Annotated in this window: 86 protein-coding genes, 2 tRNA genes and 1 other annotated feature (1 of these 89 running past the window's edge); of the genes, 49 read left to right on the forward strand and 39 right to left on the reverse strand. The window is 44.0% G+C overall.

Features of this window, described 5'->3' with window-relative positions; translation table 11 throughout:
- The 16 genes from B5D54_RS08240 to hemL form a co-directional block, all read right to left on the reverse strand.
- On the reverse strand, nucleotides 1–1,049 hold the 5' portion of the coding sequence (locus tag B5D54_RS08240; protein WP_078926066.1) for an ABC transporter permease. Its footprint begins 556 nt before the window's first position; only the first 1,049 of its 1,605 coding nucleotides appear in the window; its start codon is at nucleotides 1,047–1,049; its stop codon lies off the left edge, out of view.
- A 141-nt stretch (nucleotides 1,050–1,190) separates the two neighbouring features.
- The gene (locus tag B5D54_RS08245) at nucleotides 1,191–2,189 is read right to left on the reverse strand and encodes an iron ABC transporter substrate-binding protein (protein WP_078926067.1); all 999 of its coding nucleotides are present in this window, start codon (nucleotides 2,187–2,189) and stop codon (nucleotides 1,191–1,193) included.
- Nucleotides 2,190–2,431: 242 nt separating this feature from the next.
- Nucleotides 2,432–3,844: a phosphoglucomutase/phosphomannomutase family protein gene (locus B5D54_RS08250; RefSeq protein ID WP_078926068.1), complete on the reverse strand. Its 1,413-nt coding sequence runs from the start codon at nucleotides 3,842–3,844 to the stop codon at nucleotides 2,432–2,434.
- A gap of 47 nt (nucleotides 3,845–3,891) precedes the next feature.
- Nucleotides 3,892–6,294, reverse strand: coding sequence for a glycoside hydrolase family 94 protein (locus B5D54_RS08255; RefSeq protein ID WP_078926069.1), 2,403 nt, complete (start codon nucleotides 6,292–6,294; stop codon nucleotides 3,892–3,894).
- A gap of 86 nt (nucleotides 6,295–6,380) precedes the next feature.
- Nucleotides 6,381–8,297 carry a beta-N-acetylhexosaminidase gene (locus tag B5D54_RS08260; protein ID WP_078926070.1) on the reverse strand — a complete coding sequence of 639 codons (1,917 nt, stop codon included), beginning with the start codon at nucleotides 8,295–8,297 and terminating at the stop codon, nucleotides 6,381–6,383.
- Between the two features lie 3 nt (nucleotides 8,298–8,300).
- Nucleotides 8,301–9,182 (reverse strand): glucosamine kinase nucleotide-binding domain-containing protein, encoded by an 882-nt coding sequence (locus B5D54_RS08265; RefSeq protein WP_078926071.1) that lies wholly within the window; start codon nucleotides 9,180–9,182, stop codon nucleotides 8,301–8,303.
- Complete coding sequence (locus B5D54_RS08270) at nucleotides 9,179–10,906, reverse strand: glycoside hydrolase family 9 protein (protein WP_078926072.1); 1,728 nt, start codon at nucleotides 10,904–10,906, stop codon at nucleotides 9,179–9,181. Before B5D54_RS08270 ends, B5D54_RS08265 begins: the two co-directional genes overlap by 4 nt.
- A 62-nt stretch (nucleotides 10,907–10,968) precedes the next feature.
- On the reverse strand, nucleotides 10,969–11,964 hold the full coding sequence (locus tag B5D54_RS08275) for an ABC transporter ATP-binding protein (protein ID WP_078926073.1): 996 nt from the start codon (nucleotides 11,962–11,964) through the stop codon (nucleotides 10,969–10,971).
- Between the two features lie 39 nt (nucleotides 11,965–12,003).
- Nucleotides 12,004–12,987, reverse strand: a complete 984-nt coding sequence (locus B5D54_RS08280; RefSeq protein WP_078926074.1) for an ABC transporter ATP-binding protein — start codon at nucleotides 12,985–12,987, stop codon at nucleotides 12,004–12,006.
- A gap of 1 nt (nucleotide 12,988) precedes the next feature.
- Nucleotides 12,989–14,014 (reverse strand): ABC transporter permease, encoded by a 1,026-nt coding sequence (locus B5D54_RS08285; protein ID WP_078926075.1) that lies wholly within the window; start codon nucleotides 14,012–14,014, stop codon nucleotides 12,989–12,991.
- A 2-nt stretch (nucleotides 14,015–14,016) separates the two neighbouring features.
- Complete coding sequence (locus tag B5D54_RS08290) at nucleotides 14,017–15,003, reverse strand: ABC transporter permease (protein WP_078926076.1); 987 nt, start codon at nucleotides 15,001–15,003, stop codon at nucleotides 14,017–14,019.
- A 159-nt stretch (nucleotides 15,004–15,162) separates the two neighbouring features.
- Nucleotides 15,163–16,833 carry an ABC transporter substrate-binding protein gene (locus B5D54_RS08295; RefSeq protein ID WP_078926077.1) on the reverse strand — a complete coding sequence of 557 codons (1,671 nt, stop codon included), beginning with the start codon at nucleotides 16,831–16,833 and terminating at the stop codon, nucleotides 15,163–15,165.
- Nucleotides 16,834–17,602: 769 nt separating this feature from the next.
- Entirely contained in the window at nucleotides 17,603–20,992 is a 3,390-nt protein-coding gene (locus B5D54_RS08300) for a hybrid sensor histidine kinase/response regulator (protein ID WP_078926078.1), read from the reverse strand.
- A gap of 198 nt (nucleotides 20,993–21,190) precedes the next feature.
- Nucleotides 21,191–22,216 carry a 16S rRNA (guanine(1207)-N(2))-methyltransferase RsmC gene (gene rsmC / locus B5D54_RS08305; protein ID WP_078926079.1) on the reverse strand — a complete coding sequence of 342 codons (1,026 nt, stop codon included), beginning with the start codon at nucleotides 22,214–22,216 and terminating at the stop codon, nucleotides 21,191–21,193.
- Nucleotides 22,217–22,281: 65 nt separating this feature from the next.
- On the reverse strand, nucleotides 22,282–23,367 hold the full coding sequence (locus tag B5D54_RS08310) for an AI-2E family transporter (protein ID WP_078926080.1): 1,086 nt from the start codon (nucleotides 23,365–23,367) through the stop codon (nucleotides 22,282–22,284).
- 313 nt (nucleotides 23,368–23,680) lie between these two features.
- On the reverse strand, nucleotides 23,681–24,973 hold the full coding sequence (hemL, locus tag B5D54_RS08320) for a glutamate-1-semialdehyde 2,1-aminomutase (RefSeq protein WP_078926082.1): 1,293 nt from the start codon (nucleotides 24,971–24,973) through the stop codon (nucleotides 23,681–23,683).
- Between the two features lie 371 nt (nucleotides 24,974–25,344).
- Here hemL and erpA point away from each other — a divergent pair, with 371 nt between their 5' ends.
- The gene (gene erpA / locus B5D54_RS08325; protein ID WP_078926152.1) at nucleotides 25,345–25,686 is read left to right on the forward strand and encodes an iron-sulfur cluster insertion protein ErpA; all 342 of its coding nucleotides are present in this window, start codon (nucleotides 25,345–25,347) and stop codon (nucleotides 25,684–25,686) included.
- 83 nt (nucleotides 25,687–25,769) lie between these two features.
- On the opposite strand, the gene shyC is transcribed toward erpA, so the two are convergent.
- A complete protein-coding gene (shyC, locus tag B5D54_RS08330; RefSeq protein ID WP_078926083.1) occupies nucleotides 25,770–27,062 on the reverse strand; it encodes a peptidoglycan DD-endopeptidase ShyC in 1,293 nt (430 codons plus the stop codon).
- A 129-nt stretch (nucleotides 27,063–27,191) separates the two neighbouring features.
- On the opposite strand from shyC, the gene tyrS reads away from it, so the two are divergent.
- The gene (tyrS, locus tag B5D54_RS08335; protein WP_078926084.1) at nucleotides 27,192–28,379 is read left to right on the forward strand and encodes a tyrosine--tRNA ligase; all 1,188 of its coding nucleotides are present in this window, start codon (nucleotides 27,192–27,194) and stop codon (nucleotides 28,377–28,379) included.
- Between the two features lie 53 nt (nucleotides 28,380–28,432).
- Here the strand turns inward: tyrS and dacB are convergent, their stop codons facing one another.
- A complete protein-coding gene (gene dacB, locus B5D54_RS08340) occupies nucleotides 28,433–29,851 on the reverse strand; it encodes a serine-type D-Ala-D-Ala carboxypeptidase (RefSeq protein WP_078926085.1) in 1,419 nt (472 codons plus the stop codon).
- A 103-nt stretch (nucleotides 29,852–29,954) separates the two neighbouring features.
- Nucleotides 29,955–30,944 (reverse strand): porin, encoded by a 990-nt coding sequence (locus B5D54_RS08345; RefSeq protein ID WP_078926086.1) that lies wholly within the window; start codon nucleotides 30,942–30,944, stop codon nucleotides 29,955–29,957.
- 549 nt (nucleotides 30,945–31,493) lie between these two features.
- Here B5D54_RS08345 and greA point away from each other — a divergent pair.
- Entirely contained in the window at nucleotides 31,494–31,967 is a 474-nt protein-coding gene (gene greA / locus B5D54_RS08350) for a transcription elongation factor GreA (protein WP_078926087.1), read from the forward strand.
- A gap of 77 nt (nucleotides 31,968–32,044) precedes the next feature.
- Here greA and yhbY read toward each other — a convergent pair whose 3' ends face one another.
- Nucleotides 32,045–32,341, reverse strand: coding sequence for a ribosome assembly RNA-binding protein YhbY (gene yhbY, locus B5D54_RS08355; protein WP_078926153.1), 297 nt, complete (start codon nucleotides 32,339–32,341; stop codon nucleotides 32,045–32,047).
- 119 nt (nucleotides 32,342–32,460) lie between these two features.
- On the opposite strand from yhbY, the gene rlmE reads away from it, so the two are divergent.
- The 15 genes from rlmE (at nucleotide 32,461) to nlpI (ending at nucleotide 48,462) form a co-directional block, all read left to right on the forward strand.
- Nucleotides 32,461–33,090 carry a 23S rRNA (uridine(2552)-2'-O)-methyltransferase RlmE gene (rlmE, locus tag B5D54_RS08360; protein ID WP_078926088.1) on the forward strand — a complete coding sequence of 210 codons (630 nt, stop codon included), beginning with the start codon at nucleotides 32,461–32,463 and terminating at the stop codon, nucleotides 33,088–33,090.
- Nucleotides 33,091–33,197: 107 nt separating this feature from the next.
- Nucleotides 33,198–35,162 carry an ATP-dependent zinc metalloprotease FtsH gene (gene ftsH, locus B5D54_RS08365; RefSeq protein ID WP_199251525.1) on the forward strand — a complete coding sequence of 655 codons (1,965 nt, stop codon included), beginning with the start codon at nucleotides 33,198–33,200 and terminating at the stop codon, nucleotides 35,160–35,162.
- A 106-nt stretch (nucleotides 35,163–35,268) separates the two neighbouring features.
- Nucleotides 35,269–36,111 (forward strand): dihydropteroate synthase, encoded by an 843-nt coding sequence (gene folP, locus B5D54_RS08370; RefSeq protein ID WP_078926089.1) that lies wholly within the window; start codon nucleotides 35,269–35,271, stop codon nucleotides 36,109–36,111.
- 9 nt (nucleotides 36,112–36,120) lie between these two features.
- Nucleotides 36,121–37,461, forward strand: coding sequence for a phosphoglucosamine mutase (gene glmM / locus B5D54_RS08375; protein ID WP_078926090.1), 1,341 nt, complete (start codon nucleotides 36,121–36,123; stop codon nucleotides 37,459–37,461).
- 235 nt (nucleotides 37,462–37,696) lie between these two features.
- The gene (secG, locus tag B5D54_RS08380) at nucleotides 37,697–38,032 is read left to right on the forward strand and encodes a preprotein translocase subunit SecG (RefSeq protein WP_078926091.1); all 336 of its coding nucleotides are present in this window, start codon (nucleotides 37,697–37,699) and stop codon (nucleotides 38,030–38,032) included.
- A 27-nt stretch (nucleotides 38,033–38,059) separates the two neighbouring features.
- A tRNA-Leu gene (locus B5D54_RS08385) sits at nucleotides 38,060–38,143 on the forward strand.
- Between the two features lie 57 nt (nucleotides 38,144–38,200).
- Nucleotides 38,201–38,277 (forward strand) — tRNA-Met (locus B5D54_RS08390).
- A gap of 207 nt (nucleotides 38,278–38,484) precedes the next feature.
- The gene (rimP, locus tag B5D54_RS08395; protein WP_078926092.1) at nucleotides 38,485–38,940 is read left to right on the forward strand and encodes a ribosome maturation factor RimP; all 456 of its coding nucleotides are present in this window, start codon (nucleotides 38,485–38,487) and stop codon (nucleotides 38,938–38,940) included.
- 34 nt (nucleotides 38,941–38,974) lie between these two features.
- Nucleotides 38,975–40,462, forward strand: coding sequence for a transcription termination factor NusA (gene nusA / locus B5D54_RS08400; RefSeq protein WP_078926093.1), 1,488 nt, complete (start codon nucleotides 38,975–38,977; stop codon nucleotides 40,460–40,462).
- A gap of 24 nt (nucleotides 40,463–40,486) precedes the next feature.
- Nucleotides 40,487–43,189: a translation initiation factor IF-2 gene (gene infB / locus B5D54_RS08405; RefSeq protein ID WP_078926094.1), complete on the forward strand. Its 2,703-nt coding sequence runs from the start codon at nucleotides 40,487–40,489 to the stop codon at nucleotides 43,187–43,189.
- Between the two features lie 95 nt (nucleotides 43,190–43,284).
- A complete protein-coding gene (gene rbfA, locus B5D54_RS08410) occupies nucleotides 43,285–43,680 on the forward strand; it encodes a 30S ribosome-binding factor RbfA (RefSeq protein ID WP_078926095.1) in 396 nt (131 codons plus the stop codon).
- Nucleotides 43,680–44,621 carry a tRNA pseudouridine(55) synthase TruB gene (gene truB / locus B5D54_RS08415; RefSeq protein ID WP_078926096.1) on the forward strand — a complete coding sequence of 314 codons (942 nt, stop codon included), beginning with the start codon at nucleotides 43,680–43,682 and terminating at the stop codon, nucleotides 44,619–44,621. The genes rbfA and truB overlap by 1 nt, the downstream gene beginning before the upstream one ends.
- Before the next feature lie 125 nt (nucleotides 44,622–44,746).
- Nucleotides 44,747–45,016: a 30S ribosomal protein S15 gene (gene rpsO / locus B5D54_RS08420; protein WP_078926097.1), complete on the forward strand. Its 270-nt coding sequence runs from the start codon at nucleotides 44,747–44,749 to the stop codon at nucleotides 45,014–45,016.
- 283 nt (nucleotides 45,017–45,299) lie between these two features.
- On the forward strand, nucleotides 45,300–47,438 hold the full coding sequence (gene pnp, locus B5D54_RS08425) for a polyribonucleotide nucleotidyltransferase (protein WP_078926098.1): 2,139 nt from the start codon (nucleotides 45,300–45,302) through the stop codon (nucleotides 47,436–47,438).
- Between the two features lie 118 nt (nucleotides 47,439–47,556).
- Entirely contained in the window at nucleotides 47,557–48,462 is a 906-nt protein-coding gene (gene nlpI / locus B5D54_RS08430) for a lipoprotein NlpI (RefSeq protein ID WP_078926099.1), read from the forward strand.
- Nucleotides 48,463–48,509: 47 nt separating this feature from the next.
- Here nlpI and B5D54_RS08435 read toward each other — a convergent pair whose 3' ends face one another.
- The 3 genes from B5D54_RS08435 to B5D54_RS08445 form a co-directional block, all read right to left on the reverse strand.
- A complete protein-coding gene (locus B5D54_RS08435) occupies nucleotides 48,510–49,388 on the reverse strand; it encodes a U32 family peptidase (RefSeq protein ID WP_078926100.1) in 879 nt (292 codons plus the stop codon).
- 17 nt (nucleotides 49,389–49,405) lie between these two features.
- Nucleotides 49,406–50,419, reverse strand: a complete 1,014-nt coding sequence (gene ubiU / locus B5D54_RS08440; protein WP_078926101.1) for a ubiquinone anaerobic biosynthesis protein UbiU — start codon at nucleotides 50,417–50,419, stop codon at nucleotides 49,406–49,408.
- A 153-nt stretch (nucleotides 50,420–50,572) separates the two neighbouring features.
- Entirely contained in the window at nucleotides 50,573–52,618 is a 2,046-nt protein-coding gene (locus B5D54_RS08445; protein WP_078926102.1) for a putative bifunctional diguanylate cyclase/phosphodiesterase, read from the reverse strand.
- A 258-nt stretch (nucleotides 52,619–52,876) separates the two neighbouring features.
- Here B5D54_RS08445 and ubiT point away from each other — a divergent pair, with 258 nt between their 5' ends.
- The 5 genes from ubiT (at nucleotide 52,877) to prfC (ending at nucleotide 56,572) form a co-directional block, all read left to right on the forward strand.
- A complete protein-coding gene (ubiT, locus tag B5D54_RS08450) occupies nucleotides 52,877–53,404 on the forward strand; it encodes a ubiquinone anaerobic biosynthesis accessory factor UbiT (RefSeq protein WP_078926103.1) in 528 nt (175 codons plus the stop codon).
- Nucleotides 53,388–53,894 carry a GNAT family N-acetyltransferase gene (locus B5D54_RS08455; RefSeq protein WP_078926104.1) on the forward strand — a complete coding sequence of 169 codons (507 nt, stop codon included), beginning with the start codon at nucleotides 53,388–53,390 and terminating at the stop codon, nucleotides 53,892–53,894. The genes ubiT and B5D54_RS08455 overlap by 17 nt, the downstream gene beginning before the upstream one ends.
- A 70-nt stretch (nucleotides 53,895–53,964) precedes the next feature.
- On the forward strand, nucleotides 53,965–54,366 hold the full coding sequence (locus B5D54_RS08460) for a DNA polymerase III subunit psi (RefSeq protein WP_078926105.1): 402 nt from the start codon (nucleotides 53,965–53,967) through the stop codon (nucleotides 54,364–54,366).
- Between the two features lie 4 nt (nucleotides 54,367–54,370).
- On the forward strand, nucleotides 54,371–54,820 hold the full coding sequence (rimI, locus tag B5D54_RS08465) for a ribosomal protein S18-alanine N-acetyltransferase (protein ID WP_078926106.1): 450 nt from the start codon (nucleotides 54,371–54,373) through the stop codon (nucleotides 54,818–54,820).
- A 162-nt stretch (nucleotides 54,821–54,982) separates the two neighbouring features.
- Nucleotides 54,983–56,572, forward strand: coding sequence for a peptide chain release factor 3 (gene prfC, locus B5D54_RS08470; protein ID WP_078926107.1), 1,590 nt, complete (start codon nucleotides 54,983–54,985; stop codon nucleotides 56,570–56,572).
- A gap of 123 nt (nucleotides 56,573–56,695) precedes the next feature.
- On the opposite strand, the gene srmB is transcribed toward prfC, so the two are convergent.
- Nucleotides 56,696–57,919, reverse strand: a complete 1,224-nt coding sequence (srmB, locus tag B5D54_RS08475; protein ID WP_078926108.1) for an ATP-dependent RNA helicase SrmB — start codon at nucleotides 57,917–57,919, stop codon at nucleotides 56,696–56,698.
- Nucleotides 57,920–58,009: 90 nt separating this feature from the next.
- On the reverse strand, nucleotides 58,010–58,717 hold the full coding sequence (locus B5D54_RS08480; protein ID WP_078926109.1) for a tRNA1(Val) (adenine(37)-N6)-methyltransferase: 708 nt from the start codon (nucleotides 58,715–58,717) through the stop codon (nucleotides 58,010–58,012).
- 323 nt (nucleotides 58,718–59,040) lie between these two features.
- Here B5D54_RS08480 and brnQ point away from each other — a divergent pair, with 323 nt between their 5' ends.
- The 4 genes from brnQ (at nucleotide 59,041) to vpsR (ending at nucleotide 64,821) form a co-directional block, all read left to right on the forward strand.
- Entirely contained in the window at nucleotides 59,041–60,357 is a 1,317-nt protein-coding gene (gene brnQ / locus B5D54_RS08485) for a branched-chain amino acid transport system II carrier protein (RefSeq protein WP_078926110.1), read from the forward strand.
- A gap of 183 nt (nucleotides 60,358–60,540) precedes the next feature.
- Nucleotides 60,541–61,639, forward strand: a protein-coding gene (prfB, locus tag B5D54_RS08490) for a peptide chain release factor 2 (protein ID WP_115173962.1) whose coding sequence is annotated in 2 segments (ribosomal slippage) — nucleotides 60,541–60,615 and nucleotides 60,617–61,639 — 1,098 coding nt in all. Because the reading frame shifts where the segments join, the coding sequence is not laid out codon by codon here.
- Between the two features lie 33 nt (nucleotides 61,640–61,672).
- Nucleotides 61,673–63,205, forward strand: coding sequence for a lysine--tRNA ligase (lysS, locus tag B5D54_RS08495; protein ID WP_078926111.1), 1,533 nt, complete (start codon nucleotides 61,673–61,675; stop codon nucleotides 63,203–63,205).
- Nucleotides 63,206–63,489: 284 nt separating this feature from the next.
- Nucleotides 63,490–64,821: a cyclic-di-GMP-binding transcriptional regulator VpsR gene (vpsR, locus tag B5D54_RS08500; RefSeq protein ID WP_078926112.1), complete on the forward strand. Its 1,332-nt coding sequence runs from the start codon at nucleotides 63,490–63,492 to the stop codon at nucleotides 64,819–64,821.
- Nucleotides 64,822–64,872: 51 nt separating this feature from the next.
- Here the strand turns inward: vpsR and B5D54_RS08505 are convergent, their stop codons facing one another.
- Both B5D54_RS08505 and mutH read right to left on the reverse strand, forming a co-directional pair.
- Nucleotides 64,873–65,907 carry an NADP(H)-dependent aldo-keto reductase gene (locus tag B5D54_RS08505; protein WP_078926113.1) on the reverse strand — a complete coding sequence of 345 codons (1,035 nt, stop codon included), beginning with the start codon at nucleotides 65,905–65,907 and terminating at the stop codon, nucleotides 64,873–64,875.
- Nucleotides 65,908–66,087: 180 nt separating this feature from the next.
- A complete protein-coding gene (gene mutH, locus B5D54_RS08510) occupies nucleotides 66,088–66,762 on the reverse strand; it encodes a DNA mismatch repair endonuclease MutH (protein ID WP_078926114.1) in 675 nt (224 codons plus the stop codon).
- Nucleotides 66,763–67,374: 612 nt separating this feature from the next.
- On the opposite strand from mutH, the gene rppH reads away from it, so the two are divergent.
- From rppH to B5D54_RS08535, 5 genes are read left to right on the forward strand one after another with little or no spacing between them, the layout of a single operon-like run.
- A complete protein-coding gene (gene rppH, locus B5D54_RS08515) occupies nucleotides 67,375–67,893 on the forward strand; it encodes an RNA pyrophosphohydrolase (RefSeq protein WP_078926115.1) in 519 nt (172 codons plus the stop codon).
- 2 nt (nucleotides 67,894–67,895) lie between these two features.
- The gene (gene ptsP, locus B5D54_RS08520; RefSeq protein WP_078926116.1) at nucleotides 67,896–70,142 is read left to right on the forward strand and encodes a phosphoenolpyruvate--protein phosphotransferase; all 2,247 of its coding nucleotides are present in this window, start codon (nucleotides 67,896–67,898) and stop codon (nucleotides 70,140–70,142) included.
- 9 nt (nucleotides 70,143–70,151) lie between these two features.
- Nucleotides 70,152–70,946, forward strand: coding sequence for a sulfite exporter TauE/SafE family protein (locus B5D54_RS08525; protein WP_078926117.1), 795 nt, complete (start codon nucleotides 70,152–70,154; stop codon nucleotides 70,944–70,946).
- A 33-nt stretch (nucleotides 70,947–70,979) separates the two neighbouring features.
- A complete protein-coding gene (lgt, locus tag B5D54_RS08530; RefSeq protein WP_078926118.1) occupies nucleotides 70,980–71,795 on the forward strand; it encodes a prolipoprotein diacylglyceryl transferase in 816 nt (271 codons plus the stop codon).
- 9 nt (nucleotides 71,796–71,804) lie between these two features.
- Entirely contained in the window at nucleotides 71,805–72,656 is an 852-nt protein-coding gene (locus B5D54_RS08535) for a thymidylate synthase (protein WP_078926119.1), read from the forward strand.
- A gap of 155 nt (nucleotides 72,657–72,811) precedes the next feature.
- Here B5D54_RS08535 and B5D54_RS08540 read toward each other — a convergent pair whose 3' ends face one another.
- A complete protein-coding gene (locus B5D54_RS08540) occupies nucleotides 72,812–73,960 on the reverse strand; it encodes a Na/Pi symporter (protein ID WP_078926120.1) in 1,149 nt (382 codons plus the stop codon).
- Between the two features lie 373 nt (nucleotides 73,961–74,333).
- Here B5D54_RS08540 and nhaR point away from each other — a divergent pair, with 373 nt between their 5' ends.
- Both nhaR and B5D54_RS08550 read left to right on the forward strand, forming a co-directional pair.
- Nucleotides 74,334–75,230 carry a transcriptional activator NhaR gene (gene nhaR, locus B5D54_RS08545; protein ID WP_078926155.1) on the forward strand — a complete coding sequence of 299 codons (897 nt, stop codon included), beginning with the start codon at nucleotides 74,334–74,336 and terminating at the stop codon, nucleotides 75,228–75,230.
- Nucleotides 75,231–75,526: 296 nt separating this feature from the next.
- Nucleotides 75,527–75,823 (forward strand): ArsR/SmtB family transcription factor, encoded by a 297-nt coding sequence (locus B5D54_RS08550; protein WP_078926121.1) that lies wholly within the window; start codon nucleotides 75,527–75,529, stop codon nucleotides 75,821–75,823.
- A gap of 104 nt (nucleotides 75,824–75,927) precedes the next feature.
- Here the strand turns inward: B5D54_RS08550 and rpsT are convergent, their stop codons facing one another.
- The gene (gene rpsT / locus B5D54_RS08555; protein ID WP_004394128.1) at nucleotides 75,928–76,188 is read right to left on the reverse strand and encodes a 30S ribosomal protein S20; all 261 of its coding nucleotides are present in this window, start codon (nucleotides 76,186–76,188) and stop codon (nucleotides 75,928–75,930) included.
- Between the two features lie 348 nt (nucleotides 76,189–76,536).
- Between rpsT and murJ the strand changes: the two genes are divergently transcribed.
- The 6 genes from murJ (at nucleotide 76,537) to ispH (ending at nucleotide 84,097) form a co-directional block, all read left to right on the forward strand.
- Nucleotides 76,537–78,105 (forward strand): murein biosynthesis integral membrane protein MurJ, encoded by a 1,569-nt coding sequence (gene murJ, locus B5D54_RS08560; RefSeq protein WP_078926122.1) that lies wholly within the window; start codon nucleotides 76,537–76,539, stop codon nucleotides 78,103–78,105.
- 65 nt (nucleotides 78,106–78,170) lie between these two features.
- Nucleotides 78,171–79,139, forward strand: a complete 969-nt coding sequence (gene ribF / locus B5D54_RS08565) for a bifunctional riboflavin kinase/FAD synthetase (RefSeq protein ID WP_078926123.1) — start codon at nucleotides 78,171–78,173, stop codon at nucleotides 79,137–79,139.
- 30 nt (nucleotides 79,140–79,169) lie between these two features.
- Nucleotides 79,170–82,016, forward strand: a complete 2,847-nt coding sequence (ileS, locus tag B5D54_RS08570; RefSeq protein ID WP_078926124.1) for an isoleucine--tRNA ligase — start codon at nucleotides 79,170–79,172, stop codon at nucleotides 82,014–82,016.
- Nucleotides 82,017–82,031: 15 nt separating this feature from the next.
- Nucleotides 82,032–82,532 (forward strand): signal peptidase II, encoded by a 501-nt coding sequence (gene lspA, locus B5D54_RS08575; protein WP_078926125.1) that lies wholly within the window; start codon nucleotides 82,032–82,034, stop codon nucleotides 82,530–82,532.
- 140 nt (nucleotides 82,533–82,672) lie between these two features.
- The gene (gene fkpB, locus B5D54_RS08580) at nucleotides 82,673–83,104 is read left to right on the forward strand and encodes an FKBP-type peptidyl-prolyl cis-trans isomerase (RefSeq protein WP_078926126.1); all 432 of its coding nucleotides are present in this window, start codon (nucleotides 82,673–82,675) and stop codon (nucleotides 83,102–83,104) included.
- A gap of 30 nt (nucleotides 83,105–83,134) precedes the next feature.
- The gene (ispH, locus tag B5D54_RS08585) at nucleotides 83,135–84,097 is read left to right on the forward strand and encodes a 4-hydroxy-3-methylbut-2-enyl diphosphate reductase (protein WP_078926127.1); all 963 of its coding nucleotides are present in this window, start codon (nucleotides 83,135–83,137) and stop codon (nucleotides 84,095–84,097) included.
- A gap of 111 nt (nucleotides 84,098–84,208) precedes the next feature.
- Here ispH and B5D54_RS08590 read toward each other — a convergent pair whose 3' ends face one another.
- On the reverse strand, nucleotides 84,209–85,696 hold the full coding sequence (locus tag B5D54_RS08590) for a carbon starvation CstA family protein (RefSeq protein ID WP_078926128.1): 1,488 nt from the start codon (nucleotides 85,694–85,696) through the stop codon (nucleotides 84,209–84,211).
- A 252-nt stretch (nucleotides 85,697–85,948) separates the two neighbouring features.
- Between B5D54_RS08590 and B5D54_RS08595 the strand changes: the two genes are divergently transcribed.
- Nucleotides 85,949–86,290, forward strand: coding sequence for a DUF2799 domain-containing protein (locus B5D54_RS08595; protein WP_078926156.1), 342 nt, complete (start codon nucleotides 85,949–85,951; stop codon nucleotides 86,288–86,290).
- A gap of 90 nt (nucleotides 86,291–86,380) precedes the next feature.
- Here B5D54_RS08595 and B5D54_RS08600 read toward each other — a convergent pair whose 3' ends face one another.
- Nucleotides 86,381–87,508: an anhydro-N-acetylmuramic acid kinase gene (locus B5D54_RS08600; protein ID WP_078926129.1), complete on the reverse strand. Its 1,128-nt coding sequence runs from the start codon at nucleotides 87,506–87,508 to the stop codon at nucleotides 86,381–86,383.
- A gap of 127 nt (nucleotides 87,509–87,635) precedes the next feature.
- Here B5D54_RS08600 and nagZ point away from each other — a divergent pair, with 127 nt between their 5' ends.
- A complete protein-coding gene (gene nagZ / locus B5D54_RS08605; RefSeq protein ID WP_078926130.1) occupies nucleotides 87,636–88,625 on the forward strand; it encodes a beta-N-acetylhexosaminidase in 990 nt (329 codons plus the stop codon).
- 25 nt (nucleotides 88,626–88,650) lie between these two features.
- Here nagZ and btsR read toward each other — a convergent pair whose 3' ends face one another.
- On the reverse strand, nucleotides 88,651–89,370 hold the full coding sequence (btsR, locus tag B5D54_RS08610) for a two-component system response regulator BtsR (RefSeq protein ID WP_078926157.1): 720 nt from the start codon (nucleotides 89,368–89,370) through the stop codon (nucleotides 88,651–88,653).
- 9 nt (nucleotides 89,371–89,379) lie between these two features.
- Nucleotides 89,380–91,056: a sensor histidine kinase gene (locus tag B5D54_RS08615; protein WP_078926131.1), complete on the reverse strand. Its 1,677-nt coding sequence runs from the start codon at nucleotides 91,054–91,056 to the stop codon at nucleotides 89,380–89,382.
- Nucleotides 91,057–91,294: 238 nt separating this feature from the next.
- On the opposite strand from B5D54_RS08615, the gene B5D54_RS08620 reads away from it, so the two are divergent.
- Complete coding sequence (locus B5D54_RS08620; RefSeq protein ID WP_078926132.1) at nucleotides 91,295–92,368, forward strand: 3-deoxy-7-phosphoheptulonate synthase; 1,074 nt, start codon at nucleotides 91,295–91,297, stop codon at nucleotides 92,366–92,368.
- 20 nt (nucleotides 92,369–92,388) lie between these two features.
- Nucleotides 92,389–93,516: a bifunctional chorismate mutase/prephenate dehydrogenase gene (gene tyrA / locus B5D54_RS08625; protein WP_078926133.1), complete on the forward strand. Its 1,128-nt coding sequence runs from the start codon at nucleotides 92,389–92,391 to the stop codon at nucleotides 93,514–93,516.
- Nucleotides 93,517–93,553: 37 nt separating this feature from the next.
- Here the strand turns inward: tyrA and B5D54_RS08630 are convergent, their stop codons facing one another.
- Entirely contained in the window at nucleotides 93,554–93,931 is a 378-nt protein-coding gene (locus B5D54_RS08630) for a PilZ domain-containing protein (protein WP_078926134.1), read from the reverse strand.
- 136 nt (nucleotides 93,932–94,067) lie between these two features.
- The gene (gene ettA / locus B5D54_RS08635) at nucleotides 94,068–95,735 is read right to left on the reverse strand and encodes an energy-dependent translational throttle protein EttA (protein WP_078926135.1); all 1,668 of its coding nucleotides are present in this window, start codon (nucleotides 95,733–95,735) and stop codon (nucleotides 94,068–94,070) included.
- A 263-nt stretch (nucleotides 95,736–95,998) separates the two neighbouring features.
- On the opposite strand from ettA, the gene B5D54_RS08640 reads away from it, so the two are divergent.
- Entirely contained in the window at nucleotides 95,999–97,945 is a 1,947-nt protein-coding gene (locus B5D54_RS08640; protein ID WP_078926136.1) for a transglycosylase SLT domain-containing protein, read from the forward strand.
- A 54-nt stretch (nucleotides 97,946–97,999) separates the two neighbouring features.
- Nucleotides 98,000–98,293, forward strand: a complete 294-nt coding sequence (gene trpR / locus B5D54_RS08645) for a trp operon repressor (RefSeq protein WP_078926137.1) — start codon at nucleotides 98,000–98,002, stop codon at nucleotides 98,291–98,293.
- Between the two features lie 64 nt (nucleotides 98,294–98,357).
- Here the strand turns inward: trpR and yjjX are convergent, their stop codons facing one another.
- The 4 genes from yjjX to B5D54_RS08665 all read right to left on the reverse strand — a co-directional run bounded on the left by yjjX (nucleotide 98,358) and on the right by B5D54_RS08665 (nucleotide 101,813).
- Nucleotides 98,358–98,909: an inosine/xanthosine triphosphatase gene (gene yjjX, locus B5D54_RS08650; protein ID WP_078926138.1), complete on the reverse strand. Its 552-nt coding sequence runs from the start codon at nucleotides 98,907–98,909 to the stop codon at nucleotides 98,358–98,360.
- 14 nt (nucleotides 98,910–98,923) lie between these two features.
- Entirely contained in the window at nucleotides 98,924–100,105 is a 1,182-nt protein-coding gene (gene pheA / locus B5D54_RS08655) for a prephenate dehydratase (RefSeq protein ID WP_078926139.1), read from the reverse strand.
- Between the two features lie 12 nt (nucleotides 100,106–100,117).
- Nucleotides 100,118–100,237: a sequence feature (Phe leader region), on the reverse strand.
- A 110-nt stretch (nucleotides 100,238–100,347) separates the two neighbouring features.
- On the reverse strand, nucleotides 100,348–100,677 hold the full coding sequence (hpf, locus tag B5D54_RS08660) for a ribosome hibernation-promoting factor, HPF/YfiA family (RefSeq protein WP_078926140.1): 330 nt from the start codon (nucleotides 100,675–100,677) through the stop codon (nucleotides 100,348–100,350).
- Nucleotides 100,678–101,081: 404 nt separating this feature from the next.
- A complete protein-coding gene (locus B5D54_RS08665) occupies nucleotides 101,082–101,813 on the reverse strand; it encodes an outer membrane protein assembly factor BamD (RefSeq protein WP_078926141.1) in 732 nt (243 codons plus the stop codon).
- Nucleotides 101,814–101,965: 152 nt separating this feature from the next.
- Between B5D54_RS08665 and rluD the strand changes: the two genes are divergently transcribed.
- The 3 genes from rluD (at nucleotide 101,966) to clpB (ending at nucleotide 106,340) form a co-directional block, all read left to right on the forward strand.
- Nucleotides 101,966–102,940, forward strand: a complete 975-nt coding sequence (rluD, locus tag B5D54_RS08670; protein ID WP_078926142.1) for a 23S rRNA pseudouridine(1911/1915/1917) synthase RluD — start codon at nucleotides 101,966–101,968, stop codon at nucleotides 102,938–102,940.
- A gap of 2 nt (nucleotides 102,941–102,942) precedes the next feature.
- Nucleotides 102,943–103,668, forward strand: coding sequence for a peptidoglycan editing factor PgeF (gene pgeF, locus B5D54_RS08675; RefSeq protein ID WP_078926143.1), 726 nt, complete (start codon nucleotides 102,943–102,945; stop codon nucleotides 103,666–103,668).
- Between the two features lie 98 nt (nucleotides 103,669–103,766).
- Entirely contained in the window at nucleotides 103,767–106,340 is a 2,574-nt protein-coding gene (gene clpB / locus B5D54_RS08680) for an ATP-dependent chaperone ClpB (RefSeq protein ID WP_078926144.1), read from the forward strand.
- The last annotated feature ends 400 nt before the right edge of the window (nucleotides 106,341–106,740 follow it).

Raw genomic sequence — 106,740 nt, forward strand, 5'->3', positions numbered from 1 at the left:
ATGGCAGCCAGCAGAGCAGCAGGCGCCGCGGCCAGTGCTGAACGAGCAAACGTGAAAGGAACTTGCATCAATAAGCTGTAATCTGGAGGAATGACGATCATCCAATAACTGAGCATAGCAAGGGGCAACCCGATGGAAAGAAGGAATACGGTTCCGATATATAGCCAAGCGGGCAGAGCCCAATGCCCTAAAATGAAGGGTTTAGCCTGACGAGCAATACCACTTCCCACGCTTGCTAAACGTTTACGTTTTAATAAATAGTATTCCACTAATAAAAAGCTACCAGCAAGAGCCAGTAACATGATCGATAACCAAGCGGCATAAATACGGTCAAAGGCACCTGAATATTGGTTAAAAATAGCAAAACTAAACGCTTCATAACGCATGAGTGCAACGGCACCAAAATCTCCTAATACGTATAAAGCAACAACAATATATCCTGCTAACAAGGCTGGTAATAGATGGGGCAGCATAATGAAACGAAAGGTAGCAAAGCGAGAGTAACCTAAACTGTGAGCACTCTCTTCTAAACTGCTATCTAACCCCAGTAGTGCAGCACGTAAATTGAGGAAAATATAAGGGTAAGTATAAAGGGCTAAGGCCCATACCGCTCCCCAGTATCCTGAAATATTACTGATACGGAGACCAAATAAATGCGCTAAAGCCCCCATGTTACCGCCAATACCTAGTAAGGCGTATGCCATAACGTAGCCTGGTATCGCTAAGGGAACAATGGCTAAGACGGTTAACCCTCGTTTTGCTGCAATATTGGATCTGGTAACTAACCAAGCTAATGGTAGAGCCAGCAAAGTACCAATCAATAGCACCCCTCCGGTGAGAGAGAGGGTATTGAGCAAGAGTTGCCAGTTACGAGCTCGAAAAACTAACTCAATCAACTGATTATATTCGGCTTGGGAAGCTCGTAGAACGAGATAGCACAAGGGGATGAGCATTAATAGTGAGATAAAACCTGCACTGAGCAATAGATAAAGTGGGGCGCGTTGGCGCTTTTTCCGTATCGAGTCATAGGGGTTAGATATAACACTCATTGAATTACTACCTGTATCAAGCATCCCTGATGAATGGCCATTCGCCAATTCATGATAAATAACAAAGCCAATGCTTGCGCACTGGCTTTGCTGGGGATATTACCATTAACCTTTATCAGGAAGGTATGAAATTATCAAAAATTAGAGTAAACCGGCATCACGCAGCAGCTTTAATGTTCCTTCCAAATCCGCTAGTTGATCAAGGTCGATACTTGGAGCGGCATTGAGTAATGTTTCGAGATCTCCCAGTACTGGGTTAGGAATAATTCCTTGAGTGACTGGGTACTCACCCACGACAGAGGTAAAGTACTGCTGGGCGGCAGGAGAAAGCATATATTCAATAAATTGAGTCGCTTGGGGCTGTTTTTTACTACTTTTCAGCAAAGCAACGCCAGCGACATTGACTAGATTACCAATATCCCCATCGGAAAAATAAGTCTGTTTGGCTGGGTAGGCTGAATTTGCCGCAACAAAGCGAGGTAAATAGTAATTATTCACTAAAGCGAAATCGATTTCCCCATCGCCAATCGCTTGTACTTGTGCCGTGTTATTGCGATAGAGCTTTGGTTGATTTTTCTTTATCGCCTTTAACCATGCCAGCGTTTTTTCGTCACCATGCTGAACTCGCATTGCGGTAACAAAGGATTGAAACCCCCCATTGGTCGGTGCTAGCCCCATACGGCCTTGATATTTTTCTTGTGTTAACTCAAAGATAGAAGCGGGTATTTCTTTTTCAAGGACGCGTTCTGTCGAGTAAGCAATGACGCGAGAGCGACCGCTGGCTGCGACCCACTGTCCGGTTTTACTTGTATAAATATCAGGGAGTTTTTTATAAACGCCTTCAGGTAAAGTCGCCAATAATCCTGCATTTGCTAAGGCTCCCATCGCTCCTGCATCTTGTCCCCAGTAAACATCGGCGGGAGAGCGGGCCCCCTCTTCTTGCAGTAAGACTGCCAGTTGAGCGGTATCACCATAACGAACCTTTACTTTAATACCGCTTTGTTTTTCAAATTGCTCAATAATGGGTTTGACTAATGTTTCTCCTCTCCCTGAGTAGAGTGTAATTTCTTGAGCATGAATGAATGGAGTAACCGCTAAGCTACCGAGTAGAGCGAACGTTGAGAGCAACTTCTTTTGCATGAACAAACCCTTTATCTCAATGAGTAAAAATAAATATATGAATAGTTTTGATAATTATTATCAAACACAATCTTAAGGTCAATGCTTTGCTGTGATGGGGAAGAAAAAAGGAGAGAATGAAAGTTAACGTCTTGAAGTTAAAAGAAGAGAGTAATGAAAGGTAATTGTAACAATTTATGTTTCTTTTACCTTTCATTATGTTAATGGTTTGATGGTAAGGGGTGAAAGATAGGGTAGCGCACTTAATTGAGTAAGAAGGTTTTCATTTCTGTAACCATACGCTCAGCACTGACTTTATCTCCCATTTCGGCAAAAATCCGTAGTAAAGGTTCGGTACCAGAAAAACGAGCAATCACCCAACCCCCATTTTTAAAGTACACTTTTGCACCATCGGCGTAGCTGACTTTTTCTATCTCATACGCAAAATCAGGGAGCTGTTTCTCCACATAGATTTTGTGATGAAGGGTGGCTTTTTCATCGGCTTTAAAAGTGCAGTCACCTTCTGCGGTATAGGCATACCCGTAGCGGTGGTAAATTTCATCCAGCAATTCTGAGAGTTTTTTACCTGTCACACTGAGCATTTCCACCAATAAACTTGAGGCAAAGACGCCATCTTTCCCTTTGATATGGCCTCGGATGGTTAAGCCTCCTGAGCTTTCTCCACCAATCAAAGAATCATCGGCTTCCATCTGTGAAGAGATATGTTTAAAGCCAACGGGAACCTCAAAGCATTGTTCACCATGGTCGGCGGCAATTTTATCCAGCAGGTGGGTGGTCGCAATATTGCGCACCACGGAACCTTTCCACCCTTTATACTCTAATAAGTAGTAATAGAGCAGGATCAGTACTTCATTTGGGTGAATAAAATTGCCTTTCTCATCAATGATCCCCAGCCTATCGGCATCACCATCGGTGCCGATCCCAATATCGTAGCCTTCATTTTTGACCAGATGTTGTAAGCGATAAAGGGTGGCAGCACTGGGTGAAGGCATTAGCCCACCAAAGTCAGGGTTTTTACCATCATTGATCACATCGACATCACAACGACCATTGATCAAAACCGTTTGGAGTGCATTTTTGGCAACGCCAAACATAGGATCGATCAATACGCGCAAATTCGCTTTTTTGATCGCTTCAATATCAATGGCATTGATGATTGAATCGACAAATTCGTTCATGGGGTTAATGATCATGACTTGTTGCTGGCTAACCGCATATTCAAAGTCTATAGAACGAACATCGTTACTACTTAAGGTTGATATTTGCTGTTCAATTTTTTTTGTGATGATCTCATCAGCATCTCGTCCGCCACGAATAAAGACTTTAATACCATTGTAATCAGCAGGGTTATGTGATGCGGTAATGCAAGCCGAATAGGCACACCCCATCTCTTTCGCCTTAAACATAACCACGGGAGTGGGGACAAATTTATTAATAAAACTGACGACAATACCGTTTCCGGCTAACACTTCTGCAAACCAGCGCCCTGCTTTGTCGGACAAAAAACGTCGGTCATAGCCAATTACAAATCCCGACTGAGCGACTTGCTCTGCGTTGATAATATTGGCCAGTGCTTGAGCAACCAAACGAACGTTGTCTTTCGTGAACTCTTCACCAATAAAGGCTCGCCAGCCACCGGTGCCAAATTGAATCATTTGCTGTACTCCTTATGTGGGCGCAGTATTACTACGCCCAAAATTGTTTAACCCATAATGACCGTAACGTGGTTGATACTGCCTGCTGGTTGCGTGGGGATCTCCTCAACCTCCTGATCATTGAGGATGAGTCTTTTCACGCCTTTACTGACTCCTTGGGGGTTTTCCACTTTGATCTGATAAGTCGCTCCACGCCATTGACGTGTAATTTCAAAGCCAGGCCATGAAGTCGGAATACAGGGATCAATAGTTAACGTATCAAATCCACAGCGCACACCGAGTAAGTAGTTGGTGGTCGCATAGTAAGCCCAACCAGAAGTTCCGGTTAACCAAGGGTGGTTGGCTCTGCCATGATCTTGATGATCGCGCCCCATAATAAACTGCACGTAGGAATAAGGTTCCGCGACTCGGGTTTCTATCATGTCATTTTGGTTGTAAGGGTTGAGGGCGTCATAAAACTCCATCGCTCGATCTCCTCGGCCAAGTTTGGCCTCTGCAACCCATGCCCATGGGTTAGGATGTGAGAAGATCGCGCCATTTTCTTTCACACCTTGATAGACACGGGTAACAAAACCGATGTCATCATTGGGGGTGGCAAAGGAAGGTGCATTGAGGTGTAAGCCGTATTTTGAGAAGAGATATTGATAAACGGCATCCATCGCTTTTTGGCCGCGCTCTGCGGAAACGGCGCCAGATAATACGGCGAGAGTATTGGATTCTAAATGCACTTTTCCTTCTTGCTGTTCGAAAGTGCCAATTTTATCGCCATCTTTGGTTAAGCCACGGATATACCATTCCCCTTGTTCATCCCATAAATGAGTTTCACAGGCTTGGCGTACCTTATCTGCCATTGCTTGGTATTTTTCTATCGCTACGTTATCGCCTCGATAGTTTGCAAGTTCTAAGAATGCTTCTAACGCCCAGAAGTGTAGGAAAGAAACCATCGCCGATTCCCCACCACCTAGGTTCAAGCAGTCATTCCAGTCAGCACGTAAACCTTTACAAATCCCCGTTTGACCCACATATTCGGCCGAGAAATCAAGGGCGGCCATCATGTGTTGATACACACTGGCTTCTCCACCATCAGCGTAAGGAATGACGAGGTCAATAAAATCCAGTTCTCCGGTCTCTTTAACGTAGTTGAGAATAGTTGGTACGATCCATAAGTGATCGTCTGAACATGTGTCTTTAATACCGTGAATTTTATCTTCGTCAGAAGGGGTAGGAACCACCGTTGGTGACTTGGAGGGTTTGACATCCGCTTTTTCTGGATCAAACCAATCGGGATCAAACAAGTGCAGACCGTAACCGGCTTTGACTTGCCCACGTAACAGATCCACCAGACGTTTGCGTGTCATGGCTGGGTTGGTGTGAGGTACGGAAATCGCATCTTGTGCGGTGTCTCGATAGCCAAGCCCAGTACGCCCTCCTACTTCAATAAAAGAGGCAAAACGAGACCAAACTACGCAAGTTTCCGCTTGATAAAGTGTCCACGCGTTGATCATGGTATTTAGCCCTTCATTCGGCGATTTCACTTGGAATTTAGCGCAGCGTTCATCCCAGTGAGCTTTGATACCAGCAAAGGCGTTATCCACTTGATTTAAGTCTTGATATTTTTTACGCAGTTTTGCGCCATTACCTTTACCGACGCCAAGAATCACGGCAAAACGGACTGTCTCTCCCGGTTGTAGAACAAATTGCTTATGCAAGGCACCACAATGGTTGTAACAGGTTTGTGCGCTGTTAGAGCAATGGCCTTGTTCAAGCGCAATTGGGTTTGCTTCATCTCGATACATACCAAGGAAAGCATCACGTTGACCATCATAGCTATCCGGATCAAAGGTTGAGGTTAAGTAGTAAAAACCTAAGAAGTCATCGGTGTTGTAGTAGAGATCGTACTCAATCACACCATCGGCATACTCAGTTCCTGCTGAATAGAGTGACATTTGATGGTTTTGGTTATCAGACACAATATGGCTAAAAGAGAACTCTACATAGTTGAAAGCGCTGATCGTTCGCACTTGATCGGAAGTGTTTTCGATCACCACATCCCAAAGTTCGGCATCTTCCCCTTTGGGTACAAATAAGGTTTTGCTGGCGGTGATGCCGTTATACTCACATTGAAATTTAGAATAAGACAGGCCATGGCGAATTTCATATTTCGCTTGGTCTAGGCTTTTGGCGACCGGTTGCCATGAGATAGACCAGTAATCTCCGGTTTGATCATCGCGTAAATAGACATAATGACCGGGACGATCTTGCGTAAAGTTTGGACGAAACTTGGTAACGCGGTTGTATTCAGGAGAGTGATAAAAAGAGTAACCCCCAGCATTATGAGAGATCACGCTGCAAAATTTTTCTGTCCCTAAGTAGTTGGTCCAAGGGGCAGGCACGTCAGGACGAGTGATGACATATTCACGATGTTCATTATCGAAATAGCCGTATTTCATGGTAATTTCCTTTTAAAACAGCGATACGGGGTATCGCTCATATCGATGCTAGAGAAAACGTGAGAGGGATTGCTCTCGGTTTAGTTTTATGCTTTCCACGGAGCTCGGTAATGAATATCTTGTTTGTCCAAGAAAGGTAAATGTCCTTTAAGGCGAGCAAGATAATTGAGCCAGTGGCGTTGCGGTTTTTCCGTCCACCCAGCTTCCGCTAAGGCGGTGAGGCGAGGGTAGATCATGTAGTCCATACGTGATGTGTTATTGACTCGTTCACTCCATAAGGCACACTGAATGCCTAAAATACGTTTTCGTAAAGGGTCGTCGTCAGCTAACTCGGCCAACGGTTCATAGCGGTAAGCTCGTTCGAGGGGGATAACACCAGCCCAATCAGTGCCGGGTTCTTCGGGAGCATAATCTTGCACCATATCGAGATAGGTGAATTGACCTGGTTGTAAAATGACATCAAACCCTTGCTTAGCACACTGCAAAGCCGCTTGCTCGGAAAGCCAAGAATAGATAACCGTATCTTTACTGACTTTGTTGCCGTGTTGAGCTTCTTCCCAGCCCACCATCCGCTTGCCTAGCGACTTGAGTTTTTTTTCGGCGTAGCGCAGTAGATGGCCCTGTAATTCTTTTGCATCCTGATAGCCATGGTCTGCTATTAAGGCCTGACATTTTGGGCTACCGATCCAAACACCATGGGGCACTTCATCGGCTCCGATATGAATAAAATGGCTCGGAAAAAGGGCAGCAACTTCTTCCAGTACTAAATCAATAAATCGATAAGTCCCCGGTAGTGCCGGAGAGAGAACATTATCGGTGTAGTACTGGATGCTACGATAAGTGGAGCTATCTTCTGGATCGATGAGCCAATTGGGTAACGATTTAATGGCGGCACGGCTATGACCGGGTATGTCAATTTCAGGGATAATGGTAATGCCACGTTTTTCAGCATATTCAATAACGTGTTTTATCTCCTGCTGAGTATAAAAACCACCATGCACTTCTGTTAGTTTGCTGTACTGGGGTTCGAGAGGCAGATCCATTCCGCGCCATGCGCCAATATCGGTCAGTTGTGGGAGGGATTTAATCTCAATTCGCCATCCTTCATCATCGGTTAGATGCCAGTGAAAGGTATTAAACTTATAGTGGGCTAATTGGTTTATGAGCCGCTTTACTTCCTCAATACTATAAAAATGGCGAGCGCAATCGAGCATCATTCCTCGGTATGAGAAGCGGGGATGATCCTCGATACTGACTTGCGGAAAAGTTAACCCTTGTTGATCGGAATTAGCGAGTTGTAACAAGCTGGCACTGGCGTGAATAAACCCTTGCTGGCTACTGGCATCGACTCGAATGCTCTCTTGGTTAATGTTGAGATGGTAGCAACCTTCATTAAGAATAGGGTTTAACCGATAGGTAATACCGATCGCCTTGTCACCCATCAACGTAAAATGGTGTAAGTGCTTGAGTTCTTCCGCTAACCAACAAGCGGCAGCGTCTGCCTGAGGGGTTTGTATATCCATCGAGTGGTTAGGTGTGAGCTGGAAGACTCCTTGATGTTGCTTTATCTGATTTGGATATGGAATTAAACATAATTCCGCCGCTTCCACCGGAGGAAGTTCACTGCGTTCTCGGTAGGGCGAGGCCAGAGCAATAGGGGTAACGATGACGGAGTGGCGAGTAACGGGATGTTCTCCATTAAGTTGGATAAAGGCTTCTTTAAGGCCATCACTGTAAAAATGGAAAGGCGCTGTTTTTACACAGAACTCGCAGTAAAAATGCCGATTGGCAGCTAGTATTTCTTGCGCTGGAACGAGAGAACAAAAACTACCCACTTGCTCTAATTGAGCTTGAGTGACGGTATCAACTTCAATGTAACGCTCAATTGAAAAATGCAAGCTCCAATCATGTAGATCTTGATCGCTTAGGTTATGTAATGTTAGACCAAAACGGCAGTGGGAAGGCTGCTCTGAGAGTACCGCTAAGTCTATTCGATAGTTCATATCCTATCCTTTATACAAGTTGTGTTCAGGTTTGCCTGCAAACATTAATGCGCCTTCAATCGCATCAAACTGAGCAGGGACAATCCATTGTTGAACAGGCGGAGAGAGCCAATCGACGATGCGTTCAGCAATGCTGCCCATTAAACAAAACTGTGTGGCCCCTTTGGCTCGAAGCGCAAAGATAAACATTTCAATATCACGAGCCGTTTTTTTGAGAAGCTCAATGGCGAGTGAATCACCTTGCTCTGCAAATAAAAAAATTTGTGGGCAGAATTGGCCATAATCTCGGGGAAGTGCATTTTTAGACCAAGAAACAACGCGATCGATATCATCAGAAAAATGAACGAAGATAGCGTTACTCAGCGCCGTTGCAGGGCGAATACCATCATGAATTAAGACTAATTGTTGAATAAGATGTAACCCCATTGCGGCCCCGCTCCCTTGATCGGAAATGGGAAACTCCCGTCCGCCCACAACATGTTGTTGACCTTGGTGAATGAATAAGCCACAAGAGCCGGTGCCTGCGATCATAATCGCACCCTCTTCACCGTTATGAGCACCTAAACAAGCCCCGTAGGCATCGGTATTGAGGGTGAGAGAGGCGAATGGATGAGGCTGCTGCATAAATTTAATCCAGCTTGCTTGATGTTCAGCTCCAGCAAGCGCTAATCCAAGATGCATGTGAGCGAAGTGCTGCTTATTGAGCCCACCTTGTTTGGCTGCTTGGCTAATGGCCGCGATGATCGACTGCATTGATGACTCAACGCCGAGTAAGATATTGGCACTTCCACTCTTTCCTTCACCGATGAGCGTTCCATTCTGGTCTCGAATTCTGGCTCGGCATGAGGTTCCTCCCCCATCGATGCCTACATAGTAAATCATCATTGACCGCTTCCTTGTACGGGTGAAAAGTGGACAAATTGACAGGTGATCGCTAATAAATACCATGCTGAGTGAGGGATCCATTGTTCACCCCAGCGCCAGTTTTGCAGCATGTCTTCTTTTTGACCGACGGGGTTAAAGGCGATATCGGTTTCATCTTCAAAGCCGGCTGTGATGCCATTACAGATTCCCCCTTTGGCGTTAAAAAAGCCTAAATGGGGCAAATAGTCTGGGTTATTTCGACCATGCCCATCGAGCATACACATGTCGTAAGGGTTGAGTCCTAAAATCCAATTCAGTGCATCATTGGCTAAACCAAGCAACAAGGATTGGGTGTTTACATCACTTAAATAAGGTTGGGCAAGGTAAGCCATGGCGGCGAGAGAAGCTAAGCGAGCATTTTCTCCCTGCCACCAATAACCGCTTTCGTTCTCGTGAGCGATAAAAAAAGCGGGGCGTTTATTGCCATGAGTATCACAAACATACTGCCGTGGATAACCAAAAGGATTATGAACTTGTTGAGTGATAGCCAGTTCAAATTGGCAAGCTCGTTCAACCACTTGCTGAATGGTTCTTTTATGGCTTTCATACGTTTCAATAGCCAAATATTCACACAACGCAATTACGGGCAATCCAGCTTCAACGGCATGGTAATAAGGACGTGATCCATCGTGGTTGGCAGACCAAAAATACGTTTGTTGTTCATCACAATGTTGTCGGGCCGACAGGCGTTGAGCCCAGTCTCGTGCTTCTAACAAGTATGGTTCTTGTTTCGTCGTACGATAAAGTTCACAGCAGGCGAGTAAAGCACAGTACTCATCAATGATATTTTCTTGCCCGTCATCTAAGTAAGAGAGGTTATGGATTTTTAAGTGCTGATAGCCTCGCTCTGCCGCTGCAAGGTAGGTCGGTGCGGAATAATCTCCGCTTACCTCTAACCGTGCCGCGGCCGCTAAAGCGGCGATCGCCATGCCACCGCCTTGACGAAATCCTGCCTGAAATTGTGCCGATTTATGGCCTTGTTGAGTTGAATAGGCGCAGATCTCCCGTTGATGAATCTCTTTGCTCCATCGGTCAAAGACGGTCATGTAAAAAAAACCCTCGGCGTTTTGCATTCGAACCAGAAAATCAGCACCAAACAACGCCTCTTCCATGAGACGAGTACGAGAAAATGCAGCAAAACCCGAGTGATGGTCTAAAAGCGCTAACCCTTTGAGCATGTTCCAGACCACCATTGGTGTTTGTTGTGGGTTCAAATAGTTAGCGTAAGAAAGGTGGCTTAAGTATTTACTTACGTCACCAGAAGCATCGTACCAGCCTCCATGCACATCGGCAGTGGTTTGAGTGCCTAGAAGCGGTACGTGCTTGTCTTGCTTATCAAAAATGCCAGAGCATCGTTGTGATTTAAAATAGTGCAGTAAATCTGAAAAGGTGGATTGCATCAGTAGCCCTTGTTGAATAACAAAACAAGGAGACTGAGTATTATCAAAACAAAGATAAAACACCCCTTCCTGAGTGATGTGAGAAAAGTCGATCGGATGAAAATGACCTTGATGCCAATTATCGACCCGCCCACCATACTGGATAGCAATATGAGCGACCGTTTGATAACTGTGCGCGCACACCAACCTCGCTTCTTCGGTATATAAACCGGAGCCATAGGTCAGTAATATGGCTTGCTTGGGGCCAAAGGTTTCATAGCCAATATGGTTGGTGATCAATTGCATTTAACTTCTCCGCACTTCACACAAAAAGTGCGCTCAATTTACAGAGCGCAGAGGATTACTTATTAGTTTTCGTATAGATAACAGCGAACAAAGTGGTTGTCCGATAACTGGGTGACCGATGGCAATGTTTCACGACATTTATCGCTAGCATGTAAGCAGCGCCCGGCAAATGGACAGCCAAGTGAATCGGGAGTCCAGAGTGGAATTTCCCCTTTATTACCTTTCAGTTTTTCATGGATCGATTTTTTCGGATCGGGAACCGCAGACACAAGAAGCTGAGTATAAGGATGTTGCGGATCGTGAATGATCTCGTCGGTATCTCCCCATTCAACCATGTGTCCGACATACATCACAGCAAGGTCTTCTGCGATATAGCGCGCCGTTGCAATATCATGTGTGATGTAAAGTAGAGACATCTGTTTTTCAAACTTCATCTCTTCCATCAAGTTGAGTACCCCTGCTCGAATGGATACATCCAGCATTGAGGTGGGTTCATCGGCAAGCACAACTTCCGCACCTACGGCGATATTTCGCGCTAAGTTGACCCGTTGCCGTTGTCCGCCTGAAAGCTGGTGCGGGTATTTTTCTGCTGTTTCTTTGGGAGGAATCAGCCCAACTTGTTCAAGTAGGTCATAAACACGTTCTTGCAGTTCTTTCTTATTACCCGGTGTTACTTTTTTATGGATCAGTAGTGGTCGAGCAATATGGTGGAAAATGGTGTGCGTAGGGTTGAGTGATCCAAAGGGATCTTGCCACACCATTTGTACCCCTTCTCGGTAGTGCATCAGCTCTTTACGGGATTTTATGCCTAAAATATCCTTCCCTTTATATTCAATCGTACCTGAGGTTGGGGCATACATTTTGGCAATCATTTTTGCCGTGGTTGATTTACCTGAGCCAGATTCCCCCACGACGGATAGACCACGGCTTTTGTACATTTTGAATGATACGTCGTTAATAGCACGCATCATGGGTTGTTTCAGAGCATTACTGTTGATCGGGAAATCTTTGACTAAGTTTTTCCCTTCCACTAACAGCTCACCTAATGCTTTACTCATAATTGTCTCCAGAAATACGGTTATTGCCTGTGTCGCAGCCTATAGTTTTACTTGGGTTATCGGTTCGCCATAAAGATGGCAATTTGAGAACCGACTCGGCTCGATCTGGCGTAACTCTGTGGGCACTTTGGTGCAGGCTTCGTGGACGCGATCGCAACGGGCTTGAAAGCGACAACCTTTCGGTATTTCAAGTAAGTTCAACGGGTTGCCAGGAATTCCTGTTAGTTTCGTTTTGGGCCCTGTTAATGGAGGGAAAGAACTACCCAATCCTTTGGTATAAGGGTGGAAAGGGCTTTCCAGAATTTGCTTGGAGGGGGCGACTTCTATCAGCTCACCTGAATACATGATGCCAATGCGATCTGAAAACTCGACCATCAAAGACAAGTCATGTGTGATGAATAAAATAGAAAAGCCAAACTCTTCTTTTAAGGCATAGATCTTTTGCAATATTTCCCGTTGAACGACCACATCAAGTGCGGTTGTAGGTTCATCCATGATGATCATTTTGGGGTTTAATGCTAACGCTATCGCAATAACCAGCCGCTGACGCATGCCACCAGAAAATTGGTGTGGGTAGTCATTTAATCGGCTTGGGTGAATATCGACAATTTCGAGTAGCCCTTCTGCTCGACGTTTGGCTTGTGCGCGAGTCATCGATGTATGACGCATAATCACATCACAGAATTGTTCTTCCATGGTGAGAACCGGGTTAAGTGCGTTCATTGCACTTTGGAATACCATGGACATCTCATTCCAGCGGAAAGATTGCATACGGTCATCACTGTATTTCAGGATGTTTTCACCGTTGAAAATGACCTCGCCTCCGGTGATAAATGCGGGCGGCTTATGTAGGCGCATCAACGAGAAAGCCACCGTGGATTTACCACAACCGGACTCACCTGCTAGGCCAAATACTTCGCCGGGGGCAATATCAAAGCTAACATTGTTACAAGCTCGGACATCTCCGGCATCGGTAATGTAGTCAACACAAAGGTTGCGGATTGAGATTAGTGGTTCAGTCATGTTATTTATCTCCGCTCCAAATGGCTGGTTGAGGTTCTAGTACTGGTTTACGCTGACGTTTGTCTTGCTTAGCCAGTTTTTTCCAGCGCTTCATTCCTTTGTGAGAACGTAATTGCGGGTTGGCAATTTCATCGACAGCAAAGTTAAGCAGGGCTAAACCGGTCACCAATAAGGTCAAGGATATACAGGGGGCTAGCAGTTCCCACCAAGCACCAATCAGCATCGAAGATGAAGTTTGTACGTTATACAACATGATGCCCCAGCTAATAGTGTTAGGGTCACCTAAGCCCAGGAAGGAGATAGTCGCTTCCATCATGATGGCGTACATAACCGAACCAATGAAACTGGCACCAACGATGGAAATCAGGTTAGGCAGTATTTCAACAAAGATAATTCGCCAAGAGGATTCCCCAAGCACTTCAGCCGCTTTCACAAACTCTTTTTCTCTCAGAGCCATGGTTTGGGCTCGAACAACCCGAGCACCCCAAGCCCAGGAGGTACAGCCGATAATCAGAGCGATGGTTAATGGCCCTGCTTGTCCAATAAAGGCGGCCACGACAAACAACAGAGGATATTGGGGAATAACCAGCATGATGTTCATTGCAGCAGTTAAGAAGTCATCGATTTTGCCGCCAAAATACCCAGCAGAAATACCGATCACGGTAGCAAGAAAACAAACGGTGATCCCGGCACCAAAGCCAACAGCTAGAGAAACTCGTGCACCGTAAGCGACTTGAGCCCAAACGTCACGTCCCATTCGAGTTGTTCCTAACACGTGGTTTTCTTTTTTCGACATTGCTAATTTACGACGATCATTGGCGAGATTTTCAGCCACCCATCCATCAGGGTTAGCTTTGGCCGCTTTCACAACAAAACTTGGATATTCATGGGGGTTACCCGTACGTTTATCTGGAGCATGTTGTGTGATAAGAGGGGCAAAGAGCGCCATTAATAAAAATAGGCTGAGAATCGTCACGCCAAGCATTGCCATTCGGTTGCCACGAAGTAGTTTCCATAGTGCTTTCATAATTATTTGCCTCCCTTACGTAAGCGAGGGTCGAGCACAACATAGAGCATGTCGGCTAGCAGGTTAAAGAACAGCATAAAGAGCGTCATAATGATTAACTGACCTTGTAGTACTTGATAATCACGTGCAGTGATGGCGTTAAACAGTACAGTACCAAGGCCGGGATAGTTGAAGATGATTTCAATGATCAATTGTCCGCCAATCGCCATACCTAAAGACATAGATAGTGCGGTGACACTGGGGAGTAGCGCATTACGAGCGGCGTAGTTGAATACCACTCGGTTTTCACTCAACCCTTTCCCTTTCGCCATCGTGATATAGTCTTCTGCGAGTAGGTTGATCATGTTGTTGCGCATGTTGACTAAGAAACCACCAATTTGCACAATCGAGGCGCAGAGAAGAGGGAGAACAGCGTGGTAGCCGACATTTTTAATAAACTCCCAGCTTGTCCAGTCTGGCAGTGTCCCTGGGGTATAGGCATACCCAGTTGGAAACCACCTTAAGCCAATGGCAAAAGTAAACATAGCTAACATGGCAATGACGACTTGTGGTACAGCCTGAATGACTAGCATGCCAGGTGTTACAAAAGTGTCGTAGTAGCTACCTCGTTTCCATGCTGCAAAAATGCCAAGAATGGAGCCAATTGAAAAAGAAATAATAACGGCGGTGCCTGCTAAAAAGAGCGACCAGCCAAAGGCTCCGGCTAATAATTCATTAACACTTAGCGGGTAAAATTTGATTGAAGTGCCCAGCTCCCAACTAAGGATGCTTTTCATATATGTAAAGTATTGCACTAAGATAGGCCCATCCACGAATCCAAGTAGTTGGCGCATGGCCTCAATTCGTTCAGGGGTTACTTGTGCTGTGGCGTGTGCGAACATCATGGTGACCGGATCACCTGGCATCGCTCGCGGAATAATAAAGTTTAGTGTTGCTGCAACCAGCAACGCGGCAAAATAGAACGACAAACGTCTTAAAAAATAACCCATAACTTACACCTTACTCACCCAGTTTTCCTGATCTTTCATTCAGGTCGCTCCTTGCGAAATTAAGAGCGAGAAATCCCCTGACGACATGCGCCATACTTACAATGGATAAGCGAGGGGATTTTTAATAGCGGCGTAACCAGTACGCCGCCGAAATGAACGTTACTTAACTGGTTTTAAATCCAGGACATGAAGTAGACGTTCTGGGATGCCAGCCCAAATACTTGGACGGCCCTTAGAATTTTCTTCGTTCCACCATCCCGTAAAGCGAGTGGTGTTATATTGATACATCCAAGCACCAGACAATACAGGGATAGTCACTTGGTTTTCTGCAATGATCTTCTGAATGCCATGAGCAATTTCTAGCTGCTCATTTTTATCAGCGGTTTTGTAGAAGCTATCAAGTAAGCTATCCAGTTTGCTATTGGTGAAGAAGTGCATAGCAAAGCGAGGCATTCCATCACCTTTTTGCAATGCTGAGTTGTATGCACTGTTCCAATATGTGTAAGGGTCTGCACCGTGGAAATAGTTGGTATAAGCCACATCATAATTGCCTTCTAGCATGGCTTGGTTATAAACCGCAAATTCAGGCGTACGAGCTCGAGCTCTGATACCCACTTCTTGTAACTGCTCAACAGCGAGCTGAACGGTGTTGTTAAAGTCGGTCCAACCATTTGGTGATTGAATTAAGAGTTCAAACGATTTACCTGATGGGGTTTCAACAAAACCATTACCATTAATATCTTTGAAGCCTGCTTTTGCTAACAGTGCTTTAGCACCTTCTACATTGTAGGTGTTAAAGCCTTTATATTTGTCGTGAACCGCTTTATCTGACCATGCTTCAAACGCATAACCTAGGCCTGAAGCGAAGTCATTGACGGTGCCGCCGCCGTAGAACGCAATATCAATGATGGTTTGGCGATCCAACGCCATCGAGAATGCACGACGGAAATCAACGTTCGTCAGCGCTTCTTTTTTAGCAGGATCTGAGTTTTTAAAGTTCACCATGAAAGATTGTGTACCTGCTGCTGGGTACCAATAATGGTGTTTTGGACTTGCCGCCGCATAAGTGCGATCAATGTCTGGAACGAAAGAAGAGGTCCAATCTAGCTCTGAGTTAATGATTTTACCCAGCAATTGGTCGTTGTTGGCGATTTGTGGTACGCGTAGGCAATCGACTTCCAAGTTTGCAGCATCCCAGTAATTTGGGTTACGGCATTGGATGTAAAGCTGTGGGGTAAAGGTATCGATTTCAGTAAATGGCCCAGTACCTACAGGGTTTTCGTTAGTAAAGGTAGCTGGATCTTTGACTTTTTTCCAAATGTGCTCTGCCACAATGGGTACCTGAGCAATTTCATACGGTACGTTAGAGTTAGCTTCACTTAGACGGAAACGGACTTTGTAATCGTTAACTTTTTCAATGTTTGTGACCCACTTATTGATGCCACGTTGATCAAGTTCTGGCTTCTCTTTCAGTAGATTAAATGAGTAAATAACGTCATTTGCACTAAACCCTTTACCATCAGACCACTTCACTCCTTTACGAATATCGAAAGTGACACTCATTAAGTCATCAGACATTTTGAAGTTTTCAGCTAAACGCATGACTGGTGTGTTGCCATGCATTTCATTAAAAACAACTAATGGTTCATAGATAAAATCAGTCGTGGTACGTAAGTTGGTGGCTAGATAGGGGTTGAAGTTCCGTACCATTGTTGGGTAGAAATCTGGCACGATGGTCAGCTCACTGCGTGCAAACGCGGGAGCGGAAACACTGCTGGCAGCGGCAATTACGGCTGCGGCTAGTGCTGTTTTTTTTATATTGGCAAGCATAGCTGTTCCTTACTATTTTGCTTTCATTTCACAAATGGATATGAATGTCATCATTGGATTAACTCTCGCAATGACCTACCTCATTATGTTCATTCATGCCGGAGGAGCAGAATGAAATGAGTGGCCTGTAGGCCTTTGGCATGAGTAAGGAAACACCTTGTAGGAAGATTTATCAATTTCAATTCTCGTCAAAAGTGTCAAAAATAGGGTTAGGCACGTTATTATCGTTAAAATTTGTATTTCTTGTTTAGTTTTGACCGAAAAACGAACAGTGAGTGGGCTCACGTTCTATTGGCTTTTTAGTACTGTATGTAAGTAGTTACTACCTGTTTTTTATATGTATATATTGAGTTTGTTTCTTTTCTGGTATTATTGAGATCTTGCTCACTACTCGTAAAAATAGAAAATTTTATTCGTAAATTAAATCTGGCAAATTGTTGTGATTATCATCGCAAACTTGTTCAATAAACACTAGATGAATCTGATTTTCGCTATTTTTAGCCAGAAAATGACGGATTTTTACCGTTGTTAACTAGAGGGAATCGTTGGATAGAATGGTTTTTTTAGCGTGTAAATCAACTAAAGGTCGGTGGTGGATTGTGCATCGATGACGCCTTCTTGAGAAGGGGAGTCGGCTAATATAATAGATAAGGGCATAATAAAGGCTGCTTATGGGAAGAAATGAGAAGAGGTGCGCTAAGTGCATTTTACGATTAGGTGCTATATAAACTTAAGCCTGCTAAAGCAGGCTTAAGTTTATATTTGATGATTAGTCTGTGGTGAGTAGCTTTTGAAGTTTATCTCTTTGTACTTCAATATAGGTTCGCTCTGGGGACTGCTCTTTGCAATGTTCGAGAATATAATCCAGTGAATTTAGTACGGTACGCCAACGAGGAGTCTTCGGCAGAGTTTCAATTCGCAGGTATTTATCCAATGTACGGGTTTGCAGCGTACTACGGTCTAAATAGACGCGCCATAAACCACTTTGTTCAGCAAACGTGAATTTACTTTGCCCTGTCACTTTTTCCCAGTAATCAAGAGCACTACTCATCGCTTCGACCAATACTGATCGCATTAATTCCTGTTTTGATTGGTTCTCTCCGGCTACTTTTTCGGCAATACGAGTAAATTCTCCTCCTAATTCTTTTAATTGCTGAAGTTTGTCTTTATCTCCTTCAAAGGCATAACTGGATAAAGCTTCTAGTGCCGTTTCTAGGTTATGGATTCTGGCTGCATTAATATTGCCTCCGACATTAAAGATGTACATAGCTTTAAAGCCAGATCCTTCAGGAAGTCGAAGGATGTCGGCCGAAATATGCTGTCTGATATCATCGACATAGATATCAATATTGCCACAGTAGTGTTCTTGTTCGACCAGTAAATATTTGGGGGCAATCAGTTCTTCAGCATCGGAGCGTTTCAGTTGCTCTTGGCTTCGCTTAAATAGTCGGGCGGCAGACTCATTCGCAAAGCGAATTTTATTATCTTCTCGAAGGCATAAAATGGCCTCGGGAGCGGAATCTAGTTGTTCTAACAGCCGCCCTTGGGTTTCAAGCAGGCTGGCTTCTACCATGGCGCGTTGTTTTAGTTCTTTTTGTAACCGAGCATTTTCTATTCGTCGTTGTTCAGCTTTACTTGCGGTTAAATGTGCTTGAATACGAGCGGCTAACTCTTGTTTATTGAAAGGTTTGGATAAGTAATCATTAGCACCGACTTCAAAGCCTTTCAATCGGTCATCACTCTGGTTTAGTGCGGTGAGCATAATGATGGGCAGTTGAGCGTGGTCGTAATCTTGGCGTAGTTGTTCGCAGATTTGATAACCGTTCATGCCTGGCATCATGATATCGAGCAGTAATAGTTCTGGCTGTTCTTCTTTTACACTTGATAGTACTTCATTGCCTTCTTGTACGGTTTTGACCCGATAACCTTCTAAGCGTAAAAAACTTTTGAGAACCCGTAAATTGACGGGTTCATCATCGGCAACCAGAAGAAGAGGTCCATCAGGATTTTCTGGCAGATGATTTTCTTCATCTTTCTCTAGTTCCGTTAACTCTGGTATTTGGAAATGTGCCATTTGGGTTTGTTGGGCATGCTCTATCTGTTCTGATGTCGCAAGTGGGAGAGTGAAGCTAAAGGTGGTCCCCACCATTGGTTGGCTGCTGACATATAAAGATCCATCCATTAATCCGATTAATTGGCGGCTAATGGATAGGCCTAATCCCGCGCCTTGACGGTAACGGCTACTATCGTGCCCAGCTTGAATAAGAGGTTCAAAAATATGTTCCAGTTGCTCAGCGGGGATGCCTTGCCCCGTATCAACAACTTGCACTCGAACGTGATCTTCTTGCTGAGTGGCGGAAATGACAATTTTTCCTTCAGAGGTATATTTAATCGCATTACCGATAAGGTTATAGAGTACTTGTTCAAGACGCTGAGCATCTGCACACACCCAAATGGGGTTTTCAGCGACTTGATTAATAATTCGAATTTGTTTTTTCCCCAATAGATGGCTAGAGAGCGCTAAGACGAGTTGAGTTGCACTTGCAAGGTTGACTGCACGTAACTCCATATCTAAATGGCCATAACGCATTTTATGGTAATCCAATAGATCATCTACCAAATTAGCCAAACGTTGCCCACTGCTGATGATAATATCTAATTGATACTTGTGTGCGCCATTAATGGGACCATTTGCCCCAGAAATCAATGCTTCCGCGATGCCAATCATGCCATGTAGTGGGGTACGTAATTCATGTGAAGTGGTAGCAAGAAACTCATCTTTAAGTTTATTGGCTAACTGTAATTCGTCATTTTGTTTACGGATGACTTGGATATTATTTTCTAACTCAATGTTTTGCGATTTGATCAGTTGAATTTTTTCTCGAATTGAACGTTGCATTCGTTCAAAGCTCACCGCCAACCGGCCAATTTCATCTTGGCGTTCAGTATTAATGATGGCTTTATCCAGATCTCCGGCTGAAACCCGTTCGGCCGCCCATGTCAGTTTCAATAACGGAGAGGTGATGAAGTTAGATAGGTAGTGAGAGGCGATCACGACGAGGATTATGGCGGTGAGCATTGCAAAAATAAACAATTTCTCTAATTGACGAACTCGCGCAAAGGCTTCTTTCTCTGGTAGCTCTACGACTATAGCCCAGTCTAACTCTTTCACTTTTATCGGGGCATAGGCGGCAATGTGTTTCTCGCCTAAGGTATTTTTATAGGTTCCAACGGCTCGACCGCCATTGAGTGCCATATTGATGACATCGGTACTGGTTTTTATATCGACTTGGTTATGAGCTAGGATTCGTGATCGCTGATCCTGCCCGACCAGCAATGTGCGTTTTGAGGAATCGCTGTTATTTTCAGAAATGAGTTTTGTTATCCCATTATTTGGCAGCCGAAACATAGCATAACTGTGTAGGTAGCCTTGTTGAATAATGGGGGCACCCATCCAAGCGTATTGCTGCCCCTCTTCTTCAATAAAATCGGATAACACGACGGGGGTATAATCTTCATTGAGCTTCCGATTTTCTGTGACGATTTGCTCTAAATGCTGAAATGTGGTTCCTAGGTTCGAACTTTTATAGCGCCCAGTGAGTAGGTTCGTACCATAATTGTCATATTTGTAAATGGAATAGACCACGTTACCATTGAGGTCGACCAATAAAATGTCGTCGAAATCCGAGCGTTTCAGAAGTTCAAGATAAGCGGAATGGTAGCGTTTGTGCAGTAGGCGATAACGTTCACTGCCCACATAACTGCTTGATTTAGGCAGTACAGAGGTTTTGATTTGATCGCCGGATCCGGGGATATAGCGTTGTTGGGCATGTAGGCGGGCTTGCTCAATATCATCACCTAACCGTTGAAAGGCGTTGACTAAGCCATAGAATCGCCCACCACTTGCATAAGCCAGTTCTGAACGAACAAAGCCCATCACTTCAGATTCTTTCGCGCTTAGGTAGTCAATCACTTGTTGTTGCTTGGTATCGCGTACAGATAGCAGATGAGAAGTGCTCTGTTCCTGTAAATCTTTGCTGTGAGAATGAAGGAAAAACAGCGCCGTCACAGTGAGAGGGGTAAGGCTAAGCACTAAAAATGCCAACATTAACGTATTTTGCAGACGTTTAAATTTCTGTTTTCGATTAAACCTGAACATAGAGAAAGCGTTACTTCTAATGATACCCACGATGAACAAAGCCTTAGTGAGAAAATTGAACAAAGGAATAGAGAAAGTAACGAAATTAACGAGTTTTTTTACTTTGACAAGTAAGTTGCACTTAAAGCGTGGTCGTGAGCTCAGTTTTTATCGGTAATTGGCTATTTTGCCGTTAAAATCGGCAAAATAGCGTCAGGTTTACGACTTGTTTGCGTGGTAAATTGAAAATTTATTGGTCTTATTTAGCGTCTCACAATTACCAAAGGCTTGTTCGATAATGGGAGGATATTTAAGAAAACTATTGGCGACCAAAAAGAGTTGCCCTGATCTTGCGAGGTAATCCGGAGCGGATTGCAACAGTGTCTCTGTAACCTGATAGCTGGTTTCTAGACCGGAATGAAAGGGAGGATTACTAACAATGTAATCGTAATTTGTGGCGGTGTCTGAATAAATGTCTGAGGCAAACACTCGTCCGCATAATCCATTCGCGGCTAAAGTCGCTTGGCTAGAGCAAATGGCAAGGGCACTAATATCGCACATTTCTAGTTCAATATGTGGGTTAAGTATAGCCATAACACTACCAATCACTCCTGCACCACAGCCAAAATCAAGCACTTTTCCTTGCAATGAAGGTAGGGTATCAAGCAGTAACTGACTACCCAAATCAAATTCACCATGGCTAAAAACTCCCGGTAAACTGCGAATAGTTAAGGTATGTTGTTGATATTGAACTAAGTAAGATTTAAACCAGTCTTCTAAATCAAAAGAATTTGGCGAATGATGACATTGCCCCCAATAAAATGAGCAGCGTCTTGCGGAGTCATATTTTTTGATAGAACCATAGGGGGTGAACATTTTCTCAATGGTTTTAACCCCAGAGCGGTTTTCACCAATCACGATCACTTCACAAGGCGATGGAAGCTTTGCCAGTAACATCGCTAACAGGTATTGAGCTTCTAGCTTGGCTTTTGGCCAATAAAGAACCAGTAGGTCAGCTTCCACATCTTCAGTTAATTCGGCCCCAAAATAGCTCTGTATGGTGGATGAGTGTTGTAATTGGCGGTAATAACCATAGTGAGTGGTAAAGACAGAAACAGACTGACAGTGCTGCGCTAGCTGTAAAGGAAAAAGATCTTCCATTTCTCCAGCAATAAGCACTTTTTTTCCAGCGAAATAAGCCAGTTGACGTTCAGCAATTTGACTTGGGGCGGTGTAGTGAGACATAACAAACTCAAGAACAAACTCAGGGGCAAGGATTTTCGCACAATTGCCCCTAAGCTTGAAGGAGTTTAGCTATTGTCTTGGCGATTTAAAAAAGGTTGAAACTCTTCTTCATACAGGTTGAACAACACGATGGTAATCGCAAAGATTAAGGGGCCGTAGATTAAGCCGATTAATCCAAATAGCTGTAGCCCTCCCAGTAGTGAGAAAAAAATCATCAAGGTATTCATACCTGCGCTCCCTTGCATCAGCAAAGGGCGCAGTAAATTATCGATAGAACCCACAACGGCGATGCTCCAGATCAATAAGAAAATCATCCAACTGATGTCGCCCATAATAAAGAGGTAAAGTGTGGCAGGAACCCAAATAAGAGCCGTACCAACGACAGGGATAAAAGAGGCAAACCCCATCATGGTACCCCAGAATAGACCAGGGAAACCCGCCAACCACATGCCTAATCCACCAGCAATGCCTTGCGCAATGGCGGTTAGAAACGACCCCATCACTGCAGATTTAGAAACTTGTTCAATTTCATGGAGTAAACGGTCTTCTTGGCTACGTGATAATGGCACAATGTGGCGGATAGCGAGAATGATTTTATCGTGATCTCGCAGCAGGAAAAATAAGACAAACAGCATCAAAAAGAAATTGACCACAAAGCTGGTGGCATCACCTAAAATTTTGGCACTGACCGAGACGAGATCGCTACCTAATGTCGTCGCTAATTGTGCGGTTCTTTGCGCTATCTTTTGTGGCGTAATTTCATGAAAGGGAAGGTACTCATTGGCGAGTTCTAACCCCTTTGTTACCCACGGATGCGATAATACCGTTTGAATTCCTCCTTCAGTTACCCAGTGATACAGGTTTTGAGAAAATTTCGAACCTTGCTGGATAATGGCGGTAAAGACCAGTAACAAGGGGAGCACAATGATAAAGACCAGAATAATACACGAAAGTAGGGCAACGATATTTTTATGAGAGGGGAGTTTGGTTTCCAGTTTTTCGTGAATAGGAAACATCAGTAGAGAGATAATAAAGGCCATGACGATGGCATTGATATAGGGCTTGAGTAATAGATAACAACTCAATACAGCAACAATCAGTGCAGCAATTAATACCCAATGGTTTGAGTTGAACTTGACTTTATCTGACACAATGAGATTCCCTTTCTTTGATGATTTATGGTTCGACTCGTGAACATAGGTTGATGCTAAAATCTAGAACAATCTGCCGCTCTGATTTTTATGGGTATATAATGACCGCAATTGAGAAAACGGGCAATGGGGAGATAAAAATGGGATGTTGTGATAAAGAGTCTTGCTGCGAATCTAAGAAATCTTTCTTTCAGCGGGTGCCGTGGTTGCTGATTATTCTGTGTGTTTTGGTTCTCTTGGTGATGGTGTATTGGCAGTAATAATGCTCTTGGAATAAAAAAGGCTGCGATGCAGCCCTTTTCGTATTCAATGCTTAGTTTTCTTGAGCAAGTTGAGCAAAACTGCGATCAGCCGCCTCTAACGTAGCTTCAATTTCTTTGCTGCCATGGGCTAAAGAGGTGAAGCTAGCTTCAAATGCAGAAGGAGCTAGGTAGACGCCGTAGCCCAACATCAAATGGAAGAAGCGTTTGAAACGTTCAACATCACACTTGGCCACTTCTTCGTAGCACGTCACTTGGGCTTGATCAGTAAAGAAGAAACCAAACATGCCACCGACTTGGTTTACAACCAAAGGAATGCCATGTTTATCCGCTAATGTTTTAAACCCTTGTGCCAATTGTTTGGTTTTTGAGGCCAAGCGTTTTTCATTGCCTTCTTCTTTTAAAAGTGAAAGGCAAGCATACCCAGCTGCCATTGCGATAGGGTTACCCGATAAGGTGCCCGCTTGGTAAACGGGACCTGTTGGTGCGATGTATTGCATCACATCTTTTCGGCCACCAAAAGCACCGACAGGCATTCCACCACCAATGACTTTACCTAATGTCGTCAGATCGGGTTTTATATTGTAATGGGCTTGTGCACCGCCGAGTGCGACTCGAAAGCCTGTCATCACTTCATCAAAAATCAGTAGGGCTCCCTCTTGATCACAAATTTCACGCAGCCCTTCATGGAATCCCGCAACTGGTGGAATACAGTTCATATTGCCAGCAACAGGCTCAACAATAATGCAGGCGATCTCTCCCGGATTGGTAGCAAACAGCTGACGGACGGAATCCAAATCATTAAAACGTGCTGTTAGGGTATATTTAGCAAAATCTGCGGGAACGCCAGGAGAACTTGGTTGGCCGAGTGTGAGTGCGCCTGAGCCAGCTTTAACCAGTAAACTGTCTGCATGGCCGTGATAACAACCTTCAAACTTAATGATTTTATCTCGGCCAGTATAACCACGAGCGAGGCGAATCGCACTCATGGTCGCTTCTGTGCCTGAGTTAACCATCCGAAGTTGTTCCATTGATGGGACCAGCTCAGAGACCAACTCGGCCATGGCTATTTCCATTTCCGTTGGTGCGCCAAAACTTAAGCCTCTTTGTGCAGCATCGATCACCGCTTCTCTGATCACCGCATGGTTATGACCAAGAATCATTGGCCCCCATGAACCCACATAATCAATATAGGCTTTTCCATCGGCATCAAAAATCAGAGCTCCATCGGCACGGTCAATAAAAATGGGGGAGCCACCGACACCGCTGAATGCACGAACAGGGGAGTTTACTCCACCAGGGATTTTGGTTTGTGCCTTTTGGTAAAGATCTTCTGATTTGGTCATGGATACATCCTCTTTATGATTGCTCGACCTATTGCGCTGTGCATTGTACGCTGATGAGGCGAGAGGTGAAATCATTTCCCTTATTTATGAGAGCCAATGTTTGTGCTAATGCTCAATGGCGGTATTCTTGTGCGGTTTTTTGAATACTCTTTAGATTTGATAGCCGGGTGAGAGGCGTTTTACATTTTGCCTCACTAAATAAAAATAAACCTTGTTTGTTTATCTTCGTATAATAAGAAACCACGGATGATTTCATTAGCATGGCGGCTAATACTTGAACGAATAAGTCAGGTATTAGATAATCGGAGTGATAGAAAAATAATGATGCTCATAGATCGCAGATGAGTATGAAACGAATGAGAGAGGTCGTTGTGAGCGAAGTCAATATCCCCTTATCCTTCTCGGATGCCGCAGCAACACGTGTGCGGGCTTTAATTGCCGAAGAAGAAAACCCAGAGCTAAAGCTACGTGTTTACATTACCGGAGGCGGTTGTAGTGGATTTCAGTATGGCTTTACCTTTGATGAGAAAGTGAATGAAGGAGATACCACCATTGAAAATAGTGGTGTGACTCTAGTGGTTGACCCGATGAGTTTACAATATTTAATTGGTGGTGTGGTTGATTATACTGAGGGGTTAGAAGGCTCACGCTTTTTTGTGAATAACCCTAATGCCACCACAACGTGTGGTTGTGGTGCTTCCTTTAGCGTATAAGTTTTTGAGATCTGAGACTCTTTCTTAAAGCCCTTGGTATTTTTACAAGGGCTTTTTGTTATGAGTGGCGACACACTCGATGATTATGGTGCCGAGTAAAGGAGCTGACTATACCGAGAAAGGGTATTTAAACGAATTTTGGCATTGGCAATAAAGGTTTCTTTATTCTTTCCTGTCAACGACTGTGCTTGAGGTAAGTCCACAGTGCGAGGATCTTTATGAACGCCATTGACTAAAAACTCATAATGTAGATGGGGGCCTGTCACTCGCCCCGTGCCCCCTAATGTTCCAATCACTTGCCCTTGTTTGACTCTTTCCCCAGTTTTAACCGTTCGGCGAGTTAAGTGCAGATATTTGGTGAGATAAGTATTACTGTGGCGGATAAAAACATAGTGACCATTGAATTGGTTATAGCTCGATTTTTCGACCACCCCATCCCCAGCGGCCCAAATAGGCGTGCCGACAGGTGCAACATAATCTGTTCCTCGGTGGGCTTTTAATTGCCCCGTTACCGGATGAAGGCGACGAGGATTAAAATTAGAAGAGACTCGGCGAAAATCGAGAGGTGAGCGTAGAAAAGCCTTTTTCATGGCTCGGCCATTCTCATCAAAATATTGCCCCGTACGATCATCCAAAACAGCCGTAAAAGTGCTGCCTTGGTTGGTAAAAATAGCAGCAATGATATTTCCACGGCCAATCACCTCACCTTCTACCACTTTTTCTTGAAAGAGTAACTGGAAGCGGTCACCTGCACGAATATCCAAAGCAAAATCGATATCCCAACCAAAAATGCCCGCCAATTCCATGATTTGGTTTGCCGTTAGCCCTGCCGCATTTCCGGCATTCCAGAAATTCGATTGAATTTCTGCTTGAGCGTAGTTGTATTGATAAAAAACCTCTTTTTTATCCACTTTGGAGGAAAAGCCAGACTCTGTTCGGGTGATATCAAAAGTCTCATAAGCACTGATTCGACGTTTCAGTTGAATTAACTGATTGGTCTCATTAAAGCCAAATTGTAGCTCATCGCCCGGGCGTAATCGGCTGAGTTGTTGATTGATCTCTGGGCTACTGGCGGTCAGTTCATATAAAAGACGAGATGACAAACCAATACGTTGAAACAGTATGGCGGCACTTTCTCCGGCATTTACGCGATAAGTTTCCCAACGCAGTAGCGCAGATGGCAAAATAGTATGGCCGGGTGAAAGAGCTTCACTATTGATCGTTAATGGATAATGTCTGCCAATTTGTAGGCGTTCAGGGTGGTTTCTTAATGCTTCTGGATCTGGGAGGAAAAATAGTGCAATGACAATCAATGCAGTAAAAAAGGCAATAAAAGCCCGATGAACCCAGGGAAGACGAGCAAAAATTGCTAGCATATTCGTATTCGTTCAATAATTAATAATAAAATCGCCAGTTGGTTAGTCTAACTGGTTTCAAAAGTCATCGCTATTCAAGTAAGATGTCGAATTATTAAATTTTTGCCAAATCTGTGGGAGTGAACAAGAATGGCGAGTATTGAAGCGGCTTTAGCTGAGATTAAGCGTGGTGTTGAAGAGCTAATTCCAGAAGAAGAATTAGTGGCAAAACTGAAAGAAGGTCGTCCTTTACGTATTAAATTAGGAGCGGATCCAACTGCGCCAGATATTCATTTAGGCCACACTGTAATTCTGAATAAATTACGCACTTTCCAAGATTTAGGCCACGATGTTACGTTCTTGATTGGAGACTTTACTGGTATGGTCGGCGATCCAACAGGAAAAAACACCACCCGTCCACCGTTGACACGAGAAGATGTGCTTCGTAATGCGGAAACCTATAAACAGCAAGTATTCAAAATTCTGGATCCAGCGAAAACGAAGATTCAGTTTAACTCTGAATGGTTATCTGAACTGGGTGCTGAAGGGATGATTCGTTTAGCGGCTAATCAAACCGTAGCCCGAATGCTGGAGCGTGATGATTTTAAAAAGCGCTATGCTGGTGGTCAGCCGATTGCTATTCATGAATTTATGTACCCTTTATTACAAGGGTACGATTCAGTGGCGATGGAAACCGATGTCGAGTTGGGCGGAACCGATCAGAAATTTAACTTGCTGATGGGGCGTGAGCTACAAAAAGCCAATGGTCAGAAGCCTCAAGTTGTTTTGATGATGCCTTTATTGGTCGGTTTAGACGGTGAGAAAAAAATGTCTAAATCCGCTCATAACTATATTGGGGTTAGCGAAGCTCCAAGCGAAATGTTTGGGAAGATCATGTCGATTTCAGACGATCTGATGTGGAGCTACTATGAATTGCTTTCTTTCCGGCCATTGACAGAACTCGAGCAGTTTAAAGCAGAGGTAGCGAAGGGTAAGAACCCAAGAGATATTAAAATCTTATTGGCGAAAGAGATCATTACCCGTTTCCATTCAGAAGCTGATGCTGATGCGGCTGAGCAGGAGTTCATTAACCGTTTCCAAAAAGGCGCTTTGCCCGATGAAATGCCAGAGTTTACGTTCGCACAAGGTATTGCTATCGCCAATTTATTGAAAGATGCAGAGCTTGTTGGCTCAACCTCAGATGCAATGCGCATGGTAAAACAAGGCGCAGTTAAGCAAGATGGTGAAAAGCTTGAAGATGCAAAGCAGGTGCCTGAATCTGGCACTTACGTTTATCAAGTAGGCAAACGTAAGTTTGCTCGGGTTACTCTCGAATAATATGTGATTGATAGCAACAAAAAGCGCATGAATGCGCTTTTTGTTTATCTGCCTTAGTCATGAGTATTTAAAATCATTTGGTAAAACTGCTGTTCAAATCGGGTGATGGGTGCTTCGACGGGTTTTAGCGGATCGGGTTCGGCTGGAAAATAATCGGTAATAAATTGAACAAAAAGCGCTTGAGGCTTTCCCGCTTTATCCAGTGAATAGCCGACCATATTATGTGTTCCGTAGAGTGAACCACTTTTGGCTTTTAATCGCCCACGGATATTTTCATTTCGCATACTACGCCGATAGCGTAGCGTGCCACTCTCGCCAGCGGTTGCCAACGACTGTATTAAGTTTAACTCACTATCATGCTGCCAAAGGTAATAAAGAATTTGTCGCATGGATTCAAGGCGTATACGGTTATTTCTTGATAATCCGGAACCATCCACAATTTGAGCATCATTGAGATCAATACCAGTGCGGGCAAAAATAATTTGTTTGAGCGCTTCACTGCCATTGTTGAAACTACCGGGTTGCAGAAAAAACTTCTGCCCCAGTGTTTTGAGTAGGGCATCGGCAATCAAGTTATCAGAATCTTGCAGCATGGTTGTGAGCAACTGGGGTAAGGGTTCAGACTGATGAGTAGCGATATTATCCCAGTGTTGGCTCTCTGGTGCGCCGATTTTGACTTCACCTTCTAGTGCCATCCCTAATTGATTGAGTAATTGATAGATGACTCTTTGTGCATACAATTCGGTATTTTGTATGGCAAATTTGAGCGGAAGCGGTTGGCTGCGCTGAGCAAGACAACCTGATAGTCGATAATGGTTATCGTGGCTTGCTATCAACTCTAAATCACAATGTTGCGCTTGTTGTTGCGCTTGGGTTACCGTTTGAGCGTCACTTTCAACATAAATAGGGTAGTGAGGGGGAACATAAACCCGAGTTGTCCCCTCCTCTTGTGTATAAATAGAGGCTTGAATACAGTTGCCATCGATATTTACCGCACTAACGGGAGCGCTATAGCAAACACCGAGGCTATCCCAAGGCCAGCCCACTGCCCGCTGATAGCCAGTAAAATGCTGAGTATTTAACCAAATATCCCCACGAATACGTATACCTTTTTGCTGTTTATAGCGAAGTAATAAGGTTTTTAAATGTTCGGTGGTTAAGGTGGGATCGCCGGAAAAAATCAAGGCTAAGTCTTGGTTATTACTGCGTAGTTGCGTTTCAAAGGAAAACTGATCACCCAGCTCAAGCTGGCTGGCGAGGGCGGTAATCACTTTTAAGGTACTGGCTGGAGGAAAGTAGCCACTGTTTGTGGGCTGGAGGTTGAGTGTTACTTCCCCTTGTGTCTGAATCAGCAATCCACGACGAGCACCTTGAGGTAATAAGGATAAATCATCTAGATTGGATATCGCATGGCTATAAGAGGGAATCAGGGCGGTGAGTAGTAAAGCTTTTAAGCTGACAAAAAAACGCATAGGCCATTCAAGAGTGAAGCAAAGAATGGGAAGAGTATACCAGAGAATAAAACGCCTGCTAGCCGCAGGCGTTTTGTCGAGAACGTATTGCTAAAAAAGCAAATTAGAAGTCGTAACGTAGGCCTAGTGCTACTTCGTCTTCAGCTTGTGCTTTAGTTGCTGTTGTAGTTCTGTTACCTACAGTACCAAATTTGTCGCCTTTATCAATCATATTGAAGTTATAAGAGACATAAGCGCGGAAGTTAGGTTTGAAGTAGTAAGTTGCATCTACCGCTAGGTTATCAGCAGAAGTTTCTTTATTAATTTCTTCGTTGTTATAAGTCAGAGTAAACACTGTTTGGTTTAGTGTGTACGCAGCTGCGAACTCATAACCAGTATAGTCTGCATCATGCTTATCTAGTTCACCGTCAGTGAAGACACCAGCAAAGTAGAAATCAGCCACAGCATAAGAAGCCGCTAGCATATATTCATTCGCTTTATCTTGATCCGCATAACCGGCACCGACTTTAAAGCCAGTATCACCAAATGCATAGATTGCTGATAGTGAGTAACCGTCTTGCTTGTTATCACCAAAGTCAGAGGTTTCTTCACGGTCTGCAAAACGGTAGCTGGCTTTGACTGCTAAGTCATCAAATTGACCAGAGTAAGCAACCATATTGTCGACACGGTCTGCTACTTCAATTTTATGAGCAGCACTGTTTCCATGGAATGCCATGATGTCGGTAAAGTCAGTGATAACGCCTAATGCACCATCGTTTTTACCGTATGTTACTTCACCAAAGTTACCGCCAATCCCTGCATAGGCATAACGGTTTTCTAGATCGTCTGCACCTTCGTCACCAGAATCATCAGTATTAAACTGACCTTCATAGAAACCAACACCGTATAGGCTATCGTTGATTTGAGTTTTACCCAATACATTGATACGGATACGAGTTTGATCCTGAGCTTTACCATCTTTTAGAGATAGACGTGCTTCTGCACGGCCGCCAAGAGCAAGCGAAGTACCATCTTGATTATAAATTTCACCAGCATTTGCGCCAGCTGCCATTGCTGCAGCTGAAACTGCTAAAGCGATCAGAGTTTTGTTCATCTTATTAAATCCTAATTTACTGTCCATAAATCATTATTGTCTGCAAGTAATCCATCAGGGGAAAGAGGGTTACTTGAGCTACGAATGTTAAAATGCATCACCTTGCTTATCAAAACTTGTTCAAAGCCAGAGAAACATGTTTTCTTCGTGCTTATATTTGTAACGGTAAAGTTCCCTTATGAGTTAGTAAAATGATATAAATCCCACTTCTGAACACTGTTTTATTGTGGATGTAAAAATATCAATTATTTGATTTTAAGGTATTTTTTTTGTTTTTTGTTACTGATCTGATCAGTGAAATAAATTGAATTATTTAGTTTTTTTTATTTTATATGCCGGTTTTTCATACAATCTAAGTGTGCACAAGATCACGCTAAATTAAGATATTCACAATGAAATTCAATTTCTGGTCGCAATACTTGAATTTGGATGATTTCATCACCATGTTTGTTTACACTAGCCGACAATGCATTCATCAATCACTACCTAACCTATATTGGGTTGGGTAGTTTTGTATTGTCCAAAGAGAGTTTTGGCATAGAGGTAATTATGGAAAAAGTTCCTATGACAGTCCGCGGTGAAAAACTACTGCGTGACGAACTTGAACGGTTATTAAAGCTGCGTCCACAAATCACTCAAGCGATCGCTGAAGCGCGTGAGTTGGGGGATTTAAAAGAAAACGCTGAATATCATGCTGCACGAGAAGAGCAAGGCATTTGTGAAGCACAAATTCGTGATATTGAATATAAGCTTTCCGTAGCTCAAGTCATTGATGTAACTAAAATGGAAAATTCGGGCAAAGTTATCTTTGGTTCTACGGTTACTTTGATCGATGTGGATACCGAAGAAGAGAAGCGTTACCAAATCGTGGGTGATGATGAAGCCGAAATCAAAGCTGGACGTATTTCGGTTAGTTCACCGATTGCCCGTGGTTTAATTGGTAAATGTGAAGGTGATGAAGTCTCGATCAGCACTCCAGGTGGTGAAAAATTGTTTGAGATAGATCAGGTTGAATACCTATAATTCATTGATGAACAGTGATGAATTGAAAATAAAAAGGTCGCTATAAGCGACCTTTTTGTAACCTCATGTACGATAGATTACTTTCGTGGTAATTCGATTTTACGCTGTTCAGACGGGCGATAGAGAACCACAACTTTACCAATAAGTTGGACTTTTTCTGCTCCCGTTTCACGAACAATGGCATCGACAATCAATTGTTTCGTGTCACGATCTTCTGATACCACCTTCACTTTAATCAGTTCATGGTGATTAAGCGCAATTTCGATTTCTGCCAAAACAGCTTCAGTGAGGCCATTCGCGCCCATTAACACGACCGGGTTTAAATGGTGTGCCAAACCTTTCAAATGCTGTTTTTGTTTGTTGCTTAGGTTCATTACGTGACCAAATTTATTTACTATAGGGTTGAAAACCACCATTTTAACGCCATCTATCCAGGAAGACTATATTTTCTACCCGACTTTCTCTGATAGAGGCGGCTTTAGTTAGGAATCGAATGAGTAAACAAAAGCATTCAGCGAGCTCTGGCCGCTGGTTGAAAGAACATTTTGACGATAAGTACGTCAATGAAGCCAAGAAAAAAGGTTATCGTTCACGTGCTATCTTTAAATTGGAAGAAATTCAAAATAAAGACAAATTGCTAAAGTCTGGGATGACCGTTGTCGATTTAGGGGCTGCTCCTGGTGGGTGGTCTCAATATGCGGCGGGAATTGTTGGAGAGCAAGGGCAAGTCATCGCGTGTGATATTTTGCCGATGGACTCCATTGCGGGTGTGGCTTTTTTACAAGGTGATTTTAGAGAAGAAAGCGTGCTCGAAGCTTTGTTAGAACGAATTCAGCCCGATATGGTGGATGTCGTCATGTCTGATATGGCCCCCAATATGGCTGGAAACTTGTCGGTGGATCAACCGCGTGCCATGTATTTGGTCGAATTAGCTTTAGATATGTGTCGACAAGTTCTTGCTCCAGATGGTAGTTTTGTGGTCAAAGTGTTTCAAGGTGAAGGATTTGATCAGTACGTACAAGAAGTGCGTCAGCTGTTTAAAGCAGTCAAAATCCGTAAACCTGACTCATCAAGAGCGCGCTCTCGTGAAGTTTACCTGGTGGCGACTGGTTACAAAGGCTAACCATTTGGCCTGAAACGAGAATGTTTACACTATGGCTACAGCGAAAAAACTGTAGTACCCTACCTTTAATTACAACTAGTTATCGCGAGGCTTGCACCTTGAGTGATATGGCAAAAAATTTAATACTGTGGTTGGTGATTGCCGTTGTTTTGATGTCAGTTTTCCAGAGTTTTGGCCCCGGAGAAAGTAGCGGAAGAACCGTCGATTACACCACATTTGTACAGGAAGTTGGTCAAGGCCAAATTCAAGAAGCGCAATTTAAAAATAGCGAAATTACCTTTACTCGCCGCGGCAGTAGCGGTCGTTTCGTTACTTATATGCCTGTGTATGATCAAAAATTACTTGATGATTTAATCAATCAAAATGTCAAAGTACAAGGCACCCCTCCTGAAGAACAAAGCTTACTTGGTACGATTTTTATTTCTTGGTTCCCGATGATCTTGCTGATTGGTGTATGGATTTTCTTCATGCGTCAAATGCAAGGTGGTGGAGGCAAAGGCGCAATGTCCTTTGGTAAGAGTAAAGCTCGTATGATGGGTGAAGAGCAGATAAAAACCAATTTCGGTGACGTTGCTGGCTGTGATGAAGCGAAAGAAGATGTTAAAGAATTGGTCGATTACTTGCGAGATCCTAGTCGTTTTCAAAAACTAGGGGGCAAAATTCCAACGGGTGTACTTATGGTTGGTCCTCCCGGTACAGGTAAAACGCTATTGGCAAAAGCGATAGCGGGTGAAGCTAAGGTGCCATTTTTCACTATCTCAGGCTCCGACTTTGTGGAAATGTTCGTTGGTGTTGGTGCATCTCGTGTACGTGATATGTTCGAGCAAGCCAAAAAAGCCTCACCATGTATCATCTTTATCGATGAAATCGATGCGGTTGGTCGCCAACGCGGCGCGGGTGTCGGTGGTGGTCATGATGAGCGAGAGCAAACATTAAACCAAATGCTGGTTGAAATGGATGGCTTTGAAGGAAATGAGGGGGTCATCGTTATTGCTGCAACGAACCGTCCTGATGTTCTTGACCCTGCGTTACTTCGTCCGGGCCGTTTTGACCGCCAAGTGGTGGTAGGCTTGCCGGATGTTCGAGGCCGTGAACAAATTCTTAAAGTTCATATGCGTAAAGTACCGCTTGCAGGGGATGTTGAACCTTCACTGATTGCTCGTGGTACACCTGGGTTTTCTGGTGCTGACTTAGCTAACTTAGTTAACGAGGCTGCGCTGTTTGCTGCTCGTGGCAATAAACGCAACGTTTCGATGGTGGAGTTTGAACTGGCGAAAGACAAAATTATGATGGGGGCAGAACGTCGTTCAATGGTGATGTCGGAAGAGACAAAAGCCTCTACTGCTTATCATGAAGCCGGACATGCTATTGTTGGTCGTTTAGTTCCTGAGCATGATCCCGTTTATAAAGTTTCCATCATTCCTCGTGGCCGAGCGCTTGGGGTAACCATGTACTTACCAGAGCAAGATCGTGTAAGTATGTCCAAGCAACACCTTGAGTCTATGATCTCCAGTTTATATGGTGGCCGTTTAGCAGAAGAGCTGATCTACGGACCAGAAAAGGTCTCTACGGGCGCATCAAATGATATTGAACGAGCGACTGAAATTGCGCGGAAAATGGTTACTCAGTGGGGCTTCTCTGAGAAGTTAGGTCCTATGCTGTATGCTGAAGATGAAGGTGAAGTCTTCCTTGGCCGAAGCGTAACGCAAACGAAGCACATGTCTGATGATACCGCGAAGCTGATTGATGATGAAATTCGTAAGATCATTGATCGTAACTACGAGCGTACTCGCCAAATCTTGCTTGATAATATGGATATCATGCATGCGATGAAAGATGCATTAATGAAATATGAAACGATTGATGCTGGTCAAATTGACGATCTTATGGCGCGTAAGTCTGTGATTCGTGAACCTGCAGGGTGGGGGGATCAGGCCAAATCTACTCAAGCAGAACCCTCGGATGAGGATAAACCGGAAGCAGAAAAACAACCGGTAGATTCAATGTCAGAAGAGTCAGAAGAACTGGTGGATAATGATTCAACCCCTTCTGAGAAAAAAGACGCAGAATAAAATCATTATGCTAAACAAACCCCGACTTGTTCGGGGTTTTCTGTTTCAAGCCTAAATGTTATTTCTTATCTTATTTATTGTAGTGACTATAGATATTCAGGGAATTATGGACATTCAAACGGATATTAAACAGCTTTCCTTACATCGTCCTCGAATCATGGGGATTTTAAATACCACTCCGGACTCCTTTTCAGATGGTGGGCGTTACTCGCACTTAAATGATGCCTTTGCTCGGGCTGGGCAAATGATTGCTGCTGGGGTTGATATTATTGATATCGGAGGGGAATCTACCCGACCTGGAGCGCCTGACGTTTCCCTTGCTGAAGAATTGGAACGGGTGATTCCACTGATAAAACTTATCCGTTCCCACTATCCTGAACTCTGGATATCTATTGATACCAGTAAAGCGGAAGTGATGCGACAAGCGGTGGAGGCGGGGGCTGATCTTATTAATGATGTTCGAGCGTTACAAGAGCCCGGAGCATTGCAAATTGCAGCCCAAGCCCAGGTTCCTGTCTGTATCATGCATATGAAAGGTGAACCGCGTACCATGCAGAACTCACCTACCTATAATGATGTACTTGAAGAGGTGGATGATTTTCTGAATCTGCGTATTGAAGCCTGCGTACAGGCTGGCATCAAAAAGCAAAATATTATTCTTGACCCCGGCTTTGGCTTTGGTAAATCTCTCGAGCACAACTATCATTTGCTGGCAAATTTAGAAAAATTTCACCATTTTGGTTTACCCATTCTTGCAGGAATGTCGCGCAAATCTATGATTTTTAAATTGCTTGATAAAACGCCTGCTGAGTGCATGGTCGCCAGTGTGACTTGCGCAACGATTGCGGCAACAAAAGGAGCTCAAATTTTGCGGGTCCATGATGTTGAGCAGACGATAGAAGCCATGGCAATATTGCAAATGGTGAATAAAAATAAACAAAAACAATAAGGAATTATCATGTCTGAGACACGACGTTATTTTGGTACTGACGGGGTGCGAGGTAAGGTTGGACAGTATCCGATTACTCCAGATTTTGTATTAAAGCTGGGCTGGGCTGCGGGACGAGTGCTGGCACAACAGGGCACAAAAAAAGTCATCATCGGTAAAGATACGCGAATTTCTGGCTATATGCTCGAGTCTGCGCTAGAAGCTGGGCTCGCGGCAGCAGGGCTAAAAGCGATTTTTACTGGGCCAATGCCGACCCCAGCGGTCGCTTATTTAACTCAGACTTTCCGAGCGGAAGCGGGAATCGTCATTTCGGCTTCACATAACCCTTATTATGATAACGGCATTAAGTTTTTCTCTTCAGCAGGCACTAAATTACCCGATGAATTGGAACTGGCCATTGAAGCCGAATTAGATAAACCCCTTGAATGCGTGGAATCGGCTGAGCTAGGTAAAGCGACGCGTTTAGTTGATGCGGCTGGACGCTATATTGAATTTTGTAAAAGTACTTTTCCATCAGAATTAAGCCTTTCTGGTTTAAAAATTGTGGTGGATTGCGCACATGGAGCCACTTACCACATCGCTCCGAATGTATTTAAAGAACTGGGTGCAGATGTTATTCCGATGGGAACAGAACCTGATGGTTTAAATATTAATGATCAGGTGGGTGCGACCGATGTAAGAGCATTACAAAAACGAGTAGTAGAAGAACAGGCCGATCTTGGGCTTGCTTTTGATGGTGATGGCGACCGAATCATTATGGTTGATCACTTAGGATATAAAATTGATGGTGACCAAATTGCCTATATCATAGCACGCGATGCCTTACGCCGTGGTGAGTTAAAAGGGGGCGTTGTCGGAACCTTAATGACTAACCTAGGGATGGAAAATGGCCTGAAACAGTTAGGGATCCCATTTGTCCGTGCCGCGGTTGGTGATCGTTATGTAATGGAAAAACTCATAGAGAAAGGGTGGAAAATTGGTGCTGAGAACTCAGGCCATGTCATTTTACTGGATAAAGTGACGACGGGAGATGCGATTGTTGCTGCCTTACAAGTTCTGGCTTCCGTGGTTGGCAGTGATATGTCGTTGCATGATCTCGCTCAAGGCATGACACTCTACCCTCAAGTTCTTGAAAATGTCCGTTTTAACGGCGATAGCAATCCACTGGAGTCTGGCGCGGTACTTGATGCGGTTAAAGAGGTTGAGTCTCAGCTTCGGGATAAAGGGCGGGTGCTATTGCGTAAGTCAGGAACAGAGCCTCTTATTCGTGTGATGGTGGAAGGTGAAGAAGCAGAACTGGTGCAATCTTCAGCTTTACGCATAGCAGAGGCAGTTAAAGCAAATTGTTAGCGGGTTCCACTCCGTCAATCAATGGATTTTGATGGAGTGGTTTCTCTTTTTATTGAAGGTTGAGCCTTTTTTGACCGTTTGATTGATAAAAAAGGATTTTTTGATAAATACCTCTTGTCAGCGAAACTCGCATTCGTTAGTATTGCGTCCGCCTTCAGTGAGGAGGTCGCTAGCCTTGTTTTAGTCGAATGATTGAACGGCGCTGGCTCAACAATTTGGAACATAGGTGGAAGTCATGTTTAGTGTTCTACTTGTGATTTACCTGTTGGCAGCGGTTGGTATAATTGGCCTCGTATTGATTCAGCAAGGTAAAGGCGCAGATATGGGAGCCTCATTCGGTGCTGGTGCTTCAAACACAGTGTTTGGCGCGAGCGGCTCAGGTAGTTTTCTAACCCGAATGACTGCAATTTTTGCAACAGTATTTTTTGTTATTAGCTTAGTGTTAGGCAATATGTCTACTCACAAAACCGAATCTCAATGGGTTGACCCACTACAAGGTCAAGTGATTGAGCAAGCTAATGATGTAATGAGTGATATTCCCGCCGCATCTGGTGATGAAATTCCTCAATAACTTATCGTTAAGATAAGTTCAGGTTATGCCGAGATGGTGAAATTGGTAGACACACTAGCATGAGGTGCTAGCGCCTTAGGTGTGAGGGTTCGAGTCCCTCTCTCGGCACCATTATTTACAAACTTGTAAATCATACCTTGTGAAGCGTATAATTGCTTACAAGTCGGACGCGGGGTGGAGCAGCTTGGTAGCTCGTCGGGCTCATAACCCGAAGGTCGTCGGTTCAAATCCGGCCCCCGCAACCATTTAGCTTTCGTCGCTATGGATACAAGTTTGGCAGTGTCAACCTCACTGCAATTGGGAAGGAATTCTCAATTTATATCTGGGTCCAGCAACAAAAAACCCCGACTATCGGGGTTTTTTGTTATCTGAATTTCATTCGATAAATTCAGGTGCTTGCTTGGAATTTAAATTGGGCTCTATGCCCTTTTTTTGTTTCTGGAGTGGTTTAAATGACAGGTTTAGAAAGACAACTTACTGAAATGCTTGAAGCTCCAGTGGTCGCATCAGGTTATGAGCTCGTTGGTCTAGAATTCGTACGTGCTGGTGAGCACTCAACATTACGTATCTATATCGATCATGAAAATGGCATTACCGTTGATGATTGTGCAGAAGTGAGTCACCAAGTCAGTGCTGTATTGGATGTTGAAGATCCCATCACGGTTGCTTATAACCTTGAGGTATCATCGCCTGGCTTAGAAAGACCACTCTTTAAAGCAGCACATTATGAGCAGTTTATTGGTCACGAGGTCAGCATTGTTTTAAAAATGGCGGTAGGCAACCGTCGTAAATGGAAAGGACAAATTCACGCTGTAGACGGTGAAACAATCCATATAATGGTTGATGGTCAAGAAGAGCATTTCGCTCTCAGCAACATTGCCAAAGCTAACCTTATCCCTAAATTTTAGTTCTGCTAGAGAAAAGAGCTTAAGAGGCTATAACATGAGTAAAGAAATTTTAGCGGTTGTTGAGGCGGTTTCGAATGAGAAAGCGGTCCCTCGTGAGCGTATTTTTGAAGCGCTAGAAGTGGCGCTGGCTACCTCAACCAAGAAAAAACATGAAATTGAAATTGATGTTCGTGTTGCTATCGACCGCAAAACGGGTGAATTTGAAACTTTTCGCCGTTGGTTAGTGGTTGAAAACGTTGAAAACCCAACAAAAGAAATCTCTTTTGATGCGGCAAGTTATGATGATGAAACGGTAAAATTGGGCGACTACATTGAAGACCAAATTGAGTCTGTGACTTTTGACCGGATCACAACCCAAACGGCGAAACAAGTTATCGTACAGAAAGTTCGTGAAGCAGAACGCGCACAAATCGTAGAGCAGTTCATCGATAATGAAGGTGAACTGGTGACGGGAGTAGTGAAAAAAGTTAACCGTGACACCGTTATCCTTGATCTAGGTAATAATGCGGAAGCGGTCATTTTGCGTGAAGACCAACTACCACGTGAGAATTTCCGTTCGGGTGACCGTGTTCGTGGGTTACTTTACAAAGTTGCCCCTGAAGCGCGTGGTTTCCAACTATTTATCACTCGGTCTAAGCCTGAAATGCTGGCAGAACTCTTCCGCGTGGAAGTGCCTGAGATTGGTGAAGAGCTGATTGAACTGAAAGGTGCGGCGCGTGATCCCGGTTCGCGTGCGAAAATTGCGGTGAAAACAAACGACAAACGTATCGACCCTGTGGGTGCTTGTGTCGGTATGCGTGGCGCTCGGGTTCAAGCTGTATCTGGTGAACTGGGCGGTGAGCGTATTGATATTGTGCTTTGGGATGATAACCCAGCACAATTTGTTATCAACGCAATGGCACCCGCGGATGTTGCATCGATCATTGTTGACGAAGATGCCCATGCTATGGATATTGCGGTTGAAGCCGATAACCTTGCTCAAGCGATTGGTCGTAACGGTCAGAACGTACGTCTTGCTTCTCAGCTAACGGGTTGGGAACTGAACGTAATGACGGTTGCAGATTTACAGAAAAAACATCAAGAAGAGTCTATGGCTTCAATCGAAAACTTCATGAAGTATCTCGATATTGAGCAAGATTTTGCTGAAATGTTAGTAGAAGAAGGCTTCTCTACGTTAGAAGAGATAGCTTACGTCCCAGTTAACGAGTTACTGGAAATTGATGGATTAGATGAAGATCTCATCGAAGAATTACGAACTCGTGCAAAAGATGCTTTAACCACCATCGCTCTAGCCCAAGAAGAATCATTTGAAGGGCTTGAGCCTGCAGATGATCTATTAGCTCTGCAAGGTTTAGAGCGTGAAATGGCATTCAAATTGGCAGCGAAGGGAGTGGCGACACTGGAAGATCTCGCGGACCAAGGCATCGACGATCTCGAAGGTATTGAAGGCCTAACCGAAGAACGTGCGGGCGAATTGATTATGGCGGCTCGCAACATTTGTTGGTTTGGCGAAGACGCATAAGTTTCAGCAAGGGGAGGAAGCGGCATGACACAACTTACAGTTAGAGCACTGAGTGAAGAAATTGGTACGCCAGTTGACCGCTTATTAGAACAACTTGCTGATGCTGGTATGACAAAAGCGAGTTCAGATAGCGTGACTGAAGATGAGAAGCAAAAACTTCTTGCTCATTTACGTAAAGAGCATGGTGATGGCTCTGAACCGACTCGCTTAACACTCCAGCGTAAAACCCGTAGCACACTGAGTGTAAATGCGGGTGGTGGTAAAAGTAAGAATGTTCAGGTTGAAGTGCGCAAAAAACGGACGTATGTTAAGCGCAGTGCAATCGAAGATGAAGCGAAACGTGAAGCTGAAGAAGCAGCGAAGCGTGAAGCGGAAGAAAAAGCCAAACGCGAAGCTGAAGAAGCGTTGAAACGTGAAGCTGAAGAGAAAGCAGCACGCGAAGCGCAAGAAAAAGCGGAGCGTGAAGCACAAGAGAAGGCAAAGCGTGAAGCACAAGAAAATGCCAAACGTGATGATACGCCAGAGCAGAAAGCAAAACGTGAGCGTTCTGCACAAGATAAATTAAAGCAAGAAGCAGCGCGAAAAGAGGCCGAGGAATTGAAACGTCGCCAGGAAGAAGAGGCGAAGCGTAAGGCTGAAGAGGAAAGTCAGCGTCAGCTTGAAATAGCGCGCGAATTGGCCGAAAAAAATAAAGAGCGTTGGTCTGCTGAAGAAGAGAAAACAGGTGCTATGCAAGAAGATACAGATTACCATCTAACCACTTCACATTATGCTCGTGAAGCGGAAGATGAAGCAGACCGTCGTGAAGAAGGTGCTCGTCGTGCAGCGAAAGCGAAGAAGACGAAAATGTCTTCTCGTGATGATAAACAAGAGCGTAACTCTCGTCCTCGTGGTGGTAAAGCGGGTCGTAAAGGTCGCATCAACAAACCTACCTCTATGCAACATGGTTTTGATAAGAGTGCAGTTGTTGCGAAATCCGATGTTGTTATTGGTGAAACGATCGTGGTTTCTGAATTAGCCAATAAGATGTCTGTGAAGTCAACGGAAGTCATCAAAGTGATGATGAAGATGGGCGCGATGGCGACCATTAACCAAGTGATAGACCAAGAAACCGCTCAGTTAGTTGCGGAAGAGATGGGGCACAAAGTCATTCTTCGTAAAGAAAACGAGTTAGAAGAAGCGATTCTGTCTGATCGTGACAATAAATTTGAAGAAGTCTCTCGTGCTCCAGTTGTGACCATCATGGGCCACGTTGACCACGGTAAAACATCAACACTGGACTATATTCGTCGTACTCACGTTGCTGATGCAGAAGCGGGCGGTATTACCCAGCATATCGGTGCTTATCACGTAGAAACACCAAGCGGTATGATTACCTTCTTGGATACTCCTGGACACGCAGCATTTACCTCAATGCGTGCTCGTGGTGCTCAAGCGACAGATATCGTTGTCTTAGTGGTTGCTGCCGATGATGGGGTTATGCCTCAAACGGTTGAAGCTATTCAACACGCGAAAGCGGCGGGTGTTCCTCTTATTGTTGCAGTAAACAAGATTGATAAAGAAGCCGCTAACCCTGATAACGTGAAAAATGAGCTTGCTCAGTACGATATCATTCCTGAAGAGTGGGGCGGTGAGAACATGTTCGTCCACATTTCAGCGAAACAAGGGACGAATATTGATGGCTTATTAGAAGCAATCTTGCTGCAAGCTGAAGTTCTTGAACTGACCGCGGTTAAAGATGGCATGGCATCCGGTGTGGTTATTGAGTCTCGCCTAGATAAAGGTCGTGGCCCTGTGGCAACGGTTCTTGTTCAGTCTGGTACTTTGAACAAAGGCGATATCGTACTGTGTGGTCAAGAATATGGCCGTGTTCGTGCCATGCGTGACGAAGTCGGTAATGAAGTTGAGCATGCTGGCCCATCGATTCCTGTTGAAATTCTTGGTCTATCTGGCGTTCCTTCTGCCGGTGATGAAGCGACAGTTGTCCGTGATGAGCGTAAAGCCCGTGAAGTCGCCAACTATCGTCAAGGTAAATTCCGCGAAGTGAAATTGGCTCGTCAGCAGAAATCTAAACTTGAGAACATGTTCTCAAATATGGCAGCAGGTGATGTGGCTGAATTGAACGTTGTACTGAAAGCTGATGTACAAGGTTCGGTAGAAGCAATTGCAGAATCACTGAAAAAACTCTCAACAGACGAAGTGAAAGTGAACATCGTTGGTTCTGGTGTGGGTGGTATTACTGAAACGGACGTTGTTCTGGCTGCGGCTTCTAATGCTATCGTGGTTGGCTTTAACGTTCGTGCTGATGCTTCGGCTCGCCGTACAATTGAAGCAGAGAACATCGACTTACGTTACTACTCAATCATTTATCAATTGATTGATGAAGTGAAACAGGCAATGAGCGGTATGCTTGCTCCTGAATTTAAACAAGAAATCATTGGCCTTGCTGAAGTTCGTGATGTGTTTAAATCACCGAAATTGGGCGCTATCGCGGGTTGTATGGTGACAGAAGGCGTGATTAAACGTCATAGTCCAATTCGTGTTCTACGTGATAACGTTGTTATTTACGAAGGTGAGCTTGAATCATTACGTCGCTTTAAAGATGACGTTTCTGAAGTGAAGAATGGTTACGAGTGTGGTATCGGCGTTAAGAACTATAACGACGTACGCGTGGGTGACCAGATCGAAGTGTTCGAAACCATCGAAATCCAGCGCACGATCGATTAGCAACTAAAATTGCATTAACGGTAATGTTAGGTTGTTGAATACACCATGGGGGGCTGGGAAACCATCCCCCCATTCTTTCTACTAGTGAGAAAAATATGCCAAAAGAATTTAGCCGAACCCAACGTGTGGCTCAGCAATTACAAAAGGAACTCGCCATGATCCTACAACGTGAAGTCCGTGACTCACGCTTAGGCATGGTTACCATTTCAGATGTTGAAGTCTCTCGTGATTTAGCCTACGCCAAAGTATTTGTCACTTTTTTGTGTGTGGGCGAACAGACACCAGAATCCTGTCTAAAAGCATTACGTGAACATGAAGTTCACATTCGAATGATGTTGGGAAAACGCATTCGTTTACGGTTGACTCCTGAAATTCGTTTTCATTACGACAATACATTGGTGGAAGGGATGCGAATGTCTAACTTAGTCACTGAAGTGGTCAACCAAGATAAACGTCGCCAACAAGATGCAGGTCGAGAGGACGAAGAGTAATGGCACGTCGTCGTAAAGGTCGTCCAATAAACGGCGTATTACTACTGGATAAAGCGACAGGCATTTCTTCAAACGATATTTTGCAAAAGGTGAAACGACTTTATTTTGCCGAAAAAGCGGGTCATACCGGCGCGTTGGATCCTTTGGCAACGGGGATGTTGCCTATCTGTCTTGGTGAAGCGACTAAGTTTTCTCAGTTTCTGCTAGATTCTGATAAACGCTATCGTGTTATTGCCAAGCTGGGTGAACGAACCAACACGTCAGACTCGGATGGTGAAGTGGTTGAGACTCGTCCTGTTCAGGTCGATAGGGAAACCTTACTGGCTAAGGTAGACCGTTTTCGCGGTGAAACGGAGCAAGTGCCTTCGATGTTTTCAGCGCTTAAATATCAAGGTCGACCGCTTTACGAATATGCTCGTCAAGGTATCGAGGTTCCACGAGAAGCACGTAAAATACGGGTTTATGAGATTATTTTGCACCGTTTTGAAGGCGATGAAGTGGAATTGGAAGTACATTGTTCTAAAGGGACTTATATCCGAACCATTGTTGATGATTTGGGTGAAATGCTTGGATGTGGTGCGCACGTGACGATGCTACGTCGTATCGGTGTGGCGAACTACCCTGCGCAGAGTATGGTGACACTAGAACAGCTTAGCCAACGGGTTGAACAAGCTCAGCATGAAGGCACGGATCCTTACTCATTGCTGGATGCACTTTTGTTACCTATGGATACCGCGGTACAAGACTTACCAGAAGTGAACTTGATCCCTGAATTGGTGGATATGGTGCAGCATGGTCAAGCTGTCCAAGTGTTTGGTGCTCCAAGCGAAGGAATGGTGCGAATGACGGGGGGAGATGAAAAACGTTTTCTCGGCGTTGCTCACATCGATGAGGATGGGAAAATCGCACCAAAACGTTTAGTGGTTTATCCTCAAAGCTGAAAATTACTAACCCAATATTTGCGCTTGTATGAATGGGTTTTATTCCCTATAATTCGCGCTTCTCGTGTCGGCTGAATCAGAGATTGGCTGACACAACGATTAACTTAACTCTTTAGGAGAGAATGATGTCTCTGAATGCAGAAACTAAAGCAGCAATCGTTGCTGAATATGCTCGTAGCGAAGGCGATACTGGTTCACCAGAAGTACAAGTAGCACTACAGACTGCTTCTATCAACCATTTACAAGATCACTTTAAAGAACACAAAGGCGATCACCATAGCCGTCGTGGTCTGCTACGCATGGTTTCAAGCCGTCGTAAACTTCTAGATTACCTAAAAGGTAAAGATCTAGGACGCTACCAAGACCTAATCAAACGTCTAGGCCTACGTCGCTAATCAGTGGCTGCATAGTACAGTTTGTTTAAAAAAGGGGCATTAGCCCCTTTTTTGTTATCTAAATTTGGCATATCCCCACGTAAGTAGTTTATACTACACGCCGTCCAACATTCAGTGTTGGCTTTGTTATCTCTCACTGCATTACAGTCACCCCAGTCGGCCAGCAGGTCGCGGCTATTAAAAAGTGATTTGGATTATAGAATCTCTTTTTACTAGTCGCGATTGGTAATGCTTTGAGTGTTGATTAATTTATCTAGGGTTCCCCCTAGAAAAGGAAAACTCAATGTTCGAAAAACCAGTAGTAAAAACCTTCCAATACGGAAATCATACCGTTACTTTAGAAACTGGCGTAATGGCACGTCAGGCCACCGCAGCGGTAATGGCAACCATGGACGACACCGCAGTATTTGTTTCTGTTGTCGGTAAAAAAGAAGCAGTACAAGGTCAAGACTTTTTCCCGCTAACTGTAAACTACCAAGAGCGGACTTACGCAGCAGGTAAAATTCCTGGTGGTTTCTTTAAACGTGAAGGTCGCCCTTCTGAAAGCGAAACCTTAATTGCTCGCTTGATTGACCGCCCAATTCGTCCGTTATTCCCAGATGCTTTCACGAATGAAGTTCAAGTGATTGCAACTGTAGTTTCTGTTAACCCGAATGTTCAGCCAGATATCATCACTATGATTGGTACTTCGGCAGCTTTGGCGATTTCTGGTATTCCATTTAATGGTCCTATCGGTTCTGCTCGTGTGGGTCATATCGATGGTCAATTGGTGTTAAACCCAAGTCCAAAAGAATTAGACAAATCTCGTCTTGATCTTGTTGTTGCTGGTACTGAAGGTGCGGTTCTGATGGTGGAATCAGAAGCGGATATTCTGACTGAAGAAGAAATGCTTGCGGCCGTTGTTTATGGTCATGATCAACAGCAAGTGGTCATCAAGGCGATTAATGAATTTGCTGCTGAAGTAGCAACGCCAGCTTGGGAATGGCAAGCTCCAGAAGAAAATACCGCACTGAAAGAGAAAATTGCGCTATTGGCTGAAGCTCGTTTTACCGAGGCTTACCAAATTACTGAAAAAATGGCGCGTTATGAGCAAGTGGGTCAGATCAAGTCTGATGTGATTGATGCGCTATTAGCAGAAGATGAGACGCTTGATGTTATGGACATCAAGAAGATGCTAAGTTCTCTTGAGAAAAAAGTGGTACGTGGCCGCATTATCGCTGGTGAAAAACGTATCGACGGTCGTGAGAAAGATATGATTCGTGCTCTGGATGTTCGTACGGGTGTTTTACCTCGTACCCACGGTAGCGCGCTCTTTACTCGTGGTGAAACACAGGCATTGGTTACTGCAACGCTAGGTACTCAGCGTGATGCTCAAATCATTGATGAACTCACCGGTGAGAAGAAAGATCACTTCTTATTGCATTATAACTTCCCTCCATACTGTGTTGGTGAAACTGGATTTGTTGGTTCTCCGAAGCGTCGTGAAATTGGCCATGGTCGTTTAGCGAAGCGTGGCATTGCGGCGGTAATGCCATCGGTTGATGAATTCCCATACACAGTGCGTGTTGTATCTGAAATTACAGAGTCAAACGGTTCTTCTTCTATGGCTTCGGTTTGTGGTTCTTCGCTTGCTCTGATGGATGCGGGTGTGCCAATTAAAGCCTCTGTTGCAGGTATTGCCATGGGCTTAGTGAAAGAAGAGCAAGACTTTGTCGTGCTTTCTGACATTCTTGGTGATGAAGATCATTTGGGCGATATGGACTTTAAAGTTGCAGGTACTTCTAATGGTGTGACTGCACTGCAAATGGATATCAAGATCGAAGGCATTACTAAAGAGATCATGCAAATTGCGCTTAACCAAGCGAAAGGTGCCCGTCTGCACATTCTTTCTGTAATGGATCAAGCCATTGCTGGTGCTCGTGACGATATCTCTGAATTTGCCCCTCGTATTCATACGATGAAGATCAGCGCTGAGAAGATCAAAGATGTGATCGGTAAAGGTGGTGCGGTTATTCGTATGCTGACCGAAGAAACAGGCACAACCATTGAAATCGAAGACGACGGCACAATTAAGATTGCAGCGACTGATGGCGATCAAGCGAAAGAAGCGATTCGTCGTATTGAACAGATCACCGCAGAAGTCGAAGTTGGGCGAATTTATACAGGTAAAGTTGCTCGTCTTGCTGATTTTGGTGCGTTCGTGACCGTGCTACCGGGTAAAGATGGTTTAGTCCATATTTCACAAATTGCTGATAAGCGTATCGAAAAAGTGTCTGATGTTCTTTCTGAAGGCCAAGAAGTTCAAGTGAAAGTATTGGAAATCGACCGTCAAGGTCGTGTTCGTCTGAGCATGAAAGAAGCGGTAGAGAAACCTGCGGAAGAAGTCACTCAACAAGAAAATGCTGCACCTGCTGCGGAATAATTGCTGAGAGATTATCACTAAGAACAGTTTTCGCTTTTTGGTGATAAAGCATGTTATAAAGGGAGCGTGATTCGCTCCCTTTTTAATTTACCATGCGAAACAACAGGAGTATGGATTTGTGAAATGGTTTCAAACCGCTCTCGTTAATATGACACTTTTGCTGCTTGCTGGATGTGTCTCTACGGGATCTCAACAGGCTCAGTGGGCTTATCCTCCTATGGCTATTCCACTACAGGCCAGTGTGCAGCAAGAAGTACAAATAGCTCGTTTAACTCAATTATTGCAACGTACAGATTTGAGTGATGATATTCGAGCAAAAATGTTTTTTGAGCGGGGAAATAGCTATGACAATGTGGGCTTACGTGATCTCGCTCGTTTGGATTTCACACAGTCACTGTCGCTCAATCCTGTTCAACCCGATATTTTTAATTTACTTGGGGTTTACTATACCGAAGCTGGGGAATTTGATGCCGCTTATGAGGCGTTTGACTCCACTTTAGAATTGGATCCAAGTAATGAATATGCCGTACGTAATCGAGCCATTGCGCTTTATTATGGGGAGCGTACCGAGCTGGCTTTTGATGAAATAACTCAACATTATCAACAAGATCCGTCTGACCCATTTCGAGCACTCTGGCTTTATATTATTCAAAGTGAACTCAACCCAGAGCAAGCAAGAGAAGCGTTAGCTTCACGTTACCAGCAACATGATGAACAGTGGGGTTGGGTGATGGTTGGGTTGATGTTGGATAACATCTCAGAAGAACAGCTGTTTAAGATTTTGCTCAATAATACCCGAGATAATACAGCATTGGCTCAACAGTTAACGGAAACCTATTTTTATCTAGGTAAGCGTTACCAATTGCAGGGCAATTATGCTCATGCCATCTCTCTTTACAAACTGGCGCTCTCTTTTAATGTCTATGAATATGTCGAGCATCGCTACTCTTTCCTTGAGCTAGGACGTATTTATCACAATTTACGTGAAGCCCAATTGGCAAAAGCACAAAATAAAGCCTCATAATGATTTGGGCAGCATCACATCCTATTCATGATGCTGCCTTTATTCTTTTAACCATTGACTAAGGTTAACCCAGCCATGTGGTGCCAGTAACCGTTACATTGATGGCTGGCGAGCGGTTGGGGGTGTTTACCTTGCTCATTGGCTTTGAAACGCTGAAGGTGGTCAAAGGTTTCTATACCCAGAGGGCTTAGGCGCACGACATCCACGAATCCTTCCATGCTGGGTAAATCATTGACTAAGTTATAACAGTAGCCTGACTGGGTTTGAATACCATTCAAATTGAAGACTTCTTGTCCTTCTTGGCTTTGTATTTGGATTCCCGTGGGATAGCGAACACAGCAGGTTTCACATTCATCTTTTGCTCGGTTTTCAGCGCGGGCCGTAAAGCAGCGAGCGGAATAAGCCAGAGGCAAATAGCCGTGAGCAAATACTTCGGTCTCAAATTTATCTTTAATGTTTAAGGTTTCACACTGTTTTAGTACATTGATGAGCCATTGACGTGAAAGCTCAACGGGCATGCACCAACGAATCATCCCTTGTTTGAGAAAAAGTTTCAGGGTTTGCGCATTGTAGCAATTGATGGCTGGGCCGACGACAAAAGGGACGTTTTGTTCATGAGCCATTTGAATGGCAGACACATCGTTCGCTTCCAATGTAAATTCACCATTATCAATGTACTTTTTCATTACATTGATTTCACTCGGCGCTTCAAGTAATGCCATGGTTGACAGGACAACTTCCTTGCCTTGGGCGGTGAGCTGTTTTGCTAAATCAAACCAATCTGCGGCTTTGAGCTCTCGACGTTTAGAGCAGACCGTTTCTCCTAAGTAAATGATATCGGCTGAGCTTTCACAAGCTTGCTGATAAAACTGTTCTACCTCGTTTTTGGGCCAAAAGTACAGTAGAGGGCCTAATGCGTATTTCATGGTTTTCTCCCTGTTCATTATTGCCACTTACGATGATAAGCGCCAAGGGTCGTTTGGGTACCTTCTGATACATTAGCGAGGCTGGCATCCCAAGCTGGTTTTACTTGATACTGTTCTGGATTGGCAAGGTAGTGATCGATAGTTGCTCGCCATGTTCGCGTGACTTGTTCTACATAGGCGGGGCTGCGTTGGCGTCCTTCTATTTTCACCGATGCAACATTGGCGGCAAACAATTCAGGCAACATCGACAACGTATTTAAGCTAGTGGGTTCTTCCAGAGCATGATAGCGTTTTTGCTCTCCTTCAAGCTCTGAAATAAAGCGCCCTTTGCATAGGGTGGGGTAGCCTGCGTTTTCCCCACAAGCATAGCGGTCAATCAATACGTCATTCAGGCGAGACTCCAGCCCTAGCTCTGTTTCTTGCCAGCGTACATATTTAGCTGGAGAGCAAGCTCCGACTGTATTGGGGGATTCTCCTGTCATATAGGAAGAAAGATAGCAACGACCTTCCGACATAATACATAAACTGCCGAAAGCAAAGACTTCTAATTCAACGCCTGATGAAATATTGCGAGACAGTTGTTTGACTTGGTGGATGGAAAGAACTCGGGGTAAAACGATACGCTTGACGTTAAAATTTTTTTGATAAAATTCAATGGCTTTAACATTGGTGGCTGAAGCTTGTACTGAAAGGTGCAATTCAAGTTCTGGGTAGTGCTCTGCTGCATAATCCAGAATGGCAATATCGGCAATAATGAGAGCATCTACCCCCAGAGCTGCCGCCTGATCCACCGCTTGGGTCCAACGTTGGAAGCCATCAGGGTGAGCAAATGTATTTAATGCAATATGCAGTTTTTTATCTCGATCGTGTACATAGTCGATCGCTTTTTCTAGTTTTTTACCCGTAAAGTTTAAGCCGGCAAAGTGACGGGCATTGGTATCGTCTTTAAAACCGATATAAACCGCATCTGCGCCACAATCAATGGCGGTTTTCAGGGCAGGCAAATTACCTGCGGGACAGAGTAGTTCCATTGCTCATTACTGTTTTTAAAGGAAAAGTTTCTATATTTTAGAAACAGCGAGATCTAATCTCCTTGATATAAGGCAGGTTTCATTCATTCAATGCGTATTTACCTATAAAGGCTTATTGCGATAAGCCCCACACGGTACGCTGGCTGATAGCGGTTATTCGATATTGATGGGGGCGCGTCGATGTTGAGCGAATAATTCTTCGACTTCATACTTAGGTTTGGGGCGATAAAAATGAAAACCTTGAATGGTATGACAGTGAAGATGAGAGAGTAGTGTTGCTTGTTCCTGCGTTTCTACCCCTTCGGCCACAACACTGAGATTGAGGGCTTTTCCTAATTTAATGATGCTTTCAATGACCGTCACTTGTTTAGGAAGGGTATCTATGTCGGCAATAAATGTCCGATCTATCTTTAATTCATCAATGGGAAAACGGGCTAAATAGGCCAGTGATGAATAGCCAGTACCAAAATCATCAATAGACAGCGAAAACCCTAATTTCTTGATAGCATTTAACATTTGAAGAGTATGTGCACTGTCACTCATCACCGCACTTTCGGTAAGTTCAAAGGTAATACAGCTAGGGTCAACGCCAGTTTGCTGAAGTAATTTCTCAAGATGATGGATTAAGTGCGCATTACCAAACTGTTCCGGAGAAATATTAATAGCTACTTTACCGGGTAAAATATTTTGCTGCTGCCAGCGTTTGACAGTAACAAAAACCTCTCGTATGACAACTCGTCCTAGATGTTCAATTAATCCCGCTTTTTCAGCTACAGGAATAAATGCGCCGGGGCTGATGTAACCTTCAATGGGGTGCTTCCAACGAACTAGGGCTTCAGCGCCATTGATACTGAAATCACGCGCATTGACTTTGGGTTGATACCAAACCTCTAGGCCATTTTGTTGCAGGGCTTTTTGTAGTTCAATTTCTAGCCATAAACGCATTCGCGCTTCTTTATTCATCTGGTTATTAAAGGTTATCCAGCGGTTTCGGCCTCGCTCTTTGGCTTCATACATGGCGGTATCGGCATTTTGTAGTAATACCCTTGCGTTATTACCATCTCCTGGAAATTGAACACAACCGATAGAACATGCCAGACGTTTGCTAAAATGGTGCAGGTCGAAAGGTTGATTAATAAGAGTGATGATGCGATCGGCTAACCTTTCTCCGACTTTTTCGTGTTCTGGCTCTGGAATGATGAGTCCAAACTCATCGCCACCTAAATGGCCTAATACGGCTTGAGGCGGGAGTAGGCGTTTCAGGCGACTTGAGACTTCTTTAATCACCTTATCTCCAATGTGGTGCCCTAATGAGTCATTGATATTTTTAAAGTTATCAATATCTAGATAAAGCATGACCAATGGAATTTGGTTATCAATAAAATGGTCGAGACGTTTGGTGAATCCTAAGCGGTTATTAACGCCAGTCAACGGGTCAACATGAGTATTTTGTTGAGGGGAAACTAAGGGATGGGCGGTTTGCTCAGCATCTTGAATGACAACAAGGTATGCCGGTTGGCGAAATAAGGTTGTTTGAGTCGCTCGGAGTTGTATTCGCCGTTCACCCCCGCAACGTGGTCCAGTTAAACAAAAGAACGGCTCGTGGATGAGCTTATCCATTATTGAAGAATCAAAGGGTTGCTGAGTTAATTCATCGATAAAGAGTTGAGAAAGCGATTCACCGAGTAAGCTTTGGCTTTCGTTATACCCTAGTAGCTGTATGGCTGATGAGTTTGCTGACAATATGTAATCTTCTTCCACTAGTAGAACGCCAAGTGGGAGTAGCTGGCTTAAGGCAAGAAACCGGTGTTCTGTTTCTTTTAAAGAGTGCTGCAATGTGTGCTTTTCTGACTCATCTGTCGCTTGAAAAAGAATATAATCGGGATGTTCTTCATGAAAAATGGGTGAGAGCGAAATATGGAGGTGGGTTGCGAATCCGAGCCAGTCAATCTCAATCTCAGTGTTGATCGTTTCACCATGGAAAGCTCGGTCATAATAGGGTTTTAGTTGCTGATACACTTCTTCGTTAAAAATGTGTTTGTCATCCATGCCTACCATTTCAAAGGTCGTAAAACCACTGAGTTCCGCATAGCGTTCATTCACGAGCACATATTGATGTTGGCGATCAAAGATAGCGATCCAAATAGCGCTATGTTCGGTTATTTTATTAAACCAATAGGGTAAATATTGAGTGGGCATTAAGAGGTGACCAAACCTAGAAAAACTGTACTATTCACAAGTGATTAACTCGTCTAAATTTCATCAACTATAACGTTGATTCACAAGGTTGGAAAGCGACATAAAAACCTTTGATTAATAATTGTTTGCCAAGCTCAACAGCGAGAGGCGTTATGGTAGAAATGGAGAAAATTCCTTTTCTTTGATGCATAACAGGTACGAGACTCGGCTGAACCATTATGATTGCTCATTATGATTCTAAGGTAACGGATAACACGCGTGATAAACAAGATTCGAACTCAACTCGTTCAAAATGCAGCATCAATTTTGCGATCTCCAATCCATTTATTGCCTAAGTTTGTACAAAAAAAAGTCTTACTTGATGGGCTAAAAATGGTGTTTCATGAAGCTCTGGAAGAGGGAGACTTTGAATTTTTGAACGATAAATGGCTGAAAGTAGAAATCCGTGATCTCGACTTACGTTGGTACATCAGTTATCAGCAAGATCGTCTGTTGGTGGCCGATGCACCACAACAAGAAGATGTCAGCTTCAGTGGTAACCTGAATGATTTAGTTTTAATTGCAGGACGTAAAGAAGATCCCGATACGCTATTTTTCCAACGTCGTTTATCGATTGAAGGGGATACCGAACTGGGGTTGGAAGTCAAAAATTTGATGGATAGTGTGGATTTACAACAATTACCTCAAGCTTTACAAATTTTGCTTCACCAATTGGCTGATTTTGTGCATAAAGGCATGCAAATGCCGAACACACATAATGAGGTCGAAAATGCTTATTCGAACTGAGGCTCCTGCGGACATTTTGGCCGTTGATCGTTTACTCAAGTCGGTGTTTGATACCGAACAAGAAGCGAATTTAGTTATGGCGTTGCGAGAAAATGGGCACCGAACGTTATCACTGGTTGCTTGTGATGATGATGGGGAAGTGGTCGGTTACGCTTTATTTAGCCCAGTCACGTTAGATGGAGAAGATCTCAATTGGCAAGGGTTAGCCCCTTTAGCGGTTGAAGCGACATATCGTTGTCAAGGTATTGGTGCACAGTTAGTGAATGAGGGATTAAGTTCTCTGGGTGAATTAGGGTATCCTGCTTGCGTGGTTTTAGGCGAGCCTAACTACTATCAACGCTTTGGGTTTAGTGTGGCGAAACAACAGGGATTTCACTGCCCATGGCCTGAGGCGGAATCCGCATTTCAGGTCGTCGCACTATGGGAAGATGCGTTGACCGATCGTCAAGGGCTTATTGAATATTGCGATGAGTTTTCTCAACTCTTGTAAGCACAAGTTGCTTGAGCTGACTTGATGATATTTGTTAGCATGCGCCACACGTTGAGTGAAGTAGAACATCATGATTGATCAGCAGCAGTATTTACAAGCAATGGGTATCCAGAATTGGGAATTGATTCATCCGCAGCGATTAGCGGGTTATCAACCTCAATTTATATCGCTTGATCCACAATGCCGTCTATTGCTGGTCACGCCCGTTTTTCCTTCACCACAAGACATTCACTGGTTAGAGAAAGTGCTAAAGTCCTTTGATGTGACTTTAGCTCAAGCTAACCACGTTGCGCCTGAACACCTCGCGCAGTTGGATCTCTCTACTTTGGCGTGGATCTGGTATGCAGGGTGTGAGGTGTCTATCCGTGCTCAAGCGAACTTACTTCAGACTCCGTTATTAAGCGCGATCAAAAACGATACACACTATCGTCGAGATCTCTGGCAGCAAATTTGCTCTTACGGTTCACAATAATCCTATGACTATCCAGTTTTTACCTCTTTCTTCTGCCCATTTGCCTGAGATTTGGCAGATTGAACAACATGCGCATTCACATCCTTGGTCGAAAAATATGATTGATGATGTCACCAGCCGTGGCGCTTGCCATCAGGTGATGATGGTCAATGGACGGTTAGTGGGCTATTACTATGCGCAACATATTGTTGGAGAAGTGACCCTGCTTAATATTGCGATTTCGCCGAATGAACAAGGGAAAGGGTACGGGAAACAGCTAGCTCAACACTTTTTGGCGCAATGCGAGCAAGGGAAAGCTGAAAGTGCTTGGCTAGAAGTGAGAGAAAGTAATCAGCGAGCCTTTCATCTGTATCAGCAATTGGGTTTTAATGAAATTGATCGGCGGTTCAATTATTACCCGACGGCACAAGGAAAAGAAGATGCCATTATCATGAGTTACTTTTTCTTTGCTTAATGGATTCCTCCCATTCATTTCTCTATTGGATAATCAACCGTTAAAACTCGATGCGTTTAGTTGCTCCCATCGTGAAGATCAGCGAGAATATCCGGTAATTTGAACCAAAAGACTAGTATCGGCAACCCGATGCTAGCTACCCCAAAAAAGAAGATTTCTTGCATGTCTAATACTCCTTTTATTGGCGAAGTGTCTAAGCGTCGAACTTTTGCCATTATCTCGCACCCTGATGCGGGTAAAACCACCATTACCGAAAAAGTGTTGTTGTTTGGAAATGCGATTCAAAAAGCCGGAACGGTGAAAGGTCGTGGCTCTGCTCAACATGCCAAATCAGACTGGATGGAAATGGAAAAAGAGCGGGGAATCTCAGTGACCACCTCGGTAATGCAGTTTCCTTACCGTGATGCTCTGGTGAACTTACTCGATACCCCAGGGCACGAAGATTTCTCGGAAGATACTTATCGTACTTTGACGGCGGTTGACTCATGTTTGATGGTCATTGATGCGGCAAAAGGGGTTGAGGATCGAACACGAAAACTCATGGAAGTGACTCGCTTGCGTGATACGCCGATCATTACCTTTATGAACAAGCTTGACCGCGATATTCGTGATCCAATGGAACTGTTGGATGAGGTTGAGAATGAGCTAAATATCGCCTGTGCACCAGTGACTTGGCCGATTGGCTGTGGTAAAGAGTTTAAAGGTGTGTATCACATTCACCGAGATGAAACGATCCTCTATAGCACTGGTCAAGGTCATACTATTCAAGAAGTACGTATTATTGCTGGGCTTAATAACCCAGAGCTAGATAGCCAAGTGGGTAAAGAATTAGCTCAACAATTGCGTGATGAATTGGAATTGGTCGTTGGTGCATCGAATGAGTTTGACCACGAGCTCTTTTTAAGTGGTGACTTAACACCGGTTTTCTTTGGTACGGCATTGGGGAACTTTGGTGTGGATCATATGCTCGATGGTTTAACCGAGTGGGCGCCTTCTCCTCTACCTCGCCAAGCCAATGAGCGTGTTGTGGAAGCGACAGAAGATAAATTCTCAGGCTTTGTGTTTAAAATTCAGGCCAATATGGATCCGAAACACCGTGACCGTATTGCCTTTATGCGAGTGGTATCAGGTACCTATAAGCAAGGCATGAAGATGAATCACGTTCGCTTAGGCAAACAAGTCAGTATTTCTGATGCGGTCACCTTTATGGCGGGGGACCGTTCACGTGCAGAAGAAGCTTATGCTGGAGATATTATTGGGTTACATAACCACGGAACCATTCAAATTGGTGACACCTTTACTCAAGGTGAGGCTTTGAAGTTTTCGGGAATCCCTAATTTCGCCCCTGAGTTGTTCCGCCGTATTCGTTTAAAAGATCCACTCAAGCAGAAACAACTGCTCAAAGGCTTGGTACAACTTTCTGAAGAAGGTGCGGTACAGGTTTTCCGTCCGCTGCAAAATAATGATTTGATTGTAGGCGCGGTTGGTGTGTTGCAGTTTGATGTTGTAGTGGCTCGTTTGAAATCGGAATATAACGTTGAAGCGATTTATGAAGGGGTGAATGTTGCAACTGCTCGTTGGGTTGAGTGTGACGATGCGAAGAAGCTGGAAGAGTTTAAACGCAAGAACCAAAGCAACTTAGCTTTAGATGGGGGGGATAACCTCGCGTATATTGCACCAACAATGGTTAACTTGAATCTAGCGCAAGAACGTGCACCGGAGATCGTTTTCCGAGCGACTCGAGAACATTAATCTTTGCTTTCCAGCATGACACTAGAATATCGATACTCAGCAATACCTCTTTAGGAAAACGTATTGCAAGCAATAAAAAGCCGATGAATGTCTCATCGGCTTTTTGCTATCGACGGTGTAGGCTCACTTCTTCTTTTTCGCTTTCTTCTTCACGACGACTTTCTTTTTCTCATCTTTTTTCTTTTTCTTGAAGGTTGGTTTTTTGTGTTTAGGACGTAACCCTTCAATAAAGCGTTCTTTGATCTCTTCTTTGACGTAACGAGCGACGCGATCCATCATGGGTTGATCGTGTGCTTCGACCAAAGAGATGGCATTGCCTTTTTTACCCGCTCGAGCCGTTCTGCCAATGCGGTGTAAATAGACATCAGCACTGCGTGGCAGGTCAAAGTTAATCACATGGCTAATATCAGGAACATCAATACCCCGTGCTGCTACATCGGTGGCTAGCAGTACATTGACATCGCCTTCACGAAAACGAGTAATCGCATTATTACGGCGATCTTGTGGCATTTCACCTTGAATCCAAGCACAAGCAATTTGTGCTCGCTCTAGTTCAGTACGCAGCTCCGCTAAACGTTCACGAGTTTTTAAGAAAACGATAGCACGTTCAGATTGCTGAGTGAGGATCACTTTAAGCAGTTCAAGCTTATGCGCCATATCATCGGCACGGTGATACCACTGAGCGATTTTTTTCCGTTCACGGCGAGGGGGGGCTGCATTCACTTCTGCTGGGTTCGTTAGGAGATCGGCCGTAAATCCTTCCACGCCACGACCTTCTAATGTGGCCGAGAAAAGTAAGGTCTGTTTGCGCCAGCGACACTCTGAGGCAAGGCGATCAACCACTGGGCCAAAACCCATATCTAACATACGATCCGCTTCATCGAGTACCAACCATTCTATCGCTCGGCAATCGAACCGTTCCGCTTCTATGTATTCCAACAAACGGCCAGGGGTCGCTACCACGATATCTTGAGTGGTCGCAAGGATCTCAGCATGCTCTTGGTATTGCACACCACCGGTAATGGTAAAAATATTCAGATGAGTATGCTTGGCCAGTTCACGTGCTTGTTCGGTGATCTGCATGGCTAACTCACGAGTCGGGGTGAGAATTAAGACTCGTGCTGGCCCCCCTTTTTTACGAGGAAAATCTTGTAAATATTGTAGAGCAGGAATGACAAAGGCTGCGGTTTTGCCTGTACCTGTTGGTGCAGAGGCAAGAATATCTCTACCGTCCAGTGCATGGGGAATCGCTTCCTCTTGAACTTGAGTCGGGCGTTGAAAGCCCATTTCTTCAATGGCTTCAAGAAGATTGTCATCCAGTTCTAAGTCAGCAAAGGTTTTAGTCACAGTGAGGTTACTCCGCAAGGCTGGGGGCTGAATAGTCTAAAATAAAGGGCGCACATTATAGTTGGATCCTTACTCAGATCACATCTTTAATTACTTCATCTTAAGATAAAAATCCCGAGTAAGGGCAATAAAGTCTTCACTATACCCATTTTGAGCATGAATAGTCAGCTGACTCTGTTCAACTTCGTTCATTTCTTTGCCCAGTTCAAACAGTAACCGATGGGCTGGCTTTGAAGGGGAAGGGCAGACTTTACATAATCGTTGTAGATGCCAACCGTGTTGTTGGGCTAACTGAATGAATACCTCTCCTTCTTGGATGGGCAAAATAAAGCAAGCTCGCCCATTATGGGTTAAGAGATCGTCTAAGCGTTGAATTAAGTTCGAGTGCGTTAATGTCTGAGTATGCCTAGCGAGTGCACGTTGATAAGACTGAGCCATCTCTCCACTGGTGAAGTAAGGCGGGTTACAGATGATAGCGTCAAAACGGGAAGGATATGAATGGGTAAGAATATCTTGTTGCTGAACCTCAATGCGTTCCTGCCAAGGTGAATGTGCCACATTGTAAGTGGTCGCGCTAAAAGCCTGTGGTTCAACATCGATGGCGAAAATGTGTGCTTGAGCAAAGCGTTGTGCACACATAAGAGAAAGTAATCCTGTGCCACTGCCAATATCTAGGATTCGTTTTGGCAGATGGGTAAATGCCCAAGCCCCCAGTAGTACGCCATCAGTACTGACTGGCATTCCACACGCTTTGCTATCAATCGAAAATTGTTTAAATTTGAATTGCTTATTTTTCATTCATTTGCTTTTTTATGAAAATGTCGTCATATGTTAGTTGCTGGGTGATTTTGTCTATTGTTGCGATCTTGTTTGGTGTTTTGTTCTGACTGTTACTGAGTTGTAATGGTTTTTTGTTGAAATATGATTCTGTATTATTTTTAACAAATAGTGTAATCAACTGCTTTTTAACATTAATGATAAATTAATGTAGTGTTTTTTGCTTGGCTATTGCGAAAAGATAATAGGTTCGTCATTATTCGACCCCGAATAGTTAGAGGAAGCCTGACTTCCCTCTCGATGCATACACAACATTCATTACATTAATAATTTAAGGGTTATCTGTGAAACAGACGTTAAAATTAACAGATATTGCCGCGTTAGGCTTTATGCTTTTTGCGTTCTTTCTGGGCGCTGGAAATATTATCTTTCCACCATTGGCGGGTCAATTAGCGGGTGAGAACCTGCTTTCTGCGATGAGTGGTTTTCTCTTAACCGCGGTGGGTTTACCTTTGGTTGCTATTATTGCCGTGGCGATTGCCGGAGGCAGTTGGAATCATCTAACGAAAGACTTGCCAGCGAAAATAGCCACGCTCATGGCGGTGCTGATCTTTATCATTATTGGTCCTGCTTTTGCTGCACCGAGAACAGGGCTAGTGGCTTATGAAATGGCAGTCAGCCCACTATTTGCTGAGACATCACAACTTCATTTAACGATTTTCTCTATCCTTTTCTTTGTGGTAGCGATGTTTTTCTCTTGGTCACAAGGCCGTTTGATCGATCTGATTGGTAAAATGCTAACACCAGCGCTCTTTGTGGGATTGATTATCTTAGCCATTGGCGTTTTTCTTGATCCCCAAGGGGAGTGGATGGCGGCAACAGGGCCTTATGCGAAACAGCCATTTACCAAAGGTTTTCTGGAAGGATATAACACCATGGACACCTTGGCGGCACTGATGTTTGGCATGTTAATCGTGGATGCCTTACGCGCTAAAGGGATCACCGACCAGCGGGCCACGACCAAATACCTGATAAGTTCTGCTTTTATCGCCGCTTTTGGCTTGGCTTCTGTCTATATCTCTTTGTTCTATCTTGGTGCGACCAGTTCAGCGATTGCTGGAGGAGCGGATAATGGCGGATTTATTTTAAGCCAGTACGTTCAAGCGCTCTTTGGCCCTTATGGGCAAATGGTTTTGTCGACGATTGTCTTGTTGGCTTGTTTAACCACGGCGATTGGCTTGATTTCTGCGTGTTCTGATTATTTCAGCTCTTTAACCCCGATCCCATATCGTGTTTGGGTGATCATCAATGGGGTGGCTTGTGCTACGGTTGCGAATATTGGTTTAACTCAATTAATTGCGCTTTCTATTCCTGTTTTAGTTGCCTTGTATCCAGTGGCTATTGCATTGGTGGTACTGGCTTTTGTTCGCCATAAAATGCCGAATCCTCAAGCGGCTTTTCGTGTGGTAACGCTGGTGGCTTTCTTATTTGCCTTGATTGATGCCGCAAAGGTACTCGGTTTTGATATGTCTATGTTTGATATGTTGCCTTTATTTGAGGTTGGCATGGGCTGGGTTTTACCTTCATTGGCCGCCTTAATCTGCATGTTTTTTGTGGCAGGCAGAGTGCGTAGTGAAGCGCCTCATGAAAGAACGGCATAATAAACATTGAATTGGTTATCGGCGGATGATGAACTTCATCCGCCTTTTTTATCGGGTAAAGGATAGGAATGATGAACTGTGAGGTTCGATAAGGCGACAAGTTCCCCATTTTTCCCTGTATCTTCGTCACATTTTTCAGTAGAATTCTTCGGTTAAATTCTATTCATAAAGCCAAAAATCAACATGTTTGAAATCAATCCTATAAAAAACCGTATTCAGGATGTGTTACAACGCACAACAATCCTGAGGGGGTATCTTTGACTATGAGTCGAAGAAAGAGCGTCTAGAAGAAGTCAATGCTGAATTAGAACAACCGGATGTCTGGAGCGAACCAGAGCGAGCACAAGCTTTGGGGAAAGAGCGTTCATCGCTACAAGCGGTGGTTGAAACCATCGATCAACTAGAACACGGTGTCGATGATGTTGAAGGTTTGCTTGAATTAGCCATTGAGGCTGAAGATCAAGAAACGTTTGATGAAATTGAGCCTGAACTGAGCGATCTTGAAAGTAAACTTGAGCAATTAGAATTCCGCCGTATGTTTGCTGGTGATCATGATTCCTCTGATTGTTATATCGACTTACAAGCGGGGTCTGGTGGCACTGAAGCACAAGACTGGACATCGATGTTGCTGCGCATGTATTTGCGCTGGGCGGATGATAAAGGCTTTAAAACTGAGGTGATCGAGGTTTCGGAAGGCGATGTCGCTGGACTTAAATCGGCGACTGTGCGTATTATCGGAGACTATGCGTATGGTTGGCTACGTACAGAAACCGGTGTTCACCGCTTAGTACGTAAATCTCCTTTCGATTCAGGTGGTCGTCGCCATACTTCATTTGCTTCTGCGTTTGTTTATCCAGAAATTGATGAGAACATTGCGGTTGATATTAATCCTGCCGATCTTCGTATTGATGTCTATCGTGCGTCAGGTGCGGGTGGTCAGCACGTTAACACCACGGAATCTGCGGTTCGTATTACCCATATTCCAACCAATACAGTGGTGCAGTGTCAAAATGACCGTTCTCAACACAAAAACAAAGATCAGGCAATGAAACAGCTGCGCGCTAAGTTATTCGAACTTGAGCTGCAAAAGCAGAATGCCGAAAAGCAAGCCAATGAAGATGCCAAATCGGATATCGGCTGGGGAAGCCAAATTCGCTCTTATGTATTAGATGATTCTCGAATCAAAGATTTACGTACTGGCGTTGAAAATCGCAATACGCAAGCGGTTCTAGATGGTGATCTAGATAAATTTATTGAAGCTAGCCTGAAATCAGGCCTATAAGCTTTTTACCGACAAAAACAGGGTACATGCAAAATGACTGATGCTGTTCAAAACGAAGCGAATCAACAACAAATCGCGCAAGAAGAAAATAAACTGATTGCAGAGCGTCGTAGTAAGTTAGAGCACATCCGTAAGGGCTGTAAGGCGAATGGTCACCCCAATGACTTCCGTCGTGACAGCTTGGCGGGTGATCTGCAAGAGAAGTTCGGTGAAAAGAGCAAAGAAGAGTTAGAAACCCTGAACCATGTGGTAGCGATTGCGGGACGTGTTATGGCTAAACGTGGTCCATTCTTGGTGATTCAAGAAACGTCTGGCCGTATTCAAGCTTATGCCTCAAAAGAGGTGCAACAGGTTCTCAAAGAAAAATACCAAGGATTAGATATCGGTGACATCATCGGTGTCAAAGGTGCATTGCATAAATCAGGTAAAGGCGATCTTTACGTGAATATGGAAGAGTTCGAACTTCTGACGAAAGCGCTGCGTCCATTACCTGAAAAATTCCATGGTTTGACTGACCAAGAGATGCGTTACCGTCAGCGTTATGTGGATTTGATCGTCAACGAAGAGTCACGTAATGCGTTTGTGATCCGTTCGAAAGTCATGTCTGCCATTCGTAACTTCATGATCTCTAAACAGTTCATGGAAGTTGAAACCCCTATGATGCATGTGATTCCGGGGGGGGCAAGTGCACGTCCATTCATCACTCATCACAATGCGCTCGATATGCCCATGTACTTGCGTATCGCGCCTGAGCTTTACCTCAAACGTCTTGTGGTGGGTGGGTTTGATCGCGTGTTTGAAATCAACCGTAATTTCCGTAACGAAGGTTTGTCGCCTCGCCATAACCCAGAATTCACCATGATGGAATTCTATATGGCGTATGCAGATTACAAAGACTTAATGGATTTTACCGAAGAACTCCTAAGCACTATCGCACTGGAAGTCTTGGGCTCAACGTCCATGCCTTATGGCGATGAAACGGTAGAATTTGGCGGTAAATATGCGCGCATGAGCATGTTTGAAGCGATCAAACACTACAACCCCGATCACGCACAAATCCAAGCGCTCACAGAAGATGATATACAAAATCGTGATCTCATGGTGTCCATTGCCAAATCGGTTCACGTTGAAGTGGAAGAGTTCTGGACTTGTGGCCAGCTTCTTGAAGAGATCTTTGGTGAAACCGCTGAACCTAAGTTGATGCAACCGACGTTCATTACTGGTTACCCAGCGGATATTTCACCACTCGCCCGTCGTAGTGATGATAACCCATTCTTTACTGATCGCTTTGAGTTCTTTATTGGCGGCCGTGAAGTGGCGAATGGCTTCTCTGAGCTCAATGATGCGGAAGACCAAGATGCCCGTTTTAAAGCACAAGTTGAAGCGAAAGAGTCGGGAGATGATGAAGCGATGTTCTATGATGCAGACTATATCACTGCGCTAGAGCACGGCTTACCGCCAACCGCTGGTCAAGGTATCGGGATCGACCGTTTAGTGATGCTATTAACCAACACACATACAATACGAGATGTGATCTTATTCCCAGCGATGAGACCTCAGCAGTAATTGTTCTTAGTGTAAGAAAAGCCGCCTTTGGGCGGTTTTTTGTTTCTTGTTCCTATGCTTTTCATCTTAATAAAGAATGATGTTCTTTGAATTTGGGTTTTCAAGGGAAGTGATCCCGTTAAGATCAAAATTCTGTCATTTACTGGTCCAATTAATAGGGATTTATCGTGTAGTCTTATAAGTGAGGCAGATTCTATCTTAGAGTATCGCTAAGGTAGCGACGATAAATTTTGCGCCAATGTAGCGCATAATAAAAAATAAAAAACTAATAAGGAAACCAGTTAATGGGTACTCAATTTCGCATGGGTTGTGTTCCCGGTTCGCTAATTGTCGTTGGAGGCACCTACGAGCCGTGGCTATCTGTTTTAGAGCAAGCTGGATGGAAATGTACACAGTGTGCTGATTTGCGCAAAGCAGATCAAATGTTTTCTGAGGTAGGACCCTGTATTGGTATTGTTGATCTTAGCCATGATGAATTTAGCTTAAATGGCGTAGCTAATTTAGTGAGTAGTCATAAGCAGGTTCGCTGGTTGGCTTTTATTCGAGAACCACAGCTTCGTTCAGATACCATTTGCCAGTTTATTGTGAATTTCTGTATCGACTTTTTTACCGCCCCCATTCCAGATACTCAGCTACTCAGTACGATTGGTCATCAACTCGGGATGCTTCAGTTAGAGAAAAAGGTTTGGCCTGATTACGGAAATCACACCGACATGGGGTTATTGGGCGAATCGATGGCGATGAAGCGGCTGCGTGATCAAATTAAGCGTATTGCTCCTACTGATGTGAGTATTTTGATTTCAGGGGAAAGCGGCGCAGGAAAAGAGACGGTAGCGAAAGCCATTCATAAAACCTCTTCTCGTTCACAAAATCCTTTCATTACCATCAATTGCCGAGCGATGGCGGAAAAAAGATTGGAGCAGGAGCTATTTGGAATCGATAGTTCAGGTTCAACGCCTTCCCTACTTCAGCAAGCTCATGGTGGTACATTATTGCTTAATGACATTTTGGCTTTACCTAAGAGCCAGCAATGGAATTTGCTGCGTTTTTTACAAGAAGGAAAAATAAATACCCCGCAAGGTTCTCAGCCGATTGATGTGCGAATATTGGCTGCACATTCAATGGATATTGAAAAAGCATTGATTGATGGTGACTTTAATGAAGAGCTTTACCACTATATTAATGTGTTGAGAATTCAGGTACCTAGTTTGAAAGATAGAGGCGGGGATATTGCTTTATTAGCGAACCATTTTTTAAAGGAGTACGCGAAAGAGTACAATGCTCAAGCCCGTAGCTTCTCTGAAGAGGCTTTACTCTTGTTGGCCCGTTATCATTGGCCTGGAAATGTCCGAGAACTGATGAACCAAATTAAGCGGGTTGTGCTCATGTCTGACACGGTCATGTTAGATGAATGCCATCTAGACTTACCTAAACGTATTGAAAATAAGCGTACGTTGAAAAGTATTCGGGAGCGTTCAGAACGAGAGGCTCTCGTACAAGTATTAGAGTCACATGATGGGCAAGTCTCTAATGCAGCCAAAGAGCTGGGGATTTCACGGGCCACCATTTACCGCTTGTTGAATAAGCATAATTTAATGACAGATTTTATTTTCTAACGAAAAAAGAGAACAGAGCGAATCATGGGCGGTTCGCTCTGCTTTGAAGGGTTATGGACAAGGGTTTGAGTATTGTGTTGCTATCTTGTCTATCTCTTTGAGCAGTTCTTCTGTCAATGTTATCTCTAAACTATCAATATTATTTTTTAGTTGAGACAACTGGGTCGCGCCAATAATGTTGCTGCCAACAAACGGTTTTTGGTTAACAAAAGCTAAAGCCATTTGCGCGGGATCTAAACCAAACTCTTGAGCGAGATTGACATAAGCTTGAGTCGCTTTAATGCCTTGCTCAGTAAAGTAGCGTTGAAAGCGTTCAAATAATGAGCAGCGTGCTCCTTGTGGCCGAGCGCCATTGAGATATTTTCCGCTTAATACTCCAAACGCCATGGGGGAGTAAGCGAGTAATTTAACGCCTTCAAAATGACTGATTTCAGAAAGGCCGACTTCAAAGCTACGGTTAAGTAAGTTATAAGGGTTTTGAATGGAAACCATTCGAGGCAGTTCATGTTTTTCAGCTAAACGTAGGTAGGTCATTAGCCCCCAAGGGGTTTCATTTGAAACACCAATGTAGCGAACTTTCCCCATGCGAACGAGATCATTCAGAGCCTCTAACGTTTCAAGTAGCGTCACTTCTTCTTGCGTTTCTGGGTTGGGGTAGTTCAATTGGCCAAAGGTATTGGTTTTGCGTTGTGGCCAATGCAATTGGTATAGATCGACATAATCGGTTTTTAAACGGCGTAAACTATCATCGATCGCTTGATGAATGTTTCGATGATCCAGTGCCATTTTTCCGCGAATATAATCCACATTACGAGGGCCAGCTACTTTAGTGGCTAACACTATTTTTTCTCGTTTCCCTGATTTTTCTATCCAGTTACCAATATATTCTTCGGTTTTTCCTTGCGTTTTGGCAGTAGGGGGCACTGGGTACATTTCTGCGGTATCAATAAAGTTGACTCCACGTTCCAGTGCATAATCTAATTGTTGAAAAGCATCGGCTTGGCTGTTTTGTTCACCGAATGTCATGGTGCCTAAGCCGATTTTACTGATTTCTAAGGTGGAATGCGGCAGTTTGGTATATTGCATAGTACTTCCTTGTTGATGTAGAAAAACAAGCTTATAGCTTTTGTACAACGTCAATGCTTTTCGATAGGAAGTTTCACTATAAGCGAACCTGGCTCAATAATAAAAATAAAATTGAGCGTTATTGTCTGTTGAGGGGCTCAGTTAAGTAACCGATTGGCTCTTCTATGATGGGCAATCGATTCAACTTGGCAGTGCGTAATATTGCTCGAGTAATCTTGCGGTAAACTGTGTTCGTAAATAAAACCCTCTTGGTAGCGTTCTAATTGGGCGACCATTTGTGCCATACGCTTCCGTTTTGACTCGCCCATTCGCTGCTTTAGGTCGAATTTGTAGCACTTCCCCATGCTTGGCGGTGATCTGTGACACTTGACCTAATACGATCAATTCCATTAATTCTTCCCAATCGGCTTTTAACTGTGCTTCCTCTTCTTCTGAGGGGCTCCAAATTAATGGAGAACCTACTCGCCGTTCCGATAGGGGGATCTCCCTTTCTCCTTGCACAGGAATCCATAAGACGCGAGATAACTTATGTCGAACATGGCTATTTTCCCAAGTCAATCCTTGGATGCCTGTTAAAGGTGCAACACAGACAAAGGTTGTTTCTAAGGGTTTACCTGTGTAGCCGATAGGAATACTTTTTAATTCAATCCCTAGCTTGGCAAAATCTTGCTGAGGTTTACTACCCGCCGTTGCGCCTAAATGCCACTCTAATAACTGCCCAACCCACCCTTTGTCTTTTTTTAAATCAATCGGAACAGGCATATTGGCCTGTTGAGCTAACTCGGCAAAAGTTAACCCGGCTATTTGTTGAGCCCTTTCGAGTAATTCTTGTTCACTTTGAGGTTCTGGTTTCATGGTTCTTTAAGGGGAAAAAGAAAGAGTGTAGCAAAAAAAGCGCAAAGAAGGATCTTATCGAGGCGTTATCTCAAAGAGAGAAGATCCTAACCTGATTTTATCCACAGCATACTCAAAAAAATAAACACATCAAGCGAATATGTATGAATAAACAGGGGTTTCCGGAGGCTGTTTTTTAGAAAATTATTCGTTTTATCGCTAGTTACTCTTTATCTGTGTGGATAACAGAAGGGTTGGTGGATCTTTAAGCATTGCGGTTTCATTTTGGATCTTGGTGGTGGCTTTCACTGAAATTTTTGAAACTCTGATTAGTAACTTATTGATATTAAGTTTATTTGTTGCTTATTTTTTCTTTCATTCTTTTCGATGAAAAATGATAAAAAAGCGCCAATTTCTTTTGTTCCCTTTCTTCTGCACATGGTTATTCACAGAAAACGTGAATAAATGTGCTCAATCTCTCATTCTTTTGTTGATAACTCCCTTTCTGTATGAAACCTATACCACTTAAGCTCTTTACATCATAAATATCGAGTGAATTCGACGAGTTCATTTGCTCCCGCTGGGGATATGTGGAAAAATCAACACCATTAAGGTTTTATTAGAGGTTTGCCAGTGATAGATGGCGATGGTTACCGACTCAATGTAGGTATTGTGATTTGTAACAACCATGGTCAGGTATTCTGGGCGAAACGATATGGACAACACTCATGGCAATTCCCGCAAGGGGGAATTGATGAGGGAGAGTCTCCTGAGCAAGCCATGTTTCGGGAGCTTTACGAAGAGGTTGGGTTAACCAAAAAAGAGGTCAAAATTATCGCCACCAGCCGTCATTGGTTAAGATATAAGCTACCAAAGCGCTTGGTACGATGGGACTCTCAACCCGTCTGTATTGGACAAAAACAGAAATGGTTCTTACTGCGTCTTGAATGTGATGAATCTAAAATCAACATGCAGCGTGGAAGTACCCCTGAATTTGATGGTTGGCGCTGGGTCAGTTATTGGTACCCGGTTAGGCAAGTGGTGTCTTTTAAGCGTGATGTTTATCGACGAGCGATGAAAGAGTTTGCTTCATTAGCTATGCCTTTTAAGGAACGCAAAATAAAGGGTAAACGTAAAAATCGAAGAGGATAGATATGCTTTCTCAGCTAAGGGACATAGTTGAACAAGTATCAAAAGTAGAAGATGTTTACCAAGCGTTGGATATTTTTGTGAAGCAAACCTGCAGTGCGATGGCGACGGAGTGTTGTACTGTCTACTTAGCTAATGAAGAAATGGGTCGCTTAGAATTAATGGCAACCCAAGGCTTAAAGTTTAAAGGCGATAAAATACATATCGGCTTTGACGAAGGATTAGTCGGCTTAGTGAAAAGAACGGCTGAGCCTATTAACCTCGCCAAAGCCTCTCAGCACCCCAACTTTAAATATTTTAAACAGTTGGGAGAAGAGGTATACCACTCCTTTCTTGGTACTCCCATTATTTACCGTAAACAAGTACTGGGGGTGCTGGTGGTTCAGCAAAAATCTCCCCGCTTGTTTAGTGAGATGGAGGTTTCCTTCCTCGTTACTCTGGCAGCCCAGTTAGCGGTAACCGTCGCTTATGCTCAAACACAAGGGCACTGGCTACTGACTAAAAAGCAGCAAGCGATCAGCGGTATTCCAGCTTCTACGGGAGTGGCCATCGGAGAATTGTGGTGGGACGACTCTCAACCTCAGTTGGCGGATGTCTACCCAGCATCAACACTGGATGTGGAAAAAGAGCAAGCTTGGTTAACCCGAGCGATGGAAAGTGCACTCAGTGATTTTCGTAAACTGAGAAAAAAACTGGATAACGAGATCAATAAAGAAGCATTAGCTATCTTTGATCTCTTCACTCACTTGTTAAACGATCCCATGTTGGGTAATGACTTAAAATCGCAGATCCAAAAAGGAGATCGTGCGGATTGGGCCTTACGTCAGGTGGTCGAAAGTTATTCGAATCGTTTTGCCAGAATGTCGGATGCTTATTTACGAGAACGAGCACAAGACATACGAGAGCTTGGGCAGCGTCTGCTGTATTTTCTCTACAATACTGAGCACGAACAGCAACAGCTCAGTAAACCGATCATTTTGGTGGTTCGTGAGTTAACCGCTTCTATCTTAGCAACCTTACCTAAAGATAAATTACTCGCTGTGGTCTCTTTAGAAGGGGCCGCTAACTCTCATGCGGCGATTTTGTCGCGTGCACTGGGTATTCCTGCCATCATGGGGGTTTCTCTTAATTTAAAGCAGATCAATGGTAAAAAAGGGATTGTTGATGGTTACAGTGGCAAGTTGTTTATCTCCCCAGCGAAACAAATTCTAGCTGAATATCGAGCGTTAGCTTATGAAGAACAACAATTATCCAAAATGGTTAATGAGGCAATTTTTGAGCCTGCTTTTACTCTAGATGGTACACATGTCGAACTGTTGCTGAATGCGGGATTAAGTGCAGACACCAATATTGCGATTAATCAAGGCGTTGATGGGATTGGATTATACCGAACGGAAATCTCATTTTTACTACAACACCGTTTTCCATCGGAAGAAGAACAGATCTTGCAATATCGAGGGGTATTGGATGCTTATCCTGATCGTCCGGTGGTGATGAGAACCCTCGATATTGGGGGGGATAAACCGTTACCTTATCTACCTATTGAAGAAGATAATCCTTTCCTTGGTTGGCGAGGCATTCGTTTTACCCTAGATCATCCGGATATTTTTCTTATTCAATTACGAGCGATGATGAGAGCCAGTAGCGAACATCATAATTTGCGTATTTTATTGCCCATGGTCTCTGGGGCGAAAGAATTAGATGGTGCTTTGATGTTCATTCAACAAGCTTATCAAGAAGCGGTAAAACTGGATGCCAGTATTGTGATGCCTAAAATTGGGGTGATGTTGGAAGTTCCTTCCATGTTGTATTTACTGCCGATGATCGCCAATAAAATTGATTTTGTTTCGGTTGGCACCAATGATCTTACCCAATATTTGTTAGCCGTTGATCGGAACAATGCCCATGTGGCTGATGTCTATGACTCTATGCATCCAGCGGTGATCATGGCGTTGAAACAAATTCAGCAGATTTGTCAGCAATATTCTATTCCTGTTTGTGTCTGTGGTGAGTTAGCAGGTGACCCTGTTGGTGCATTGCTATTAATCGGTTTAGGCTATACGACATTAAGTATGAATGCGTCTAACGTAGCTAAAGTGAAGTATTTAGTTCGCCACTCAACTCGAAGCGATTTGCAGCTATTAGCCCAAAAGGCGTTGATGCAATCTTATGGGCACGACATTCATAATATGATGCTTGATCATTTTGAAGCTCAGGGCTTTGCTGGGTTTGTGCGTGCAGGGAAAAAATAGGAATATCATGTGGGTATTGAGTTAATTGCTCTGCTGGTGATGCTTGGTGTAGTGGTAGGGTTATTGGCGGGTCTGCTGGGAATTGGCGGCGGATTGTTGGTCGTACCGGCGTTATTGTTTCTATTGCCTAAAGCGGGAGTTGCGACGGAGATTGTGATGCACTTAGCTTTAGCCACCTCTCTTGCCACGATTATTATCACCTCAACTTCTTCAGCATTTAATCACCTGAAATTGGGTAATGTTGATCTTTTTGTCGTTAAATGGTTATTACCGGGGGTGTTATTAGGCGGTTTCTTAGGGGCAGTGGTTGCAGAGTGGATTCCTAATCAATATTTACCCAAAGTCTTTGGTGTGATCGTCCTACTGCTTTCGATACAGATGGCCTTTTCTATCCAAGCCCGCTCAAACCATCCCATGCCCAAGCCGTGGGTCACCCTAATATGTGGTTCTGGTATTGGTATTATTTCTACTTTAGCGGGTATTGGTGGAGGCTCTCTTTCGGTTCCTTTTTTAAATCGACATGGTGTTGAAATGAGAAAAGCGGTTGGCTCCTCTGCGGTATGTGGTTTAGTGATAGCGCTGTCGGGTATGGTGGGCTTTATCTTACATGGTTATCAGTTAGAAAATTTACCTGATTACAGCATTGGTTATGTCTACCTTCCTGCCTTATTGGCGATAGCCTCAACGTCTATGTTTACGACTCGCATTGGCGCTAAATGGGCTTCACAGCTTCCTACGGCGACTTTGAAACGTTTTTTTGCTATTTTCCTCATGTTTGTTGCGCTGACAATGTTACTGCAATAATGTTTCTTTCTTAAAAATAAGAGAACGTCATTTATGTCTCAGGGATATTTAACTTTTCCGAACATCGATCCTGTGTTGTTTTCCATCGGGCCACTCTCTATTCGTTGGTATGGCATGATGTATTTATTGGGTTTTTTATTTGCTATGTGGTTAGCAAACCGTCGAGCAGATAAACCGGGTAGTGGCTGGACCCGAGAGCAAGTTTCAGACCTACTTTTTGCCGGTTTTCTTGGGGTTGTCATTGGTGGTCGAGTTGGGTATGTCTTATTTTATAATTTCGACCTCTTCTTAGCAGACCCTTTATACCTATTTAAAGTTTGGACTGGTGGAATGTCATTCCACGGTGGATTGCTCGGGGTGATTGCGGCCATGTTCTGGTATGCGCGCAGACATCAACGTGCTTTCTTTTCGGTGGCCGATTTTGTTGCTCCTTTAGTCCCATTTGGTTTGGGATTGGGGCGGTTAGGTAATTTCATGAATTCAGAGCTTTGGGGAAGAGTGACGGATGTACCTTGGGCATTTGTGTTCCCTAATGGCGGGCCACTGCCTCGTCATCCTTCTCAGCTGTATGAGCTGGCATTAGAAGGCATTGTTCTGTTCTTTATTTTGAACTGGTTTATCAAAAAACCGCGTCCTCTGGGCTCGGTTTCTGGGTTATTTTTAATCGGATATGGTACATTCCGCTTTTTGGTTGAGTTTGTCCGTGAGCCTGATGTGCAGCTTGGATTATTTGGTGACATGATCTCAATGGGGCAAATTCTTTCCACACCAATGATTATGGTTGGTGGACTACTCATGTTTTGGGCGTATCAGCGCCGAGTCTATCAAGATGCATCTCAAAAGAAATAAGGGCTTGAAGTGAAGCAGTATTTAGACCTTTGCCAGCGAATTGTTGAACAAGGCGCTTGGGTTGAAAATAAACGTACCGGTAAGCGTTGCCTGACCGTCATTAATGCCGACTTAACTTACGATGTCGCCAATAATCAGTTTCCGTTGGTCACAACGCGTAAAAGTTTTTGGAAAGCCGCCGTGGCAGAGCTGCTGGGGTATATTCGTGGTTACGATAATGCCGCTGATTTTCGTCGTTTAGGCACTAAAACATGGGATGCGAATGCGAATTTAAACCAAGACTGGCTGAACAATCCTTACCGAAAAGGTGAAGATGACATGGGGCGGGTCTATGGAGTTCAAGGTCGCGCTTGGGCAAAGCCTGATGGCGGACATATCGATCAACTCAAGAAGATTGTTGACGATCTGACTCATGGTGTTGATGATCGAGGAGAGATTCTCAATTTTTATAACCCCGGAGAGTTTCATATGGGGTGCTTGCGCCCTTGCATGTACAGTCACCACTTTTCTTTGTTAGGCGATACTTTGTACTTAAATAGTACTCAACGCTCCTGTGACGTACCGCTTGGGTTGAATTTTAACATGGTTCAAGTCTATGTATTTCTTGCTGTGATGGCGCAAATCACGGGTAAGAAACCGGGACAGGCATATCATAAAATTGTGAACGCTCATATTTATGAAGACCAATTGGCACTGATGCGAGACGTGCAATTGAAGCGTGAACCATTGGGTGCTGCCCACTTTAAGATCAATCCTGACATTCGTTCATTAGAAGATTTAGAAACGTGGGTAACATTAGATGACTTTGAAGTCACTGATTACCAGCATCATGAGGCGATTCAGTACCCATTCTCAGTATAACTCCCCTTCTCAAAGTAAAGCCAAGGCGGTGTAATTACCGATTGGCTGAGATTGTTCAATGGTCTGTCTTATTGGCAATGTTTAAAATTGCAGAATAAAAAAACCGCCGTCTTTTCCAACGGCGGTTTTTTTATTACGAAATGACGATGATTGAATTAGGTCGTTAAGGTCAGAATGGAGCCGGGTAAAACCACAAATACCGCTAACAGATAAGCAGCAACGGCGGCTTTATTTTTAATCGCACAGTCAGAAATCCAATCGGCACCTTTCAGCGGGAGCTCTCGTAAGAATGGAACGCCAAAAATTAATAGCGTTGCCATCAAGTTAAAGACTAAGTGAACCAGCGCAATTTGTAGAGCAAAAACCGCAAACTCTCCGGATACTGCGGTTGCAGCTAACAGAGCGGTAATGCAAGTACCAATATTTGCGCCTAGCGTGAAAGGATAAACATCACGGACTTTGAGCACCCCTGAGCCGACTAAAGGAACGATGAGAGTGGTGGTTGTCGTAGAGGATTGAACGAGTACGGTGACAATGCTTCCAGAGGCGATGCCATGTAATGGACCTCGGCCAATGGCTTTTTGCAAAATTTCTTTAGCGGGACCAACCATGAGTTTTTTCATGAGTTTTCCCATGGCTAAGATAGCAAAGAAAATAATCAGAATACCGATCACTATCATAGCGACTCCACCCCAAATATTACCGAGTGAAAACAGCTGAGACTGGAGAGTACTAATGATGGGCTTAGTGACAGGGCCAATGAAGTCTAATCCTTTCATGCTCATATTGCCTGTCGACATGAGTGGAGAGACCAGCCAGTAGGATATTTTTTCTAATATCCCGAACATCATCTCCAATGGTAAGAAAATCAGCACCGCGAGTAAGTTGAAAAAATCATGAATGGTTGCACTGGCAAAGGCGCGTTTAAATTCATCTTTACAATGGGCATGTCCTAAACTGACCAGCGTATTCGTTACGGTTGTACCAATATTCGCCCCCATCACCATTGGGATAGCTATTTCTACTGGTAGGCCACCTGCCACTAATCCGACAATGATGGACGTCACCGTACTGGACGACTGAATGAGGGCCGTTGCCACCAAACCTATCATTAATCCTGCTACAGGGTGTGAAGCAAACGCAAAAAGTGCTTTGGCTTGCTCTCCTACTGACCATTTAAATCCACTGCCGACCATCGCAACGGCAAGTAACAATAGGTACAGCATAAAGGCCAAGTTTATCCAACGTAGCCAGCGAGTCGTTGCGACGCTTGAATACGTTGTTGATGTCGCTTGGTTTATCATGGGGTTCTCCATTGACCTTATGAACACCATAGGTCGGTTGTTGAATCTGTGCGCGATAGTAGAACGGAAATATTTCAGTAATATGACAAAGGCATGATTAAATGATGGTTTTGTTATTTACTTCTTATTTTGTTTAAGATTAATCTTCATCACTTTGATATTTAAAGGTTTTTATTTTTATGTTTTGAATGGGAAAGGGGGTTTTCTAGATAATATCTGCTTTCTTATATGTCATGATCATGACGATTATGCATTTTCTTTTCGTTTTTACATGGCAATAAATTAACGACGTATCGGTATTATCGAAATGTTTGCAGTCAATCATGAGGTTTGTTATAACCACAACTTCACTTTTCATCTTGAAGCTCACGGTATGTCACATCTCAACTATAACCATCTCTATTATTTCTGGATGGTATGTAAACAAGGCTCTGTCACGGGGGCGGCGGAAGCACTATTTTTAACACCTCAAACGGTTACAGGCCAAATTAAGGCATTGGAAGAGCGATTAGAAGGCAAACTGACTAAGCGAAATGGGCGCAGTATTGAGCCAACGGAGTTAGGGCAGTTGGTGTTTAAATATGCTGATCGTATGTTTGGGTTGAGCTATGAAATGCTGGATATCGTTAATTATAGTCAACGTGCTAATGTGTTGTTTGATGTAGGGGTCGCCGATGCGCTTTCTAAGCGTTTAGTGAGTAAAATATTAATGACGACCGTGCCGGAAGATAACCGAATTCACCTACGCTGCTTTGAGTCGACCCATGAATTGCTGCTTGAGCAGCTATCACAGCATAAATTAGACATGATCCTTTCCGATTGCCCTGTCGATTCAAGTCAGAGTCCGGGGCTTTTTAGTAAAAAACTGGGTGAAAGCCATATGGGGTTATTTTCAAGCAGTAAAGTGGATAGAAAGGCGTATCCCGCTATCTTAGCCAATCAAAAATTATTGATACCGGGCAGCCGGACTGCGATGGGACGCAAAGTTCGCCAATGGTTTGAACGGAAAGGATTACAGCCTAATGTGTTGGGTGAGTTTGATGATGCGGCATTGATGAAGGCTTTTGCTTTGTATCATCCAGACGTTATTTTCATGGCCCCACTATTACTGCGTTCAGAAATGGAGCAAGAAGGAACGTTGCATTTGATCAGCCAAATAGAAGAAATTAAAGAGGAATATTACGTAATTTTTGCTGAGCGGATGATTCAACATCCGGCAGTAAAAAGTGTGTGTGATGCTGATTTTCAACATTTTTTTGAGCAAATATAACTGGTCGAGGCACCCTGAGGTTCGCTTTTATGGTACGTTTTGGGTGTATATTATTGTTAACAAATAGATTACTATCTGCCAGATCGGGCGACTTGATAAGGTAGCGTCTGCTGTTATTTTATCTGTTCGATATATTTAAGTGTCCCTCTGTAGCTGTTCACTTACTTCTCTACGTTTATTGCCCGGCTAGAAAATGTCAGAGCAGTAAGGTGTGACTTACTCGCCTTGGGTTTTGGTGAGTCAAACAGTGCGTGGGTATGGGGTAGCTTAAGTGGTTATGAAAAAGAGGCTTACTCATGAACCTAGAACAAATGGAACAGAACTCCACTCAAGCAGTGGTGTTATTAAAAGCCATGGCAAATGAGAGGCGGCTGCAAATTCTGTGCTTATTACACAATCAGGAACTCTCCGTTGGTGAGTTGTGTGGAAAGTTAGAGTTGAGCCAGTCGGCGTTGTCACAGCACTTGGCTTGGCTAAGAAGGGATGGCTTAGTTGAGACGCGCAAAGAAGCGCAAACCGTGTTTTATACGTTAAGCAGTAGCGAAGTAAAAGCCATGATTGAGTTGTTACATCGTTTATATTGTTCTCACTGAACTCGATGATGTGGGGATGGGTTTAGCGGAAAAAGCTAAAAAATAGAGATAAAATAAAAAACCGGCCTTAGCCGGTTTTTTCATCACTGAGAAATCAAACTCAATTATAGAGCTTTGATCGCTGCAGAGAAGCGAGACTTATGACGAGCTGCTTTATTCTTATGAATAAGGCCTTTAGTCGCCATGCGGTCAAGGATTGGTGTAACGACTGCAAACGCAGCAGTTGCAGCTTCTTTGTCGCCAGCAGCAATTGCAGCAACAGTTTTTTTCATGTAAGTGCGCATCATTGAACGACGGCTAGCATTGTGCTGACGGCGTTTTTCAGATTGGATAGCGCGCTTCTTAGCAGATTTGTTATTTGCCAAGGGTCTAACTCCCAAAAACTTTAGTTCGGTGACAATTTAAGGGCCGGAAATATCCCTTATTTGCACTTAAATGTCAAATGATTTGTGCAAAAACCCGTCTAAACCAAACAAGTTTGGTATCACAAGGCCTTCACGGTTAAGATGGCGTGGATTCTAACAGTATTTTTTTACCAATGCTAATACTTATCCGGATCTTACGCTGACATTCTTTGACTCAATAGTGAGAGATAATCACTAAGTGAATAAACTGACTGGTATTTATAGAAGACGAAGCCTTGATAATCAGGCTTCTTGATTCTGTGGTATTGGTTGTTGGCTGGCTCTTTTCGCTGATTTTTCGAGGTTACTGTGAGTAAACGTTTACTCAAGTCTGGCATCATTGTGAGTGCTATGACATTTATTTCCCGTGTCTTGGGATTAGTTCGTGATGTTGTTGTGGCGAATTTAATGGGCGCAGGGGCGAGCGCAGATGTGTTTTTCTTTGCCAACCGTATTCCTAATTTTTTGCGCCGTCTATTTGCTGAAGGGGCTTTTTCTCAGGCTTTCGTTCCCGTTTTAACGGAATACCACGCTTCCGGAGACAAAGAAAAAACCCGAGCATTGATTGCTAAAGTGTCAGGCACCTTAGGTGTCCTCGTCACGGTGGTGACGCTACTTGGTATCGTTTTTTCTGGTGTCGTAACGGCACTATTTGGTGCAGGTTGGTTTTTGGATTGGCTAAATGGTGGCCCAGCCGCGGAAAAGTTTGAGTTAGCCAGCTTATTGCTGAAAATTACTTTCCCTTATTTGTGGTTTATCACTTTTGTTGCTTTATCCGGTGCGATTCTCAATACGTTAGGAAAATTTGCGGTCTCTTCCTTCACTCCTGTTTTTCTGAACGTCATGATGATTTTATCCGCATGGTATATTTCGCCTAGCCTCGCCAAGCCAGAGGTGGGTTTAGCCATTGGGGTCTTTTTAGGCGGTTTGGTGCAATTTTTATTTCAACTGCCTTTTTTAATCAAAGCCGGCATGTTGGTTAAGCCGAAATGGGGATGGAAAGATCCCGGCGTGGTGAAAATTCGTACCTTGATGATACCAGCATTATTTGGCGTATCAGTTAGCCAGATTAACCTGTTATTTGATTCTTTTGTTGCCAGTTTCTTGCAAACTGGTTCGATCAGTTGGCTCTATTACTCTGATCGGTTATTAGAATTTCCATTAGGTTTATTTGGTATTGCCATCGCAACGGTTATTTTACCCGCTCTATCTCGTAAACATGTCGATGCGCATCAAACTGGGTTTGCACAAACCATGGATTGGGGGGTACGGATGGTGATTCTACTCGGCATTCCAGCCATGTTAGGCTTAATGGTATTAGCTAAACCTATGTTGATGGTGCTTTTCATGCGTGGTGAATTCACCGCCAGTGATGTACAGCAAGCTTCATTGTCTTTATTTGCTTACTCCGCCGGTTTGCTGAATTTTATGTTAATTAAGGTGTTAGCACCGGGGTACTACTCTCGGCAAGATACCAAAACCCCCGTACGTTACGGCATTATATCGATGTTAAGTAATATCGTGTTCAACGCCATTTTGGCTTGGTTTTATGGGTATGTGGGGCTCGCGGTGGCTACTGCACTTTCTGCTTTTATTAATATGGCTCTGTTATATCGAGGTTTGCATCGTCAAGGCGTGTATCGAGTGAGTCGTCAAACGGTGTGGTTTGTGGTTCGTTTGATTTTAGCCGGTGCAGTTATGGTGACAGCCATCTATTGGCAATTGGAGGCTATGCCAGTCTGGTTAGAATGGGGATTAACCCAACGAACTTTGACTTTAAGTGGTCTCATTGTCTTTGGTGCCTTAGCTTACCTTCTGAGTGCTTTGCTCTTTGGGGTCCGAGTAAAAGACCTAAAAGCCGCGACAGAAGAGAGATAGTTAAGGTATAATCCGCCAGTTTTACACCCATATAATTGAGAACAATAGGTTTTAAGCGTATTGCAATGGAATTGATCCGCGGTATTCATAACATTAAGCCTCATCACCATGGCTGCGTACTGACCATCGGTAATTTTGATGGCGTGCACCTTGGGCATCAGAAAGTGTTAAGTCAGGTATCCAAACAAGCAAAGCAACTGAATTTGCCTTCGGTGGTGATGACGTTTGAACCGCAGCCGATGGAGCTCTTTCTCAAAGAGCGTGCACCAGCTCGGTTAACTCGATTGAGAGATAAATTTGTTCAATTGGGAAAATTAGGGCTTGATCGCTTGTTGTGTGTCAATTTTAATCATCATTTTGCCAATTTAGATGCTCAGGCCTTTATTCGTGACTTGTTGGTCACCCAATTGGGTGTTAAGTTTCTGGTAGTAGGAGATGATTTCTGCTTCGGGCAAGGCCGTAAAGGTGATTTTGCCATGCTTCGTCAAGCGGGAAAACAATATGGCTTTGAGGTTGTGAATACGCACAGTTTTTGTGTTGAGCATGCTCGAGTGAGTAGTACCTTAATAAGAGAAGCGCTGGCTGCTGATGATCTCCCTCTTGCTGCCAGTATGCTGGGAAGAGATTACAGTATCAGTGGCCGAGTTTCTCATGGTCGAAAATTAGGTCGTACCATTGGTTTTCCGACCGCCAATATTCCTCTAAAACGATGTGTTTCTCCTGTGTCTGGAGTTTATGTGGTTCAAGCATATGGTTTGGGAGAACAACCGATTGGGGGGGTGGCGAATATAGGTCAACGGCCCACGGTTAATGGTATTCGCCAACAATTGGAAGTGCATCTATTTAACTTTCAAGGCAACTTGTACGGAAAACAGCTCGAAGTCGCGCTCTTACATAAGCTACGTGATGAACGTAAGTTTGAGTCATTTGATGCGCTCAAACAACAAATTGAATTGGATGCTGAGGCAGCAAGGGTGTGGCTGCGTCAGCTTTACAGTGCGTCGGTTGATTCCACCGATACACATAATGTCTAACTTCGCCCAATAGAACGGAATTAAGAATCGATGAGTGAATATAAAGATACCCTGAACTTACCTGAAACAGGGTTTCCAATGCGCGGCGATCTGGCTAAACGTGAGCCAGAAATGCTAAAACGTTGGTACAAAGAAGATCTATACGGAGCGATCCGTCAAGCCAAACAAGGCAAAAAATCATTCGTATTACACGATGGCCCTCCTTATGCCAACGGTGATATTCACATTGGTCACGCACTCAACAAGATTCTTAAAGACATTATTATTAAATCCAAGACACTTTCAGGTTTTGACGCCCCTTATATTCCCGGTTGGGATTGCCACGGTTTGCCTATCGAATTGATGGTTGAGAAAAAAGTGGGCAAACCCGGTCAGAAAGTGACGGCAGCGGAGTTTCGTGAAAAGTGCCGTGAATATGCGGCAGGGCAAGTTGAAGGCCAGAAAGAAGGTTTTAAACGCCTCGGTATTTTAGGCGAGTGGGATAAACCGTATCGCACTATGGATTTTGCAACCGAAGCGAACATTATTCGTGCTTTGGGACAAATTGCCGATAATGGCCACCTACTTAAAGGGTTTAAGCCGGTTCACTGGTGTACCGACTGTGGTTCGGCGTTGGCTGAAGCTGAGGTGGAATACAAAAATAAAGTTTCTCCTTCTATTGATGTCCGTTTTAAAGCGGCTGATCCTGAAGCGGTACTCAGTAAATTTAGTTTAGCGCAAGGCCATACTGGTCATGGTGACTTATCTATTGTTATCTGGACGACAACCCCTTGGACATTACCTGCAAACCGTGCCGTTTGTTTGCGTGATGATCTTGAATATGTGTTGATCCAAGTTGAAGGTGAACAAGCCGAGCGAATCATCGTTGCAGCAGAATTGGCCAAAGAGGTGATGGATCGTGCGGGTATTGAACATTTCCATAACCTAGGTTTTGCGAAAGGGGCGGATCTTGAACTGACTCAATACCAACACCCATTCTACGATTTTACTGTGCCTGCGGTCTTAGGTGATCATGTTACAACTGAATCAGGTACGGGTGTGGTGCATACTGCCCCAGGCCATGGTCAAGAAGACTTTGCAGTCGGTCAAAAATATGGTTTGGAAGTCGCTAACCCTGTCGGTTCTAACGGTGTTTATCTTCCGGATACAGAACTGTTTGCTGGTCAGCACGTATTTAAAGCCAATGATGCGGTTGTTGAGGTGCTGAAAGAAAGAGGGGCGCTGTTACATCACCATGCGTATGAGCACAGTTACCCACACTGCTGGCGTCATAAAACGCCGATCATTTTCCGTGCTACCCCGCAGTGGTTTGTATCGATGGATCAAGCCGGGTTACGTGAGCAAGCACTAAGTGAAATTAAAGGCGTGAAATGGATGCCTGATTGGGGTCAAAGCCGAATTGAAGGCATGGTCGAAGGTCGTCCTGAATGGTGTATTTCTCGTCAACGGACATGGGGTGTACCGATTGCCCTGTTTGTTCATAAAGAGACGGCTGAGCTGCATCCTGAGTCACCAGCACTGATTGAAAAAGTTGCTCAGTTGGTTGAACAAAAAGGGATTCAAGCATGGTGGGATCTTGATACCACCGAGTTCTTGGGTAGCGATGCTGATCAGTATGAAAAAGTGCTGGATACGTTGGATGTCTGGTTTGATTCCGGTGTGACACACTATGCGGTTGTAGACAATCGACCCGAATTTAATGGTGCTCAGGCTGATATGTATCTAGAAGGCTCTGATCAACATCGCGGTTGGTTCCAATCTTCATTGATTTCATCGGTCGCCATGAAAGGTAAAGCGCCATATAAAGAGGTGTTAACCCATGGTTTTGTGGTGGATGGACAAGGGCGTAAAATGTCTAAGTCGATCGGTAACGTTGTTGCACCGAAAGATGTGACCAATAAACTAGGGGCAGATATTCTACGTTTGTGGGTCGCTTCAACTGATTATACGGGCGAAGTCGCCGTTTCTGATGAAATATTAAAACGTAGTGCAGATGCGTATCGCCGAATCCGTAATACTGCTCGTTTCTTCTTAGCGAACTTGAATGGGTTTAATCCAGCCACGGATATGATTCCTGCACAAGAGATGGTGGCATTGGATCGTTGGGCCGTCGCAAGAGCTTTAGCTGCGCAGCAGGAAATTATTAAAGCGTATGAAGAATACAACACTCACGCGGTAGTACAGCGCTTGATGCACTTTTGTTCTATTGAAATGGGCTCTTTCTATCTCGATGTGATCAAAGACCGCCAATACACCGCGAAGCGTGGTGGTCATGCGCAACGCAGTTGCCAAACAGCGCTTTATTATATTGTTGAAGCTTTAGTGCGTTGGATGGCACCGATTATGTCATTTACCGCCGATGAAATTTGGAATGCGATGCCACCATTACAAGCCAATGGTGAAAAACGTAGCCAGTTTGTCTTTGTGACCGAGTGGTATCAGGACCTGTTCGCATTAGATGAGAATGAAGTACTCAGCAGTGCCTTCTGGAATGATATTCAGGATGTTCGTGGTGCAGTGAATAAACTGCTAGAAAATGCTCGTAGTGAAAAAACTATTGGGGGTTCACTACAAGCAGAAGTCACTCTTTTTGCTGAACCCGCATTAGTTGAGAAACTCAGTAAATTGCAAGATGAACTGCGTTTTGTATTGTTAACCTCGAAAGCCACAGTAAAAGCGCTGGAAGAGAAGAGCGATGCAGCACAAGCAACAGAGATTGAAGGCTTGTTTGTTCAGGTGAGCAAAATTGAGGCAGAGAAATGCGATCGTTGTTGGCATTACACCTCTGATGTCGGCTCTATCCAAGGTCACGAAACGATTTGTGGTCGCTGTGTCTCTAACGTAGAAGGCGAAGGTGAACAACGTCAGTTTGCGTAATTTCAAGGCGAGAGTATGACTCAACAAGCATTGTCATTAAAACAATCAGGAGCGCGCTGGCTATGGCTAGCGTTACTCGTATTCCTTGCGGATATTGGTATTAAACTGTTAGTGATGAATAAAATGGGTTATGGCTGGGGGAACCGTATTGAAGTTCTTCCTTTCTTTAATCTTCTTTATGTTCATAACTACGGTGCTGCCTTTAGCTTCTTGAGCGATCAAGCGGGCTGGCAACGTTGGTTCTTTACTGGCATTGCCGTAGGCGTTGTTGGATTGTTAGTGTATTGGATGCGACACTTACCCGCCTCGGAAAAATGGAACAATATTGCTTACGCACTGATCATTGGTGGGGCGGTCGGGAATGTATTTGACCGAGTGGTCCACGGTTTTGTGGTAGATTATCTCGATTTCTACTGGGGAACTTATCACTGGCCCGCGTTTAATTTAGCTGATAGTACCATCTGCATTGGTGCGGCTATGATTGTGTTTGATAGTTTTCGAACGAAAAAACAGTGAATTTCGTCTGATGCGAATTGAATAACCTTAGGCGTCGCCCGTTGATTCGGTCGGCGCTTTTTGTTAGAAAGACGTTTAACAAAATAAATAGAACAAACCGAGCCATTAAGAGTCGGTCTACCCTTTTAAGGAAGCCTAACGTGACAACCATTACCCACAACTCAGCGGTAACGCTGCATTTTTCCATTAAACTTAAAGACGGCTCTGTTGCTGATAGCACACATAATATGGGCAAACCAGCCAAGCTTATCATCGGTGATGATAGCTTAAGCGACAACTTTGAACAGTGCTTATTAGGAATGAAAGCAGGGGAGCGAAAAGCCATCGCTTTAGCGGCTCAAGATGCGTTTGGTTTGCCAAATCCTGATAACATTCACTATATGGAGCGAGGCAAATTTGTTGGTGAACGCGAGGTCGAAGTCGGAACGATAATGGCTTTTAGCGGTCCCGATGGTGTGGAAATTCCTGGTATTATTACCGCGATAGCGGGCGATTCAGTCACCGTTGATTTTAACCATCCACTGGCTGGGCAAGATGTTGTGTTTGACGTCGAAATAGTCTCGGTAGATTAATACGATTGACCATAGCCAGATTTTTAACTCATGAGCAATAACATGAAAATATTGTTAGCGAATCCCCGCGGTTTTTGTGCTGGTGTTGATCGTGCCATTAGCATTGTTGAACGTGCACTAGAGTTGTACCAGCCTCCGATTTATGTCCGACATGAAGTGGTTCATAACCGTTTTGTGGTAGAAGGCCTCAAACAGCGTGGGGCTGTGTTTGTTGAGGAATTAAGTGAAGTTCCTGATGACAATATTGTCATTTTTTCTGCACATGGTGTTTCTCAACAGGTGCGTCAAGAGGCCAAAGAGCGAGCATTAACCGTGTTTGATGCGACCTGTCCATTAGTAACTAAAGTGCATATGGAGGTGGCTCGTGCTAGTCGACGACATATGGAAGTGGTGCTAATTGGTCATGCTGGGCATCCGGAAGTAGAGGGCACCATGGGACAATATGCCAGTGATGTTGGCGGAATGTATCTGGTTGAAAAACCAGATGATGTTCTTGCTCTGCAAGCAAAAGTAAAAGACCCAACTCATCTGCACTATGTGAGTCAAACAACGCTATCGGTTGATGAAACTTCGGATGTGATCGATAAATTACGTGAAGTTTTTCCTGATATTCAGGGGCCGCGTAAAGATGATATTTGCTATGCAACTCAAAATCGCCAAGATGCGGTTCGCGTGTTAGCGCAGCAAGTGGATGTGATGATCGTTGTGGGTTCGAAAAACTCATCTAACTCAACTCGGCTGAAAGAGCTGGCAGAAAAACTGGGTACTCCCGGTTACTTGACAGATTGCTCGGAAGATATTCAGCCTCAGTGGTTTCATGGGGTAACAACCGTGGGCGTGACGGCAGGTGCTTCTGCACCGGAAGAGTTAGTTAACCAAATCTTAGCGCGTATTCAACAATTAGGTGCGACCGAAGTGGAAGAAGTGCTTGGTCGTGAAGAAAATATGTTTTTTGAAGTCCCCAAAGAACTACAGATTAAGCAGATAAACTAATTCACCAAAGGCTCTCTGATGAAAAATGAAAAGGGTGCAAAGATGCTCCCTTTTCATTTCTGATAAGAATAACCCAGCGTTGGCTGGGTTATGGATGATAGACATACTCGATTAAGCTGTCTCTATGGCTTTCTTTTCGATCTCTTGCTGCTCTGCGAGATCAATCTCTCCTTTACCTTTCGATATTCGCATCACATACCACATAATGGCCAGTGATGAGGTAATGCCAACAATGGTGGATAACAACATCGGTAAACCAAAGCCCAGTGCATTATTGTTGAGAATAAAGGTGATACAGACAGACGTCATAAAGATCGCAGGAATCGTGGTCACCCAGTGCAGTTTGTTATGACGGAGTAGGTATGCCGAGGCTGTCCATAGCATCATGACGGCTGTTGCTTGGTTAGCAAAGCCAAAGTAGCGCCAGATAATACCAAAATCGACTTGAGTTAAGACGGCACCTAGTACAAAGAGTGGTAGCGCCATCATCAATCGGTTACGTAATGACTTTTGCTCCATGCCAAAGTATTCAGCCAAAATGAGTCGGCTAGAGCGAAATGCGGTATCGCCAGAGGTGATCGGTAGAATCACCACACCAAGGAAAGCAAGAATGCCACCAAACACGCCTAGTAAGCCAAATGATGCACTGTAGACCACATTGCCTGGGCCACCGTTAGCAACGGCATCAGAGAGCGATTCTAATGAGCCAAAGAATGAAAGCGCAACGGTACACCATATTAGAGCAATAATCCCTTCACCAATCATTGCGCCGTAGAAGACAAAGCGTCCATTCTTCTCATTTTCCATACAACGAGCCATCAGTGGGGACTGGGTTGCATGGAAACCGGAAATCGCACCACAAGCAATGGTGATGAAAAGAGCGGGCCACAGCGGCATATCATTGGGGTTGAGGTTAGTCAACATATCACTGACTTTAAAGCCACCCAGTACTTGGTGCTCACTAGAAAAAGCAATAGCCGTCATCAGCCCTACGGACATAAAAATCAGTAATGCCCCAAATAGTGGGTAAAAGCGACCAATAATTTTATCAACGGGGACAATAGTAGCAATAATGTAGTACGCGAAGATGATAACGACCATGGCCGTCATGCTAACCGTCACATCCGTTTGTGAATTGATTAAATTGGTGATCATCCCAGCAGGAGCAGACACAAAGACAACGCCAACCAATAGCAATAAAACAATGGCAAAAATGTTCATAAAATGTTTAGCGCCATTGCCTAAATAGCGGCCCGTAATCGTTGGAACGGAAGCTCCACCGTTACGTACCGATAGCATGCCAGAGAAGTAATCGTGGGTGGCTCCGGCAAAGATACACCCAACCACAATCCACAGCATCGCTGCTGGGCCATACAAAGCACCCATAATAGGACCAAAGATCGGGCCAACACCGGCAATATTAAGCAGTTGAACGAGGTAAACTTTGGGGGTAGACATCGGTACATAGTCCACCCCATCGGTTTGAGTATGTGCCGGTGTTCGGCGCTGTTCATTAATACCAAATATTTTCTCAATTATCGCGCCATAGAGAAAATACCCACCAATTAAGGCTGCAACGCAGGTTAGAAACCACAACATAGTCATTATCCTTTATATTTGTATGATGCGTAGGGGTTTATCGTTAAATGGATCGTTATACTCAACTCTCAGCTTTCAATCAGTTAGAGAGTGTTTAACGGTGCCGATAGTAAGCTATTCGTCGAATTCGCTCATTGAGTCTTTTTGTGAGTGGTCGTATAAAAAGTTAAGTGGTATTTAAGTTCATTGAGTGGTTTTGAATAAATGGTTAATACCGTAGTTTTTCGTGTTTTATTAAGTAAAGGGGTAATGATGAGCAGAGTGATAGTGGTTGGAATCGCCTTCGCCTTAATGGGGTGTGTTGCTAGTGAAAATGATTTGGCTCAAAAGGGGAATTGGCATCAAATTGGCTACAATGATGGTATTGCTGGTTATACTCCTCGTTCGTATCAGGCTTTATCTGAATTGGGGCCAGTAAAGCATAATGATTATGAGAGTGGTTATCTCAAAGGGATTATGGAATATTGTAATCCTAACTTTGCCTATCAAATGGGCGTGAATGGGCAATATTATGAAGGGGTGTGTGAAGGAACCGAACAATCCCAAAAGTTTCGTATGGAATGGCAACGCGGTTGGAATGAATATAACCGCTGAGCTCTATCTGAAGATGCTTATCGTTCCTCCTTCATCGGTACAGGCGGTTACCGATGAAGAGAGAATGAGATTAGCATAGTGTTACAAATTTTATCGGTTCACCCTCTCATCAGCCGGGTAGATAACGCCTAAAGACGCGAGCTGTTTAGCCCCAGTAACTTCAGGTAAATTGCTGGGTAAACCGTGAACTCTTCGTTGCGCCAGCCAAGCAAAAGCCATCGCTTCCATATAATCTCCATTGACGCCTTTACTGTCAGTTGAAGCCACTTGCCATGTTGGGAGGTGAGCTTGTAAACAATCCATCAAGAGGTCATTTTGAGCGCCTCCGCCACACACGAATAGTTTTGGTGTCGGCCCTTGAGCATAACGGCAAACCTCATCGGTAATGGTTTGAGCCGTCAATTCACATAATGTCCGCTGCACATCGGGGGCACTCAATGGATGATTGACCAGATGAGCCTCCAACCACGGCAGGTTAAAATATTCGCGTCCCGTACTTTTGGGGGCTGGGCGAAGGAAGTAAGGGTCTTGCTTTAATGCTTGCAGTAGGGAAGCATTAAGGTTCCCCTGACGTCCCCATTCTCCATTGGCATCATAGCTCTGCTGAGTATGTCGCTGGCACCAACTGTCCATCAGAGCATTTCCGGGGCCGGTGTCGTATCCCAAGACGGTTTTATCGGGGAATAACACCGAGATATTGGCAATGCCGCCAATGTTAAGCACCACAACGGTTGAATCCGTGACGTTAAAAATGGTGCGATGAAAAGCGGGGACTAATGGGGCTCCTTGGCCACCTAGGGCCATATCTTTGCGGCGAAAATCAGCAATGGTGGTGATTCCGGTTCGAGCGGCCAGAATATTGGCATCACCTAATTGAAGGGTAAACGGGGACTCCCCATCGGGCTGGTGAAAAACGGTCTGTCCATGATTTCCAATAGCCGTGATCTGCGCCGCGTGATAACCACTTTGTGCCAGTAATTGCTCAACCGCATCGGCATACAGGTGGCCGAGTTGATGATCTAACTGCCCGATCTCTTGCAGGTGGGTGGCTTGCCCGAGGCAAATGTTGAGTAAACGCTGTTTGAGCTTCTCTGGCATGGGGAGAAAACGGTGTGCCAGTAACTCGATGTGATGATCTGTGAATGCCACCAGTGCGGTATCGACGCCATCCATACTGGTTCCAGACATAATGCCAATGTAGAGTTCACGTTCAGCCATGCTTTTATCCCATGCTGTAGAGTGGGTTAGGTTATGAAAAGTCATTGTAATTGAAAAACAAACTGAATAACCTCATTGGCTGTGATAATTTTCACTTTCACCTTTCACTACTCAATAAGGGGCAAAAATGGGACCGTTATGGCTTGATGTCGAAGGCTGTGAACTGACGGCTGAAGATCGTGAAATCTTGGCGCATCCAACGGTGGGTGGCGTTATTTTATTTGCTAGAAACTATCACGATAATGCACAGTTATTGGCGTTGAATAAAGCCATTCGTCAAGCGGCAAAACGCCCGATTCTGATTGGAGTTGATCAAGAAGGGGGGCGGGTGCAGCGTTTTCGTGAAGGCTTTAGCCCCATTCCAGCTGCGCAATATTATGCTCAGTGTGAAAACGGAGAAACCTTAGCGGAACTGGGGGGGTGGTTAATGGCGGCGGAGTTAATTGCGCATGATATTGATCTCAGCTTTGCTCCCGTTTTGGATAAAGGATTTGAGTGCCGCGCTATTGGTAGCCGTGCATTTGGTGACGATATTCAAACCGTACTGACCTACAGCCGAGCTTATATGTGTGGAATGAAGTCAGTAGGGATGGCAACAACCGGTAAACATTTCCCTGGGCATGGCGCGGTAGTGGCCGATTCTCATCTAGAAACACCTTATGATGAACGTCATTCGATTGATGAGGATATGGAGATTTTTAAAGCGCAAATTGATGAAGGCATATTGGATGCGATGATGCCGGCTCATGTTATTTACCCTCATTATGATGCACAGCCCGCCAGTGGCTCTGCTTATTGGTTAAAACAAAAATTGCGTCAGGAATTCGGTTTTCAAGGGATTATTTTCTCTGATGATTTAAGTATGGAAGGGGCTGCAATTATGGGCGGACCTGCAGAAAGAGCACAGCAGGCGTTAGCCGCTGGGTGCGATATGATTTTAATGTGTAATAAGCGTGAGTCTGCGGTTGCGGTGTTAGATAACTTGCCTATCACCGAGGTAGCACAGGCCACTTCTCTGCTGAAACAGAAGAGTTTTACCTACCAAGAGCTCCGGTCGTTAGATAAATGGCAGCAAGCCAGCGTCGCTATGCGGCGTATTACTGAGCAGTATGGGTAAATAAAGGCGTGTTATATGCCTTTATTTAAGAGTAAAACCCTAGCTTTTCTTTCAATTCTTTTAAATAGCGGCGGCTGACAGGAATTGAATGTTCGGCTAGGGTAATAATTTCAGCCAATCCATTTTCCAGTAGTTTGATTTCTTTGATCGCTTTAAGGTTGATTAGATACTGACGATGGCAGCGAAGTAATGGGGTTTTCTCTTCCAGTATCTTTAAGGTTAATTGGCTGGTGGCACGTTGCTGAGCGGTTTGAACATGTACTCCACTGATATCGCTAAAAGCAAACTCTACCGCTTGAGTTGGAATGATCATGATGCGATTAAGGCCAATGCAGGGGATATGATCAAGTTGCGGAGGAGTCAATAGCGTGAAATCTTGCGTCTTGGTGAGATTACGCTGTAGGCGTTGAATCGTTTTATCCAACCGAGCCGGATCAACGGGTTTGAGTAAATAATCAAAGGCATTCTCTTCAAAAGCTTGTAGTGCATATTGATCATAAGCGGTAACGAATACCACTTTGGGCATGGCCTCAGGATCGAGCATACCGAGCAGCTCAATCCCCGTAATTTGTGGCATTTGTATATCAAGAAACACCACATCCGGCTTTAACTGATGAATTTTCTTTAACCCTTCAATGGCATTATTGGCTTCACCAATCACGTTGATTTTGCCATTTTCATCTAATAACTCCATGAGCGCTTCACGAGCAAAAAGTTCGTCATCAATGACTAACGCAGACAGCATACTCATACTTCAATAACTTCCTTTCTGTGGGATGAGAAAACTCATCCTTGTGTATTGGTGGGGTTCAACATCCACATTGAGTGATGATGCATTGCCAAACTTATAAGTTAAACGTTTCGCCACAATTTGCATTCCAAGGCCATCATGATCTTGCTTTGGTGTTTGATAGCTTCCAGCATTATCTTCCACGACAATCCGGCTTCCCGTCTCTTCTTCTATGCTGTAGATACGAATCTTACCTCCTTCTAGCAGATTTGAAGTGCCATGTTTGATTGCATTCTCAACCAAAGGTTGCAGAGTAAAGCTGGGAACATTTCTCTCGAATAGCCCTTCATTGATGTCTATTTCTACATCAAGACGATCACTAAAACGCGCTTTTTCAATGGTGAGATATGCATTCACATGGGCTAACTCTTCTTTGAGTGTCACGGTCCCAATATTTTGTTTTAAGTTGCTGCGAAAAAACTGTGAGAGATGTTGGATAAGTTCTCGCGCTTTTGCTGGATCTCGGCGGATCACGGCACTAATGGTATTTAATGCATTAAACAAAAAATGTGGGTTAACTTGAGCTTGAAGTAACTTGATTTCAGCTCGTGATAACAGGATCTGTTTTTCTTGATATTCACCATACAGAATCTGGCTAGAAAGTAGCTGAGCAATCCCTTGCGCCATCGACATATTGATGGTGGAAAACAGTTTACGTTTAGGTTCATACAGTTTAATGGTTCCAATTACCCGATCACCCGCTCGGAGTGGAATAATTAACGCCGACCCCAGTTTACAGGTGGAGGATAATGAACATTGATAAGGGTGCTCTTTACCATCTAAATAGATAATATCATTACGAGCAATCGCATCGAGTGTACTTTGAGAGGAGATAGCCGTATTGGGTTTATGATGATCATCTCCAATCCCCACAAACGCGAGAATTTTTTCTCGATCAGTGATAGAAACAGCCCCCACATTGGTCTGTTCATAAACAATTCTGGCGATTTTTTCTGCATTACTGGGGTTAAAACCTGCAGCAAGAATGCCGACCGAGCGTTCGGCAATGTTCAAAGCTCGGCGTGAGAAGGTGGCTGAATATTCCTCAAAAATCGTTTTTTTATCTTGTAGGATACTCATAAACAGAGCGGCTCCTAAAGCGTTAGCGATGATCATAGGAATGGCTATCGCAGAAACAAGTTCATAGGCTTCAGTAAAAGGTTTGGCAATTAATAAAATGAGGAGCATTTGCACCACTTCAGCGATCAAAGTAATGGTGAATACGGTGCGAGTATTAAAGAGTTGTTGGCGTTTCCCTTGTTTGATCATATAGGTGTGAAAGAGACCACCAATGAGCCCTTCAGCTGTGGTTGAAATCGCACAGGCGAGGTCTGTGAAACCGCCTAATGTAAAACGATGAAGGCCACCTGTTAAACCAACAGCAAACCCAACAACAGGCCCACCAAATACTCCGCCCATGACGGCACCGATGGCCCGAGTGTTAGCAATCGCATCATTAATTTGCAAGCCTAAATAGGTGCCTAAGATGCAAAAGAGCGAAAACAATACATACACACTGAGTTTATGTGTGAAGTGGCTAGAGATATTAAGAATGGGAAGAAAGAGTGGTGTTTTACTCAGCATATAAGCCAGTACAAAGTAAACACACATTTGTTGTAGCAGAGAAAGCACCAATTCCATAAACAGCCTAGAGATCAATTGCAGGGATAGCCTATTTTAGGGAAGTTTACTTGAATAAAACATGGCTGTTTACGGAGATTGAGGATAACGTCAACAAAGTCTGGATGTAAATTTATTTTTACGATGTATGTTTTTTATAATTTACACTTGCAATGTAACCAAAGGCTGATAAGTTAACGTTTATTCAGATTTAAGATTCGCCAATGAATGGGTGTAAATAAATTATTACAGGTGAAGTATGAGAAAAAGTGACTTAAGTGACATTAATATTGTCGATGAACAGATTTTAATCACACCAGATGCGTTAAAAGAGAAATTACCATTGAGCGATAAGGCTCGCCAGTTTATTCGTCAATCACGCCAAACGATAGCAGACATCATTCATAAAAAAGACCATCGTTTGCTGGTGGTGTGTGGCCCTTGCTCTATCCATGATATTGACGCAGCTAAAGAGTATGCGAGCAAGCTTAAAGTATTATCAGAGCAGTTAAGCGATCAACTCTATATTGTGATGCGTGTTTACTTTGAAAAGCCACGAACAACGGTGGGCTGGAAAGGGTTAATTAACGATCCTCATCTGGATGGCACTTTTGATATTGAACACGGTTTACATGTTGGTCGTAAACTGCTCGTTGATCTGGCTGAAATGGGAATTCCTTTAGCCACGGAAGCGTTAGATCCGATTAGCCCTCAATATTTAGCCGATACCTTTAGTTGGGCTGCCATCGGTGCTCGGACAACAGAATCACAAACGCACCGAGAAATGGCCAGTGGTCTTTCAATGCCGATTGGTTTTAAAAATGGCACGGATGGCAGTTTAGCGACCGCGATTAATGCGATGCAGGCGGCATCATCAAGCCATCGTTTTATGGGGATTAACCGTGAAGGACAAGTCGCATTGTTAACGACTCAAGGAAATACCAATGGGCATGTCATTCTCCGTGGTGGTAAGCAAACTAACTATGATTCAGTTTCTGTTGCAGAATGTGAGCAAGAGCTGAAGCAGGTAGGCCTTGACGCTGCATTGATGGTTGATTGTAGCCATGCTAACTCGCGCAAAGATTATCGCCGTCAGCCTTTGGTGGCTGAAGATGTTATTCATCAAATTCGTCAAGGGAACCGCTCTATCATTGGTTTGATGATAGAGAGCCATCTAAATGAGGGTAATCAGTCGGCTGATCTTCCAAAAGAGAAAATGGCTTATGGTGTTTCTATTACGGATGCCTGTATTCATTGGCAAGCGACTGAGGCATTATTGCGTCATGCTCATCAAGAGCTGGTTCCATTTTTAGAAAATCGCCTCAAAGGTTAAGTAAGGGAAAGGATTTACCGATGGCCGAAGAATTAAACGTATTACGCGACCAAATTGATGATGTGGATAAACAGATGGTTGAGCTGCTGGCTCGTCGTTTGGCTTTAGTCGAAAAGGTGGGGGAAGTGAAAAGCCGCTATGGCTTACCGATTTATGTGCCAGAGCGTGAAGCCTCCATGTTAGCGTCTCGACGAGCAGAGGCTGAGCGTAAAGGTGTTCCTCCTCAGTTAATCGAAGATATTTTGCGTCGTACAATGCGTGAATCTTATGCTAGTGAGAAAGATTCCGGCTTTAAGTGTTTAAATCCTAAGTTACGTTCGGTAGTGATCGTGGGGGGAAAAGGACAACTGGGTGGTTTATTTGCCCGGATGTTCCGTTTATCGGGTTACCCTGTGAAAATTTTGGGAAGCCAAGATTGGGCACAGGCCGATGAACTCTTGCATGATGCTGGGTTGGTCGTGGTCACTGTGCCTATTCATTTAACGCTTGGCGTCATTGATAAGCTGGGCCAGTTACCCCAAGACTGTATTTTATGTGATTTAACCTCGATTAAAGCGAAGCCATTAGCGGCCATGCTAAAGGTTCACCAAGGCCCCGTGGTTGGATTGCATCCGATGTTTGGCCCCGATGTCCCAAGCCTTGCTAAACAAGTGATTGTGTATTGTGATGGTCGTGGCGAACAACAGTATCAGTGGTTATTAGATCAGTTTGCGATTTGGGGGGCGAGCTTGTGTCAAATTGATGCCGATGAACACGATCATGGCATGACATTGATCCAAGCTTTGCGCCACTTTACCTCTTTTGTTTACGGCTTGCACCTTTCTAAGGTAAACCCGAATCTTGAACAATTGCTGAAATTAAGTTCTCCGATTTATCGGCTTGAATTGGCTATGGTTGGGCGCTTATTTGGTCAAGATCCTCACTTGTACGGGGACATCATCCTCTCTTCTCAGGAAAATGTGCAGATGATCCAGCGTTTTCAGCAAAGTTTTGCTCAAGCGGTCAGTTTAATCGAACAGCAAGACAAGCAGGGGTTTATCGAACAGTTTGAGCAAGTAAGCCAATGGTTTGGCCAATATTCTCAGCAGTTTATGAACGAGAGTCAAAACTTGCTGAAACAAGCCAATGATGCGATTCATCGGGCTTAGCATATAGAATGGCGAGTTAGTAGACACTGACTCGCCATCATTCCCTTTTTTCGTCGCCTAAACTTGCTAAGTGCTCAATATCTCTATGCAGAAGTTCATCATTGCCCACATTGAGTTCTATCATACGTTTTAAATGTGCGATGCTTTCAATATCAATATGGTCAATTTTAAGGTGAAGAATGCGTTCATTTTGCCGGACTAACTTCGCTACCATCGTGAGAGTAATATCACTCTCTGGTAAAGTGAATTCAACGTCTAAAGGCTCAGAAGGGTTAATATTTGGCTCATCAACCGCCCATAAAAGCAACCCATGTAAAGAGAGGTCTTGAATACAGGTAGCCAGTTGCCTTTGGCCTTGTATCAGTGTTGCTGGTGCCTGATAAAGGATACGAGAAAATCGGCGTCGGTCTGTCATAATACCCACCGTATAAAAGAGAGAATAGCATATAGCCTAAGCATAGCAGAGTTGCTGCTTCAAGGGCGTAGCTATTTATCTCATCAGGTTTATGAATAAAAAGATAATTCAGGCCGCGAATGCGGCCTGAATAGGGTTATTTCGTAATGCGCTTATATTTGATGCGATGAGGTTCTGCCGCTTGTGCCCCTAATGTCTGTTTGAGCCAATCCATGTATTCAGTGTAGTTACCTTCATAGAAGTTCACTTTACCTTCATCACGGTAGTCGAGAATATGTGTCGCAATACGGTCGAGGAACCAACGGTCATGCGAGATCACCATGGCACAACCCGGAAACTCAAGGAGTGCTTCTTCTAAAGCACGCAGGGTTTCTACATCAAGGTCGTTGGTTGGCTCGTCGAGTAACAGTACGTTGCCGCCAGCTTTGAGAAGTTTGGCTAAGTGCACACGGTTTCGTTCCCCACCAGACAGTTCACCGATCACTTTTTGTTGATCGACCCCTTTAAAGTTAAAGCGAGAACAGTAAGCACGAGCTGGGATTTCAAAGTTATTAATACGAATAATATCAGCACCTTCTGAGATCTCTTTGAAGACTGTGTTTTTATCATTCATGCTGTCACGGAACTGATCAACCGAGGCTAGTTTTACCGTATCCCCCATTTCTATGCTGCCAGAGTCTGGCTGCTCGACACCACTGAGCATTTTAAATAACGTTGATTTACCGGCACCGTTCGCCCCGATAATGCCGACAATCGCTCCTTTAGGGATACTAAAAGAGAGATCATCAATCAGCACACGATCACCAAAAGATTTGGTGAGGTTTTTCACCTCAATCACTTTATCACCTAAGCGATCACCAGGCGGGATAAACAGTTCATTGGTTTCATTCCGTTTCTGATGCTCAGTGCTCTGTAGTTCTTCAAAACGCGCCATACGAGCTTTGGATTTAGCTTGGCGGCCTTTAGGGTTTTGACGAACCCATTCCAGCTCTTTTTCAATGGTTTTCTGACGAGCTTTCTCTTGTGAAGCTTCTTGCTGTAGACGGGCGTCTTTTTGTTCCAACCAAGAAGTGTAGTTACCTTGCCATGGAATACCTTCACCACGGTCTAACTCTAAAATCCACCCCGCCGCATTATCTAAGAAATAACGGTCGTGGGTAATGGCTACGACGGTGCCGCTATAATCGACTAAGAAACGCTCTAACCAAGCCACAGATTCTGCATCTAGGTGGTTGGTGGGCTCGTCGAGTAATAGCATGTCTGGTTTTTCAAGCAGTAGGCGACAAATGGCAACTCGACGACGTTCCCCACCTGATAATGTTGCGACTTTGGCATCCCATTCTGGTAAGCGCAGTGCATCGGCAGCTCGTTCAAGAACGTTATCTAAATTGTGGCCATCTTTAGTTTGAATAATGGCTTCGAGTTCCCCTTGCTCTTTGGCAAGTGCATCAAAATCGGCTTCGGGCTCGGCATAGGCTGCATACACTTCATCCAAACGTTTAAGTGCGTAGGCCACGTCAGCAACGGCTTCTTCAACAACTTCACGGACGGTTTTATTTTCATCTAACACCGGTTCTTGGGGGAGGTATCCCACATTTAACCCTGGTTGCGGACGTGCTTCACCATCGAAATCTTTATCAATGCCAGCCATGATACGTAGTAGGGTCGATTTACCTGAACCATTTAAACCTAATACCCCGATCTTTGCTCCGGGGAAAAAGCTCAAAGAAATATCTTTAAGTATTTGACGTTTAGGGGGCACGATTTTGCTCACCCGAGACATGGTATAGACGTATTCAGCCATTGCCGATCATTCCTAATCTTTCAAACAGAACAAAGCCGCTATTCTATACTAAAGCATATTCATTTGTTACTAGTGGGCCGTAATTTTGGTTTTTACTTCTCGATGATAGGGTGTGCTATCGATAAATTTGAGCGGTCATTGGAGATTTAATCGATGGTTTCATAATTGACTTCAATTTTACATCTGCGCTCTTTACATTGTATGCAAGAGTCTGCGTAATGAATCCTGCATTGGATTGTTTGTTTATAAAGGAATAAAGCGTTATGACGCTAGGGGATTTTTTTCAGTCATCTCGAATTTTGTCAGTCGTGTTGATTGGGTGGGGGATATTAAGTGGGCATGCGTTGTCTGGAACGTTGGATTTGGAGGCTCAGCGTGAACTCTATGAACAGGCCCATGGTTGGTTAGATAATAAAGAAGTCAGCCGTTTTAAAAAAGCCCGCTCAAAGTTGGCGGACTATCCTTTGACACCCTATTTAGATTATCGAAGCTTCTTAATTGATTTGGGGGAAAAGCCCCCTATTGTGGTGCGCACTTTTATCGATGCTCATAAAGACTTTCCTTTCTCTAACCGCATTAGTGCCCCTTACCTAAGAGCATTAGCTCGTCAAGGTAAGTGGGCGGAACTCCTTCAATTTTCACCCAATGTTCCTAATGGTGAAACGTATCGCTGTTACTACTATACCGCCAAGTTAAAAACAGGGCGTTATTCAGAAGCTTTTAGTGGTGCTCAATCATTATGGAAAAATGGTGCGAGTATTTCTTCGGCATGTGATGAGTTATTTATGGTTTGGGAGCAGAGGGGGGGCTTAACCGAAACCATGATTCTTGAGCGAATGTTATTAGCTTTTGATGGGCGTAACCGCGCTTTAATGGTGCATCTAACAGGGAAACTGGCAGGAAAAGTGAGTGAAGCCAATGCAGCGGCGCTGCTGAAATTATACGATGCTCCTGAAACGGTATTGGCATTTATTCAGCAGAATCACTCCTTTAATAAGTTATATCAAGCCGTCGAACTGGCGCTAGAAAAGCTGGCGCGTAGTGATGCCATTCAGGCTCAAAATCGTTGGTTAGCCGTCAATGAAAGGGTATCTTGGCCCTCTTCTCAACAAACTCGGGTTGCTCAATATATTGCTCTACGCATGATGGATGTAGAGAGTGAGTCTCTTAGACAATGGCGAGATTCGGTGATTCTTAACAGCTCTCATGTTCACCTTATTGAAAGGCGCATACGGCTTGCACTGCGTGAGCAAGATTGGCAAGGTCTAACGGTATGGATTCACCAGTTATCTGAAGAGGAGAGAAACTCACTGCGTTGGCAGTATTGGCTTGCTCGAGCTGAGCTTGCTCAAGGAAAAGAATCACAAGGCTTGGAGCGAATGCGGGCGTTACTTGGGCAACGTAATTTTTATAGTGTTGCTGCCGCTCAGTGGATGAAACAGTCTATCCAATATCCTAGCTCTTCACTCTCTTTAAGACGCTCATTGCTAAAGCCTTATCAAAAAGCGTTAGTACGTATTGGTGAGTTAATTGAGCGAGACAAAATTGCGGCAGCGAAAAGTGAGTGGAATTGGCTATTGCAGCAAGCCAATCAAGAAGAGAAAGAAATGCTAGCGGTTTATGCGGCTACCCAGCGCTGGCATCACCTAACTGTACAAGCTTCCATCTCTGCGAATTTGTGGGATAACACGCAACTGCGTTTTCCATTAGCTCATCAATGGTGGTTTAATTTTTATGGTAAGAAACATGGTATTCATCCTGTGACTTTAATGTCGTTGGCTCGGCAAGAGAGTGCGATGGATGTAGAGGCGCGCTCCTCGGTAGGAGCCAGAGGGATCATGCAAGTGATGCCAGCAACAGCCCGTTATACGGCAAAAAAATACCACCTTAATTATGACAGTGAGGATGATCTTTATCAGGTAGGGAAAAATATAGAGATAGGTAGCCACTATTTAAATAGCCTACTTGAGCGCTATGATAATAACCGAATTTTTGCTTTTGCGGCTTATAATGCGGGGCCAAGCCGAGTGGATCGCTGGAGAGAACAAACGCAAGGTCAATTAGATGTTTATGCGTTTATTGAATCCATCCCTTTTCGTGAAACCCGTGGATATGTACAGAATATTTTGATGTTTGAAACCTATTACCGCGATTTAATGGCAATGGATGGAGAATTCTTAACACAACAAGAGTTAGCAACAAGATATTGATTCCGGCTGAGTGTTCTCTACAATAGAGGAGTGTATCACCCAACGAGTACAAAAATGTCATCACAACCTGAGTATAGTGACTGGTGTGAGCTATTAACATTAGTCAAGCAAGCTACAACGCATGAACAACATGAAATGCTGTTAACTATGTTAATGACTCCTGATGAACGAGCAGCGCTGGTGGCGAGAGTGAACATTTTATGTGAACTGCTTAAAGGCGAACTCTCTCAGCGTCAGATTAGCCAGATGTTAGGAGTGGGAGTGGCAACCATTACACGGGGGTCTAATGAACTAAAATCTCGCTCTGAGCAAGAGCGAGATTCTCTAGCCAAATTATTGTTACCTTAACAACCTTATGACTTAATGCCCATTTTTCTCGCATTTTGTTCGCTAAAGGGAATTCGCTGACTGTTCATCTTGTAACTCCGAACGACTTGAGGTTATTGATGGGGAAGAGATCCGGATTGGTAAATGGAATTAAGGCAAGTATTAACGCTTGATGATAGACCGAGCTACGAGTGAGCTTATGACGAGTGAGCAAACCAATAGCGCCTCCTTTTTGCTTAATATTTTCGGTGGCAAACACTTTATCCATCACATGACCCAATTCATTATCCGGTGTGAGTTGCTCTGCTACCATTGGAGGAAGTGGTAAGCTTGCGGAACGTGACTCACCATAACGCTGACCTGACTTGATGATCATCCAAGCAAAGGTCGAACCATTTTCAATTCCTGCTTCAAGACTAACGTAATAATCTGCATCGGGGATGGCCTGCTCTGCATTGCTGACTCTGTTGCGTGCCCCCTGCTTGGTTTCATTATCATTCATTGGCTGAGGAGAAATCCCACTAGCAACGGAAACGCCTTGAAAATGAAATGCTTGATCTGGAAACACGTCGTGAAATGCACTTTTAACGGCATTAATTTTTGCTGGATTGAGCGAGGCGACAATAACGTTTTTCATGGCAGACTCTATCTTTATTGATTGGCTAACTTAATGTGTGTCGGTTTGATATTTTCACTCGGATAGCAGCCTAACACTTTCAAATGTTTGGTAAGTTTGGTTAATTCACCCAGTGCCTGCTGCATCTCTTGTGAATCGACATGAGCTTCTAAGTCGACATAAAACATCTCTTCCCATGGGTTTCCCATAATTGGACGAGATTCTAATTTTGTCATATTGATCCCATAACGTTGTAAAACCAAGAGGGTGGAAACTAAGGCTCCCGCCTCTTGAGACGTTGACATTATTAAGGTGGTTTTTGCGGGGATCTGGGTGGACACCTCAATGGGTTTACGTGCGACTACGATAAAGCGTGTATGATTTTCAGTTTGGTTCGCAATATTGCCTTGAATACTTTGTAATCCGTAGAGTTTACCGCTAGAGGCATTACCGATGGCTGCCACATCTTTTCTTTGTAAGTCTTGAACTTTCTTCATAGCATCAGCGGTGCTGATGCAAGTTTCTAGTTTCACACCCTTTAATCGACTCAAAAATTCACTACATTGCTGGTGGGGCTGTGGGTGTGAGTAGAGTATTTTGATCTCTTCTAATCGGATATCTTGAGTCGCCACTAAACAGTGTTCTATCGGTTGCGTGATTTCTCCTACGATATATAAAGTTGTGTGTTGTAAAAGATCATAGACTTCATTGATAGAGCCTGAACTGGTATTTTCAATCGGAAGAACGCCGTAGTCTGCATGTCCTGATTCCACCGTTTTTGTCACTTCTCTAAATTGCTCACAATTGAGCTCAATTAATTTGGTATTCTTACGGCTGAAGTATTCACGGGTTGCTAAGTGGGAGTATGATCCTTTAGAACCTAAAAAGGCAACGCGAGCGAGAGGCTTGCGATTTTCTGGATTCGCTAAATTTTGCAAGTAGGCTTGCTGAAGTAAGACGGAGTCTTCAATGATAGTGTGAAACAGCTTGGTAATGTACTGGGCGTCTAACTGATAGTTCTCTTTTCCTGATTGGATAAGTTTTACCAACAGTTGTTGTTCTCTCAGTATGTCCCGAACGGGTTTGGAGGTTTTCACTTTACTTTTCGCCACTTCAATACTGAGTTGACGTCGTTCAGAAAGCAGCTTTAGCAGTTGGTCATCTATGGTGTTTAAACGTAATCGAATCTCTTCCAATGAAGGGGAATGGTTTGTCATTATAAAATCCTTATAAAAAAAGCCTCCCTAGGGAGGCTTCCTGTTCGTTTTTGACTTATTTCCGTAAACGAGCTCGCCTCCAAGGATTATTGGAGAAAAAAGAAGTCAAAAAGGAACAGTGAGTTATCTATCATGATTCATCGTTGTTAGGTTATTTATCCAAGCGACACAATAAGCAAGCCAGATAGGAGCGTCAAGCAAAAAAATAGCGCCCTAAGGCGCTATCTCTGCAATGGTTCAGATTATTCAGTCTCTTCTTCTTCCACTTCGGGTTTATCTGCTCGCCGCGATTCTGGTTTGTGACGCAATTTATTTAATTGACGTTCAAGTTTTTGTTCTACCTCATTAATCGCAGCGTAAAGGTCATCGTGAATCGCTGAGGCAACCAGTTGACCTTTTGGAATCGTCACTGTTGCTTCAAACTTTTTCTGTTTGTTTGGTTGTTCGCTAAAACTGGCTTGGCACCCCGTAATTTCTACTTGCCATTTTTCTAGCTTTTTGAATTTGCTCTCAATGTGATTCCGGATCGCAGAGGTGATTTCAATGTTTTTACCAGTAATATTCATTTGCATAGTGATTTTTCCTCTGTTGCATCCCTCATGGGTTACCTACAGATTAGCGTTTCAATAGCAAAAGAATGTGATCTACCTCTCCTTTTGGTTGGGTGTATGACTCTTTAAAAATAAACGTGATCTTTAGCAAGGAGTCGGTGTGTGAGGTAAGGAAAAAGCTTGAGATTTCGATAAAAATGGTTAGATTGGGTTGTAGGTCTTACTAAAAACTTTCTATTTTTTAGGGCGTTGTATCAACTCAAAAAAAAGATTGCTCTGTTTTTGTTCATCTTATAAGTGTGAATCGAGTCACATTGGTTCTTCTCTTCTTCTTGTCAGAGCTTCATTTTGTTTTCTCAAAGAAAAAACCAGCAGCGTTTAACTACTGGTTTCTAGCTTGTCTATCTCTTTTCGTATCAATCTATCTATGGGCGTGGGTTTAGCTGAATGAGTTGTTGGGTTCGTTCAACCGCTTCGTCTAGCCCTAATTGTTGATAAGCTTTTAATTGAATCGTCAGTGATTTACGAGCCGCTTCTGTTCCAGGGTAGGTTTTTTGCAACTCTTGAGAGCGATTGATTGCGGCAACCCAAGCTTCACGGCGTAAATAAAAGTCAGCGGTGGCTAAGTCGTAATCGGCTAATCGATTTTTTAAAGCATACATGCGTTGCTGAGCGTCTTTAGCATAGGGGCTATTCGGGTAGCGTTCTAATAAACGTTTAAAAGCAGCAAAAGCCGATTTAGCGGGCTCAGGATCCCGATCACTTCGATCAATATTGAATAGTGCATGCATGAAATTACGATCTTGAGCCATATGAGTGAGTCCTCGCATATAGAGCACCCAATCCATCTTTTCATGGGTTGGATTAAGACGAGTAAAGCGTTCTATCGTTGCTAGCCCGAGTGCGAGATCATCATTTTTGTAGTAGGCATAGATTAAATCAAGTTGTACTTGCTCTGAATAAGCGCCAAAAGGGTAGCGAGAATCCAGTGCTTCGAGCTTATCTATCGCGGTGAGCCAGTTGCCACTTTGCAGCGATAGTTGTGCCTCACTGTACAGTTCTGCGGGGGGAACGTCTGGGACAATCTCTTCTTTACTCGAACAGCCTGTCAGTAATAAAGATAACGCGAGTAAACCCGATAAAGTTTGGTATTTCATGTCAGGATTCGATTCCTTGCAATAAAGCTTCTAGACTAGGAGCAGGATGCTCCATAAATCGTTTCGTTACTTTCTTTTCAGTAACAGATACAATAAAGCCTATTTTTCCACACTAGTGGCTATTAGTCTCACGGTTTTTAAAAAAGTTCGATATGGCTCAGCAGATTGAATTAACTCAAACAGTAAAAGAAAGCCAGCTTGGTCAGCGTTTAGATCAAGCGGTAGCAGAATTGTTCACCGATTTTTCTCGCTCACGGCTGAAAGAATGGCTATTGGACGGGAAAATTACCGTCGATGGTCTTGTTGTCACTAAACCCAGAACAAAAATGATGGGTGGAGAAAATATTACGGTTTTGGCCGAGTTAGAAGATGAGCAACGGTGGGAAGCACAAGATATTCCACTCAATATTGTTTATGAAGATGACGATATTATCGTGATCAATAAGCCTAGAGATTTCGTTGTGCACCCCGGTGCAGGAACGCCGGATGGTACGGTCTTAAATGCATTATTATTTCACTTCCCTCCCATTGCGGAAGTGCCTCGTGCAGGCATTGTGCACCGTTTAGATAAAGATACGACTGGGTTAATGGTGGTGGCGAAAACTGTCCCTGCACAAACCCGATTGGTCCGTGAACTACAAAAACGCAATATTACTCGTGAATATGAAGCGATAGCGATTGGTAAAATGACCGCCGGTGGAATGATCGACAAGCCAATTGGTCGCCATGCTACAAAGCGAACTTTAATGGCGGTTACTCCAATGGGAAAACCTGCCGTAACGCATTATCGTGTTGCTGAACATTTTCGTGAACACACTCGAATCCGGCTTCGTCTGGAAACGGGTCGCACGCACCAAATTCGTGTCCATATGGCGTATTTGCAACATCCTTTATTAGGAGATACCGCTTATGGTGGGCGGGCTCGCATTCCAAAAGGTGCATCTGAAGAGCTAACAGAAATGATTCGTCATTTTGACCGACAAGCGCTGCATGCGGTGATGCTGAAGTTTGCTCACCCTATTACCGAGGAAGTGTTGGAATTTCATGCGCCAGTTCCCGATGATATGGTTGTGATGGCTGAAGCATTACGTGAAGATGCTAAGTTGAATTATTCACAAGAGTATTAATTATGAATAAGATTATTCCCAACTGGCCAGCACCGGACAATATTAAAGCCTTTGCTTCTACACGAATCGGCGGGTTTTCTCATCCGCCGTATCAGGGCTTAAATCTCGGTACGCATGTTGGGGATGATCCGAAATTGGTGTTACGTAACCGCGAATGGGTGCAGATGATGAGCCAAATGCCCTCATCCCCCATCTGGTTAAATCAAACGCATTCAACTAAGGTTGTGGAAGTTGATCAGCCAACAAAAGCGATCTTGGATGCTGATGGTCTTTTCACCGCCTCTCCTCGTGTGGTTTGCTCAGCGATGACAGCCGATTGCTTACCCGTACTTCTCACCAATAGCCAAGGAACACAAGTTGCGGCTGTTCATGCGGGTTGGCGTGGGTTGGCGGGAGGTATTGTTGAAAATGCGCTGCAAAAATTGACCGGCCACCCTCTTGTTTGGTTAGGTCCGGCTATTGGTACGCAAGCCTTTGAGGTCGGGAATGAGGTCAGAGAAGCGTTTTGCGATCATGATGGCGATGCGACACAGGCGTTTTTAGCGACTTCACAGCAAGGCAAATGGTTGGCTGATATGGTGAAGTTAACTCGGTTACGGTTAGCAAAATTGGGTATTGACCAAGTCTATAGCTGCGACCTTTGCACCTATCAACACCCCCAACAATTTTATTCTTATCGCCGTGAGGGCATCACAGGTCGGCAAGCCAGCTTTATTTGGATGGAATAGTCTTATAAAGTTTATGGTATTGGCTTGAAATTTCCCCTCTGCGTAACCATCTTTCTATACGTCATTAGTTTATCTCCGACGAGATTAAGAAGGTGGTTATGCGTCTCGATAGATTTACCAGCAAATTTCAAATAGCGATTTCCGATGCTCAGTCGCTCGCACTTGGGCGCGATCATCAGTATATCGAACCTGTACATTTGATGGTGGCATTACTCGATCAAAATGGCAGTCCGATTCGTCCATTATTAACCATGCTCAGTGTGGATGTTGCCCAGTTACGTTCTAAATTGGGTGAAATGCTTGATCGTTTGCCTAAAGTGAGTGGGATTGGCGGTGATATTCAGCTTTCTAATGCACTCGGTTCACTTTTTAACCTCTGTGATAAAGTGGCGCAAAAGCGTCAAGATGCTTATATCTCTTCGGAAATATTTTTACTCGCCGCATTGGAAGATCGTGGCCCTCTGGGTCAACTATTAAAAGAGATAGGATTGAGTGAAAAGAAAGTTTCTGAAGCCATTGAAAGTATCCGTGGTGGTCAGAAAGTGAATGATCCTAATGCAGAAGAGCTTCGTCAAGCTTTAGAAAAATTCACCATCGATCTCACCGAGCGAGCAGAGCAAGGTAAACTTGATCCTGTGATTGGGCGTGATGATGAAATTCGCCGTACCATCCAAGTGTTGCAGCGCCGCACTAAAAATAACCCGGTGATTATCGGGGAGCCAGGGGTGGGTAAAACCGCGATTGTCGAAGGGCTGGCACAACGGATCATTAATAATGAAGTTCCTGAAGGGCTTCGTGGGCGTCGAGTGCTTTCGTTGGATATGGGAGCTCTGGTTGCGGGGGCCAAATATCGCGGTGAATTTGAAGAGCGATTGAAATCTGTTTTAAATGAACTTGCCAAAGAAGAAGGCAATGTCATTCTTTTCATTGATGAACTGCATACTATGGTTGGTGCTGGTAAAGGCGAAGGCTCAATGGATGCGGGTAATATGTTGAAACCCGCTTTGGCGCGCGGTGAGTTGCACTGTGTTGGAGCCACCACACTGGATGAATATCGTCAATATATAGAAAAAGATCCAGCGCTGGAGCGTCGTTTCCAAAAAGTATTAGTGGATGAGCCAACGGTCGAAGATACGGTTGCTATTTTGCGTGGCCTCAAAGAGCGCTATGAATTACACCATCATGTTGAGATCACCGATCCGGCCATCGTGGCTGCGGCAACACTATCACACCGTTATGTTTCGGATCGTCAATTGCCTGATAAAGCAATTGATTTGATTGATGAGGCAGCCTCAAGTATCCGCATGCAAATGGACTCTAAGCCCGAGGCCTTAGACAAACTGGAACGAAAAATTATCCAACTCAAAATTGAGCAACAAGCTTTAATTAATGAGCATGATGAGGCTAGTGAAAAACGGCTCAGTATCCTTAACGATGAACTGAAGGAGAAAGAGCGAGAGTATGCAGAATTAGAAGAGATTTGGAATACCGAAAAAGCTGCGCTTTCGGGGACTCAACATATCAAAGCAGAACTGGAGCAAGCTCGTTTAGATTTAGAAGTCGCTAGACGTGCGGGAGACTTAAGTCGCATGTCCGAATTGCAGTACGGGCGAATTCCTGAGCTGGAAAAACAACTCGACTTAGCCACTCAAGCGGAAATGCAAGAGATGACATTGCTGCGTAACAAAGTCACCGATGAAGAGATAGCGGAAGTTCTTTCTAAACAGACGGGGATTCCGGTTTCTAAAATGCTGGAAGCGGAGAAAGAGAAATTACTGCGCATGGAAGAGGTTCTTCACCAGCGAGTGATTGGACAGGCTGAAGCCGTTGAAGTGGTTGCGAATGCCATTCGCCGTAGTCGTGCTGGGCTTTCGGATCCCAATCGCCCAATTGGCTCGTTCTTATTCTTAGGCCCAACAGGGGTTGGGAAAACCGAACTGTGTAAAACGTTAGCGAACTTCATGTTTGATAGTGAAGATGCCATGGTGCGGATTGATATGTCTGAGTTTATGGAGAAACACTCTGTAGCTCGACTAGTTGGTGCACCTCCGGGCTATGTAGGGTATGAAGAAGGGGGATATTTAACCGAGGCTGTGCGTCGGAAACCCTATTCTGTTCTTTTACTGGATGAGGTCGAGAAAGCACACCCTGATGTGTTTAATATTCTATTACAGGTATTAGATGATGGGCGTTTGACCGATGGACAGGGAAGAACGGTCGATTTTCGCAATACCGTTGTGATTATGACTTCGAACCTAGGTTCATCAAGAATTCAAGAACAGTTTGCCTCTCTGGATTATCAAGGGATGAAAGAGCAAGTGATGGAGGTGGTGAGTAAGCATTTCCGCCCTGAGTTTTTAAACCGTATTGATGAAAGTGTTGTATTCCATCCGTTAGGTAAAGAGCACATTAAATCCATCGCTCTTATCCAGATTGAACGGTTACGTCAGCGGTTAGCAGACAAAGATTATGAGTTGAACGTAAATGATGAAGCGTTAAACTTAATCGCACAAGTGGGATTTGATCCTGTTTATGGTGCAAGACCGCTGAAAAGAGCAATTCAACAAACGGTTGAAAACCCGCTAGCTAAATCAATCTTAGCAGGGCAGTTTGTGCCTGGAATGCCAATCTACTTAGAAGTGAAAGATGGCAACATTACAGCTCATCAGTAATTAGGTAAAAAAGAGACTTGGTCTGAGGAGATTAAGTCTCTTTTTCTATTCAAATTTGATTAATATGGAGTTTTAGTCGTTTTTTTGAGCGTTTGAACTTGAATTTATAAGAATTATCATTTTATCTATTGCCAACGTTAATTAACTCCCTATAATGCGCCCTCACTGACACGGCAGACGCCGCAAGGCTTTAGGGAGTGTCAGTTGAGGGAAAGCTTCTAAAAAAGAAAATTTGAAAAAGTGTTTGACACGCCAAATTAACTCGCTAGAATGCACCTCCGCTTCGAAGCTCTCATGAGACTCGCAAGCACCGCTCTTTAACAATTTAAACCAATCAATCTGTGTGGGCACTCGTTGATGATAATCAAAAAGATTTATCGATGAACTGAGTGACCAATCA

The organism is Vibrio cincinnatiensis DSM 19608 (genome assembly GCF_900167345.1).
In the GTDB taxonomy this organism is placed as follows: domain Bacteria; phylum Pseudomonadota; class Gammaproteobacteria; order Enterobacterales; family Vibrionaceae; genus Vibrio; species Vibrio cincinnatiensis.

Coding starts and splice junctions, on each gene's coding strand:
- B5D54_RS08245 (WP_078926067.1), bottom strand. CDS start 2,189: ATGCAAAAGAAGTTGCTCTCAACGTTCGCTCTACTCGGTAGCTTAGCG.
- B5D54_RS08250 (WP_078926068.1), bottom strand. CDS start 3,844: ATGATTCAATTTGGCACCGGTGGCTGGCGAGCCTTTATTGGTGAAGAG.
- B5D54_RS08255 (WP_078926069.1), bottom strand. CDS start 6,294: ATGAAATACGGCTATTTCGATAATGAACATCGTGAATATGTCATCACT.
- B5D54_RS08260 (WP_078926070.1), bottom strand. CDS start 8,297: ATGAACTATCGAATAGACTTAGCGGTACTCTCAGAGCAGCCTTCCCAC.
- B5D54_RS08265 (WP_078926071.1), bottom strand. CDS start 9,182: ATGATGATTTACTATGTAGGCATCGATGGGGGAGGAACCTCATGCCGA.
- B5D54_RS08270 (WP_078926072.1), bottom strand. CDS start 10,906: ATGCAATTGATCACCAACCATATTGGCTATGAAACCTTTGGCCCCAAG.
- B5D54_RS08275 (WP_078926073.1), bottom strand. CDS start 11,964: ATGAGTAAAGCATTAGGTGAGCTGTTAGTGGAAGGGAAAAACTTAGTC.
- B5D54_RS08280 (WP_078926074.1), bottom strand. CDS start 12,987: ATGACTGAACCACTAATCTCAATCCGCAACCTTTGTGTTGACTACATT.
- B5D54_RS08285 (WP_078926075.1), bottom strand. CDS start 14,014: ATGAAAGCACTATGGAAACTACTTCGTGGCAACCGAATGGCAATGCTT.
- B5D54_RS08290 (WP_078926076.1), bottom strand. CDS start 15,003: ATGGGTTATTTTTTAAGACGTTTGTCGTTCTATTTTGCCGCGTTGCTG.
- B5D54_RS08295 (WP_078926077.1), bottom strand. CDS start 16,833: ATGCTTGCCAATATAAAAAAAACAGCACTAGCCGCAGCCGTAATTGCC.
- B5D54_RS08300 (WP_078926078.1), bottom strand. CDS start 20,992: ATGTTCAGGTTTAATCGAAAACAGAAATTTAAACGTCTGCAAAATACG.
- rsmC (WP_078926079.1), bottom strand. CDS start 22,216: ATGTCTCACTACACCGCCCCAAGTCAAATTGCTGAACGTCAACTGGCT.
- hemL (WP_078926082.1), bottom strand. CDS start 24,973: ATGACCAAATCAGAAGATCTTTACCAAAAGGCACAAACCAAAATCCCT.
- shyC (WP_078926083.1), bottom strand. CDS start 27,062: ATGCTAGCAATTTTTGCTCGTCTTCCCTGGGTTCATCGGGCTTTTATT.
- tyrS (WP_078926084.1), top strand. CDS start 27,192: ATGGCGAGTATTGAAGCGGCTTTAGCTGAGATTAAGCGTGGTGTTGAA.
- dacB (WP_078926085.1), bottom strand. CDS start 29,851: ATGCGTTTTTTTGTCAGCTTAAAAGCTTTACTACTCACCGCCCTGATT.
- B5D54_RS08345 (WP_078926086.1), bottom strand. CDS start 30,944: ATGAACAAAACTCTGATCGCTTTAGCAGTTTCAGCTGCAGCAATGGCA.
- greA (WP_078926087.1), top strand. CDS start 31,494: ATGGAAAAAGTTCCTATGACAGTCCGCGGTGAAAAACTACTGCGTGAC.
- yhbY (WP_078926153.1), bottom strand. CDS start 32,341: ATGAACCTAAGCAACAAACAAAAACAGCATTTGAAAGGTTTGGCACAC.
- rlmE (WP_078926088.1), top strand. CDS start 32,461: ATGAGTAAACAAAAGCATTCAGCGAGCTCTGGCCGCTGGTTGAAAGAA.
- ftsH (WP_199251525.1), top strand. CDS start 33,198: ATGGCAAAAAATTTAATACTGTGGTTGGTGATTGCCGTTGTTTTGATG.
- folP (WP_078926089.1), top strand. CDS start 35,269: ATGGACATTCAAACGGATATTAAACAGCTTTCCTTACATCGTCCTCGA.
- glmM (WP_078926090.1), top strand. CDS start 36,121: ATGTCTGAGACACGACGTTATTTTGGTACTGACGGGGTGCGAGGTAAG.
- secG (WP_078926091.1), top strand. CDS start 37,697: ATGTTTAGTGTTCTACTTGTGATTTACCTGTTGGCAGCGGTTGGTATA.
- rimP (WP_078926092.1), top strand. CDS start 38,485: ATGACAGGTTTAGAAAGACAACTTACTGAAATGCTTGAAGCTCCAGTG.
- nusA (WP_078926093.1), top strand. CDS start 38,975: ATGAGTAAAGAAATTTTAGCGGTTGTTGAGGCGGTTTCGAATGAGAAA.
- infB (WP_078926094.1), top strand. CDS start 40,487: ATGACACAACTTACAGTTAGAGCACTGAGTGAAGAAATTGGTACGCCA.
- rbfA (WP_078926095.1), top strand. CDS start 43,285: ATGCCAAAAGAATTTAGCCGAACCCAACGTGTGGCTCAGCAATTACAA.
- truB (WP_078926096.1), top strand. CDS start 43,680: ATGGCACGTCGTCGTAAAGGTCGTCCAATAAACGGCGTATTACTACTG.
- rpsO (WP_078926097.1), top strand. CDS start 44,747: ATGTCTCTGAATGCAGAAACTAAAGCAGCAATCGTTGCTGAATATGCT.
- pnp (WP_078926098.1), top strand. CDS start 45,300: ATGTTCGAAAAACCAGTAGTAAAAACCTTCCAATACGGAAATCATACC.
- B5D54_RS08435 (WP_078926100.1), bottom strand. CDS start 49,388: ATGAAATACGCATTAGGCCCTCTACTGTACTTTTGGCCCAAAAACGAG.
- ubiU (WP_078926101.1), bottom strand. CDS start 50,419: ATGGAACTACTCTGTCCCGCAGGTAATTTGCCTGCCCTGAAAACCGCC.
- B5D54_RS08445 (WP_078926102.1), bottom strand. CDS start 52,618: ATGCCCACTCAATATTTACCCTATTGGTTTAATAAAATAACCGAACAT.
- B5D54_RS08455 (WP_078926104.1), top strand. CDS start 53,388: ATGCTTATTCGAACTGAGGCTCCTGCGGACATTTTGGCCGTTGATCGT.
- B5D54_RS08460 (WP_078926105.1), top strand. CDS start 53,965: ATGATTGATCAGCAGCAGTATTTACAAGCAATGGGTATCCAGAATTGG.
- rimI (WP_078926106.1), top strand. CDS start 54,371: ATGACTATCCAGTTTTTACCTCTTTCTTCTGCCCATTTGCCTGAGATT.
- prfC (WP_078926107.1), top strand. CDS start 54,983: ATGTCTAATACTCCTTTTATTGGCGAAGTGTCTAAGCGTCGAACTTTT.
- B5D54_RS08480 (WP_078926109.1), bottom strand. CDS start 58,717: ATGAAAAATAAGCAATTCAAATTTAAACAATTTTCGATTGATAGCAAA.
- lysS (WP_078926111.1), top strand. CDS start 61,673: ATGACTGATGCTGTTCAAAACGAAGCGAATCAACAACAAATCGCGCAA.
- vpsR (WP_078926112.1), top strand. CDS start 63,490: ATGGGTACTCAATTTCGCATGGGTTGTGTTCCCGGTTCGCTAATTGTC.
- B5D54_RS08505 (WP_078926113.1), bottom strand. CDS start 65,907: ATGCAATATACCAAACTGCCGCATTCCACCTTAGAAATCAGTAAAATC.
- mutH (WP_078926114.1), bottom strand. CDS start 66,762: ATGAAACCAGAACCTCAAAGTGAACAAGAATTACTCGAAAGGGCTCAA.
- ptsP (WP_078926116.1), top strand. CDS start 67,896: ATGCTTTCTCAGCTAAGGGACATAGTTGAACAAGTATCAAAAGTAGAA.
- lgt (WP_078926118.1), top strand. CDS start 70,980: ATGTCTCAGGGATATTTAACTTTTCCGAACATCGATCCTGTGTTGTTT.
- B5D54_RS08540 (WP_078926120.1), bottom strand. CDS start 73,960: ATGATAAACCAAGCGACATCAACAACGTATTCAAGCGTCGCAACGACT.
- nhaR (WP_078926155.1), top strand. CDS start 74,334: ATGTCACATCTCAACTATAACCATCTCTATTATTTCTGGATGGTATGT.
- B5D54_RS08550 (WP_078926121.1), top strand. CDS start 75,527: ATGAACCTAGAACAAATGGAACAGAACTCCACTCAAGCAGTGGTGTTA.
- ribF (WP_078926123.1), top strand. CDS start 78,171: ATGGAATTGATCCGCGGTATTCATAACATTAAGCCTCATCACCATGGC.
- ileS (WP_078926124.1), top strand. CDS start 79,170: ATGAGTGAATATAAAGATACCCTGAACTTACCTGAAACAGGGTTTCCA.
- lspA (WP_078926125.1), top strand. CDS start 82,032: ATGACTCAACAAGCATTGTCATTAAAACAATCAGGAGCGCGCTGGCTA.
- ispH (WP_078926127.1), top strand. CDS start 83,135: ATGAGCAATAACATGAAAATATTGTTAGCGAATCCCCGCGGTTTTTGT.
- B5D54_RS08590 (WP_078926128.1), bottom strand. CDS start 85,696: ATGTTGTGGTTTCTAACCTGCGTTGCAGCCTTAATTGGTGGGTATTTT.
- B5D54_RS08595 (WP_078926156.1), top strand. CDS start 85,949: ATGAGCAGAGTGATAGTGGTTGGAATCGCCTTCGCCTTAATGGGGTGT.
- B5D54_RS08600 (WP_078926129.1), bottom strand. CDS start 87,508: ATGGCTGAACGTGAACTCTACATTGGCATTATGTCTGGAACCAGTATG.
- nagZ (WP_078926130.1), top strand. CDS start 87,636: ATGGGACCGTTATGGCTTGATGTCGAAGGCTGTGAACTGACGGCTGAA.
- btsR (WP_078926157.1), bottom strand. CDS start 89,370: ATGCTGTCTGCGTTAGTCATTGATGACGAACTTTTTGCTCGTGAAGCG.
- B5D54_RS08615 (WP_078926131.1), bottom strand. CDS start 91,056: ATGGAATTGGTGCTTTCTCTGCTACAACAAATGTGTGTTTACTTTGTA.
- B5D54_RS08620 (WP_078926132.1), top strand. CDS start 91,295: ATGAGAAAAAGTGACTTAAGTGACATTAATATTGTCGATGAACAGATT.
- tyrA (WP_078926133.1), top strand. CDS start 92,389: ATGGCCGAAGAATTAAACGTATTACGCGACCAAATTGATGATGTGGAT.
- B5D54_RS08630 (WP_078926134.1), bottom strand. CDS start 93,931: ATGACAGACCGACGCCGATTTTCTCGTATCCTTTATCAGGCACCAGCA.
- ettA (WP_078926135.1), bottom strand. CDS start 95,735: ATGGCTGAATACGTCTATACCATGTCTCGGGTGAGCAAAATCGTGCCC.
- B5D54_RS08640 (WP_078926136.1), top strand. CDS start 95,999: ATGACGCTAGGGGATTTTTTTCAGTCATCTCGAATTTTGTCAGTCGTG.
- trpR (WP_078926137.1), top strand. CDS start 98,000: ATGTCATCACAACCTGAGTATAGTGACTGGTGTGAGCTATTAACATTA.
- yjjX (WP_078926138.1), bottom strand. CDS start 98,909: ATGAAAAACGTTATTGTCGCCTCGCTCAATCCAGCAAAAATTAATGCC.
- pheA (WP_078926139.1), bottom strand. CDS start 100,105: ATGACAAACCATTCCCCTTCATTGGAAGAGATTCGATTACGTTTAAAC.
- hpf (WP_078926140.1), bottom strand. CDS start 100,677: ATGCAAATGAATATTACTGGTAAAAACATTGAAATCACCTCTGCGATC.
- B5D54_RS08665 (WP_078926141.1), bottom strand. CDS start 101,813: ATGAAATACCAAACTTTATCGGGTTTACTCGCGTTATCTTTATTACTG.
- rluD (WP_078926142.1), top strand. CDS start 101,966: ATGGCTCAGCAGATTGAATTAACTCAAACAGTAAAAGAAAGCCAGCTT.
- pgeF (WP_078926143.1), top strand. CDS start 102,943: ATGAATAAGATTATTCCCAACTGGCCAGCACCGGACAATATTAAAGCC.
- clpB (WP_078926144.1), top strand. CDS start 103,767: ATGCGTCTCGATAGATTTACCAGCAAATTTCAAATAGCGATTTCCGAT.